Source organism: Providencia sp. PROV032 (assembly GCF_028484875.1).
GTDB lineage: Bacteria > Pseudomonadota > Gammaproteobacteria > Enterobacterales > Enterobacteriaceae > Providencia > Providencia rettgeri_E.
Window position 1 is genome coordinate 1 of the sequence record NZ_JAMPSX010000025.1, and the last position, 89,313, is coordinate 89,313.

Consider the following 89,313-nt stretch of genomic DNA (forward strand, 5'->3'; position numbering starts at 1 on the left):
GTACTTGATTGTGGGATACCAGAGCCTTGCTATCAACAATTAAAAATGACAAAAGTGAGTAAAGATGTCGATATCAATGGAGACGTATTATTGCACTGGCGAGGTGAACCACTACCTTTTTATGGCGAGACAATAATTGATGAAGGTGATGGTGTTGATGTTGATGTTGATGTTGATGTTGATGTTGAAATTATGCTTAATGGTAAATTACATGAAAAAAATATCCATACAGCTTTTATTTCATCAAACCGAACACAAAAATCAATAAGCATTAATTCACCAACGTCATTTCACGTTACTTATGACGAATATCAGAATACAAGCTTCTTTAACGCCAGTAAGCTGATGGATATGTTCTTAGGTGCTTTAGGCTCATTTGGTGCGTTTAAATCACAACAGTATAAAATTCAAGCTATGAACTGTAATGGTGATACACCCACTTGGATGTTTGATGTTAAGCCATCAGTTAAGATTGGTTTCTCACTTGAACTAGAATACGCGTTTAGTGCTGGTAAGAGATCGGATAATGAAAGAAGAAAAGAGCAAGCAGGAAATTTGGTTAATGAAAGAATGAAAGGAAGGCCGGGACAAAATACATTACCTGAAGATTTCAATCGATACCGAAAAGGTTGGACGTTAAGGACAGTTCCATTCTTTAAGTCGGAATCAACATCCTTTAATATTGAATTATATTGTGATATTGCAGGAAATGAATATACATCTACACCGTATGGCGTGTCCAATGAGAAAAAAACGTTGCTCGATAGTTTGAGTGGTTTAGCCAAAATCGCTGATATTTTTAATGATTTTCAAGACAAATTTCTTTGTGTTTCAGATAAGCGTATTCCAGAGAAAAGTAGTGAATATCCTATATTTGATTTCTCGTTTTTGCCCTTAAAGCTTGGCCTAACTTTTTATATTGATAATGTAGCTAAACAAAATGATGCAAAACTTGTGATCGCCTTACAGGGATCCCCTTTTTTTGGGGGCGAGATTAAAATAGATGTATTGCAAATTGCCGCAAGCTATGGTGGTGTTTTGACCAAAAAGTTAGTGAACACTTTGCAAGATGCGTTGAAAAAAGAGAAGGCCAAGCCGTTAGCGCTGAATTTAATATTGACCTAGTTTTATCCTGTGAAATTAATTGTTTCATTGGAATGGCTCAATTATCAGGTAGTAATAGTACTGATTTTTGTATTGATGGAGATAATAATTTTAAAATTACAATTAGTGGCGGCATCAAAGCCCATGCAGAAGCGAATGTATTTTTCATGACAGCATCTTTTAATTTTGAATTAGAATTAAAAACAGCTGCATCAATTGAGCTTGAATCTCATAAAAATGGAATTGACTTAGTTGTTTGCCATGATGGTATTGTTCTAGGGTTAGGGTTGTCAGCTGATATAAAAAAGGAAACAGATGAACAGTCACCTGATGAATTAAATTATTCATCTAGACCAACGGATTATGAATTATATGAAATTGCAGATCCACTCAAGTTAGAAGATTCTGATTTAAGATTTAATTTAATTGGTGCAATAAAACAAGTTCCTAAGAGAGAACGTCAGCATATTAGATCTGCTATTCCTCCTGGCGCAAATCCAGGATTTAAGCTTAAATACTAGGGAGTGTAAACATGAAAAATATTATTTTATTTATTTTATTTATTTTAGGAGGAGCTAACATGGTTCATGCGCAGGGTAATAATTATACAGTTAGAGCGAGCATTGATGTCGCTTATATGTTTTGTGATTTTAAGGTGAATGGAGTATCGAGCTTTGATAATAGAAGGCAAACTTTTGTTGATAAAGGAATAGTATCTACAAATACTAATGTCCAAATTTTGGCCAAAAATGGTATGAATATAATCGAGGTTGAAGTAGCACCATTATCATGGTTTGAACCCAATAAAACACATAATAACTCTCATTTGTTTAATAAAAATGCATTTTGTAATATTAATATATATCAGACTAATAGTATAACCAATGAGAACCATAAAATTACAGATATAAATATATTAATAGGCAAGGATGGTGTTCCTCAGGCATACGTTAATAATAAAGTTGATACTAGTGTTGAGGTGATTTTTTCTTTGTCTAAGAATACAAAGGAAGTATTATTTAACAAAATAAGAAATGTTATTGGCGATTTTGAGTATCCTAAAAATGTTAAATTAACTAAATTTAAAAAGAATATAGAACTTAATAACATACCAGACTGGATATGGGTTAATTCAGATGATTTTGATGAAAGTAAATTACCAGAATTAAAGCTTGCATATCAAGAATTGTGGGATGCTTTTAATGAAAAAGATATTTCTAAAATTCGCAAGTTAAATTATCATGCAAATGAAGCTTGGGCTTTATCATCAAATTTTACAGAAGAAAAAATATTTGAATCTTATAGTATAACTGAAAGGGTACGAGACCAATCATCAAAAATGATAGAAATTACCTGGGATAACTTTATACCTGTTGTAATGAATGATCGGAAAATGGTAAAGATGGTATATAAAGAAGATTTTTCATACTCACCAATAACTATGATTTATTTAAATAATAAGGGTAAAAAATTATTATATAGCTTTTCTCCTATCTTTTCATTTGTTAATGGAAAATTCATTCCAGTCATATAGTCGGGTACTATTATGCCAAAAATCATTCTTATTGGTGATTCCGATACAGGCCATGGTAAACATGGCCCAACCCAAGTGATTACAGGTTCACCAACAGTAAAAGTCGATGGCAAAGCGGTTGCTCGGCAAGGAGATGCGTTAGCGCCTCACGGTGGGCATTCAAGAACTATCGTTGGCGGTTCAAGTAGTGTATTTATTGATGGCAAACCTGCGGCCAGAACCGGTGATACAGTAAGTCGCGGTGGCGTATTAATGGGTAAATATCGCATTTGACAAAGAAAAGGGGGACGATTTAACGGTTGTTATTTATCACGAAGGCATTAAAGCAAAAGTTTATGCTAAATACGGAGTTGGAAAAGATAAAGATAAAAACAAAAATAATAAAGATCTTCCAACCTCTATAAAACCAGGTGTCTATCAAGAATGGATAATTTATGAGGCTTTGAATAAAGATGAATCAGACTGGCGTTTTACATTGGGTTAAAATTGTATTTTTGTTGTTTGGAATGGTGGGCGTTATGAGTAATTCAAATTCAGAAGAAAAAATGAAAACAAACTATATCGTTAGCTTTAATACTAATGATGCTTTGTGTTTTATAAAAATTAACGACATGTTGGTTATGGATAATGTAGATTCAATTGAGGGTAATTTTACTATAGGAAAAACCATAAGTTCCTATCTTCAAAATGGAGATAATAAACTCAGCATTACTATGCTAAATGATTCATTAAAAGGTGACCATAAAGTAACTAGTAATATGTGGTGCTCAGCAATTGTGACCGAAGTAAACGGAAAACATCCAGTTTCAGGAGTTAAACTTATAGTCGAAGACGGTAAAGTTTCGGTTGACCCACATTTTAACCCAAGGGAAATATCTTATTTTGGCAATAGTCCAAGGTCGGATGGCAAAGAAAAAGGTATGATCGAAGTTTCTCAATCTTTTCATGCCAGTAATTTGCCTAATTGGGCATGGACAACAGCAACACCTATGACGGAAAAAGACATCCCTGCCATAAAAGAGTTTTATGTCTCATTGCAAAATGATTTTAAAAATCAAAATTTGAATACCATATACCAAAAAACAGAAGGAATGTGGCATTCATTAGCAATAGAACAAGGTAGTACACCACAAAAAATGTGGGAATCTATGCCATTTAAACGTTTTTTTAATGATGGTTACAAAGCAATTCCTATTGATTGGGAAGATTATGAGCTTAATTCATATATGAATGGGCGCATTTTTAGATTTGAAACAGGGTATGATAGAATTTCTCCATTAACAATTGAGAATGATGACAGGGTTTTTTCACTCACCCCTTATTTATCTATAATCGATGGTAAAGTAACGGTTGTTAAATAAAACCCGTAAGATAATTTATTAATACAAATAGTTGTAGATCCAATTTAGTAGTGCCACTTTTTGCGGCATAAAGGAGTAAACCTTTTGCCGCGATAAGGACATTCAAAATGTGGAGTAGATATAGTTACTATTCACTCAAGGCTCTTATACCCAATTAACTTTAAGATGCAGGTTTCAGAAAAGTGTCCTAATTTTGTTGCGCAGAACAGAGATTGGGAGAAATACATAAAAGGTATTAATGATGGAAAGCTAACGATTACTAACAAGCCTACAGGATTAAAATAATGACAATTGAAAATAATCAAGGTGATGAGTTATTACTGGTTATAAAAAAATACATAGATTTAGAATGGATACATTGCAGTAGACGATTTAAAGAAAAATATGTTGACCCAAGCAATTTTATCGATGGAGAACGTTATATTGTTGATACTATAAATCGAACTCCTTCAACAAACTTTCGTCCTGTAGATGAACGCAACCATCAAGATTTTATTGCTATCTTAAAAGCTGCTGTTGAGTCTTATCATGGGAAAATTGATTGGGTTTTAATCGGTAGACAAAAAACGAATACGCCTGAATATAATTGGGCTGTAGTACCTTCTATCTTTTTGGAGCTTTTAGCATTTTTGTAATACTTGTTAATCAAAGCGTCGAACGTGAATATGTCTAATCTAAACCTAGGTTAGAGCAAATTGTTCATGAAAAGGTAAGTAGTATAAAAAAGCGACAATGGATGCAACTAAAGGAAAAGCGTAGATTGCGCCATTGCGTTACCGAAACGGTGATCCTAATGATAAACTTTATGGCTGTATTGATGAGGAAGGCACCGAATGACGAGTTTATATACGGCAACAAAGCACCCAGAGCAATTAGAAACCACACCATTAATTGCACAAAGTCATCACTACGATGATCCGTTGGAGCCTCAAAAACTGGTATTTTTAGATGCGGTCAATCAACAGCGTTGTGTGATCAACTCTCCACAACGTAATAGCCAGCTCACTAATACGATCCCATTTTTTATCGTGCTTTTAGTAATGGCCTTTTACACACTGTTTGGTTTTATTGAAAACCATAAATCGAATTATTTTACCCTTCAAGATAATTCTAACTATTTCAATAAAAAATATGGTGTCGATAACTTACCAGCAGGGTTATCAAACTATTTACCATATATGAAAGTTAAGGAAATAAGTATCGGAACATATCTAATCGATTACTATACTGATAAAATTTATAGAAATGATGATCTTAAGGTATTGATGATTATCGGCTGGCTAATTTTTTTCCCCGGTTTTTTGTGGCTATTGGGTTATCTCTCTTTCTTCACTCCTCCGGTTTACCTTATTGCGGATAGGCAAAGAGGAATACTGTATAGCTATGGGATGGGGAAAGTACGTTTAACACGCTATGAAGATGCACAATTCGGCTATGCAGGTAAAATGCTGGCGATTAAACTGTATGGCATCGATGAAAAAACAGGGCAATTGAAAACGATCCTCTACCGCCCGAATGTCTCACATTACTCCAGTTTCCTGACCAGCACCGACAGTGAAGACCATCGTTTTATCACGTTTCTCAATGCTTATATGCAAGAGGGGCGAGATGCCGTTTCGCCTGTCGATTACCAAGCCCGTAAACCCTTTTTGTTTTTTGGTAAAAACCCGCTTCCTGCTGATTTTGAGCAACAGGTCGAACAGATTTTAGCAAAGCTTGATCAGGAGAAAAAACGCAATGCGTAGTCTTGTGAACGGCAGAAAAATTATCTTAAAAAATGATACGACGAATACTGGTGGTACGGTACTGACAGCTTCTTCTCTCGCCAAGCAAACCCAAGGTGTCGCCTGTGTGGGCGACTCTGTTTATTGTCCTTCATGTAAAAAAACAGGGACTATCGTTGAAGGCAATAGCTTAATGAAAATTAATGGTATCCCTGTTGCGCTAGAAGGTCACAAAGTCGCTTGTGGATGTTCTGGGGGCTGTGTACTTGTTGCTGTAGGCTAAATGTTAATGTGTTTTAACTTGCTCATATAGCTCGCATATCAGTATCACGTGTTGCTGCTTTACTAATGACAAGCAAATATGCTCTAAATATTCACGCTGTAGCTAGGCGACTAGAGAAGATATCTCGGGGAACATACAAATGTATGTGTCCCGCGTCGCCGAATGTAGTCAACAACACTACAGCGCGAAGAATGACGAGTACTAAGCGTTGAAGATTTGAGATATCTCTACTGCTGATAAATGATACTGCCTTGGACATGCATGCCAAATCGCTAACATACGATTATATTTTTCCCACATTGGTGTTTGTGAGTTAAACCCATGCGTTCCGCTGTCAAAGTGGGTATAACGCCCTTCTGTGTTGACCATAAAACGGACATAGCTCAGATAACGCGCTTCTGTTGCGGCATCAAAGCCCAAAAATTGCACACGGCGGCCATCAATGTCTTCTTTGTTAGCCATGTTGCTATAAGAGACTTGCAGCGCATGGTACATTTCCATGATATCAATAACAGTACGGCAGGTGTCTTCACTTAAATGACCAAAGTCTCTGTCTAACTCACGCATTTGTAAACCGAAACCACGTTCAATAATGGTTTGTAAGCGGCGATAACGTTCTGCATTATCGGGGTCAAGCATGGTCATCATTTTATATTGATTAGATAAGATCAAGCGTTGTGCGTTAGTCATTTCCATCAGGGTTCTCCCACTAAAAAGTATGGCTTATCTTCGCATTCAACATCAATCATAGACAGTGAAAACATCGCTTTTATTGATCTAAACACGTTTTTTGCATTACTTATTGTTAAATCTACCTTTTAATGGAAATCATTCCTTAGATATCTTCCAAAAAGGAACGGTCCAACTGCTTAAACGCACGTTTTAGCAAATCAGCTAACGCCATATAATCAGGTTGCTGTTCAACCGGTGCCATGACAATACCCGCTTCGGTAAATTTATCACGGATCTCGTGAAACCAGCTCAACAAGCTCGATGGCAGAGGCGTCGCCGCACGTTTTCCTAACCACCATAAACCTTGCATTGGCAAGCTACAGGCAAACAGTGCCGTAGCAATGGCGGGACCAAGTTGCCCACCTAACGCGATTTGCCATGCTAATGTGAAAATTGCAATGGGCGGCATAAAACGAATACCAAAGCGAACCGCCTTGTTAATGCGAATTTCGGGGAAGATTGGCGACAGTTTTTTCTCCATAGGAAAAGTCTTCAGATAGTGGTTACCTAATCTAAAGCGTTTAAAAAAACCGGGCGGTGTACTTTGCAATGTACTCATGAAACGTTTCCTATCGACTTCTTAAAAACTGAGGCAATAATTTATAGATTGCACGATAGTAAAATGATAGCACATTTAAGATAACGAAATTATTTCATTACATTTACCTTAAGTTAAGTCACTTTACTCAATATCAGCTATTCTAATAGCAATGTAACCCTGTGCTATAATACCACTTTATACGTCACTTATGATTTTAATCAATCAAAGCGCCTATTTTTAAAAAAAACGTATAAAATATAAAATAATTTTAGTAGAATCTACCGCATTTAGAATTGCTGTTGCATTTGTTACTTTTTAGCTTTATCCATCTTCAAAACAGAAGATAGACAACAGTTATATATATTGGGGTTATTGGTCGTTATTTCAACACTAGGTGCAAAGGTTTACTTTTATAGGCTTTTGCTGAAAAAAATAGCGTCTGTTTTATCAACTCCATAGGGATCTCACGATCTTTAACTTTTTCGCCTTTAACATGATATCAATCATGATGTTTCAGGTCATAAATACGCTAGGCTTTAGCTGTATATTTTTAATCTGAGTCTTTTCATGTTGTTTAAAAGGCTTCACAACAACAATTAACGATAGGTATTTCCATGTCAAGTAAGCTGGTACTGGTTCTAAACTGCGGTAGCTCCTCACTGAAATTCGCCATCATCGACCCAACTAATGGCGATGAATTTTTATCTGGATTAGCTGAGTGCTTTAACCTCCCGGAAGCCCGTATTAAGTGGAAAATGGATGGTGCTAAGAAAGAAGCGCCTTTAGGTGCTGGTGCAGCGCATAGCGAAGCATTGGATTTCATTGTTAACACTATTCTTGCTGAAAAACCTGAGCTATCAGAGCAAATCACCTCCATCGGTCACCGTATTGTTCATGGTGGTGAGAAATTTACCTCTTCTGTATTAATCACAGATGATGTGATTGAAGGCATCGAAGCGGCTATTCCATTCGCGCCATTGCATAACCCTGCTCATCTCATCGGTATTGAAGAAGCAAGAAAATCCTTCCCGCATCTGATCAACAAAAATGTCGCTGTCTTTGATACCGCATTCCATCAGACCATGCCGCAGGAAGCTTATCTGTATGCATTGCCATACGAATTATATTCAGAGCATAGTATCCGCCGTTATGGTGCGCACGGTACAAGCCATTACTATGTTTCCCGTGAAGCTGCGAAAAAGCTCAACAAGTCGGTTGATGACCTCAACGTTATCACTTGTCACTTAGGCAACGGTGGTTCTGTTACTGCTATTGTTAATGGTAAATGTGTAGATACGTCAATGGGCTTAACGCCATTAGAAGGTCTGGTAATGGGAACTCGTAGTGGTGATATCGACCCTGCAATTATTTTCCATTTACATGATTCTTTAGGCATGAGCGTTGATCAAATCAACAAAATGCTAACCAAAGAGTCTGGTTTATTAGGTTTAACTGGCGTAACTAGCGACTGCCGCTACGTTGAAGACAACTACGGCACTAAAGAAGATGCCACTCGCGCAATGGATGTTTTCTGCCACCGTTTAGCAAAATACGTTGGTGCATACAGCGCACTGATGGAAGGCCGTCTTGACGCTATCATCTTCACAGGTGGTATTGGTGAAAACTCAGCGCAAGTTCGTGAAATTACTTTGAAGAAACTGGCTATCCTTGGTTTCGAATATGACCATGAACGTAACTTGGCAGCACGCTTCGGTAAAGAAGGTTTAATCACCACCGATAACAGCCGCCCTGCTCTGGTTATCGCAACCAATGAAGAGTTGGTTATCGCCCAAGATACTGCGCGTTTAACCGCATAAGCAACTTCTACCGCCAGCAACCTGCTGGCGGTATCGTTTTGTCATTAGAGTAACCGAAATAAAGAGGTTCCCGTGTCCCGTACAATTATGTTAATACCTACTGGCACCAGCGTTGGCTTAACTAGCGTTAGCCTAGGTGTCGTTCGCTCAATGGAACAAAAAGGTGTTCAATTAAGCGTTTTCAAACCTATCGCACAGCCACGCGTCTCTGGCAATAAAGACCAAACCACTGAAGTCCTGCGCTCTCATTCAAGTATTACCACCATTGTTGAGCCCCTAACAATGGAATACGTTGAATCGCTACTGACCTCTTCCAAAAAAGATGTGTTAATGGAAGAAATTGTCGCTCGCTATCATGACCACACAAAAAATGCGGAAGTAATTTTAATTGAAGGTTTAGTGCCAACGCGTAAACATTCATTTGCTCAATCATTAAACTATGAAATTGCTAAAACATTAGGCGCAGAAATTGTTTTCGTCACTGCACCAGGCAACAGCTCAATCACGCAAATGCAAGAGCGTTTAGAGTTAGTACGCAATGAGTTTGGTGGCCAACGTAATAAAAATATTATTGGTGTTATTATCAACAAGGTGAATGCACCTGTTGATGAGCAAGGTCGTACTCGCCCTGACCTGTCTGAAATCTTTGATGATTCAACGAAAGCGACGGTGGCTAACCTCGATACTAAGCAACTTTCTGCACTAAATCTGCCTGTTCTTGCATCCATTCCGTGGAACTTTGATTTAATTGCCACTCGTGCAATTGACATGGCAAAACACTTAGGTGCGGAAGTTATTAACGAAGGTGAAATTAAAACTCGCCGTGTTAAATCTGTTACCTTCTGCGCACGTAGTATCCCGCACATGCTTGAGCACTTCCGCCCTGGCTCATTATTAGTGACCTCCGCAGATCGCCCTGATGTGTTAGTTTCTGCATCACTAGCAGCAATGAATGGTGTTGAAATCGGTGCGGTTCTACTAACAGGTGGCTACAACATTGACCCGCCTATTCGCCAACTGTGTGAACAAGCATTCGAAACAGGCCTACCTGTGTTTATGGTGAAAAGCAATACATGGCAAACATCACTGAATCTGCAAAGCTTTAGCTTAGAAGTTCCTGCTGATGACCATGAACGTATTGAAAAAATCCAAAACTACGTGGCCCGTCATATTAGTAGCGATTGGATCGAATCACTGGTTGCAGACTCTGAGCGCCCTAACCGCCTATCACCACCTGCTTTCCGTTATCAGTTAACTGAATTAGCACGTAAAGCTGGCAAACGTATCGTTCTTCCTGAAGGCGACGAGCCACGCACCGTTAAAGCTGCATCTATCTGTGCAGAACGCGGCATCGCAACTTGTGTACTGTTAGGTAACCCAGAAGATATTCGTCGCGTTGCGGCAGCACAAGGTATTGAGCTCGGTACGGGCATTGAAATTGTCGACCCAGTTAAAGTACGCGAAGAGTACGTTGCTCGCCTCGTTGAATTACGCAAGAACAAAGGAATGACCGAAGTTGTTGCTCGAGAGCAATTAGAAGATAACGTCGTATTAGGTACATTAATGCTAGAAAAAGGCGAAGTTGATGGCTTAGTTTCTGGTGCTGTTCATACGACTGCAAATACTATTCGTCCACCGCTGCAATTAATTAAAACAGCACCGGGCAGCTCATTAGTTTCTTCCGTCTTCTTTATGCTATTGCCTGAACAAGTGTTTGTTTATGGTGACTGCGCTATCAACCCAGACCCAACTGCAGAGCAACTATCAGAAATCGCTATCCAATCTGCTGATTCTGCAAAAGCGTTCGGTATTGACCCACGCGTTGCGATGATCTCTTATTCTACTGGTGATTCAGGTGCCGGTAGTGACGTTGAAAAAGTGCGTGAAGCAACACGTTTAGCGAAAGAAAAACGCCCAGACTTAATCATCGATGGCCCATTACAATATGATGCGGCAGTGATGGCTGACGTTGCTAAATCTAAAGCGCCTAACTCGCCAGTTGCAGGTAAAGCGACCGTATTTATCTTCCCTGACTTGAATACCGGTAATACCACTTATAAAGCAGTACAACGTTCTGCTGACTTGGTATCTATTGGTCCAATGCTGCAAGGTATGCGTAAGCCTGTCAATGACTTGTCTCGTGGTGCATTAGTTGATGATATCGTTTATACGGTTGCATTAACCGCAATCCAAGCAGTACAAAACGAAAACGCATAAATTTATCTCTTTATGCTAAAAAGCGCTCAATAGAGCGCTTTTTTTATATTTGAAATCAATAGCACAAATAAACAAATTAATTACCATTAAAACTATCATCAAGTTTATTAGTCGCATTTTTTATTAACTATATCAAATTTACCGATGATAGCATTCGCACAAATTTTTTGTGTCACATGATAGCGATGGTAATAATATGAATCACCTAACTAAAAATCTTATAATCATAATCGGGACTTTATTCCTAGCGTCTTGCTCCAGTCGCCTTCCGTCTTCATCAGAACAATCAAATTTTTTGAGTAACTATGAGCGTTTATCTGAAGTCAAAACGCCGTCTGGCAATATAATCAAAGCATGGCGTTCAGACCAACTAAATATAACCCAAAAGAATAAACTTATTTTTACCCCAATAAAATTTAAACCACTTAATGAACATAATAAAATAAATGAAAAATTCGCAACGGTTCTACTTAATTACACGAATCAACAGGTCAAAAAAGAGCTAGAAAAGCACTTTGAATTAACTCAAACACCAGGGCCTAATACATTACAATTTTCAGGTGTCATTACCTCTGTTAACGCAACTGCCGAAGAACTCAAACCCTATGAAGTTTTACCTGTCATGTTAGTGATAGCTGGAACCCAACTTGCGGTAGGAAGCCGAGATGCTGACACGAATATTTATTTCGAATGGAAAGTCACTGACTCACAAACTGAATTACCTTTGTATGAAGCCATTAGGAAAAACAGTGGGAACCAATTAAGCAATACAGAGCAGGTGATTACCTTAGAAGATTTAAAGGACGCTGTTGATATTATCGCGGATGAAGTTGTTCCAAACGCATAATATGCCATTACGGATGGTAAATAAAATTACCATCCGTAATTTAATAGACTATCTTTTACGCGTAAATAATGAAACTACCACTGCAACAATAATATTCAGAATAAATGCCGCAATACCGATATTCATGAAACTTAAACTTTCCCCCAACCAAGGGAACAGTTGTGCTAACGAAATTTTCTCGATATAAGTTACCGCAAGGAATAAAACCCCCGCAGAAATCCCACAAATCGCCCCTGCTGGTGTCATTGGATTTTGTTGTTTAAAGCTCATCAACAACGCAGGGAAAAACTGTGCGACAATATTTACCCCGAGTAACATAATCGCTACGAGAGTATCGTTACTGTGGAAAATAAAATACAAGCTGACTAACGCAACAACTGGCACCATAAAACGCGCATAAACACCGGACTGGCGTTTTTCTTCACTTACACCCATCGCTTTTTGCACAACGCCGGCTAACATATTGGAGGTGGTTAGCAACAACATCGACCCTGGGACTAATGCTGTTAACATCCCTGCTGCACCGATAAAACCGACCACAATCGGTGAGAAGGTGCTTTTAGATATCTCAAACAGCGATAAATCCACCGCGGCCCCTTCAAGATGCGGAATTTGCAATATAGACGCATAACCGACAAAAAAAGCAAATAGCATAATCAAGCTATAAGCTGGGATCAGAATACTATTACGTTTCAGTGATTTTTCATCCTTTGCAGTAAACACTGCGGCCATATAATGTGGCCAACAGAAATAGGCAACCACAGATAAGAATATTGTGGAAATATACCAAGGAATATTTAACCCTGTTTCGGAGAAAGTTAAAAAGCTTGGCATCGCCGTATCTATCGCTTTAAACATCTCCCCAAAACTACCGTAATAATGTAGTGGGATATAAATACCGATAAACACCACCACAATTAAAATCATTAAATCTTTCAGGGCAGATGTCCAAGCAGAACCATGAATACCTGAAATCATCACAAACAGCGTCACAGCAATAATTCCAATCCAGATGGCAATATCTGCAGGAATTGCGCCATAAGATGCTTGAGAAACAATAATACCTAACCCTTTGAGCTGCAAAACGAATAAAGGCACCATCGCAGCAATAGAAATTAAGCTAATTAATAACCCTAAACCTGGGCTTTGATATTTCTTGGTAAACAATTCAGAAATCGTTCTGACATCATTATCTTTAGCAAAGCGCCATACTCTTGGATGTACCCAATATAAAAAGATCCCCATAAACGCATTGACTGCTAAGGTATATAGGATTGCAGGGCCTTTTCCGTAAGCCCAACCGCTCCCTCCGAGGAAGGTAAAAGTGGTATATATTTCCCCTGCACTGAGTAAAAAAACCAGCAGAGCCCCGTAGCTACGACCACCGACAGACCACCCTTCGTGATCCATCGTTTTTCCTTTTTTAGCGCGAATAGCTAAATAAATACTAAAAAAGAAAAATGCAGTGATGATAATTAATGCGGAACTCATGATGTTTCCTTAGTATTTTTATTATCTAATACATTGATTAGTAACATCACCAAAGCTGTAACAATCACCCATGCGACAATCCAAAACATTAAAAATGGCAAGCCCATCACAAAAGGCTCGACTTGGTTAACGAAATAAATGCCCACGGTTAATGCTAGAATTGGGAAAATAACTAAATAATGATACCACTTCATAGAAAATTCCTTATTCCATTACCCTAAAGAAACCAATTCACGGGGTAGATGACTTAGCATTTCAACGCCAGCTTCAGTGATGAGTAGCATATCTTCAATCATAATACCGCCCACACCAATCCCGTAATATGGCGTTTCTAAACTCATAACCATCCCGGCTCGAAATACTTCTGTCGTTGCAGCACTCACAAATGGGGCTTCTTCTAACCCGACAAACACCCCATCACCATGGCCTAGGTGCCCACGGTTATAATAAGGCAATCCCGAGGAACGAATAAGTGCCATGGTTTCATTAAAAACATCACTTAATGCGACACCGGGTGCAACTCGGCTTAACATATATTGATGGCCTTTTAAAATGGTTTGATAAATAGCAGCGACTTTTTCATCCGATTTACCAACCACAAATGTGCGTGCAATATCCGCGCCATAGCCAGCCACATCAACGCCACAGTCAAATTTAATTACATCGCCTTCTTTTGCCGGTTGGTCATCTGGGATCAATTTTGGGGAAAAATCACTGCCAACTGAAATTAAATGGAAACGGCTATAGTTCGTTTCTGGGAATTCCATCACTTTCGCTTTAAAAGCTGCAGTTAATTCTGCTGAAGTACAGCCAACTCGAATTAATTTACTCGCAGCAGCGATACCGGCTTCTGTAATTTGTGCAGACTTTCTGAGGTGAGCGATTTCCCACTCACTTTTAATCATGCGTAATTCATTAAATAGAGGTGAAGAGTCAACCAAATTTAGCCCAGGGATAACCTTATCCAGCCATACTTTCCCAGTATGGGTAATTTGGTTTAATTCAATCGCAACTGGTTTCCCATAAACGCCCGCATCTGACAGCGCCTCTTTCAGTATATTAAAAATCGTTTCTATTGGGCTATTAATTGGCCTTGCTTTCATTACTTTGCCATTTTCAGGATTGTAAGGGTCATCTACATCCACCCAAATTGGAAATGTTTTAATCTTTGCATTAGGCATTTGAAGTGATAAATTCGCCGCTTCAAATTCATTCATAATAACCAATGATTCAATAGAAGGATCACGGAAAATAACTGCGATAGCAGAGCCGGTTTGCCTGAAAGTATACATAAAGAAGCTCGCAAAACCGGTTAAGTGATAAAAATTATCACCCACTGTTGCGATTAATGCTTCAATCCCTTCACGCTCCATAATCTCACGGGCTTTATGAGTTACGTTCTCAAGGTGTTGTTGTTTCAAAAAAGTATTCTGTTTATCAATTGTCATTTTTATTCTCTCGAAGCGTCTATCTACATCACGCAATGCATCATATCGCAAACGATAAATGTTAAGATCTGTCACATTATATCTAGTGTAGAAATGAATACATCGTTTAACATGCAAGTTATTTATAACTAATAGTTATATATTAGCCTGAAATTAACTTTGCTAGAGATTTGATTTTAGGGAAAATAAAGAAAAGGACTAAATAAATTAGCCCTTTAATCATTTAAATCTGAGTAGTTATGAGTTTTCAGCACAAGTGGTGGTTTTTTCTAACTCATTATTACGTGTTAACCATAAAGAAAGCGCTTTAAGTGAATCTGGCGTAAATTCGTCACAACGTGCGCTGATCTCTTTCGGAGTCAACCAACTGACCTCAGCCACTTCAGTTTCTTGTAAAGCGAATGGGCCATGGCTTACACAACTAAACAACCCGCCCCATACACGACAATGCGCATCTTCAAAATAAAAATGGCCATGTTCAGCAAAAGGAACACCTGCAATACCCAGCTCTTCTTCCGCTTCGCGCTTTGCAGAATCAAGGATATTTTCACCTTTTGTCACTACGCCTCCTGCTGTTGCATCAAGGAAACCGGGGTGAAAATCTTTAATATCTGTGCGTCGTTGAACCAGTATTTTTCCCATTCCATCATGGACAACGATGTAAGTTGCACGATGGCGTAGGTTTTCTGCTCGCATTTGGCTACGTGTTGCCTGAGCAATCACCGTATTGTCTTCATCAACAATATCGACCCACTCAACGACTTCGGTTGGTTGTTCCATCCTGTAAACCTTTTATTTTTAAGCTAAAACTGCTTATATCATTAGACTGATTATTATTGTGCGCCAAACAATTATAATCTGCATTGATCCACAACTATAGAAACGATCCTAGCTGAATTTGTGATGGGTTGCCATCATAAAAAAGCACTTCTTTATTACAATGCTAATGAGAGCCAGTTTCTTTAAGGTACTCCAAGCAAATCATACAAATTGTGTTCACAAATGCTATAGTTAAATCATAACTAAGCAACAACGCTGCGGTTTGAGTATATTGACAAGGGGTATCCCCTAAATAGTTCAAATTGCAGCTAGGCGCTAAGAGATGGCATCCTTAGGAGCATACACAAGTATGTGACTAAGGTGACAGAACGTAAGCAACAACGCTGCGGTTTGAAATATGACGGGGATGGCGATGAAGATACTCATAACAGGCGGCACCGGGCTAATCGGAACACCACTTATCCAAAAACTGATCTCTTTAGAGCATCAGGTTACTGTATTAAGCCGCTCTCCACAAAAAGTTTATAGCCATTTTTGCAAGGCTGTTGAGTGCTGGACGACTCTCAATGACCAAACTCACTTAAATGAATTTGATGCTGTCATTAACCTTGCTGGCGAACCCATCGCGGAAAAACGCTGGACAGAGGAACAGAAAAAATTGCTGTGTGACAGCCGCTGGAAATTAACTCAACAGCTTAGTGAATTAATTATGGCCAGTGAAACACCACCTAGCGTATTTTTATCAGGTTCAGCCGTTGGGTATTATGGCAACCAAGGCCAATCAGTCGTCACAGAAGACGAACAGCCCCACGATGAATTTACTCACCAACTCACACAGCATTGGGAAGCTTTAGCCGCTAATGCGCAATCAGAAAAAACACGCGTTTGTTTATTACGTACTGGCCTAGTGTTATCAGCGAATGGCGGTTTACTTGCCAAAATTCTCCCCATTTTTAAAATGGGTGCGGGTGGCCCAATTGGTGACGGGAAACAATACATGCCATGGATACATATCAACGATATGGTGCGTGCGATTTGTTTTCTATTAGACACCCCAACGCTCTCAGGTCCCTTTAATATGACCTCACCTTATCCGGTTCATAATGACTTATTTTCTGCCACATTAGGTGATGTTCTCAATCGCCCTTCATTTGTGCGAACACCCGCTTTTGTGATTAAAGCCATCATGGGGGAATCTGCAGCACTGGTCTTGGGTGGCCAACAGGCGATCCCCAAACGATTAGAAGAGGCAGGTTTTCAATTTGAACATATCGAATTAAAAGAAGCGCTTACTGACTTGCTTCTTCCACAGGCTGATCAGTAAATATTATTTCGCCCCCTGCCAGCGGTGAAATAGGTCTTGTTCCAGTTCGATATCAAACTGATCAAGAATGCGATTCACCGTTTGGTCAATAATATCTTGGATTGTTTCAGGTTGGTGATAAAACGCAGGCATTGGGGGCATGATCACGGCTCCCATTTCTGCAGCTTGAACCATTAGTTTCAAATGACCAACGTGCAATGGCGTTTCACGGACACCTAAGAGTAATTTTTTACCTTCTTTCAGCACTACGTCCGCAGCTCTAGTGACCAATGTATCTGTATAACTATGAACAATGCCTGATAACGTCTTCATGGTACAAGGCATGATCACCATACCTGCGGTACGGAACGAGCCCGAAGAGATTGCAGCTGCGATATCACGGCTATCATAGTTATGGTCAGCGAGCTGTTGAACCTGTTTGACACTGTAATCTGTTTCTAATGCTAATGTTTGGCGGGCAGCCGCACTCATCACCAAATGGGTTTCTACCTCTTTGACAGGTTTCAACACTTCAAGCAAGCGGACACCATAAATAGCCCCACTTGCCCCGGTTAACCCAATGATCAGTTTTTTCATTTCGCTGCCCTATTCACGATAACTCACCGTATTATATACAAATCACACTAGAATGGCAGACACCAACGACGCTGTAGCTCTAGGTATGACGAATTTTTTGGCTATCAGCCGCAATCCCAATTATACACGACCCGACTAAAATCACGTTTTTTCAAATCATCAGGGTGAATAAAGAAATTACCCACACCGATATCCCCCCAGAGGATGTCAACTTCATGGTCGCTATCTATTTGTAGGAGTAATTCATATTGTTGAATTTCTTCCTCATACGTCCTCGGATCAGTTTGGGTAAAAAATGGATAACCGCCAATACAGTGAGCACCTGACGCGAATGCATCACTATAAGGTTCAACCCATTCGTCGTAAAAATCTTCACCTTCAAATTGGTCTTCATAATCGTAGAGGTTATCGACCCCTAAAATTTTCTGACCAAATTGGAAATCATCGATACTGATGTACTGTTCCGCAAGCGCATATTCAATACGGCATTGACAGTCTACCGGTGTATAATAATCATCGTTGTGTGCCGCAATAACCTCAGAGAAATCTTGGGTTAATTGGTTTGGGTCTTCAATAATATCCTCCCAATAAACGACTCTGAAGTCCTCTTGGTTTTGTCTATCATCGAAATCTGCACCATATAAATCATCACCACCAATAAAAAACTGCAAAATACCTTTTTCTGGGTAATTTTCAAGTTTGGGCATTTGTGCAAAATTAATTTGCGCCAACAACTTTAAAGGCGTTCCTTCACTATTGGTTGGGTATTTTTCATTCAAAGGCAAGTATGGCATACCACCGACTCGGCTCTCCCATAACACATAATTATCAACGGGGGTTAAGGCCATTTTTACAAACGGTTTTTTAGTGGCTTTAATTTTATCTGCGAAAGGTTTAATCACATCAGGAAGGGAATTGAAGTCGACCATATAGCATTCCAAATAGACAGTTAATGTCCCTCTAGACTACTCGATTTTTACGTATTTTAAATCAGATATAACTGTAACTTATTCTTTCGTTTCAAGTCATAGTTAAAAACTATAACTCATTTTCTAAATAGTTTCGGTTACAGCTAGGCGGCGAATGAAGCTATCCCAAGGAGCATACAAAAGTATGTGACTTGGGTAGCTGAATAAAGCCAACAACGCTGTAGCCTACACTATGACGAAAATTGACGAAAATTTAGCCTTCGTTGTAAATCTCCAGATCCTCGACTTCACTCTGATCTTTGAGCTTTAACTCATCGTCTTTACGTAAATTCTCTAGGTAGTCTAAATAACTTTGGTCGATATCTTTTGTCACATAAATACCATCAAATACTGAGCATTCAAACTCCGTGATTTCCGGGTTTTCTTCTTTGACAGCATCCACCAAATCACTTAAATCTTGGAATATTAGGCCATCTGCACCGATAAGCTTGCGGATTTCATCCACTTCACGACCGTGTGCAATCAATTCATTAGCATTTGGCATATCAATACCATATACGTTCGGGAAACGCACTTCGGGTGCCGCTGAGGCAAAGTAAACATTTTTTGCTCCAGCTTCGCGTGCTAGCTCAACAATTTGCTCAGATGTTGTTCCGCGCACAATTGAGTCATCGATGAGTAAGACGTTTTTATCACGAAACTCTGCACGATTCGCATTAAGTTTACGACGCACGGATTTACGACGTTCTTGCTGACCCGGCATGATAAATGTACGGCCTACATAACGGTTTTTCACAAAACCTTGGCGGTAGGGTTTATCAAGAATATGTGCGATTTCTAGCGCAATATCACACGATGTTTCTGGGATAGGGATCACCACATCGATATTTAAATCTTCCCATTCACGGGCAATTTTGGCGCCCAGTTTTTGTCCCATACGTAATCTTGCGTTATATACCGACACTTTATCAATAAAAGAGTCTTGGCGTGCAAAGTAGACATACTCAAAAATACATGGGGTTAATTGTGGGTTATCAGAACATTGGCGTGTAAATAATTGCCCTTTTTCTGTCACATATACCGCCTCACCCGGAGCCACATCACGTAAAAATTCGAAGCCCAAAGTGTCGAGTGCAACACTTTCTGAAGCGACCATGTATTCGTGCTCACCACTTTCAGTAATGCGGCGCCCTAGTACTAATGGGCGAATTCCATGAGGGTCACGGAAGGCTAACATGCCATGGCCAATAATTAATGCCACGCATGCATATGCACCGCGTATTTTTTTATGCATGGCAGACACTGCGCTGAAAACATTGTCTGGCTCAAGAGGGAAATGATCAAACCTATCCAACTCATGCGCTAATACGTTCAGTAGTATCTCAGAATCAGAGGTAGTGTTAACATGGCGGCGAGCGGTTTCAAATAAGCTTCGCGTTAATTCGTGCGCATTTGTCAGATTACCATTATGTGCAAGGGTAATACCAAAAGGTGAGTTTACATAGAAAGGCTGTGCTTCTGATGCACTCGAACTGCCTGCTGTAGGATAACGAACATGGCCCAACCCCATACAACCTTGTAGTCTGAGCATATGTCGGGTTTCAAAGACGTCTTTTACAAGGCCATTCGCTTTACGTAAACGAATATTATTTTTGCCATCAATTGTGGCAATACCTGCTGCATCTTGCCCACGATGCTGAAGCACCGTGAGAGCATCATAAATTGATTGGTTTACCGGTGTAACACCGGCGATACCGACAATACCGCACATTTAGTCTTTCCTCATCAGCCAGACGGAGAAATGTTCTCCGGTAGGAAACTTGACGCATTTTGCAGGTAGTCAAAAAACCACCTGATTATATGACTGAACTGCGGAATAAGTTCCGAACGTTGCCAATCCTCACTTTGAGGTAATGGTGTAAATGTATCGAGAAAAAACAGCAATGCCGAAACAATCAGTACACCACGCAACGCGCCGAAGCAGATCCCCAGAACCCGATCTGTGCCTGATAACCCGGTTTTTTGTACTAACGAGCTAATCACATAGTTCACCACCGCGCCAACAATTAATGTGGCAATAAACAGTGCGGCGATAGCAATGCCATTCCTAACCAGTACATCCTCAAAGCGAGTAAAATAGCCCGCTAAATAAGGGTAGAATGTACTCGCAACAAAAAAAGCACAGCCCCATGTAACCAATGAGAGCGCCTCTCGTACAAACCCACGGATCAAGCTAACTAGTGCCGAGAAGCCAATAATGGCGATAATTGTGTAATCTATCCAGACCATATTTTATTCCAAAATTCGCACTCACGACATCAGCGAAGTGCATTCTAACAGAAAACGAAAACGTTTGCGTAACCATTTTTCTATCAAATTTAAAAAAATAGCGGCGAAAAGAAAAAATCATAATCGCCGCAGTAAGTTACTAAATCCCCTTACCTTTTAGGGATTATTGAAATTCTATTTTAAGGTTTATAGCTTTGAATTATTCCTTTTGTTCCCGTAATCTTGTTCAATTCAGGTAAAGCTGCTTCTAAGCGCTGCCTTGAGGCTTCTGGCCCTACGTAAATACGTGTGAGTTTATTATTCACCGGTTTTGCGGGAACCGTATACACTTGGTAACCAGACAACCTTAGTTTAGCGACTATCTCCTCAACTTTACTTGCATTGTTCAATGCAATCACTTGCACCACAAATGCTTTGCCCTGCGGCTGAGGTTTTGGCTCGGGCTTAGGTTCAGGCTTCGGTTGTGGTTTCGGTTCAACTTTAGGTTCTGGCTTAGGTTCTGGCTTGACTGGCTCAACGACACTCGGTGCAGGGACTGTTGCCGATGGCCGCGTTTCAACCCGTTCATTTTGCTGCTGCGTAATGGCTTCTGACAACATGGCTTCAGAAGCCCCTTCTGAAGAAGCGGTGGTTGTCGTACTCACAATAGGCGCTATTGCCTCAATATCTTCTTCATCACCCGGTTTAGGGATAATAGGAATGGCCGCAAATTCATTTTCATTGTATTTCTTATCGCCATCAAGCAGAGCAGGAAGCACAATGACCCCCACTGCAACAAGCACAATGGCGCCAGCAAGTCGATTCTGAAATTTACTAGCCACCGGCACTATCCTTCTTGATTTTCCAATAACATCATGACGTGAGCGACGGTATGAAATGACCCGCACACCACAATCACATCTTGCTCGTTCGCATCGATGCAAGCTTGTTGCCACGCTTTTTCTACGCTGTCAAACTGGTTAGCCGCCGGTAAATATTGACTAAGTTCGGCCACATCGGCTCCCCTAAACTCAGTGAGTGGCGCGAGGTACCAGTCGGTGACTTGTTGAGACAAGCACTCAAGCGTCCCTTTGATATCTTTATCGCCTAGCATCCCAACCACCGCGCGAATGCGACGGTTTTTAGTTTCTGGTAAGGTAGCTAATTTACTGACTAAGTACCCAGCTGCATGTGGGTTATGAGCGACATCCAATATCATTAATGGTTTTTCACCGATAATTTGGAACCGCCCCGGTAATTGAGCCGATTTCAAGCCTTGATGAATAGCGGGTTCAGTCACTATCTGGGCAATATCAGTGTCAATTTCCAGTAAGCAACTCACCACACCCAGCGCTGTTGCTGCGTTCGCTAAAGGTACATTAGGTAACGGTAAATTATGCCATTCACGCTGTGAACTTTTCCATGACCAACTATTCGCTTGTTCACTGTATTGCCAATCTGTACCTCGGCGAAATAGCTGTGTACCAAGCAGCTCAGCCACTTCGCCAATTGAGGCTGGCATGTCCGGCTCACCGACCACTGCATAGTGACCTTTGCGGAAAATACCGGCTTTTTCATAACCAATATGTTCACGGTCTGCACCTAGCCAATCTGTATGGTCTAAGGCAATACTGGTGATCGCCGCAATATCCGCATCAACGACATTGGTCGCATCTAACCGACCGCCTAAACCGACTTCTAAAATCACAATATCGAGTTTAGCTTGCTTAAATAATTGTAAAGCCGCCAAGGTACCGTATTCAAAATAGGTCAGCGAAATATCTGCACGTTGTGCTTCAATTATGGCAAATGCCTCACAAAAATCAGACTCAGGAAGCTCCTGGCCTTGAATACGAACGCGTTCGGTATAACGAATAAGGTGCGGTGAACTGTAAACCCCAACCTTTAACCCAGAAGCCATAAAAATGGACTCTAGTGTATGGCACGTTGTTCCTTTGCCGTTGGTTCCAGTGACAGTGATAACTTTGGGAGCAGGTTGCGTTAGGTTCATTTTCCTAGCAACTTGACCGACTCGATCCAACCCCATATCAATATTTTGGCTATGTAAGTCGGTGAGATAAGAAAGCCAAGCCTCCAAAGGAGACTTGGCGTTAGGAATGATTAGATTACTCATCATCTTTTTTATGCTTTTCAGAATCCTTTTTTGGCTCTTGGGCATCTAGTTCATCAACGGCATCAATATCGATTTCAACCGTTTCCGCTACAATGATAGGTGTCTCATTAAAGCTCGGTTTATTGGTTAACATCGCCAATATTTCAGCTAAACGGTCACGCATCTCAGGGCGGCGAACTATCATATCAATCGCGCCTTTCTCAAGTAAGAATTCACTGCGTTGGAAGCCTTGTGGTAATTTTTCACGAACCGTTTGTTCGATAACACGCGGCCCAGCAAAACCGATTAATGCTTTTGGCTCTGCCACGTTAATATCACCTAACATCGCTAAACTAGCAGACACTCCCCCCATGGTTGGGTCGGTCAATACTGAAATGTAAGGTAAACCACGTTCTTGCATTTTTGCTAATGCGGCACTGGTTTTTGCCATCTGCATCAATGATAACAAGGCTTCTTGCATACGAGCTCCGCCACTCGAAGAGAAACACACCAATGGGCAGTTATCTTCCAGTGCTTGCTCAACCGCACGTACAAAACGCGCACCGACAACAGAGGCCATTGAACCGCCCATAAAGGCGAATTCAAATGCTGCTGCTACAACAGGCATGCCTTTCAATGTGCCTTTTAGCACGATGATCGCATCTTTTTCACTCGTTTCTTTTTGCGCTGCAGCAATACGGTCTTTGTATTTTTTTGAATCTTTGAACTTAAGAATATCTTTTGGCTCAAGCTCACTGCCTAATTCCGTTGTTGAGTTTTCATCAAGGAAGGTTTCTAAGCGCTGACGTGCGTGAATTCGCATATGGTGGTCACATTTAGGACACACAGATAAATTACGTTCTAATTCAGCACCATATAATACTTGCCCACAGCTATCGCATTTAGTCCAAACCCCTTCTGGGATATTGGCTTTGTGTGATTGGGTCAAGTTACCTTTCTTTAAAATTTTTTCAATCCAGCTCATTAATGGACCTTTTTGTCTGATTCACTCTGGTTATCACCAGTATGTAATTTTTTGCCATTAAACCACAATGATATCTCACTGTAGATAAAAACTTGTTAAACCGCTTAGCGGTTATCGATTTTTTGCGCTGCCGCACGCTTTTCTTTCGCCGCTATTCGACGATGACGAATAATTTCAACCACACCCGGCAGAATTGAAACAAAGATAATCGCGACTATCAGTAATTTCAAATTGTTTTGCACGAACGGTAATTCACCAAAGAAATAACCCGCATAAGTAAATAATAATACCCAAATAAACGCGCCCGTCACATTATAAAAAGCAAAGTGACGATAAGACATTTTCCCCATTCCTGCAACGAATGGTGCAAAAGTTCTGACTATCGGCACAAAGCGTGCCAGTATAATCGCTTTACCGCCATGTTTTTCATAAAAAGCATGAGTTTTATCTAAATAAACACGACGAAAAATCTTCGAATCTGGATTTTTGAATAATTTTTCACCAAAAATACGCCCGATAGTGTAGTTCACCGCATCACCAATTATTGCCGCAGTGATCATTAAAGCGACCATTAAATGGACATTCAGGTCATTGCTGTCTAATGACGCAATCGCGCCAGCAACAAATAATAACGAATCTCCAGGTAAAAATGGTGTGACCACTAACCCTGTTTCACAAAATAGGATCAGAAATAGGATACCATAGACCCATGTACCATAATCTCTGACCAGTTCAGCAAGATGGACATCGATGTGTAAAATAAAGTCGATAATAAACGTGATAAATTCCATAAAATCCTCATTGATAATAGCATCCATGCTATTTACAAAAATTATGAGATAAATAAAAATTCGCTTTACATCAGTTCATCTGCCAGAAAAAGCGGCCCCATCACATTCTGAGGCAACTCAAATTTCTCTGGGTAATCGACACTCACTAAATACAACCCTTCCGCTTTTGCGGTTGCAGCTGCCTTGGTACGGTCTTTTAACTCAAGAAGATGCGCCATCCAATCAATGTTTTGATTGCCACAACCAATCTCCAACAGACTTCCGACAATATTTCTCACCATATGGTGAACAAACGCATTGGCTTTGATGTCTACCACCACATAATTACCGTGGCGGCTGACATTCACATGCATCACATTACGCCATGGCGACTTCGACTGACACTGGACTGCTCTGAATGAGGTAAAATCACGCTCACCCAATAGCGCCTGTGCCGCTTCATGCATTCTTTTTTCATCGAGTGGGTAATGAAAATGCGTTACGCCATTCGATAAAATTGCAGGCCGATAACGATGATTAAAAATCACATAGCGATATCGACGCGCTGTTGCGCTAAAACGTGCATGAAACTCTTCAGCTACAGGTTTACACCAGCGGACAGCGATATCTGCTGGTAAATGGGTATTAGCCCCCATCGTCCAAGCCGCCTCTTTACGGATGGCCGAGGTTTCAAAATGCACCACTTGGCCTGTGGCATGCACACCTGCATCGGTACGCCCTGCGCAAAACACGCTAATTGGCTCCGCAGCAATCTTTGATAAAGCTTCTTCTAAGCAGCCTTGAACACTTTTGACTTCTTGCTGACGTTGCCAACCAAAGTAACGACTGCCGTTGTATTCAATACCTAATGCGATTCGATACAACTGTGTAGACTCAGACATTAGTAAAACAGCTCCTGAGCCAGTTTTTCTGCTGTTTCTACCGCCATCAATGCCCCACCGAAACGCACGTTATCAGCCACTGACCAAAATTGTAAAATTTCAGGTATGCCGTAATCATTGCGTACACAACCAATACTGAGTTGATCATGACCTGACGCTTCAGTTACCTGTGTAGGATAATCTCCCTCTTCTGAGACCTGAATATCGTCAAAACGTTCAAGTTCATCGTTAACTTCTTCTGCACTCATTGGGCGCAATGTTTCTAAATGAACAACTTGTGCATTACCATAAAAAACAGGGGATTGGATAAAACTCACCGCCACTGGCAAACCATCGTCTTGCAGTACCTTACGCACTTGCTCAACCAAACGACGTTCGTGAACCACACTGCCTTCCATGTCAGCCAGTAATGGCAACATATTGAACGCGAGTTGCTTACTAAAACGACCTTCTTCTGCAGGAATACCATTCAATAAACGCGCACTTTGCCCGGCCAGTTCGTCGACGGCAGCTTTACCATAACTGGAAACCGACAGCATATTTGTTAAGGTAATACGCCCTAACCCTGCGGCATCCACCAGCGGTTTAATCGCTGTTAATAGTTGGCTTACCGAGCTATCTGCCAATGAAATAATATTACGGTTGCGGTAATCAGCTAGCACGTGCGGATTCACATTTGGCACGACCAACGGCACATCCGGTTCTTGGGCAAAGACACCGCTAGTATCGATAACAATACACCCTTCTTGCGCTGCCAAATCGGCATATTCTAGGCTCACACCTTCATTGGCAGCAAAAAAGGCTATTTGTGCCTGTGACCAATCAAAATCGGCCACATTTTCAACTTGAATACTTTTACCATTAAAGCGTACGCTCTCCCCTGCACTACGCTCGCTGGCAAGTAAATACAATTCGCCGACTGGGAATTCTCTTTCTTGTAACAGTGAAATAATCGCTTCACCTACAGCACCGGTTGCGCCCAATACTGCAATATTCCAACCTTCAGTCATGGCTATTCCTCTAAAAAATAAAAAAATCAAACAACCCCCAATTATTAGGGGCTATTTAATTAGATGTTCATTTTAACTACATTTATTATGCGTGGGTTAAACGAGTCTTAAAACCCAGCGCATTCAGCTGCGATGCCGTTTGTTCATTATCACAAATAATTTCAAGGGATGACCATTCACGGCGTTCTTGGTAATTTTTGCGCAGTTTATCAAATTCGCCTTTGCCCCCTGCAACCGCTCTTAACGCAGCGTCATCTCGGCGCACATCATACACGAGATGCACTAACCTTTTGAGCTGGTTTTGCGTTAATTTACCATTGAAAGTCAATTGATTAATATCTGGCTTAGGCAGTAAGGATGAAAGGCAAACTTGTGACGATTTGCCGAGAAACTGACAGTAAGCTTCATAAACTTGCGTGGTTCCTCGCGCTTTGCCTTCTAGCGTATAACCTGCAATATGCGGCGTGCCGATATCCACTAATGCTAAAAGTGCTGTGTCTAAATCAGGCTCTGGCTCCCACACATCTAAGATAACACTGAGCTTTTTTCCGCGGTTAAGTACAGATAATAGTGCTTTATTATCCACTACCTCACCCCGACTTGCGTTAATCAAAATGGTGCCAGCCCGTAATTTTGCTAAACGCGCTTCATCCATTAAATGGAAAGTTTGATATTCCCCTGACATATTCAGCGGAGTATGGAAGGTGATGACATCAGCGCGCTCAAGGAGATCTTCAAAAGAAACAAATGGCTCTTCGTCCCCTTTGGCTGCTCGCGGTGGATCGCAGAGTAATGTTTTGACGCCCCAAGCCGATAACCTAGCGGCTAAGCGCCCTCCGACATTGCCAACGCCAATAATGCCAACGGTTTTATCACGCAAATCAAAGTTATCGCGTTCCGCTAGCAATAATAGTGAAGAAATCACATATTCAACAACGGCTATCGCATTACAACCCGGCGCTGATGAAAAACCAATATTTGCCGTTGATAACCACTCGGTATCAATATGATCAAAACCGGCTGTCGCGGTTCCAACGAATTTAACTGGCGTATTACCGAGTAGTGATTCATTGACCTTAGTGATAGAACGCACCATTAATGCATCCGCATCAATTAATTCTTGTTCTGGTATAGGACGTCCCGGTACTGCTTTCACTTCACCAAGCTCGCTAAATAAAGTTTGAGCATAGGGCATATTCTCATCGACTAAAATTTTCACGCTGTTGTCCCAATCAATCACTTTTTTGTATTGTGTCGTTATATAGATAGGTGGAACAATATTTTGCCACGGTTTAAGCCAGATGCCTATTAGTGGTTGCCTTCTACGGCAAATTCTTTCACTCGAAAACGGTCTGGTGTCACCCCTGATATTTGCTGGAACATTGCAATAAAAGCGGATGCCGAACTGTATCCAACATCAAGTGCGACTTCATGTACACTCTTCCCTTTTTCTAGCCCTGCAACCGCATGTAGGTATCGCAAGCGTTGGCGCCATTCACTAAATGACATCCCTAGCTCTTGTTGGCAGCGTCTTGATAACGTGCGTTCCGATGTGTAATAGCGTTTCGCCCATTGTGCTAATGTCGTGTTATCGGCTGGGTCGCTTTGTAACTCTAATAAAATGGGGGCAAGAAATTTGTCTTTTGAAACTGGTAAATAGGTGTCTTGGCAGGAAGACAATGGAAATTGGTCAATCAACACATGCGCCAAACGCAGGTCTTGCTCGGTTTCAGGTTGAACAATACCGCGTTGGTACATATCCGTCATAATTGATTGAAATATAGGGCTAAGCTTAATCACACAAGGCCGTTGAGCAAGCACTTGGTTGTATTCATGTGAAAAATCTATGATCCGAAATTTGACACTTTCTTTATTAAAGCTAGCATGGGGGATGTTGGCAGGGATCCAAATGCAAAATTCTGGTGGCGCTAAATAATGTTGGCCTGCCACCTCCATTTCCATGATGCCACAAACCACATACAGCATTTGTCCAAAAGGATGTGAATGGGATTTATACTCAGTGAGAGCCGCTGTTTGCTCGTGACGAAAAGCCACCAATTCGGGCTCTACGATATTACATTCACTAATTTGCCAGATGTCTGATTTTAAGTTTTCCATAGTCCTGTCTGAAAAGCGTTATCGATTGTCTGATTATCAGTATATATAAAAAATCGGACAGATGTATACTAGCGCCCATTCAATATGGGAGAGTGTTTTAATGAAAAATCTTCTTTTTCCGCTCATTGCGGTTTTATTATGGTCAGTTAACGCCATTGTTAACAAAGCGGCGTCAACTGCCATTGACCCTGCGGCAATCTCATTTTACCGGTGGGCACTGGCATTTCTTGTCATGACCCCTTTTGTATTACGTTCTGTGCTGCGTAACTATAAAATGGTCATGAAACATTGGTGGCAACTCGCCATTTTAGGCGCTTTAGGGATGATGCTATACCAAAGTTTGGCTTATTATGCCGCACACAGTGTGAGCGCCACCTTCATGGGAATTATGAACTCGATGATCCCATTATTGACCGTCATTATTAGTATCTTTGTGCTACGCGTTATTCCTACCGTAGGGATTGTGCTCGGTTCAATTCTCTCATTATGTGGATTAGTGTGGCTAGTGAGCCAAGGAAGTCCAAGTGCGTTATTCTCTCAAGGCTTAGGCCAAGGGGAAGCCATGATGTTGGTTGCCTCAGCAGCATACGCCCTATACGGTGTTCTGACTAAGCGTTGGTCAATTCAGTTATCGAGTTGGGATGCACTTTACGTTCAAATTTTCTTTGGCGTGATCATGCTACTCCCTAATTTCTTATTCGCTGAAGATGTCTCTCTGAACAGCCAAAATATTGGTTTAGTGGTGTTTGCAGGTATTGCCGCTTCCATTATTGCGCCTGCGTTATGGATACAAGGTGTCATGCGTCTTGGTGCGAATACAACCTCTATTTTTATGAATCTTGCCCCTGTTTTCACTGCCATTATCGCTATTTTCGCCTTAGGTGAAGAATTAAAAAGCTACCATTTAATCGGTGGTGGAGTGGTATTGCTTGGGGTCATGTTAGCGCAACAATTACGCACTCCACTGACAGAATTATTCCGCCGTGAAAAAAAGGTGGTTCAAGAGGATTCTTGCCAGTAGAATAGAATTATAAAAGCAATAAATGCAATGTCGTCACTCATATGCCCCACACTGTGGGGCTATGTTTGAAATCCCCTCTATTTTTTCTTCATTTTCCCGTTAGTTTTCTTCACCATTCATACTTTGTGACATTTAAAATATCTTCAATTCACCTTTAACTCGCTCATCATTGATATGATTTATCGGATTACCATGTTCCAGATAAGGGAAAATCCGATTGAATCTTCTAGGATTACAATTAGACTTAAACAAAATCAAATACCTCTTTAGGAGTAGCAACTCCACTCAATAAGCCATGATAACGCGATAAACCTAAATGGAGCGTGGCAAGTAACCACTATAATAAGGAATAACAATGACTAAGGCGTTTAAAGTTGGGTTGTTCATATTGATAATAATTGCTGTAGCCACTGGCATTTATTTTATCAATAACACCAACTCATCCTCTCCCTCCCAATTAGGCTATGATTTATATCAACAAGGTGAATCTCAAGCTGCATTTGAACAGTTCCAAAAAACAGCAGAGCAAGACGCACAGTCCGCTTTTGCATTAGCCATGATGTATAAAGACGGTATTGGTACGAATGTCGATGATGTGGCAGCTCAACACTGGTTAATTAAGGCAGCAGAAGCTAACAATAAAAATGCATTATATAACCTTGGTTTTTTCCGCTATAAGCACATGATAGAAGACACTTCTACAGATGAAAACGGGTTAACTTCTTTAACGAAAGCCGCTGACCTCGGTGTAAAAGAAGCACAAGAAATGGTTGGTGGTATTTATTTAGCTGATAAATACGAAGAAATTCCGCAAAATATTGAACTTTCTCGCCAATATTTCACTTTAGCTTCTGACCAAGGCTCAAAACTGGCCAAATTTGCTTTAGGTTATATCACCCATGACTTTGACAATGACAGTAAGAAAGCCGTTGATATATTAACACCACTTGTCAGCAACGATTTTCCCTTACCCGCTATGCTGCTTGCCTCGATTTATAAGGATGGCGGTAACGGTATACCACCGAACCCATTACTCGCTAAAAAGTACGAACGCCTCTCTTTCTCCTCTGCATTAGAATACATTTCTGACGCAGATGAATTAGAACCAGGGCCTTTATCATTGTATGGTTCACAAACAGAAGAAGAGAAGCAAGCGGTCATTACTAATTTAGAGGAACGGGCGAGCCGTGGTGATGAGAACGCCATCTATGTGTTGTACCAAAAATACATGACTGGCGATGGTGTTAGGAGAAATAAAAACCGTGCAATGGCTTATATCCGCCCTCTTGTAGACGAAAAAAAACCTAAAGCCTTATTTTTAAATTACCAAGCCGACAAAGATCGTATTCAGGATTTAACTGACGCCGCTGATGGTCAATATCCTCCCGCGATGTATCAAGCCTATAACGTGTATTCTGGCCGTACATTTAGCGATGTTAAGCGAAATGATGCTTTAGCTGAAAAATATCTCACCGCTGCCGCAGACCTTGGCGATTTAAACGCACTTGTTACCATCAACCAGAGAGCAATTTCCAGTTACGATTTTCCAAACAAAAAACTGAGTGATATTGTCGCCAAATATACCCCTATTTTAATGGAAAAGTACCCGAACTCTGCGGAAGCGTTAGTGGCAGCAAGTGATGTTTATAGTGTTAAAGGTAGCCCATTATTTTCGCCAGAAAAAGCCTTCGCCGCGTTAGAAAAAGCAAATCGCATTGACCCCAATTATGATGCTCAGATGCAATTAGCGCGTTATTATATTAATGCTTTTGGTACTAAGCAGGATGTGCAGAAAGCCGCTAAATTACTCATCGACAACCTTAATGAAAACGGTTACCCATCAACCGCTGAGCGCTTATTGGTTCAAATATATTATCGCTATGATATTAAAGCACTTATCGATGAAAAAACGATTATTGATATCCTCAAAGAAGATATAATTAAACGCGAAAATTATTCCTTAGCTTATTTATATGCTGACTATTTATTAAAGGAAGATGCTGAGAAAAATAGTGATCAGGCTTTTGATTTATATGAAAAATCAATCAAACAAAATTATAATAGCCAGGTTTATTATGCTGCTGCATTATTAAAATATCGACCAACAGAGATCGATAAAATCGCTAACCTGATTAGCAATGTACTCTATTCATCTCAAGCACAAGCTGAATTACGTCCACATGAGCTACAAACCGCCCAAGATGTTTTATTAAAAGTAGGTTTAAATCGCGCTGATACAAAAGCAATATTGGTAAAAATGGCGTTATACGATAACCATGCCGAAGCACAAAAATTAATTGAACCGCTTATTAATAATGATGCTGATATCACTTATTTATATGGGATAAACAAACTTAATCAATTAACGAATGTTGACACTTTAAGTGATGCTGAAATAAAACCATTGTACGATTATATTTTAAAAGCCGGAGAATTAGGTAGTTCATCAGCTTATTTATATATCGCACAGAACCTTGATGGCGTCACTTACCATAATGATAAGGCCTATTATAAATCTCGCTTCCAACAAATTACTGGGCTTACCGTAAAAGATTTAATTCCTCAATATAAAAAATGTGCGGCACTGAAGAACAACCGTTGTTTATATGAATTAGGGGAAATTTATCAAGAAGGTAACTATGGGGAAGATGCCAATTATGATACTGCCCTTTTCTATTACAATCAGATTTCTGATCCTGATTTTAGCTTCTTAAAATCACGTAAAAGAGAAATTGAAAAATCCAAAGCTTCATTTGCCAATATTCTAGAAAAAGTGAAACAGAATGACCCAGATGCGTTACGTACACTCGCCAATGCTTATAAATATGGTAACTATGGGCAGAAAATCGACCAGAAAAAATGGCTTGAATATTTAGAGAAAAGTGCAAAATTCAATCAAGAAAGTGCGCTTGAAGAGCTTATTGATTATTACCAACAAGATCAATTTATCAATGCAAATAAAGCAAAAATCTTAGGGTATTACGCCCAATTAGCCACTATTGGTAGTCAAGACTATACCCGTAAACTGGCACACCAATATTTAAAAGGCAGCCAGCTTGTTGATATCAATCGACAAAAAGCACGTGAGTATTACCTTAAAGCAGGAAGTTGGGGCAATGAATTCATCAAGTATATGGATGATTATGACATTGGTATGAAAACGCTCAATGACAGCCCTTCTGCGAAATACAAAGTGGGTCGAGCTTATTTCTATGGGCGAGGTGTCAAAGAAGACTTTTGGGAAGCGGCTAAGTACCTAAAACAAGCGAGTGATGAAGGTAATGACTACGCCATCGCACTCTATAGTGAAATGCGATATATGGGAGTACTGAATGAAGAAAAAAACGCTTGGGTAATGGAACCTGATTGGGATGAAGCTATTGTTTATCTAAGAAAACATTCTAATCCAAAACGGGTTGGTGATTATATTGAAGCCTATGAAACCCTCGTGGTCCCTGCCCAAAAAGGCGATATAAGCGCTTATATTAAACTTGGCGATTGGTATAGTACGCGCGGCCGAGATCTCGCAGCGCAAGATTGGTATAAGAAAAGTATCGACGCTGGCAATTTAGCTGCTTATCAATCTCTTGATTCCGTGACTGAAGATAACCAAACAAAACGCCAAAATTATATTGATGGCACAGCGAAAGGTGACCTTTTCTCTAAAGTTCAATTAGCCGAAACGTATTTATATGATAACAAAATTCTCACGAACTCTCCTGAATATGATTTAGCGATTCAATATCTACAAGAAGGAATGAAATCAAGCGATAATAAGCTTTCGAATGAAGCCTTTAATGCATTGGGGGATTTATACAAAAATGGAATTGAAGATAAAAAAAGGGAGCTCAATCGTCCCAAAGATCAACAAAAATACTTAGCGCTGCTGTTAAGTGAAGAAAATACTCGTACCCAAGCTTTAATTGACCTTTATTACTATTATGTAAATAGTGATAACGCTAAAGCCTTAACCTATTTACAACGGGCTTACGATAAGGGTGATTTAGCGGCAACGAAAAAACTCTATCAAATCTATTATCCCGGCCAATATTGTAGTAACAGCGATAATGTGGATATGGATAAAGCGAGCCGATATTTGAAGGAATGGATTGAAAAAAGCAATTTCCAGAAAAATACCGACAAACATTATATTCATTATCCTGAGAGCCTTTCCGAAGAGATGGGAACCACCTATTTAAAAGGCGATTGTAATGTTGAACAAAATATCGACAAAGCCATCGAATGGTACCAAATTTCGCTAAATTACCATCCTACTCATGCACTTGGTTCGATTTATAAGGCTTATGTCGAAAAAGGCGATGCCAAGCAGGCTTATTACTATGCATTACTACTTGATAAAAAACCAAGCTACATCGAGCTACTGGATACACTTTCAGCGCAAGATAAACAAGCGGTTGAGCAACAAGTTGCCGATGAAAAAGCCTATGAGAAATATGGACGCTTTGCCGAGCAAATTGAAAAACAGCGTGTCGAAGCTGAGGCAGGCGATAAAATGTCAGCCTTCTCATTAGGTATCGCCTATGCCCGTGGTGAGCACGTGCCTGAAGATACGCAAAAGATGATCTATTATTATGAATTAGCAGGGAAAAATGGCTATCCTCGCGCTTATAACATTTTAGGTAATCTGTATCGTAAAGATAACGAGCGCGGCATTGAAAAAGACTTCCCGAAAGCGCTTTATTACTTTGATTTAGGCGCACAACAAAATGACAGTAACACGGCCCACCTCGCCGGCGATATGCTCTACTTTGGCCAAGGCATACCAAAAGACTATGTTAAAGCGGCTAAATACTACGATATAACAGACCTAGAACAAGGCACCCACCATGCGATGGCGAAATACAAACTTGCTTATATGTATTATAACGGCTGGGTCGGTAGCAAAAGTAAAGAAGATATCCAAAAAGCCCATGACTACCTTGAACTGGGTGCTAAATACCTCGACAAAGACTCAATCAAAGCATTAAAAGAATGGGACTTTAGTATGTTAAATCAATAAGCCATAACGCTAAGGCGCTAATTAACTTTAGCGCCTTCATCCATCTACAATCATCATTTTTACACCCACCAAAATCGTCTTTTATAGCAGCCACTTATAATATAACTAAAAAATTATTAGCTAATGATTTTGAGTTATATTAATTCAATTTTCATATTAAATAAAAATTAGTCTTCCTCCCATCGTTAGATTATATTTTATTTGCGTCTGCATATCGGCAGATTTAAATAATCTATTAACAAGGAGTGTTTACTATGATTTCAACATTTAATAAAGCGCATAAATCATTAGGAAGTATAAAAAGCCAAGATATATATAAGGAGATAGACTATTCAACAATCTTATCTATTAGTAAAAAACCACCCACAAATACCATTTACCTAGAAAAAACATATCAAAGTGTTCGAGAAAACGTAGAACAAAATAGTATAAACATTCGCCACTTAATGAATAAAATTGATTATTTAAAACGTAAATTTAAAACGGCGGGTTCTGATGAATTGAATGAATTAAAAAATATAGAACATACACTTTCCGTACAAGCCGAAAACCAAGAAAAAAACTTCGAAGCGCTACAGTTTTTACACAGTAAACAGACAAACAAACAAGGCTATTATACGATTTCAGAAATTTCAGAGTCTATGAGTCTCAATAAGTCCCATTTAATTGACCGATATGAAGCCGATTTATTGAGTTTACAGAATGATATGGAAGACCATTTTATTTCACCTGATGAAATTTCACATCAAAAAAATCCTATTATTCTAAATGCCATCAGTTCAGAACTTAACCAAATTAATGCTAACCTAAATAATAGTTACCATTTATCGCGAAAATATCTGCATAAAACCACTGAAAACATGCAGTCTAAGCTTACCTTGATGCAAAAAGCATTCTACGCAGAAGGAGATATACATAATTTATACAATGATGCTAAAGAAAGTAAAAATAACGTAGAAAGATTGCTAAAGAAACTTAATAATGATGGAGTAATGCATTCTGCTAGCAATAATACTATCAATAAATTGATAAAACATACGACAAAATTAAATACTCAATATGCAAAAATTCAATATTTACACCATAGTTTTGATAAAATAAAAAGCTTTGAATACTTGGATGATGTTCATAACCACATTGAACAAGACAACGGTTTTAACAGTAACTACCTTGAAAAGAATTTCAAAAACAATAAGGAGTTTAAGCTACTTACTGAGTTATCAAAATCCATTGATAATTTAAAAACATTAAAAATTAATGCCCCGAAAAAATTAGATAATCATATCTTATCCATTGATGCGCTATTCACATATGGCTCTGACCGACAAACAAAATACCAACAAGACATTCAAAATAAATTAGAAAAGTTGTTCGACAAAATTGAACTACGTATCAACATAGAAATGAAAAAAGACGCCGGTTTATATTACGACCAGTCCACATATTTGATCCATCGGTCTCAGCTAGAAAGAAACATACTAAATATAAAAGAAGATTTAGAAAATTACATCATTGAAAACAGACTATTAGCTCAGGAGAAAAATACCCGTGATAATATTGAAGAGTTAGCGACCCAGTTTTCTGATGAATTCCTTAGAACAAAAACACTACAAAAATTTATTAATTTAGAGTTTAATAATCATCTACAACAATTTTCTCCACCAATTGAGGTAGGCTCTTATATTAATAATTTTGGTGAAGGTAAAGATAATGTCTACATGTTAGCCGTAGAAAAAAAACTATTGAAAAATGAAATAAATAATTTAATTTCTAACATTCGTATAAAGGTCCCCTTAAAATCATCGTCATCTACGATTGATGAAAATACATATTATCAGACGGTTCAAGATAAAATGTATTCCTTATTAAACTTAACTGAGCAATTAGGCGCGTTATCAAAACTGTACGACTCAAAAGGACATTCAGAAATACGCGAATTCATTAATGATATACATGCTTTAGAAAAACAAATTGCTCAGACAGAGAAAGAGATATCTCTATACATTTATACCCACTCAGAAAATAAAGACAAAAAATCAATTTCTTCAGAAGTTACACCTTTACTTATTGAATTAATTAACAAAAAAACAAAAATCATGTCAATTGAAACCACGATTAACAAGAACTCAGATAAAATCAACCTGAACGTCGTTGATAACGATGGAAATGATAAAGACCTAGGAGCGTTATTATCATCGATCATCGCTGAGTTTCCACAAGACACGATTGCGAGTGATGTAAACCACCAACCCTTGCATAATAAATCAATGCCTATATTTGCCCCATCACAATATTAACGCGTATTCTCATTAGATTTACTATTTCACTGCGATTGAAACCACCTACCGTATTGGGTGGTTTTTTTTTAAAAAGGCGCTTGGCTAACTTTGAATGCGATTCGAACTAACAATCCATTGAGTAATTTACTTTTTAATAATTGAGGTTCAGAACCATGATAGCGCGCAATATCTTTTACGAGTGCCAATCCAAGCCCCGCTCCTTCCTTCCCTAAGGCATTATTTAAACGTGTAAATGCTTCCATTGAACGGTTAATTTTAGCATCAGGGATCCCTGGCCCTGAGTCCTCCACTTCCAAGACCCAATGAAAATGGTCGTCACTACTGACCACTCGGACGGTGACCTCCCCATTTTCAGGTGTATATTTGATGGCATTATCAATTAAATTTGCACACATCTCTGCGAGTAAAATCGGCTCGCCTTTGATCCATGCCGTTTCTGCGCCTTCATAGCCTAAGTCAATATTTTGGCTTTCTGCTTGAGATAGCCGAGTAAAACAGACTTGATGAACAATTTCGACCAAATTTATGGCTCGATACTGTGTAATAGCCTCTTTTTCATGAGCTTTTAATCGCGATAGCTGCAAAAGCCTATCCGTCAGGACAATCGTATTATCGAGTGTTTTTTCAATGGCTTGTAAACTCTGTTGCCGTTGGGTTTCATCTGTACTATTAATCGCCACAGAAACTTGCGTTTTAAGCACCGTAAGTGGAGTTTTAAGCTGATGAGAAGCATCTGCACTGAATCGCTCTTGTCGTCTAACCATCCGCTTTAGGCGGGAAATATACCGGTTTAATGCATCAATAAGCGGTGATAAATCAGACCATGGCAGTAAATCTGGCAATGGCGTTAAATCATTAGCAGAACGCCCTAACATTAAATGAGACAATTTTTTCAACGGTGCTAGTAGCTTACTCAGTAGGATATAGGCAAGAACCAAGGTTAACAACACCACTGTACCTTGGCTCATCAAAGCAGAGATTAACAATTGGTTAGCGAGATCTTGTCGTGAATAGACCGTTTCCGCTACACGGATTTCAACCATCCCCGTTATGCCATCTTCATTAATAGGTTGATAAAACGCAGCAATACGGATAGGCAAGCCCTTATACTGCGCATCATAAAAATAAACTAGCGCAGTATAATGCTGTGAACGCATCCAATAAGCGGGAATTGGCGGCAAATCGTCATAACCGGAGATAGTTTCACCGTCAGGGGAGATTACTTGATAAAAAATTCGGTCATTATTATTTAGTTCAAAACTATCAAGCACGACATAAGGCACACTCACAGAGAGGTGCCCATCGATTACTTGCAAACGTTCTGCAACTGTCCGTGCTGAAGCTAATAAGGTTCGGTCATAGGCTAAATTTGCGGCATTTTTTGCACTGTAATAGTGGGTATAAACCGAAAAACTGCCCAATAAAATGAGGGGGATACCGAAAAAGAGCAGCAACTGATGAAAGAGAGAGCGTGGATGAGAGACTAATTTCATACACTACACTGCTCTAATCGGTATCCCAATCCGCGTAAAGTATTGATATTAACATCTGAACCGGCAAGCTTTTTTCTTACACGATGAACATATAATTCAATACTTTGTAAATTGGCTTCATCAGATAACGAAAAGACCTGTTCAAATAATTGCATTTTAGAAACAGGACGTCCTCGCCGATGAAATAATGTGTTTAACACCGCATATTCTCTTGGTGTTAAGCCGAGAGGCTCTTCGCCTAATAAAAAATAGCCATCCTCATGGTAACTCAGTAATCCAAACTGTTGTGACTCATTGACTTTCCCTTGGCTGCGTCGCAATAAAGCACGAAGTCGCGCTTCTAATTCCGCAATGTCAAAAGGTTTTGTCAGGTAGTCATCAGCCCCCGCATTTAGCCCCTGTACACGGTCGGCCACGTCTGAATTCGCCGTTAATAACAAGACAGGGGTTTCTTGATGGCGTTTACGCATTTGCGCTAATACCTCAAGCCCACTCATTCTCGGAAGTGATACATCTAACACGACTAATTCATAGTGCTCAGTCTGCAATAGTTGGTCCGCTATTGCGCCATCACTGGCAACATCAACCGCAAACCCAGATGATGATAACGCTTTTTGTAACCATAATGACAATTCGTCATGGTCTTCAACCAATAAAATTCTCATGCCGCATACTCATTATAATTATTTATCAGTATACGTTGGCATTCCATTGGATGAATGGAAAGCAAATGTGACCATTTTTACTGTGTCCATCACAACTATTGCTAACAAACACTATTAACGTGATTAATTTAACATTAAATTAACATAATAAAAAAGTAAAAATACAAAACAATCTGATATATATCACATAAAAATAATAATATTTGTTAATGAAAGGTAAATGAAAGCTTCATCGGGCAATGATGTCATACGAATACAACAAGAAGTAAGCAATTTTTACCTCTAATTATTGTCTTAGTAAGGAAAAAAGAATGAAAAAATTCACACTGAAGGCCTTAGCAACAGCAATATTTTTAGTTGGCATTAACTCTGCAAACGCCCTACCCGAACGTACAGAATGTATTGCCCCCGCCAAACCTGGCGGTGGTTTTGATTTAACCTGTAAGTTAGTACAAGTGTCTCTTCTTGAAACCAAAGAAATTGAAAAACCGATGCGCGTGACCTATATGCCAGGCGGTATTGGCGCGGTCGCTTATAACGCGATTGTTGCTCAGCGCCCTGCGGAACCCGGCACCATCGTTGCGTTCTCCGGAGGTTCATTACTCAACCTTGCACAAGGTAAATTTGGCCGCTATAACGAAAATGACGTGCGTTGGCTTGCCAGCGTTGGCAGTGACTACGGCATGATTGCCGTTCGAGCTGACTCCCCTTATAAAGATCTCAAAGATTTAATGGATACCTTCAAAAAAGACCCTAATAGCATCGTATTTGGGGCGGGAGGATCTATTGGTAGCCAAGACTGGATGAAAACGGCTTTACTCGCAAAAGCGATAGACATTGACCCTCGCAAAATGCGTTATGTCGCTTTTGAAGGAGGCGGTGAAACCTTAACCGCGCTGCTGGGTAACCATATTCAGGTACTTTCAGGGGATATCAGCGAAATGACGCCATATATCAATGAAGGTAAAATTCGTATTCTTGCCGTCTACGCAGACAAACGCCTTGGTGATGGGTTATCCGATATCCCTACAGCAAAAGAACAAGGGTATGACATTGTCTGGCCAATCATTCGCGGTTTCTATATGGGCCCAAAAGTGTCTGATGCCGATTATAACCAATGGGTTGAAGCCTTCCAAAAATTGCAACAAACCGACGATTTCAAAAAACAACGCGAACTGCGTGGTTTATTTGAATACAACTTAACCGGGCAAGAACTCGATAGCTATGTCAAAAAAGAGATCGAGCAGTATCGTGAACAAGCCCGTGCTTTCGGTTTAGCCAAATAACGGAGTGAACGATGAGCCAACGCATATTTGCCATAGTTTGGCTAATACTGTGTGCTATCGGAATTTATATTGGCTGGGGGATCCAAAGTGAGTTTACTTACGAACCACTGGGCCCCCGCCCTTTTCCGGTTGTCATACTCTCCTTAATGGCGCTTTGTGCTCTTGCCTTATTATTTGGCAAGCAAGAAGCCGTTGAGTGGCCAAAACCCTATGTATTACGCCGTTTAGTTTTATTAGTCGTTGCACTCGTGATCTATGCATGGGCTTTTGAATGGTTAGGATTCCCGATTGCAACCAGTTTACTCACCATCAGTATTGCCCTGCTATTTGGTGCGACGCCCATCGCCGCGATTATTTCAGGCCCTATCTTAGGTATCTTTTTGTTCTATGCCTTTGATAAATGGCTAGATGTAACCTTGCCTATTGGCAGCTTGCTAAGTTAAGGAGCGAAATCATGGAAACTTGGATGTATCTATCTCAAGGTTTTGAGGTCGCACTGGTTCCTCAAAACATCTTGATCGCCTTAATCGGCTGCTTTATTGGGACTATCGTGGGGATGCTTCCCGGCCTCGGCCCTATCAATGGCGTAGCGATTTTGCTGCCGTTGGCTTTTGCACTGAAATTACCTGCTGAATCTGCATTAATCTTACTCGCCACAGTTTATTTAGGCTGTGAATATGGCGGGCGTATATCATCAATCTTACTCAATGTTCCTGGCGATGCCGCTGCCATCATGACCACGCTAGATGGTTATCCTATGGCAAAACAAGGAAAAGGTGGTGTCGCGCTCTCTATTTCTGCGGTCAGTTCGTTCATTGGTTCAACAATTGCAATTGTTGGGATAATTCTATTCGCTCCCTTGCTTGCGCAATGGTCACTCGCCTTTGGCCCTGCCGAATATTTCGCCTTAATGGTTTTTGCCATTGCCTGCTTAGGTAGCATGATGAGCCAAAACCCAATCAAATCACTATTGGCTGCCTTAATGGGGTTATCACTCGCCACGGTGGGAGTGGATGCCAACTCTGGGGAATATCGTTTTACGTTCGATAGCGTACATTTATCGGATGGCGTGCAGTTTATCGTCGTAGTTATTGGTTTGTTCTCTGTCAGCGAAATTTTATTGATGCTCGAAGGCACTGCCACAGGCCAAGGGCTGATCCGTAAAACTGGTAGAATGCTGTTTAATCGTAAAGAGGCCAAAGCGTGTGCTGGCCCGGCTTTACGTTCTTCTTTTATCGGTTTCTTTGTTGGGGTATTACCGGGAGCAGGAGCCACCATTGCCAGCGCTATCACTTATATGACGGAAAAGAAAATCAGTGGTGAAAAAGGCGATTTCGGTAATGGCGATGTTCGCGGTGTTGCCGCACCAGAAGCGGCCAATAATGCCTCTGCCTGTGGGTCATTTATTCCTATGTTAACTCTTGGCGTTCCGGGCTCGGGAACAACAGCAGTAATGATGGGTGCCCTAACGCTCTACAATATCACCCCAGGCCCAGGGATGTTTACTGAACAACCTGATATTGTTTGGGGGTTAATTGCGGCTCTGTTGATTGCTAACGTGGTCCTACTCATCATGAATATTCCATTAATTGGCTTATTCACGCGTATGTTAACAGTGCCATTATGGTTTTTAGTCCCTGCTATTGCTTGCATTTCTGCTGTAGGGGTATATGCCGTTCACAGTACAACGTTTGATTTGTTACTGATGATGGGGCTAGGTGTATTTGGGTTTATTCTACGAAAAATGAATTTCCCACTTTCGCCATTAATCTTAGGGTTTGTATTGGGTGAAATGCTAGAACAAAACTTACGTCGTTCGTTATCCATCAGTAATGGAAATTTCGATATTCTTTGGAGCAGTACGATTTCTCAAAGTTTATTAATTCTAGCGGTATTAGTGCTAATTTTGCCACCAGTTATTAAGCGTATTCGTAAACATAGAAAAGTTTCTGCGCAATAGGGAATTTATACCTTTTAAAAAAAATTGCCCCAAAAATACTTTGGGGCTTTTTGGTCATAAATTATTCATTTATTAATGATACTGTTTTACGCTTAACTTTTTTAATATTTTTTCATCTTGACCAACTATATACTCCGGCCGTTTTCTCGTTAAAAATGGAAATGAATTATTGCAGTTTTTTATTTTAAAAATCATATTACTGAATTTTTTAGAGATGTAATTAACTAGCCCTTTAGTTAATATTTTTAAATCACCCACCCTCATTTTTAACCTTATCATATTAACTCCACCCAAAATGATTCTCAGTCAATTCAATTTATTTGAAACATTTCATTTATAGCGTTATTTACCTTTTATTTTATAATGTTTTTATATTTATTTATAAACTCCTCTTCAATCAACCCATTACTTTCAAAATAATTTTTTCTGTTATCATATGCTTTTTTTAACATCTTAAATAAATCCCTTTTAATTCCAATATATTTATTATCAATTGTTGATATTGAACTAAAAACACTTTTATAAGGGAAGCCATCATGACCAAATAAGCTACTCATAACCGTATCACTCAAATTATCATACTGGATATCTAGCTTTATCGTCGCATTTTTTAAATTAGTATTCGTAAAGTTGTAATCAACATCTATTTTAACTGGGATATTAATTTTGGTATTTTCAGCGTTGGCATCAGAAAAATTAGCTCTTAACAAAGGGATGTTATTACTTGTTTCAACTACTGTGTTCGACAAATCTGAGCCTGAAAAATCAATATTTGCGCTACTAATATGAATATTTCTATTATAGGTACTACCAAGAAGAAGTTTCACCATGCTTTCCGCCGTTATTTTTTTATTCGAATAGTCATAGTAGGCTGCAAGCATATCGAGTTTATGTTCTGATTTGACCTGTAATAGATGATTACTATCACTATTTTTCAATTTGTCGGTATTTATATCCACCAGATGATTTAAAACTTTATTTTGCTTTGCGATTTTCTCTTTACCTTTTTCTTCAATATCCCATCCATATCGGTTGTATATGTTACTTATCTTAGAAAGAGCCATGTTAAGTAATGTTTTCTTATTCGTTTCGGAGCGATTTTTAGTATAGACTTCAAGCATCTTTGTCGAACTATTTCTCATTGTGTAAAAGAGAGTTTTAATACTCATAATTTTTTCCTATATCAATTAACTTTGTTTGCCATATACTCCCATATTCAACATATTAATTATTTAATAAAACAACGATAGCGTACCTATTGATTTCGTATAAAAAAAACGAGAACCGAAGTTCTCGCTTATTTAATACCTTAGGCTAATACAAATTACGCTTTGTATTTGCTCATCACTAATGTGGCGTTAGTTCCACCGAAACCGAAGCTGTTAGACATGACGGTTTCCAGAGCTTGTTCCGTTGGTTTAGTCACGATATTCAAGCCAGCAGCTTTTTCGTCTAAGTTTTCGACGTTAATGCTTGGCGCAATAAAACCGTGCTCTAACATCAGTAAGCTGTAAATCGCTTCGTGTACACCCGCAGCGCCTAATGAGTGACCACTCATCGCTTTCGTTGCAGAAATTGCAGGCGAATGACTACCAAACACTTCTTGGATAGCTTCTAACTCTTTGGTGTCACCCACTGGCGTTGACGTACCGTGTGTATTGATGTAATCAATTTTATCAACACCCTGCATTGCCATTTGCATACAACGCACCGCACCTTCACCTGAAGGAGCAACCATGTCTGCACCGTCAGAGGTCGCACCATAGCCGACAATTTCAGCGTAGATATGTGCACCACGCGCTAACGCATGTTCTAATTCCTCGACAACAACGATACCGCCACCACCTGCGATAACGAAACCATCACGGTCTTTATCGTAAGTTCTTGATGCTTTGTCTGGCGTTTCATTGTATTTCGTGGACAATGCGCCCATCGCATCAAACTCACAGGTCATTTCCCAGCTCAGCTCTTCACCGCCACCTGCGAAAACCACATCTTGTTTGCCTAATTGAATTAATTCAACCGCATGACCGATACAGTGCGCTGATGTTGAACAAGCAGAACTGATTGAGTAGTTTACACCTTTGATTTTGAAAGGCGTTGCTAAACAGGCAGAAATACCCGATGCCATTGCACGGGTCACCATATATGGGCCCACGCCACGTAAACCTTTCGCACGCATACCGTCAGAACCCGCTACTTGGTTACGTGGAGAACCACCACCCGAGCCTACAACGATACCTGTGCGTAAATTTGAAACTTGTTCTTCAGCTAAACCTGAATCCGCAATCGCTTGTTCCATCGATAAATAAGCATAGGCGGAGCAATCACTCATAAAACGGAAAATCTTACGGTCGATTAAGTCTTTTGGGTCTAAATTTTTGACATTACCCCAGACATGGCTACGTAGCCCTGCCTCTTTGAATTCTTCTGAGAAAGTGATCCCGGAACGACCTTCCTTCAGAGAAGCCAGTACTTCTTCCTGGTTATTACCAAGGCTGGAAACAATACCTAGACCAGTGATGACTGCACGCTTCATTCGTTACCTCATGTCTATAATTATATGATTGCGGGATTACAGGGTGTCACTTTAGCTTACACTTGTACGCTGAACAAGTCCGATCAGGGTAAATATTTGTATTTTTTTCTTTGTGACGCGAATGAGACTTTTTTATGACGGTAGCCTTACACCGATATCAGCGGTAAAATTTAGGAATTATATAAACAATGTAGGCTTATCGTGAAAAAGAACGCTGTACAAACCGCACGCCTAAGTTGGAATGACGAAGGCACCCCCATGTCTGAACAATTTGCAGATATCTATTTTTCTAACCAAAATGGCTTAGAAGAAGCTCGTCATGTTTTTTTGCAAGGAAATCATTTTCCTGGCCGTTTTGCTACGCACCCTTCTGCAACCTGTGTAATTGCCGAAACAGGGTTTGGTACCGGTTTGAATTTTTTGGCATTATGGCAATCTTTTAATCAATTTAAAGCCGCAAACCCCAATGCAACATTACAGCAATTGCATTTCATCAGCTTCGAAAAATACCCATTAACAAAAACAGATTTAATCGCAGCACATCACTGTTGGCCTGAACTTGCTGCCTTATCGCAATCCCTTTGTGATAGCTGGCCACAAGCTTTACCGGGTAACCAGCGGATCATATTAGAAAATGGCCATGTCATATTAGATTTATGGTTTGGCGATGTTAATGAGCACATTTCTTTACTGAAAAATAATTTAAACAATAAGATAGATGCATGGTTTTTAGATGGTTTCGCCCCCGCAAAAAATCCCGAAATGTGGAGTGAACAGCTGTTCACTAACATGGCAAATTTAGCCCGCCTTAATGGGACTTTTGCCACATTTACCGTAGCAGGCGCGGTCAAGCGAGGCCTACAACAAGCTGGCTTCACCCTTAAAAAGGTCAAAGGCTTTGGCAACAAGCGAGAGATGTTAACGGGTGTATTAGCCGAAAAAGAAATTGATATCCCAACGCCTTGGTTTGCAAGACGAAAAGCAGATAACCCAGCTGATGTCGCGATCATTGGTGGTGGGCTCGCCAGTTTAACAGCGGCCTACGCCCTTCATCATCGCGGTGCAAAAGTTACCCTATATTGCCAAGACGTCCAAGTTGCGCAGAATGCTTCAGGTAATCGCCAAGGGGCTATTTACCCCTTACTCACTGGCACTAATGACCCCCTTGAACGCTTTTTTGTCAGCGCTTTCCCTTTTGCCTCTCGTTTTTATCATCAGCTGGCCAAACAAGGGCTCGCATTTGAAGGTCAATGGTGTGGTGTGAGCCAATTAGCCTATAACGACAAAGTGGCTCGCAAAATAGCAGGAATGTTAGAAACCGAGTGGCCGGCTGATTTTGCGATTGGTAAAAATCGTCAGCAACTGAGTGATATTTGCGGCGTTGATGTCAACCATGATGGTATTCACTATGCTTCTGGAGGATGGCTATGCCCTGCTCAACTGTGTGAGAGTTTGCAACAATATTTGCAACAGCAGGGGGTCAACTTCTGTTTTGGACACAATGTCGTTGAATTAAAACAAACGGAACAAAAGTGGCAGTTATTAATTGAAACTGCACAACATAAACGGCTAACACGTGTTCACTCAACAGTCATCATTGCTAATGGGCACAAGTTGCGCCAATTTGCACAAACCGTTAATTTACCCATTTCACCTGTGCGTGGGCAAGTCAGCCATATTCCAACTAATCACACCCTACAACAGCTGAAAAATGTTTTGTGTTTTGAAGGGTATTTAACGCCAGCCGATGCCTCTGGCGAGCAACATTGCTTAGGCGCTAGTTATCAGCGTGAACGACTTGATTTAGATTATAGTGAGGAAGAACAACAAGGAAACCGCCAAAAACTGGTTGATAACCTACCCGATGTGACTTGGCCTAGGGATATCGATATTTCCCAGCAACATTCACGCCAAGGTATTCGTTGTGTTATTCGTGACCACTTCCCTTTGGTAGGAAATGTGCCTGATTTCGAGCAATATTTGGCGCACTATCATGATTTACCGACTAAAATCGCCAAGCAACAGCCCATCGCCCTAGCGCCTGTTCACCCAAATTTATTTATTTTTGGTGCATTAGGGTCAAGAGGGTTATCAACCGCCCCACTTTGTGCAGAATTACTTGCCGCCCAAATTTTTGGGCAAGTGCTCCCATTTGACGATGAAACCCTCGCAGAACTCAACCCAAACCGTTTTTGGGTAAGGAAATTATTATTAGGTCGCCCTATTAAACTCCCTTATTAATACATTAAGTTAATGAAATAGCCATTGCACAGCGGTCTTCAGCTGCAAACCCTGCATCGACCTCAGACTGTAAAATAGCCTGTAACTCGGTGGTTAGCTCATTAATTTCAAGAATTTTAAAACCCAAGCGTTGGTAATAAGGTGCATTCCAAGGCACATCACGGCAAGTGGTCAATGTCACTACCGTGATCTTGCGTGCCAAAGCGGCATCAAGAACCTGCTTAATCAACTTTTTACCCAGCCCCTGACCTTGCCATTGCTGGCAAACAGAAACCTCACAAATATGCAGGCTATGATGATGATTTTCAGCATTGATAAAGCCAATTGGTTCATCACAATCATTCACCGCAACCCATTCTAATTGCGCTGAAATAAAGCCGAGGTGGTCTTGCTCTGTTTGTCCCTCTCCCTCAGCAAGCCATTGATATTTTTCGACACTCGTGAACGCCTGCCCTGCAGAAGCTTCTACAGCAGGAAGGTGCTTGGCATCAAAGGGGGTTGCTAAACGAATATTCGCCATAATGTTTACCTACAACAAAATTTAGCTAACAAAAAAGCGGGTTTCCCCGCTTTTCATGCAGAAATCTATAAAATTAAATTGCGTTATTTAATAAGTTTTTCCACATATCTAATACCAATACTTGGTCTGGTGGCGTCAATTCGCCTGCTTTGATGGCATTTTGAATACTGACTTCAACACGTTGGTATAATGCTTCAGAACTGGTTTCGTTTTCTTCTTCCAGTTCAGCTACAGCAAGGGTTAAGTGACCACGCAAATAGCCGCCAGCGAAGAGCTCATCATCACTCGCGTGTTCAACCATATCATCAATTTTCGTTAGTATGCGTGTTTCTAAATCCGCAAGCATGCTTAATCCTTACTATATTGTGTGTTCATTAGGCAAAAATATCTTCCGGGTAAGGAAAAGCTTCTGCACAAAGAGGTGGCGTATTGTAAAACAATTGTAACGCATTAATAAAGCGTAATGGGCGCTCCGGGATGCCATTTTCTAAATAAAGCATCACTTGGGCATGAACTTTGCGCATAAACGCAATGCGGTCAGGCTCAAAATCCCCTTCTAAGTTGTCACAACTGACATTAAATGGAATGCCAACAGCAACACAAAACAGCCAATCGAGTGCTTGAGGTTTGATCTCAACCACCTCAAACTCACACTGTGTTTTTTCATCTCGCCCATCAGGGCAATACCAATAGCCGTAATCAACTTGCTGGCGCCTTGCTTCCCCTGCGATACACCAATGTGAGATTTCATGTAATCCACTGGTGAAAAAGCCGTGTGCGAATACAATTCGGTGATAAGGCACAGCCTCATCTGCGGGTAAATAAATGGGTTCATCATCCCCTTTTACCAGTCTGGTGTTATATGTCACACCAAAGCATTCATCAAAGATGTTGATTAGATCCTGATAATTATGTGTACTCATGAATAATTTAAATCATCTTAAAATAATGAGAGAAACCAAGCTTTAATCACGTCACCATGGCTATCATGGAGTAATTTAATACTCATCAGCAACGAAATCACCACGATCATCGGCCTGATCAGTTTCTGTCCTTTGGTTAATACCAAGCGCGCACCTAAACGAGCGCCAACCATTTGGCCAATTAGCATAACAAAACCTAATGCCCAAAGAACATGACCCCCGATAATAAAAAACACTAAAGAGCCGAAATTAGAGGCAAAATTAAGTAACTTCGCATGTGCAGTGGCTTTGGCAAGGTTATAGCCAAGCAACAAAACATAACCTAACGCTAAAAATGAACCGGTTCCGGGACCAAATGCTCCATCATAAAAACCCAGAGTCATCCCAATTGCCACCCCGAAAAATGGCATACTAATACGTTGTTGACGGTCTTGCACACCAATTGACGGCGTTAATAAAAAGTATAAACCGACACAAATCACCAAAATGGGCAACAGTTGTTTTAAAAATGCGGTATCAATCATTTGAATGACAATCGCACCCAACATGGCACCAATCATGGTCATAATGAACGGAAACAGTTGTTCTCGTAAATCTATTGCTTTACGCCTGACGAAATAGAGTGTTGAAGAGAACGAACCGCCAACCGCTTGCAATTTATTGGTCGCTAAAGCTTCAACAGGCGTTATTCCTACAGATAACAGGGCAGGGATCGTTAATAGTCCCCCTCCACCAGCGATAGAGTCAATAAACCCTGCAAACAGCGCAACAAAGAAGAGTAAAGCATAAACTTCAGGTGCAACGGCAGTTAGCCAATCCATTTTACTATCCAAAAAGAAGAAATATCATGATGTTGATGTGAATATATCGCCAATCAGATTTGGTAATATCACAACCTAGATGAGGTATTTTTAGGAGGCTTCATCCGAACCTTCATCATTAACAAAGCGACCTTATAGGCCGCTCAGTTGTCACTACATAAACACAGTAAAAACAGTTACTCAAACGGTTCCATTACTGGTGTCACATCCGCACATTGGCCTCGATGACGTAAATAGTGGTCCATCAGGACAATCGCCATCATCGCTTCTGCAATTGGTACCGCGCGAATGCCTACACAAGGGTCATGACGCCCTTTGGTGATCATTTCAACTTCTTCACCATCACGGTTTAATGTTTTACCTGAAACGGTAATACTGGATGTCGGTTTTAACGCAATATGCGCAATAATCGGCTGGCTGCTGCTAATACCACCTAAAATGCCACCTGCATGGTTTGAGGTGAAACCATTACGGGTAATTTCATCACGATTTTCACTACCTTTAAGCGCAATAACCCCGAAACCATCACCAATTTCCACCCCTTTCACAGCATTAATACTCATTAACGCATGAGCGAGATCGGCATCTAAACGGTCAAATACCGGCTCACCTAAGCCCGCAGGGACATGCTCTGCAACGACGGTAATTTTAGCACCAATCGAATCACCTTCTTTCTTTAAACCACGCAATAATTCGTCAAGTGCGTCTAACTTGCTTGGATCGGGACAGAAAAATGGGTTTTCTTCGACAATTGACCAGTCTTTAATTTCACAAGCGACTGACCCCATTTGCGTTAAACAACCATGAATTTGCACACCGAGCTTTTCTTGTAAATATTTTTTCGCAATCGCACCTGCTGCAACGCGCATGGCTGTTTCACGTGCTGATGAACGACCACCACCACGGTAATCACGCTGGCCATATTTTTGTTCATAAGTGTAATCCGCATGGCCGGGCCTAAATACATCTTTAATCGCGCCGTAATCCTGCGAGCGTTGATCGGTGTTTTCGATTAATAACCCAATGCTGGTGCCCGTAGTAACACCATTAAACACACCAGATAAGATTTTGACTTGGTCAGGCTCCCGACGCGCTGTCGTATAACGCGATGTTCCTGGACGACGACGGTCTAAATCTTTTTGTAAATCTGCTTCTGTCAGTGCTAAGCCTGGGGGAACCCCATCGACGATGCAACCTAATGCAACCCCGTGTGACTCACCAAATGTGGTTACGCGGAAAAGTTGCCCAATTGAATTTCCTGCCATCGGAGTTTCCTATTCTAAGCCATTCTTGTTTTACTAAGAATTTTGGTTGTTAATTATTATATCGTTGTGTCGTTATTATTGATTACATGATCTTGAAACATCACGCAACTGTTGATTAATCGATATAAAGCTCAAAATGTGCGTGGTGCTCGACAAGTTGTTCACGCGTTAACATAAACACACCGTCACCACCGTATTCAAAGTCTAACCAAATAAATGGAATTTCAGGATATTGTTCAATCAGATGAACCATACTGTTACCCACTTCGCACACTAACACGCCTTCTTCTGTCAGAAAACGCGGTGCATTGGCTAAGATACGACGCACCAGTTTCAAACCATCACTTCCAGCGGCTAGTGCTAGCTCAGGCTCAACACGAAATTCTTCTGGTAAATCGTCCATATCTTCCGCATCCACATACGGAGGATTAGTGACAATTAAATCGTATTTAACCTCTGGCATTTCCCTGAATAAATCCGAACGGATAGGGATCACTCGATGCTCCAAACCATGATTGGCGATATTCTGCTCAGCAACGCTTAGCACATCACTTGAAATATCAACCGCATCGACTTCTGCATCAGGGAATTCATACGCACAAGCAATTGCAATACAACCACTTCCTGTACATAAATCAAGAATGGTTTGTGGTTCATCCGCCACTAAGCCAACAAAATGGTTATTGATTAATTCACCAATTGGCGAACGTGGGATAAGCACGCGCTCATCAACATAAAACTCATGGCCACAGAACCATGAGCGATTAGTCAGGTATGCGACTGGAATACGCTCATTAATACGGCGCAAAACACGCTCAATAATGCGGTGGCGTTCCGTTGGTGTTAGGCGTGAGGTTAACAGCTCATCGGGCAGGTCTAGAGGCAGGTAAAGTGTTGGTAACACCAATTGTAGCGCCTCATCCCATGGGTTATCTGTACCGTGGCCATAGTACACATTGGCTGCATTAAAGCGGCTCATCGTCCAACGTAAAATATCTTGAATGGTATGAAGTTCTGCAACGGCTTCATCAACGAAAATCTTTTCCAAGAAGGGGTTCTCCAGCCTGTATTTTGAAAGGGAATATATGAATAACTAAAGTTTGCCACGAAGTGAAAGACAAATCAGCAGATTAATGTAATAAAATTTGCCAGGGGGGATCGGCTCATCGCACTTATTAATGCATGTTAATGCATGTTTTGACGTAAAAACGCCCTTTATTTAGCTAAAGGGCGTGAGGAAAATAACAAGTTCAGCAAAGAAGCAACAATATTAGCTTTCGTTTTGCAGTACGATTTCCGCCTCTTTCGCAGGTTTTTTTACCCAAAGTGTGTAGGCAATAGTCAGTAATACTAACCAAACAATGCCGACATATAATGCAATTCGTGTCGATTCAAAATAACCTAAAACACCAAAGATAAACACCATAAATGCGATGGCTAGAATAGGCGCGACAGGCCACATCGGTACAGGGAATTTTAATTGACTAATTTCTTCTGGCGACATTTTTTTGCGCATTGCAAACTGTGACAGTAAAATCATCAACCATACCCAAATCGTCGCGAACGTCGCAATTGACGCAATCACCACAAACACATCGTCAGGAATGACATAGTTCAATACTACGCCCACCAGTAATACCGCGATCATCACTAATACCGTCATCCAAGGCACGCCGTTTTTTGTCAGCTTGGTAAAGGCTTTTGGTGCTTGTCCTTCATGTGCCATGCCATACATCATACGCCCTGCACCAAAGATATCGCTGTTAATTGCCGAAATTGCTGCTGTGATCACCACAATATTTAAGATATTCGCTGCAGATTGAATACCTAAGCTATCGAAGATCTGCACAAATGGACTACCTTGCTGCCCAATTTGGTTCCATGGATAAATACACATCAAGACAAATAACGTCAGGACATAGAACAATAAGATACGAATTGGCACCGCATTAATCGCTCTTGGGATCGTGGTTTCAGGGTTTTTCGCTTCACTCGCGGTAATACCAATAACTTCAATTCCCCCGAAAGCAAACATTACGACAGCAAAGGATGCAATCACCCCACCAATACCATTTGGCATAAACCCATCGTGAATAAATAAGTTTGATACCCCAACCGCATGGTCTGCAGCTTGGCCAAAACCAAACATCATAATGGCGGCACCACCGACAATCATCGCAATAATCGCAATAACTTTAATGATTGACAGCCAAAACTCCATTTCACCGAAGGTTTTCACGTGACATAGGTTTATCGCACCAATAAAGAAAATAATGCTTAACACCCAAATCCACTGTGCAACCTCTGGAAACCACAGTTTCATATAAACACCAAATGCCGTCACGTCCGCCAAGCAAACAATGAGCATTTCAAAAACATAAGTCCAACCCGCAAAAAAACCGGCTCTCGGCCCTAAATAATGGCTGGCATACTGTGAGAACGACCCCGCAAGTGGTCGATGAACCGCCATTTCACCCAGTGCTCTCATAACCATAAACACTGCGGCACCGCCGATAATATAGGCGAGCAATACCGCGGGACCCGCGGTTTCTATTGCTTTCGCTGAACCATAAAACAAACCTGTACCAATCGCAGAACCTAAAGCCATAAATCGAATGTGGCGCGCAGAAAGCCCTCGCGCAAGTTGTGATGTGCTTTGCATGATTTATCCTTCGTATTATTTTATTGTCGTGCAGATAAATACTTCAGGCGGCCAGTACATTGCCGGCCACCTTTTATTTGCTTGATATATTAGTTAGGGAAGACTGCGCCAGCCTTGAAGAGCGCAGACAGTTTATATTGGTTAATTAAATTAATTGCCGCTTCAATATCAGGGGCAAAATAACGGTCTTTATCATAGTAAGTCACTTGATCACGTAATGTTTTACGTGCTTTTTCCAAGGTTTCACTCGACTTCAAACCTTCACGGAAATCCATACCCTGACACGCAGAAAGCCATTCAATGGCTAAAATACCCGTGACATTCTTTGCCATCTCCCATAATCGACGCCCCGCTGCAGGTGCCATCGAAACATGGTCTTCTTGGTTAGCCGACGTTGGTAGGCTATCGACACTTGATGGATGGGCTAATGCTTTGTTTTCACTGGCTAATGCAGCGGCCGTCACTTGGGCTATCATAAAACCTGAGTTCACGCCCCCGTTATTCACTAAGAAAGGTGGCAACTGTGACATATGGGTATCCATCAGTAATGCAATGCGACGTTCGGATAACGCACCAATTTCCGCTAACGCAAGCGCAATATTATCTGCCGCCATCGCAACAGGCTCTGCATGGAAATTACCGCCCGAAATAATATCGCCATTATCAGTAAAGACTAATGGGTTATCTGACACCGCATTGGATTCAATTAATATCACTTCGGCTGCTTGACGAATTTGAGTTAAACAAGCCCCCATGACTTGTGGTTGGCAACGTAATGAATACGGATCTTGCACTTTCACACAGTTCTCATGGGACTTCGCCAATTCACTCGTCGGTGATAAAATATCACGGAACATCGCCGCAACATCAATTTGCCCTTTTTGCCCTCGAACTTCTTGCACGCGTGCATCGAACGGTTTACGAGAGCCCAGTGTGGCTTCAACACTCAGCGCTCCACAGGCAATGCCAGATAGCAGTAATTTTTCTGCTTCAAATAACCCTTTTAGTGCAAAAGCGGTGGAAGTTTGCGTCCCATTTAATAATGCCAAGCCTTCTTTCGCTTCTAATTTCAGGGGCTTTAACCCGGCCTTTTCAAGGGCTTTTTTCGCTGAAATCCATTTACCTTCAACGCGTGCTTTACCCTCACCTAATAAAATCAAGCTCATATGCGCTAATGGCGCTAAGTCGCCAGAAGCCCCCACAGAGCCCTTAGCCGGTATAAATGGATAAACTTGCGCATTCACTAATGCAATTAAAGCATTAATGACTTCAAGGCGAATACCAGAGAAACCGCGAGCCAAACTATTAATTTTGAGCACCATGATTAAACGCACGAGGTCATCATCTAACGGCTCGCCAACACCCGCTGCGTGAGACATCACAATAGAGCGTTGTAATGATTGCAAATCTTTAGTCGCGATGCGGGTATTGGCAAGTAAACCAAACCCCGTATTGATACCGTAAGCGGTTCTATCTTCCTCAATAATTTTATTTACTGTCGCGACACTTTTTTCAATCGCCGTATGCGCTTTTTTGTCTAAAGAGACAGTTACTGCTTGCTGGAAAACAACGCGTAAGTCTTCGAGTGTCATTTTTCCTGGGTGAATAGTTAACTTAGTCATTAATGGCACTCCTTAACGTGTTTTAATCATTGGTAAATTAAGATTTTTTTCTTGCGCACAGGCAATCGCGATGTCATAGCCCGCATCAGCATGGCGCATGACACCAGTTGCCGGGTCATTGTGCAATACTCGAGCAATACGCTCTGCAGCTTCATCCGTTCCATCACACACAATCACTACCCCTGAGTGCTGAGAGAAGCCCATGCCTACGCCACCACCGTGATGTAAAGACACCCACGTCGCACCACTGGCTGTATTTAATAACGCATTGAGTAACGGCCAGTCTGACACGGCATCAGAGCCATCTTTCATGGATTCTGTTTCTCGATTTGGGCTTGCTACTGAACCTGAGTCTAGGTGGTCACGGCCGATAACAATTGGAGCCGAAACCTCGCCGCTTCTGACCATCTCATTGAATGCTAAACCTAATTTAGCGCGATCCCCAAGCCCGACCCAACAGATACGCGCTGGCAAACCTTGAAAGCTGATACGTTCACGCGCCATATCCAACCAGCGGTGCAAGTGCTTATCATCCGGTAAAAGTTCTTTCACTTTCGCATCGGTTTTATAGATATCTTCAGGATCCCCTGATAACGCGACCCAACGGAATGGGCCAACACCACGGCAAAATAGCGGACGGATATAAGCCGGTACGAAACCGGGGAAATCAAACGCATTTTCGACGCCCATTTCCAATGCCATTTGGCGAATATTGTTCCCATAATCAAAGGTGGGGATCCCTTGCTGTTTGAATGCCAGCATCGCTTTAACGTGTTCCGCCATGGATTTTTTTGCCGCTAACGCGGTGGCTTGCGGGTCTTGTACACTGCGTTCACGGTACTCTTCCCAGCTCATCCCAATTGGCAAATAACCATTCAATGGGTCATGAGCACTTGTCTGATCGGTCACCATATCCGGTTTTACACCACGTTTGACAAGCTCAGGAAGAACTTCAGCGGCATTCGCACACAGTGCGATAGAAATGGCTTTTCCTTCCGATGTGTATTTTTTAAGACGCGCTAACGCATCATCAAGATCGGTCGCTTGTTCATCCACATAATGGGTTCTTAAGCGGAAGTCGATGCGGCTTTGTTGACATTCAATATTCAAAGAACACGCACCCGCCAATGTCGCAGCAAGAGGTTGCGCCCCTCCCATACCACCTAAACCTGCGGTAAGTACCCAGCGCCCGGTTAAATCACCGTTAAAGTGCTGACGAGCGGCTTCAACAAAGGTTTCATAGGTTCCTTGCACAATGCCTTGGCTGCCGATGTAAATCCAGCTACCTGCGGTCATTTGCCCATACATGGCGAGGCCTTTCGCATCCAACTCATTAAAATGTTCCCAGTTTGCCCAATGTGGCACTATATTTGAGTTGGCGATTAAAACACGCGGAGCATTTTCATGGGTTTTAAAAACACCGACAGGCTTACCTGACTGTACCAACAGTGTTTCATCGCTCTCGAGCTGTTTCAGGGACTCAACAATTTGGTCATAACATTGCCAATTCCGTGCCGCACGCCCAATGCCACCATAGACCACTAATTCATGAGGGTTTTCTGCAACATCCGGGTCAAGGTTATTCATTAACATACGTAATGGGGCTTCAGTGAGCCAACTTTTGGCACTTAATGTGCTCCCCCGCGGCGCCCTAATTTCGATATTTCGATATTTATTATTCAGTCCTGTCACTTGTATACCCTCTTTTATCTGTCCATTAACGACCTTTTACTGTTCTTATAGATATAGTTGTATATACATGTAGGATCAATCAATCTTTTAACATAAAGATTAAAAAAATGTGACATAAAGATATTTTTGTTTAGATAAAACAATTAGATAAAAAACAAGACTGATATTTTGGTGTGTTTTCTTTATTCTAAATATGCCTACCAAGTCACATTTAATTTACAATAAATTCACACCAAATGGGTATGGAAGATAATAGCTCGATACGATAAGCGGAAAATAGGTTGTATATCATTCCGCCCATATATTTACGTGGTGAAATAACTTATGACGTGAAACTACCTTTAAGCTTATAGCGGTGGCCAGGAAACAATAGCTTGGTACTTGTCACCGTGAAAGACTGGGACCAAGTACGCCTTGTAATTAGCAAACAAGATGCGCCGGTGGTTATTTGCAATAACCTTGCTGAACGCTCATCAGCTTCTACAGCCTCAACAATATGCTCTCCTTGTGTTAAAGGAGCTACTTGAGACAAATAATCATGAGGTGTGATCGATAAAAAATTTTGCTGTAAATAATCAGGCGCTGCTAACGCATTGACATATCTGTCTTCAATTTGAACAGGAATATCATTCTCTAAATGAACAATAATAGAGTGGAACACTGCCGTATCCGGCCTGATATTTAACTCATTTGCGAGTGCGGGTGATGCTTGTATTTCTTCGAGTTTAATTATCCGGCAACTATATTTGTGGTTTCTTGCCAGTATTTCCGCTTCAATACTGTGAATTTCAAATAGTGCAGATTGACCTTTTGGCTCAGCCACAAACGTCCCTACCCCCTGCAAACGAACCAACAACCCTTCTGCAGTTAATTCACGTAGTGCTCGGTTTGCCGTCATTCGACTACATTGAAACTGCGTGACTAACTCAGCCTCAGATGGAATCCGGTCATTTGCCTGCCATTCTGCTGTATGGATCTTTTCAATTATCGATTGTTTTACTTGCAAATACAGTGGGAGCGGTGCCCCTTGTTTATCCTTTTTATCGGCTGTCACAGTCATTTCCAATTTAATGATTAAAATCTTAAGTATTAATATGCTATTTATTAAATAGCATACAACACGACATGGGTGCTATCGGACATTTTTTATCCTGACAGTCGCGAATAAAAACATCATGCTTAATTATTGAGCATTTACATAATTAAACGATGCTATTTCAATAAAAACAAACAGAAAACATTTAAGGTATATAGCAGCAAACATCCTCATTCACTGCTATCAATTATTGTTATTTCTGTGGATAAACTGATGGGTCACACATATCACCGTTTCGATGGGTAATGTTGCCTTCATGGACTCTGATGAGCAATGGGTTGCTCCCTTGCTCATAAATCATTTCGACTGGCTCTTGCGCATCCCACACAATAAAATCAGCAACAAAGCCCGTTTTTAACTGCCCATGGCTATTTTCACGGCCTAACGCTTTCGCTGCGTGACGTGTCACGCCAGCCCATACCTCTTCAGGTGTCAGCTTGAATAAGACAGCACCCATATTCATAATAATACGCAATGAAGCAAAGGGACTGGTGCCTGGGTTAAAATCTGTTGAAACCGCCATAGGGACATTGTATTCCCGCAATAATTCAATAGGCGGCAACTTGGTTTCCCTTAAAAAATAAAATGCCCCCGGTAGTAAGACTGCAACGGTTCCGCTCGCTTTAAGTGCTTTAACCCCTTCTAAATCTAGATATTCAATGTGGTCAACCGATAAACCTTTGTATCGAGCAACTAATTCGCTGCCACCTAAATTTGATAACTGCTCCATATGCCCTTTCACAGGAATGCCTAATTTCTGAGCTGCTGAAAATAATTTTTCGCTTTGGGCGAGGGAAAACCCCACTCTTTCACAGAAAACATCGACTGCCTCAAACAAGCCTTTTTCCCATAGTTCAGGCATAATTTTTTGACAAATCAAATCAATGTAGTCATCAGGCTTATCTTTATATTCAACAGGTACTGTGTGAGCGGAGAGTAATGTTGAACTGACTGAAATAGGATATTGTGCAGATAACCGTTTTGCGACTTGCAATTGTTTTTCTTCATTTTCATAGTCGAGACCATAGCCCGATTTCATTTCAATGCTTGTCACCCCTTCTCGAATTAATGCTTCGAGCCTTGGTTTTGCCCGCTCAAATAATTCGTTCTCGCTCATCTTACGTGTTTCTCGCACTGTAGAATTAATTCCACCACCTTGAGCGCTGATGGTTTCATAAGAGACCCCATTCATTCGCTGTTCCCATTCAGAAGCGCGGTCACCACCAAAAACGAGATGTGTATGGCAATCGATTAATCCTGGGGTTATTAATTTACCTTTTACATCAATAACCTGGCAGTCATTTAATTCAATTTCCTGAGTAGGAACAATTGCAACTATTTTATTATCACGAACGACTAAATCATGGTGATTAATAAGTCCATAAGGGGCAGACAGTTCTGGATCCATAGTGGCAATACGGCCATTACGCCAAATAACATCCTGCGAGTGTGTTTTGAATACCATCATTTTTCCTATTGTTATTGAACTGAGTTTTACTCATTGATTCATAAATAGTATAGATATGTATATACAATTAGACTAGCAAGTCCCCTTTTGTCAATGCTTACCTGCAAAAAGGTTATAAATATGTTACTTAGCGCGAACAATCTGCGATTATCACCATTCACCAAAAATGAGTTACACTACCAACCAGAAAAATTGATCACAAAAATACACGATTAACATTATGAAAAAAAAGTTTGGTCTAGAAGATGAAGAGATCCGTCTTTTCAAAGAAGCCATTAGTGGAGCAAAAAAGATCCACCAGGACCAAGTCCTGCACGCACCTGTTCGCACCAAGGTGACACAACCATCAAATAAAAAAGTCATGCAAGAACAGGTTGACGCCTCTTTTTATTTTTCAGATGAATTTCAACCTCAACTTGAACATGAAGGCCCAACGCGTTATTTGAGGCCCGACGCTAACCCTTATGAATTAAAAAAACTTCGTCGGGGTGACTATGTTCCCGAATTATTTTTAGATTTACATGGCTTAACACAAATGGAAGCAAAACAAGAAATTGGTGCGCTCATTGCGGCATGTAAGCGTGAAAATGTTTATTGCGCCTGCATTATGCACGGCCATGGTAAACATGTTTTAAAGCAACAAACGCCATTATGGTTAGCCCAACACCCTGATATTATTGCTTTTCACCAAGCACCTAAAGAATGGGGGGGGAATGCAGCCTTATTACTACTCATTGAAACTGCAGAGAGCGCTCGCCGTTAAGCGCTCATCCGTTCTGTATTATTTTGCAAATAAGAGTTGTGATGGACTCAACATCCATTCTAAATGACTTTTCTGATGAGCCACGTCAATATCAACACATGCCACTGTTGATGTGGTGAACATCGGGGGTTCTTTATGTGGACATAGCTCCGACACTAAATACCCCACCAGCGGTAAATGAGATACAACTAATATCGCATTAGCACCTAGCACAGCAAGGTCTCGAATATGATCAGCCACAAATGCGGCATTCCCACCTGGCGTTAATTGCCTTAAAACTTCCGACTTTGCTGGTAAATCAAGGTGTTGACTCACAACCTGCCTAGTTTGTTCGGCTCTTAGATAGGGGCTCACTAACACCGAATCAATCTTAATACCTTGGTTCTGTAACCATTGAGCCATTAATACTGAGTCGTCTTTTCCCTTTTGAGTCAATGGGCGCTCAGCATCGCTAGGCGCTTGTATCGCTGCATCACCGTGACGCATAATGTAAACTTGCATAATCCACCATCTGAGTAACCTACCTGATTAAGGCGGTTATTCTTTTGTTGTTAAGATAATTGTTGTAAAAGTAACCATCAGTTGGGGTGAAAGGTGATTCTGCATGAAATGTTCAATAAAGAAAATGATTTGAGTGGATTTTTGTCTATGTTTTATCGGCAGACATGACAAAAAACAGATTTATTTTTTTAATATCATAAAGTTAATACAGACAATTTATTATCGTGGATAATCGCTCTGCACGTTCAGAGAAACCTAATACTAAAAACAGGTTCAGTATCAGGCATTAGGCCATTGAATTGACGGTTAAACCGCTACCATTTCAATGACCTACTCTCTCGCTTTTTACTTGCTCTTATTCTTCCATATGATCAGGGAAAAATGTTTGATTACTCTCAGCCATATCACACAATAACTCGCAAGGCTTAAATTTATCGCCGTATTGCATTGCTAAGTTGCGTAGCGTATCTACAGTCTTAGTAATCCCCAAGCTATCCATATACCGAAACGGACCACCAAAGAAAGGCGGGAAACCGATACCAAATACCGCCCCTACATCCCCATCACGTGCACTTTTAATAATCTTTTCATCAAGGCAACGGGCCGCTTCGTTAAGCATCATCATAACGCACCGCTGTGCAATATCCGCTTTAGTCAATGTATTGTTGGGAACTACGCCAATCAGTGAATAAATGGTTTTATCGACTTGACGTTTACTGGCTTTTTTCCAAAACCACAACTTATTAGTGTGATGACCATATTCATAAAAACCTTTGCCGTTTTTCTTACCTTTACGGCCATCTTTAACGACTTTATCGAGAATATCAGGGGCTTTGAAACGCTCACCAAAACGCTCAACTAAAATCGGTAAAATTTTAGTTCCTACATCAATACCGACTTCGTCTAATAGATTAAATGGCCCGACAGGGAAACCAAATTCAACTAAAGCGCGATCAATGTGCTCTATTGACTCGCCTTCAACAAGGCATTGAGCAGCTTCACACAAGAAAGGCGCTAAAATGCGATTTACATAAAAACCGGCATCATCCCCTACGACAATGGCTGTTTTACCTTGACGTTTTGCTAAAGCAACAGCGGTTGCAATCGTTGTTTCGTCTGTTTGTTGGTGAGGGATGACTTCAACCAACGGCATTTTATCGACTGGACTAAAATAGTGTAGACCAATGACTTTTTCCGGGTAAGTCGCATTCTCTGCAATTTGGTGAATAGGTAAAGATGATGTATTAGAAGCAAAAATGGCTTGTTGTTTCGACATCTGTTCAACTTCAGCAACCATTTTTTGTTTTAGAGCCAAATCTTCAAACACGGCTTCAATAACAATATCTGCGTTTTCAAGCCCTTGATAACTCAATGTGCCTGATACCTTAGCCATAATAGCGGCACGTTCTCGGGCTAATAACCGCCGCTTGATAACTCGCTGAGTCAGTAGATCCCAGCTATAACGCAAAGCTTGGGTGACACCTTTATCTGAAATATCTTTAATACGAACCGGCAATTTACCTTGAAAAGCGGTGACATAAGCAATTCCACCCCCCATCAACCCGCCGCCAAGCACACCAACTTGATTAATTTTCAAGGGTGCGGCTTGCGCCCCTGTTTCATTTTTTAACGCAGTGACCGCAAAAAATAAATTACGTAATGCGGCAGACTCTGGTGTCATCACGAGTTCACCGAAGGCTTTCGCTTCTTCTGCGTAACCTGCTTGTAAACCTTTATTCATACCTGTTTTCACAACATGAATAATTTTTTCGGGGGCTGGATAATGGCCTTTGGTTTTGCTGAGCGCTTTTTGCTTTGCACTATCGAATACTTTATTACGTAATAATTTACTGCTTAATAAACGCTGTTGCCAATGGATAGCGGGACGCTGAACGCCCCCTTTTTTCACCATCTTCACTGCAACGTCGAGTAAAATAGGCTGAGGAACGACATCATCAACCAACCCTATTTTCAGCGCCTGTTTTGCTTTTAACTGGCGGCCTGTCAGCATTAAATCCAATGCATGTGGAATACCAATCAACCGAGGTAAACGCTGCGTTCCCCCAGAACCTGGCAATAACCCCAACTGTACTTCGGGCAAGCCTAATTTCGTTTTATCATCATGGGAACAAACCCGCGCATGACATGCCAAGGCAAGCTCTAACCCGCCGCCTAAACACGCGCCGTGTATTGCAGCAATAATCGGCAATGGGTAATTATCGATTTTATCAAATAGTACGTGGCCTGCTTTTGACAACTCACTGGCTTGGGCTTTACTTTCACAGCCAGCTATCATGCTAATATCTGCGCCTGCAATAAAATTGTCTTTTTTCCCTGAGGTGATAACTAAACCTTTTAAACCAGAGGTAGACTGCGCTTGTTGTAAAATGGCAAGGAATTGCTCCGCAAATTCCGCTTTTAATGTATTCACTTTTTCATTCGGTACATCAATGAAGATAACCCCGACGTTTTCATCATAAATTTCTAAACGGAAAGCCTGTTGTGTTTTTTCTCTTGCAACTTCTATAGCAGAATTTTGAGCCATTATTCCACCTCTAAGATCATAGCTGCACCTAAACCACCCGCAGCACAAGCTGTTGTTAAACCAAAACCACCACCCCGTCTGCGCAATTCATTTAGGGTTTGTGTCACCATTCGTGCGCCTGTGGCTGCAAATGGGTGCCCGTAAGCAATAGAGCCCCCTAGGACATTAAATTTATCCATATCCACTTCGCCAATCGCGTTATCCATTCCCAATTTTTCTTGAGCGAATTTACGGCTACCAAACATGTGTAAATTAGCGAGCGTTTGCGCTGCAAAAGCTTCATGCATATCAATCAGGGATAAATCTTGCAGCGATAACCCTGCTCGTTTCAACGCAAGCGGGGTAGCATAAGAAGGCCCTAAAAGCATATCTTCCCATACGTCTATCGCTGAAAATGCATAGCTTCGAATATAACCTAACGGCGTATAACCCAGCGATTTTGCTCGAGACTCGGTCATCATCAGTACTGCTGCGGCACCATCCGTCAACGGCGTGCTGTTCGCCGCAGTCACACTACCGTGCTTACGGTCAAAGGCCGGTTTTAATTTCGCATAGGATGATAATACTGAGTTTGTACGCACATTGTTATCTTGGGAAAAGGCTTGCTTAAAGGGGGGCATATACGCGGTCATAACTTCATCATTTAACGCACCATTTTCCCACGCTTTGGTCGCTAACATATGCGAGCGATGCGCGAGCTCATCTTGCTGAGCTCGGCTAATTTGATAACTTTTCGCCATTTGCTCCGCAGTATCTCCCATACGCAGCCCCGTAGAGTATTCCGCAACCCCGGGAGCAACAGGCGCTAAATCTTTCAAGCGTAATTTCGCTAACAGTGATAATTTTTGCCCAACAGACTTTGCTTTGCTTAATGCTAATAATGTCTCTGCCAATTTTTTTGATACGCCAATTGGAAGCACAGAGGATGAATCAGCTCCGCCAGCAATACCGATAGAAATATCGCCAACCTTCATACTTTGAGCAACGTTAACAATTGCTTGAAAGCTGGTGGCGCAAGCTCGGGATACACTATAAGCATCCGTTGAGACACTCATCCCTGTTCCAAGAACAATTTCCCGCGCAATATTCGGTGCTTCAGGCATTTGTACCACTTGCCCAAATACCAGTTGCTCAATCAGGTTTCTATCTAAATCATTACGGGCTAATAATTCAGCAACTACGGCTTTACCGAGATCGACGGCTGGGATTCCTGCGTATGCCGTAGATTGCTTTGCAAAAGGCAAGCGTAGACCACTGACAATGGCGATCCTTTCATTTGTTTTATCTGTATTTTCACCATGGTTGAGATGTTGATTCATGGTCGCTCCTGCTAAAAGCAAAAATGAAAATTATAGTTAACTAACTCACTAAGCGGACAAAGAGGTCTGACCTGTAGTGATTGTTAACATAAATTTCACAATTATCAATGAGTATTAATAAAAAATGCGAGCAGGTACGCAACTTAGAGTAAAAACCCAACAAATTATCGCAGAAGAAAACAGAGAGGAATAAAGGAAGCCTTTTATCACTGAGCGTTAATTACACTATCGTTTTAGTGATAAAAGGCAAATCAGAGCAAATTCAAACGATTGATTAGCGAAGGCCTAATTGAAAAATCAGGCTTTCAGCTTCACAGCTAAAACTAAACTCAGCCGTTAGCTCAACGCCACCCTCTACAGACTTAATAGAATGGGTTATCTCACAAGGGTCTGACTCAACAGATTTTGCTTTCTCTGTGAGTGTTTTCAACATAGTTTCCGCTTCATTTTGTGTAGCGAATACATGCTGATACGAGGCAGTGCAGTCTTTATTATCTAATACTGTTCCCACATCTACGCAGCAGCAGGCTGCGGTTTCATCCGCGCTACAACGGTTAATCGCATCAGTCATTTTACTCTCCAAAATAAACAAACTGTTAAGTCGCTATCATAACGCTGAAAAAGTGCTAAAAACTAGTGTGTATCAAAATATATCACTAATAATTAAACATAAGTTTGATCTTACCCCGTGTTCGTATACTTTTTGCTCCCAATTCGTCAGTCAATGTTGCTATTTTGTTAAATATGTCGCATTTCTGAAAACAAAGTCACAATAATTGCAAAACAAGCTTGCAACATATCAGGTGGTCAGACCTATACTCTAGTAACTGGTCTGATTTGTCATAACGGCAAGGGACCCTACAATTCTGCGCTTCTTGCGATAGAAGTCGCTTTATTCAAAATAAAACATAAGAGGGTTTTGGTCATGAGCCAGAAAAACCTGTTTTCTAGATCAGCTTTAGCAATAGCAGTGGCAATTGTATCATCCAACGCAGGCGCGGCTGGTTTTTTGCTTAATGAATATTCTACATCCGCACTGGGACGCGCGTTTTCTGGGGCGGGTGCGATGGGCGACAACGCAAGTGAGGGAAGCCGAAACCCTGCTGCCATGATGTTGTTTGATCGTCCTTCTCTTTCTGTTGGTGCCGTTTATATTGACCCAAGTGTTGATATTAAAGGTAAAGGAGGCTCTTTACTTGGTAGTAATACAACAGCAAATGATATTGCGCCAAGCGCTGTAGTACCCAATGCTCACTTTATCTTCCCAGTTAATGACAAATGGGCGGTTGGTACTTCAATGACCACCAACTTTGGTTTAGCCACTGATTTTAATAAAAATTATGCTGCAGGCCCTATTGGCGGTAAAACAGACCTAAAAACTGTTAACCTGAACCTAAGTGGTGCATACCGCGTAAATAACAATTTCAGTTTTGGCTTGGGCGTGAACGCGGTATATGCCGATGCAGAAATTACTCGTCATGCAGGTGACCTTGGCGCCCTAGCACCTAAATTAGGCTTACCTTCGTTCCCTGCCAGCACTACCATGGCTAAATTAACAGGGGATGATTGGGGTTATGGCTGGAATGCGGGTATTTTGTATGAAATCAATGATGATAACCGTTTAAGTTTAAGCTATCGTTCTAAAGTTAAAGTTAAGTTTGAAGATGGCAAATATTCCAATGACATACCTAAATCAATAACTCAGTTGCATGGTACTGGGGGCGAAAAAATCAAAGGTAAGTTAGACCTTAATTTACCAGATATTTGGGAATTCTCTGGGTACCATAAAGTTGCGCCTAAGTGGGCTTTACACTATAGCGTTGCCTATACTGGCTGGAGTGAATTTAAAGAATTAACCGCCTATAGAAAAAGTGATGGCGAACAGTTATTCCATAAACCTGAGCACTTTAAAGATGCTTGGCGTTTAGCACTCGGTACCACCTATTTTTATGATGATAACTGGACATTCCGTACCGGTATTGCCTACGACCAAACGCCTGTACGTTCAGATTACCGTTCTATTTCTATTCCTGACCAAGACCGTTACTGGTTAAGTGCTGGTACCACTTATGCATTTAATGAAAATGCGTCTGTTGATGTAGGGATTTCTTATATGCACGGTAAAAAAGTGGATATTAAAGAAAGATTAAGTGAAGATGTTCCTGAAAGTATCCTTCCAGCATATCATTTCAAATCTGAAGGTTCTGCTTGGTTATACGGTGTAAACTTCAACTATACGTTCTAATCAATCGAATTTTTAAGTATCGGGGAGTCCTCTCCCTGATACTATTATCAATGTCAATTGCTCCATCCCACTCATTTTCAAAACTTAACATAAATTTTCTTGACCCTAACCCGCATCATATGTAAATTAAATGTTAATCACATGAGTTCACCTCATCATTTCTTTATAAAATACATACTATCGCATTTTTAAGATAAATCGCTTTATATTTCATTAGATTATCATTCGTTCTCTGAATGTTCTTATTTGCAAGTACAACTCAATAGCATAATTTATATTGATGATACCCACTAATATATATGGCCTTTCATCAAACTGTATTAATAACGCTATATTCTATTATTGGCTACTGCCGCGAAGGCGTGTAAAAGAGGCAACAATGACGAAAACTTAGGAGGCTGTATGGGAACACTGTTTACTGTCGGTTTTATTGGTGTATTAGGGGTAATAGCCTTAATTGACACCGTCTCTCAACGAGGAAAGCGAGACAATGATTAGTTTTTTATTTATCACTCTCTAGTATCATGCATATACAAGAGAGTGATAAACCTTCCAAAACAATTCAATTTACTAATCTATCGAATCAAGCTGGTCTTCAATTGCTGCTGCATTTGGGTTTTCCATGGCTTTTAACGCACCACCACTTGATAAGAAATCATTACGTTGAAAATAAGCTTCTCTCATCATTAAATACGGGTCTGAAGAGTTCTTCAATAATCCATCTGAATCTAATAACCTTGCTCGGGTTTCAATCCCTTCTAGTGCCCATTTACCCGCTGACATCCAAAATGTGAGATAACTTAGCATTGGATATAAATCATCAACTAAGTCACCCCCTTGTTCCCTCGGTGTTGCACTACCATACCCCGGTAACACCACATAAGGACCATAGCCCACATCGTAATAGCCTAAGGTATTACCAAAACGTTTTGGCTCTTCTTTCGCTAATTGAGGGTTTGCCATTGTCGCCACATCAATGAGTCCCCCCATACCAAAGACAGTATTAAGGAAGAAGCGGTTAAAATGTTTGAAACCTTGAGTCACTTCCCCACGCAGAAAGCTATTTAACATACTTGCAGGTTCTTCAAGGTTAACAAAAAAATTGGTTAATCCATTACGGGCAGGCATCGGGACATAATCATTCCAAGCAACAGCAACTGGCCTCAAAACATAAGGGTCAAGGACGTTATAGTTGAAATTAAACATTGCTCGGTTAAACCCTTCTAAGGGGTCTGAACGCTCATGTGTTTCTGGGTCAATGCTACTTGCACAACCTGCAATTAGCACCCCTGCCAGAAAAACGCCCGTCATGCGAAACTTCATAACACTTCTCCATTCCCTGTACCGTCCTACTGCGGTACTTTTCCACTGTAATAACTATTTTGCTTATAGTAAGGCGAAAAAAAGAATTATGTTAATCCTTTTGAGTTATTCGATTATCATAAAGGTTAATTATACGCCATTTAATAATATTCTTATTATAAGAAAATTGGACAATTAGTACAAAATAGAAATGTGCCCACTCAACCATAAAGATGATAACCACCCTATTTTCGAATGAAAAACAGCCAAATAAATATTTATGGAAGATAAATTCGATTATTTGTCCGTAACAACTTGATTCAATTAGACCTGAACAGTAAAATGCCTTCGCTGTCGTAATTACGACGCCAAAAGTCCCCTTAGTTAAATGGATATAACGAGCCCCTCCTAAGGGCTAGTTGCAGGTTCGATTCCTGCAGGGGACACCATGACTACTTCTAAAAATATCTTATAACATCTAATTTTCACATTAAAACCAGTAAGTTAAACACTTTCATTGTCTAGTGTTGTCTTGTATTGTTTAGTGGAATCTAAGTGCTAATGTGTATATTATTGAGTATAGGTCTAGGTTCAATGGGAAAACTATACACATTATGCTGCTAACAGACATCCAAATTCGTAAAGCAAAGCCTAAAGATAAGGCGTATACCTTGAATGATGGTAACGGCTTATCAATGCTTATTGAGCCAAATGGCTCTAAAGGCTGGCGTTTTCGTTATCGATTTGCAGGCAAACCCAAGATGATCTCTTTAGGTACTTATGACCAAGTATCTTTAGCTGATGCCAGAAGAAAAAGAGACGAAGCAAAAAAACAGCTATCAGAAAACATCAATCCTAGTGATGCACGTAAATCAGAAAAGATAGCCCTTAAATATGCCACAGAGAATACATTCCAAGCTGTTGCAATGGAATGGCACTCCTCCAAATGTTCTACTTGGACAAAAGGCTATGCAAGTGAAATATTGCGTTGCTTTGAAAATGACGTTTTTCCTTATATTGGAAGTAGACCGATAGACCAAATAGCGCCATTAGAATTACTTGCCGTTCTACAGAAGATAGAAAAGCGTGGCGCACTTGAACAAGCAAGCAAGATTCGTCGCCGTTGTGGTGAAGTATTTAGATATGCAGTCATTACAGGAAGAGTAAAATATAATCCTGCTCCCGATTTAGCCGGAGCTATGAACAAGCCAGAAACTAAACACTTTCCGTTCCTACGTGAAAATGAAATTCCTGAATTTGTCAAAGCGCTGAATAACTACCAAGGCAGCAAAGTAACTAAATATGCTACCCAGCTATTAATGCTTACTGGTGTTAGAACTGTAGAATTGAGGCTCGCTGAATGGTCAGAATTTGATTTTGAAAATGCAATTTGGGAAATACCTAAAGAGCGCATGAAAAAGCGTCGACCTCACCTAGTGCCCCTGTCACCACAAGCTATAGAGATCCTTGGCAAGCTACAAGTGATTACGGGTAACTATCCAATACTTTTTCCGGGTCGGAATGATGCTAGAAAACCTATTAGCGAAGCTAGCATAAATAAGGTTATCGCTAAAATTGGCTACAAAGGTAGACTAACAGGTCATGGGTTTAGGCATATGATGAGCACAATTTTGCATGAGAAAGGCTTTAATAGTGCATGGATTGAATTACAGCTTGCTCATGTTGATAAAAATTCCATCCGTGGAATTTATAATCACGCTTTGTACTTAGAAGGTAGAATTAAAATGATGAATAATTACTCGGATATAGTGATCAAACCATCATCAGTCATTAATTGATCAATTTTGGTTGTGTTAGCTCCTTTTTCTTCAAGTTCACCTCTGAACTTTATCCAAATACTTGAGTGATTAGAAACATTACTTTTCTTTGTTTTGTTATATAAATTAGATAATATATCATCTATTCCTGTAGCCCATATTATTTGGTTAATACCAGCAAAAGCTGAATTATCAAGTGTCCCATTTAAAGTTTTATTTAGAAGTTCATCTGTAAAGTATTGGCTATATTCCAATAAAATTAAACCGTTATTAAATGCCTCATTGAAGCTGCTTGATTCTATAAATAAATCAACAACATTTAAAGCCAATGCTTTGCAGGGAAGAGCTTTATAAATAAGCTTTTTGTTATTAAAATCAAGTCTATTTATATTGTATAAAAACGAACTAGTCATATCTGAAGTTAAATCAACAATAGCATTAACTTTATTTTCTAATAAGCTGTTTACATTCATATTTTTTAATAATTGTTCAAGCCTATTTTTTATCGCGTCATCTGCTAATTGCCATAGTTCTGGTTTGTAGTAAAGGACTCGAAATAATCTTTCAAAGTTATCATCCACAGCATCTGCAATTAATGGAATGAATTTTTCTTTACTGACATCTTTATAAATATTATGATTTAACCTTTCTATTGTAGAAATGGAATACATCATGTTTCTCATTAAAGCTTCTGATACGACCTTATCATCTCTAAATATTCTTTTAAAAATCATTATAAATAAATTTCTGAATACAGAGCTCTTAACTCTGCCTAAGTATCTTTCTGAATTAAGTGTATTAAATGCTTTATTTTCATCATCAGGAAAAGAATTACTATTTATAAATGTATAAATAATATCTAATATAGCCTTACCGTTAACTGGACTTACACATAAAAGATAATTACCTGCCATTACTATATAGGCTCGAACTAGTTCAGACTTCGGCACAAACTGAACTCCATCAGGTGAAAATGTTGGGTGGGCGCATATGTTCCTATCAAATTGAATTCGTTCAAGTTGAGTACGTTCAATCAAAGAAATTATTTCCAAATCTTCTTGAGCTACTTTTAGTATATCTTTTTCAAAACTCAACATTCCTGCAACATTATTTGAATTAATATTATCTAGTTGGCTTTTTAGCTTTATAGCTTCAGGATCTCCTGTATTAGCAAGTTCTAGTATTTTTTGTATAACATCAACACAAATAGCAATCCATGTCGACGTTACAGCTGCTCTATATGCGCCTGCCCTGTAAGAAACGATTGCCTCTTTCAAATATCCCTTAGAATGTAAATTTTTCACTCCAGATAATAATTCATCTAAATCTGTTAATTGATATTCCATTGTTTTACCCAAATTTAAAATACTAAGATATTAGTGTGTTTTTTCTGGTTTCATGATATTAACACAGCTCGCAGGATACGAAATATCACTATTAAAGGAATAAATTATGATGCAACAAAACCAACCCGTTACACAAAATCCAACAATCACATTCGCCCTTGATGGTGAAGCCATTCCACTGAAAAACATCAAAGTAAGCCTATCCGTTCAATTCCAAGATAAAGACCAATCAGGACAAACATCCAGCACAGCAGTAGCAGAACAAGGTGTTAAGCCAAAGGAACTTCGTATCACTGGGGTTATTAATTTTACGGATGGGGCTACCTTAGCCCGATTATTTACACTCGCAGAAGCGAAAGAGAACGGCAAACTTAAACGCTATCGAGTAGCGAATCATACCGCTAAATCGGTAAATTTTCGGATTGGTACATTTACCGGAAATATCGATGCGTCTGAAATTAATGGGCAAATGGCTTGGCAAGTTTCTTTTACGCTAAGAGAACATTTATCTGTTTCTGAGAAAAAAGAAATTAGAGCCGTGAGTAAAGTTAAAGCTAAAGTACAAACGGGTAATCCGAAAGCCCCTACCACACCAACTAAAGAAGATGACGTTGAGTTAAATGCATGGGAAAAAATCTTACAAAAAGTTGATAGGGATTGGATTGGCCCTGCATGACCCTTGTAATTTGCATTATCCGCCACTGTAAGCCCTCTAATTATCAAGATGCACCTCCCCAATCAATATAAGAGCCGTGCTCACTGTGACTGACTAGCGAATCACAGTGAGCACGAATGAAAAGTTTTTACCACGTAAAACGCACTACACCGCACCCGCCTGCACAATTTGGATCTAAAAATTATTTCAGTTTTAAAATTCTACAAACCCTATCGCCAAGCCGCGCCAATACTAGGGCGTTGCCGAAAATCTCAAACTGAAATATGTGAAAAGATTTTCAGTAAATTTCAGTTTTCAGGTGGAGTGCGTTTAGTGAATGACAGTACAACCAATTGAAATAAAATGATTTTTCTATTTTACGTGAGATTTTTACTTGAGCGAATGCACCGCATAAAAACTGAAAAGCCAGTTTTTATGCGGGTTGCGGAGAATTGAAAAACTGAAATCGAATGAAATTTATTTTGCTAAATGACACTTAACGTTTAAGTGACTACTTCAAAAAATTACTGTGAGATAGCCACGTAAAATACAAATCAATCATAACGGCAAAATAGGTTGGTTACTGGCTGACTTCAAATTACTTGGTTGTATCGTGTGTGAGAAAGTCAGGGTTAACATGTAAGTATGACCACATTCAAAATCATTACAGGAACAGTAAATATGAGGAATGTTATCAACGCCCTCCATTTGAATTTTTCGAATTGTTGCCTGTTCACCGCAAACAGGACAGTACACTTTCATGACTCGCATGGTTAATCACCTTTTCCTTAATGCCTTCCAGAATAAAGCCAATTAAATACATACCTTGCTATTTTAAAGGGTAACAGGTGTAACAAGGGTTACAGCCTTGAATAATAAGAACTTATTTTGTTACACTTTCAAAAATTCAAGGTGTAACAGGTGTAACAATCGCTAACGTGTTACACCTTGTTACCCATTTAAAAACAAAAAGTGTAACAGATAAAATCCTTTTAAATCATATCTGTAACCCTTGTTACACCTGTTACACTAAAAATATAAGATGGTCAGTTTTTATTAGAGAATATCCGATGAACCGAGGACTTCACTGTTAAAGACGTACACCCGTTTCACCCCTATTTCTGGTAGGCGTATACTGGTTTGGGCTTTCCCATCGTTCCCCGTTTCAAGCCAGCCTTTCTCAATACACAAACGCACCACCTTTCGAGCGTCAAAACCTTTGCAGATTTCTTTCCATGCCGTCGGTAATACGTAAAATTGAATTGTTGGTTCTTGGTTGCATACCCCTTTTTCGACACGACGAAAGCCCATCATGTTCATCGGACGGCTGTTTTCGTCATACCAATCGGCAAAGCGGCTAAATTGATTACGTGAAATAAAATCGGTGATTTGTTCTAACGCGGTCATGTCTTCCTGATTAGCGGTATGACCACGTTCATTCATCCATGCATCTAAACAGGTTTTTGCGGCTGTAAAGGCTTCACCTTCTTTCCAGCCTGTAATCCCCGCTAATGTGGCAATTTCCCCCGCCATTGCCACAAGCGCAAAGCGCGTGATAGCTCGCCCGACTTGATTCCCTGCATTTTCAGGCGTCAATTTAGCGGTGTACTCTTTTAATAACGCTTTAGCCGTACTGGAAATAAACGTTAAATCATTGGTGAGATATTTCAGCCAATCACGGAACGGAGAGCCATGATATTTCGTGACGGCTTGCTCAAGGTGCTCCGCTAAGGCTTTACCACTCGCAAACTGGTGCAAATCCTCAAATACACCGTGTTTACCCGAATCACTGGGGATTTGTATCATACGGACTTCAACCCCTGCATAGGTGCGTTCGCCCGCATTGGCGGCATGTTCAACCAATGACAGTTCGCCTGTTGAGAGAAACAGTAGGTTCCAGCGATTTGTTTCTCTGACGCTGCCGTCTGTTTTTGCGCGGGCTTTACCTTGACCATTTGCCAGCATGTAAGCAATGTTACCCGCTTCGCGTCCGTCCACTTCGCGGATTTCATCCAGCATTAACGTAGCGTCATTACGACGGCAAGCCGTTCCCTCAAGCGCATTACCTGTTGCCCGCCATGTGTACCAGTAATCCGTACCACCACAAACCGAAGCCGCCACTTTCATTGTGGTGGTCTTACCGTCTGTTGATTCGCCTTTTAAATGGTAGCCACCGCCCCCCACACCGACTAATTTTAATAATGATGATGCAAAGGCAAGACTCACAGAAAACGCCAGCCTAGCGTTTCCTACGCAATATTTGCCAATATGCTCTCGCCACTCCTCGCTAGTGCCTGCAACCCTAAAATCTTTACCTTGTACACTGGAGGTTTGCAAAATAACGGAATCTGCCCCTGTTCCAACCACTTCATCCTGCAAGACATACACGTTGCCATGCCAGCCCGTTTTATTGACGCAAGTGACTTTTTTCTCTGGTCGGCACAATGAAATGTATTCCATTAAATGCGCGCGAGCCTGCCCCGAAATATTGATATAGGAAAGTCCGTTCACCAAAAGGACACGACGTAATTCTTCACCGCTGCCGCTTAACATTTCCATTGGCATTGCCCATTTACGGCAATTTCCGTAGGTATCATCCCATTCCAATAAACGGCCGTAATTACTGCCGTCCGCATCACAGGTAATTGCGGTAACTTTTATCGGGCTACTGATTTTGATGTTTCTAACCTCGGTGTCACCATCCGATTTATTCACCAATTTGTCATACCACAAATATTCTTGAGTCAGCCTAAAGCCTTGAGGTAAATAGGCTTTATCTTTGCCGCAATAAGTCATTTCCTCAAAAAAGGCTTCTTTCACTTTAACAGTGCTGTTTTCTTGGCGGTAATCATCCCAATCCGCTTTGTAATGGGTGGGTGGTAACGTGATCCAACCGTCAACCGCTTTAGCCGCTTTTTCTGCCCACAATTTGCCCGTATTTTCTTTCCCATCAATATAATCGTTATCACCCGCGATAATGATTTTTGCTTGTGGGTAGCGTTCCCGTAATTGTTGAGCAACTTTCACTAGGTTAGTGGCGGCAACCGCTGCCACAATAAACGAATCAATCACTTTTGATAGGCTTAAGCCTGTTGCAAAGCCCTCTGTAATCACGATTTGCTCAAGGGATTCTTGTGCCTGACCCGACACAATAATAAAGGAGCCAGAGAGTGCAGAACCAGATAACAGGGCTTTCTCACCCGTTGGGCTGATTAGTTGCCCGCCTTTCACCAAAAACAGGTTATCAACCAACGGAAGCAATAACGAACCGATTGGAAATTTCAGCTCACCTTGTGTATAGTGTTGCTGAATGATTAAGCATTGGTGATTGGTTAAGCCCTTATTTGTTAGGTACTGGCTTTCCCCTGAAAGAGACAAGGCTTTCAGCTTTTCAAATGACTCAATGCCCCGAGTAGCGCTAACCTTTTTTATCTGGGTTGGCGCTATTTTTTTGAATTCAGGTAAAAGCAGTATTTTATTAATTTCTAAACAGGCGGTTTTAATATCTTGCCCTGTCACTAATTTGAGTAAATCCAACCCATCACCGCTGCCACAGTGATTACAAAACCATGTGCCTTTCCCGTTCTTATCATCAAAACGAAAACGGTCTTTGCCGCCACATTTCGGGCAAGCCCCATGTTTATGATTATCAGGAACGGTGACGCCCAAATTATTTAAAATATATCCCCAACGACCATTTGCAGATTTAACAATATCGCTCACTGATGGAGTCCGTGCTTGTGCCATCGAAGAATTTTGATGAGTTTGATTGTTCATTATGTAATGTCCTTGTTCATCAAGCTACTTTCAGTAATCACCTGCTCAACTTGCTCCGCTAAACATTCCATGACTGCCGCCATACCCTCGCTGGATACATGGGGAGATCCACTAATCACATTGGCTTCGAGTAAATCAGAAAGAAAAGAGGCTATTTGTGCAGCCCTTAACAATTGTTTCTCACCTGCGGGGGAAATGACCGTATTTCTTAGAGGATTGTTTTTCATGATTATTCCCCTTTTATTGATTCCACAGGTAAACGACCTGCGAATAAGAGAATAAAATCACGAACAAGTAGACTTCTTGCGCTTTGTTCGGTCGGTGCTATCGCTGAAAGGCGGCACGGTTTTGCAGTGATATCTGAACGTTTTACACACAAGAAAAGAAATTTAAATTGAGTTTGGGTAGGGATAGCCATCATAACGATGATCTCCTTGCACTTGGTTAAGGAGTCACCACCAGAGGTTCCAATCTCTAAAGGGGTGGTGACGTTGAGAGGGTTGGAACTACTGGCGTACAAGGAGACCAGCCAACCTTTCGGTTGCCCTAACAACGCCACCATTGAATTCGAATAGGCGCAATTCGCCATATGGTTGGCATTATTTACGACATAAAAAAAGACGCATGAGGCGTCTACTGTCGCCTTGTACATATTCAGGGTTCCAATCCTGACGCTAGATTTTGCTAGCGCATAAGAACTATAGCCCAACCCTTTAGATAGATGCAACTTTTTTATTTTCATGATTGAAGCCAGCTTGATGTACTGTTGATAAATAGAGGAATTAGCCCAGCGAGAAACTGGGCTAATTTCTTAACCTGCTGAAATGGCAGAGAACCACCGATTTTTAGTGCCTTTTAATCCATCCGATAAATTAAAGGCAGTGGGTGAACTGAGCGATACACGGCTCTTTTTACGTGAAAAATGAGAACGGTTAATACTGAACTCTAAACGGTTCGTTCCCACGCTGGATGGGCTATCCGTGACAGCCAGCCCACCAAGATAAAAAACGCCTTTTTGTCCGCGAAAATCCTCTTCCACTTCGATAGAACAAAACAATTTTTGTCCTTGTTTGTTGTACTCCACCAACTTCAAATTGGGTCTTAAACGTGCATAGAGCTTGGTTTCTCCGTTACTCTCTTCCGCTTTAACGGCTAACACTTCGCCCAAGTTATCCAGTTTTCGATTATGCTCTTCCCATATGAGCGCGGTGTAATACGCGGGGTCATAACTATCAGCAATATCCAATAACCATTTAGGCTCAATATGCCGCCCGTCTAGTGTTTGCCCTGATGTAGCCACGCAAATCCAAACAGTCGTTAATTGAGGTTCAATCCTTTCACTCATAGTGAAAATACCCCTTCTTCAATCTGGATGGCGTTTTCATCAATGGCAGCATATAGATTCCCATCTCCTAAGCCATAGCCCTCATTGCGTAGATAGCTATGCTCATACACCTTTCTATCGTCCACAAATTCAGCACGAAAACGGCGAGTGTGCTTTTGTGTATAGATATGCAAGTTATCAAGTGTGGTGACGACCAAACGACGACCTGGCATAAACGGTGGAATAATGGCAAAACGCCCTGCAACGGTACTTAATGCCATTTGGCTTGCTTGAATATCTGCGGGTTTATCGGATGCCGCGAACAGTTTCTCGCGGTATAACCCTGCTAACTCTGCCCCCACCAACACCACTAAACGCGGGTCTTCACGGTATTCTTCGGGGATCTTTTTCATAATGAGATAGTTAGCCATTGCATCTAAATTCGGGAAAGCACCGTCTTTTCCTAATAAAATTTTATCGGTCACTATTTGCGAACCTTCGTTAAATTCGGCTGCGATTGCGTGCCAGCCTTTATTCACATCCTGACCGCGTTTATAAACCTCGGGCTTCGTGGGATAACCGCAAAACTCACCATTAAAACCGACGCGTATCATGTCCAACGAAACGGCTTTAGAAAATAATTCTGACATCACTTTAGTAAAATGTTCATCATCCCCGCTGCCGCTATTGGCAATCATGGACATCTGCTCAAACGAAATCGCGGCACAGGTATCTGTTTCCTCTAAAACATAAGGCATACCTTCAAAATTAATATTCTTATGGAATCGTGTCGCGATAGTACGCCCTGTGTGAAGCGTATTATCACCAAGGTTAATGGTATTTCCGCGTTCTTCGCTAACATCTGCCAGCGTTAATTGATTCATAAACCAACTGGCATCTGAAATAGCGACACGTAATAAATTTTCAGAAGGCTCAGAAATAGAAAACATCTGGCTATTTTCAGATAAATAATTAGCCCCACGGGTAAAATTGGCGTGAAAAGTCATTGCCACATCTGGAATAGTGGTTACGTACATAGTATGTTCCTTATATTTTAAATTATAGATATTTTAATTTTTGTTGTAATCTGCGCTCAGCATTAACCATTGATTCAGCAAATTCTTTGGCGGTTAATATTTCTTTTAAATGAGGTTCTTTGTTACTGTAATAATGCTTATAATATTCAATTCGGTATGTCGGTGTGTTTCTTAATGTATATGGATCTTTTGGTAAAGTACAATTGCTTATAACATTATCAATACATTGTTCAAACGTACTCATTTCATCCAATATAAATTTACATGATTGCTCATGCCCCCAACTCATATCTGATATCAATGAATTTAAATGACACTGTTGATTTGGTAACGCATTTAATAAATCAGATTTAATCCCTTTAACTTTTTCTGATATCATCCATTCAATAACAGGCTTTAATAAACCGTAAAGGCCATTAATTTTATTGAGTTTATCATTTTCATTTTTAACATGGCTTTGTTGCCGCTCTATCGCCCGATAAGCATCTTCAGCCCATGTTTTTGCGCTTGGTTGGTGGGCGGGCTTCTTGAGCTTTCCATTTTCTAGGTTTGACATGTATTCTGTTAAACTATTCAATTCAGCCGTTTCTTTTTCAGAGAGTTTCGAATAGTTAGAAACAACTCCTTCACCTTGCTTTATCAACAATTTAATTTCTTCCACGCTAGGAATTAAATTATCAAAATCAAAGTTAGTTAGCTCACAAAACTGTTTTATTTTATCTTTCATTTGAGACAATCGATATAACTCAATTGTCCGTATAATAAATCCAGTATCTTTACTATCATCATTTATAGATGCAAACTTATAATTAAATATATACGATAAATTTTCATCTTTGTAATAAGATATATTTTTCATAATGTCCTTTTCCTTAAATTGTTGTTTATCCATTCATGTACTTCTGATTCTAACCAAGCAACAGAACGTGATCCTATTTGTACTTGGCTAGGAAACTCTTTATGTTTCATTTTAAAATAAATAGTAGAACGAGGTAGCCCAGTTAATGAAATTACGTCTGGCATTCTTAACAGCCGACTTTTTTCGGAGTTAAGATTACCCGTAGGTAATAAACTCATATTTATTCCTTTAAGATTAATTTAGACTTTATTGTATCTCGTGAGATGCAGTTATATTTGCATAGAATATTAATTTGGTAAAGTCAGTGAATATTTAACTCGTTCAATTTTATTGAACTATTAATAGCTGATAGCTAATTAACAACCGTTAACGGTAATTAACAATAATGTTCAAAAAGTAACCATTGTGTCTATTTGCATTTATTTGGTTTTATTTGCACTTCCTACTATTTTTTTGCATACATCTAAATTATTGCCCTTCTTTTTTGTAAATATTTGTAAATAAATTGATATGTGATAAATATAGTTGTTGTTTATGAGGTATTCCTCCCCAAAAAACAGAGTGTTCATAGATGGGACATTCTCATAAAATAAATCGGGAAGATTCATATGAAAAAATAACGTTTTGCTGACAATCAGAACATTTCAATTCTGAAACAGGGATTACCATGATTCCAAACGGAATGTATATAATTATGTATAGAAAAATAAAAATTAAAATAAAAGTTATATTTTATCAGTAAGATAATTAAGGGAATCGATTCCTGCAGGGGACACCAGTACGACTTCTAAAGACCTCTCAAGACTTCCAATTTTTCAAACAAAAACAACCAGTTAATTGTTTTTGACTTCCAAGAAGGTCTAGTAACTTCTAGTGGGATCTAGCACCATAAAATTAAATTTAATCTGAATTTGAATTTAAATATGGGCTTGTTCCATTCAAGCCCTTATTGCTAGCTAATTAAAGTGATGGGATGTGATTAGTTAAATGTCACTAACATTTCCGTAGAAGCGGTTACATCCCCTACTGGTAAATTGCTTCCACCAGAACATAATCGCCAAGTCACATTATTATTCAATACTTTCGTTGAATCTGCCGTGGTAATATTGCCTAGTTTAATTTGTTGGTTATCAAAAGTAATTCCGCTAGTTAACCCACAATCACCGCTACCTGTTACATTATTAATTTCACCAGTAATATAGCCACCACCTTGGTCTAGGCTCAATTGTGTCGGTGTATTATTATAAAGCCCAGATATAGCACGAAATTGCACATTAATATTGGCATCTATTTGGTCGGTCGGTTGACCACAGGTTATGTTCAATGGAGCGGTTACTGTTGCCAATTCACTATTTTGCTGTGTGTTACTACTTACCGATCCGAAATTAATTGCTGTTACTGTGTCAACAGAACATTCTAATGTTGAAACTCTAAGAGTAATATTGCTCGGTAAAATAGCTGTAGTAAGGTCACCTGTCCCAGTACCAGCTGCTAGGCTAGCAGCATACATTGGCTGCAATTGTATTTCACTACTTGACTGGCTTCCATCCGCTATCATTACCCAGCTTCCTGCAATATTTACAACCCTAGGTTCCATAGCGGCATAAAAATTAGAACTTGGGCTCATTGATGGAGGTAAGCACCACCCATAACCAGGAGAGGAGGTTACAATTTCATTATTGACTCCTATCCCCTCTGTCTCCGGTAATCCTAATGTCCCAGTTAGACTGGCACTCGTACCATTATACAATTTAAAGTTTACAACACCTGTTGCCCTTGGAAGCAAGCCAACACCTTCCGTTATTTTTAGTACGGGATAACCATCAATATTAGTCAGATTAGTACTACTCATACATTCTTGTTTATGAGAACTAATGACTAATAAACCATATTTCAATTGCAAGCTGGAATTATAAAGCATCTTATCTAGTGTCACATTAAAAGGCATCCCTTCCCACACAACCCCTGTACCTTTACCAATTGTTATCGTCTCGGATTGAGACATTGGAATATTTAGGCAAGATAACCCTAACAAACAACATACCACTAGCTTTATTATTTTCATTTTCCCCCCCCACAATCCAAACTAAAGGTTTTTATCGACTGACTTGCTATCGCATCACCCATTGCGGCAAAATTAAATGCAGATTGGCATTGCTGAGATGCTGAGTTTCCCCATTTAACGGACAATATTCCACTATCCTTTAAACCGTTTAAGTATACCTGCCCTGCATCACCGACAATGCCTGTACTATTCTCATGAGAGCTGTCTTTCACTGTCACTACGGCGCCAAATGGCAGTAGTTGTCCACGATGTTTTAACGTAATTAATGCTTGATAACCGACCCGCGTATTAAAGTTTGCTCGCACAATGGCCCCTTTCGTTGGATAAACATTGACACTTGACTGAGTGATATCCACATCTTCAGGTAAAGTGGCTGGGTTTAAATTGATGCTATTTTTTTGATAATTAGACAAATACGGTACCAACGCATACCCTTGGCTATCAGTTTTAATATTACCGCTCATAATCGAGGTTCCACTAGTATCTGGCGCGCTCACAAGCGCTGCTGAATTGCCGATGGTTTGGCCGAAAACAATCCCCTCTGAATGCACGATTGCCCCACCATTCGCACTCATATTCAGTGAACGATATTGGTTACTGTAGCTATACCCCATGTTGGCTGAACCTTTGCTGCCCTGATAACCGAGATTTAACGTGCTGGTATCATCAATATCGCGATTACTGTGCCCATGACTCAGGTTATAAGACAGGCGATTATCCAGTGTTGAGCCACTTAGCCCTATCTGTTGTTGCACATCTCCCTGACTGTTATGTGACATTTGGTAATTGGCATAGCTGTTACTCAATGAACCGGTGGAGGTAAACAAGCTGAAAGGTACCTGAAGGTTCAATGAAAATTGTCGATTTTCAGGCCAGCTATTGTCTTGTTTTATCCGATCAATGCTGTAATTCAGGCTATAGTTCACACCATATAGTGAACTGTTATATCCAGCAGAAAGTTGGTCATTAGTTTGGCCATTATTCCAATAGTCTTGACGCGATGCAGATAAATAAAGGGAGCCGTAATTCCTCAAATTTTGATTTACACGAACCTGAAAGTTTGAACGCTGGTGATATTGCCGCCACGGAACTTGGTCTTCATTCAACTGATAACCTGTATTATTAAAATCCGCAAAACTATAATAATTTTGAGTGGAATAACGATAAGCGGCTAAATCAATGGAAGTTCCTGTGCTTAATAAGCTTTTGGAATAACGTAGCCGATATGAATTCCCAGATTGGGTGTTAGTCTGTGCTTTTACGTTTGCCCGTGAAGTCGTGATATCAGAGGATATAGCGCCGAAATCCCCTAACGATAACCCTACACCGCCCATAAAAGACATATAGTCTTGAGCCTGTAAGCTTCCGCCATAAAGCGTGATGTCATAGGGTAGGCCATAAACTAGCGTTGCCAACGCAAAATCCGATTCCCGAGAGCCGTGCGTGATATTTCCATTATAACGCCCTGCAGTAACTTCATATTTAAAGCCACCCGGTCGTTGCATAATCGGTAGTGAAGAGTATGCAATGTCCTGTGTTCTCACCGTACCATCCGCTTCCGTGATCGTTGCCGTTAACTCGCCACCTTGCCCACTTGGGTATAAATCATCAATGCGATAAGGCCCCGGCGCCACAAAAGTTTGATAAACAATATTGCCGTTTTGTGTGACAGTGATCCGTGCGTTAGACTGTGCTACACCACTAATAACAGGTGCAAAGCCTCTTAAACTGTTAGGCAACATCTCTTCATTGGAATTGAGCTTAACGCCACGAAATGGAATACTGTCGAACACATCATTACCAGAGCTATTTTCCCCCATCAAAATTTCAGATCGCCATGGCTGAATATCTCTCGCCACGTAGGTATTATTGAACTGGGTTCGTTGGTTGGTTTTCGTTCCTTGGCCCTTAGTAGCGTTTTCATTACGACTATAAACCATATCACTGCGAAGACGCCAAGCTTGCCAGTTTAGCCCGCTGCGAATATTGGCATAGAGGTTTGTCTGCTCAGATGAAGGCGTATATTTGCCACTATCACGCCAGTTACGGCCACCGTTAAAGCTGTAATTCATCATGAATGCTGGAATGCCTTGATCCCATAATTCAGGGTCAACATAATTACGTACCGCAGGTTGCATAGCAATTTGTGGGATACTCAACTTAAAACTCAATGTAGGGAAATCAAAAGACCAAGATGCATCTGGAATAAGTTGCTTTAAATCATTGATAGGTTTATCCACCGCCAATCCCTGAAATGCAGGTAAATGTTCGGTGTCTATGCCGACCTTATTTAATAATGCTGGCGTCATTTCTGGTTCCACAACACCTTGCGGGTTAGGTTTGAACGAAATGACATATTGACCTTTATCACTTCCATTAACCAATAGTGTGATAGAGTACGTTCCAGGGGGGATTTGCCCTGACGTTTCATAGAAACTTAAATCAGCAATTTCAGTTTGCCCATTGCTCAGAGCCAATAAATTAGGGTCAAAGTAATCTTTAGCCAATACACCAGATGCCCCTGTATAAACAGAAACCCCCATAAGTACGGGATAAAGTCTCATTTTATTTTTTTTCTTCATCATGGGATGACGTCCATAAATTCCGATAATTAAACTGGATGATTGACTAAAGGTTATAGTCCTTGGCTTATGGTTTTGGTGTTCCAGCCATCTTCATCGATTAATTGCCAAGTCACTTCCCCTTGTACCGCTTTTGGCAATGAATAAGTTTGTATTCCTTGTGCAGGGACCATTCGGCGCAATGCAGCTTTATCAAATACATAATCACCAACCTTTAAAGCTGAAAATGTCGCTTGATATTTCGTTGGGTTTCTAACCTGTAATTGGTTACTGCGGATTGAAAATTGCAATTTATCTGCCATTTCAACAACACCACGTTTATTTAAACCATCTGGTCTGTAAAACAGCTTTAAATTATTCACAACCACCATCGAGATATCGTTTTTAGTTTTATTTTCCTGAGCGGGTATTGCTCGCATCGAGATGTAATAAACAGATTCTTTATCGTTTGGTACTGGGTTATTATTTCGACGGATGCGAAGTGTTAACTCACTATTAGCTTCAAGACGTGTCAATGGTGGCGTAACAATAAAAGGAACATCCTGCTGTAAGGTATTATCTATATCTGCGTCCCCTGTTTCTGGAATAACATTAACTACCTTTGATTGAAGAAGATAAACATTGTTACTTTTATTATGAATTTTCAACACCACACCATTTTTATCACTTTGCATATAAATGACGCGTAATACATAAAATGAAATACCACCATTCTCTTCTTCTTTAGCATTGTTTTTTGAAAATACGCCAGAAGAAAACAGCAGTGAAAAAATAAACAGATAAATATATTTTAATTTCACTTTCATACCCCTCAAATACGGTGATGACATTCAGGTGATAAGCCACCAGCATCAGTAATGATTTTCCATCCAGCTGTTTTCCCTAAAAAATTCTCAGGGATTTTTAAATAACCAAATGTGAAATCATTGATTCGTCATAGCTCAAATCAATTTTTTGGTTATTCATTTTTAGCTCCCCTATAGTGAGATAATAGGGAGTTGGATTGACTATTTCTGTTTCATTGTTTTTTTTGTTGAACAACAAGCTACAATATATTTTTTCATTTGGAGCAGTTAGGCCTAATGGCCGATAAAATAATTTAATACTAAATGCAATACCCATCGATAATTTAGTCACATCCTGTTCCTCTTTTTTTTGTGCAGGAATGCCAATTACCGATATATAAAATAGTGATTCTTGTTTTGTCGGTAAATTCAAATTATCCGCTATAATTCGTAATACCTGCTGGCTCTCCGCTTTTAAAGTAAATAATGGCGGTGTTATAATAAAATCACTTGATATAGTCTCTTTTAATGAGGTTAAAACTCGGCTTTGAATTAAGTAGTTTATTTCACTCGTATTTTTCACTGTTAATGGAACAGACTTTTTATCTTCATTAAAAATAACCCGTGTCTGACTGAGACTAATTCCTCCCGAGTTTGCATATACAGTCTGTGTTAATAACATCAATATAATAAGAAAAAATCTTTTTTTATTGTATCTAAGGTTTATATTACACATTTTGTGTTATTGATAATTAAATTCAAATAGAAGCTTGGCCGTTACCACCCCAGTATTAACGACACTGCACCCACTATTGCCACCACAACTGACTCCGGCATAAAAAGAAAGCTCTTGATTTAAAGGTGTTTGCCCCCCTGCCGCGAGCGGGTATGTTGCACCATTTTTAACCTCAGATTGGCTATAATTAGGCACCGAATTACTTTGAATGACCAAAATACCTGCCCCTGATGACGAGCTAGTATCCTGTCGAAATAGCCACTTATTGTCTTGAGTCACACCCGTCCCCGTCACTTTAACGATTGGTACTAAACCTTTGACGCTACTTCCCTGACAATCAGTAACTTGTAAGGTAAATGGTTCAGCTGACACCAATGTTTCTGCAGTTAGTGAATTCTGGCTAATATCCCCTAAAGATAGGGCTGATTTATCTAAACTTAATGTACAAGTACCCTCATTAATTGTTGCCGAAAAATTTAATATGATTGCTGATGTAGGTGGTACTACTAAAAATAAGCCTAGAGTTACCGCTAAAATACATTTAATGACTTGTATAAGCATTATTTCCTCCGATATCATTTATTGTTTTCCACTCAATAACTCCGGCTGTATTTTTCATTGGATATACATGGTTACTGAACGGTGATATCATTAATTCTTCAGGAGTATTTAATGGTATTTTCTTTCCTCCAACGGTTAGTGAAGATAAGCTGACATAGTAGGGGGAATCATTAACAACTTTTAATCCGTTCTCCATGACTAAAAACTTCAGGTTTTTTTGCGCTTCTTCTGAAGTCGTTAATAAATTGGTTGGACGATAAAACACCTTAATTATGTTGCCCACTGCAAATTGAATCGCTGCGGGTATATCATCGGATGCCTGCTCATTATTTATTTTTTTACTGGCTGGTAATGCAGATGTATGTAAATAAAATACAGATTCCCTATCTTTAGGTAAGTCAGTTGCATTTAATGTAATCCGAATTAGATTAACGCTATTTGGTTCCAAACGAAATAAGGGTGGTGTCACCGTAAAAGGAGCAGACACCATACTATCTTGAGCCCGACTTATTCCTGCCTGTACCAAATAAATAACATTATCAGTCGTATTTCGTACTGTTGTACTAATATCTTTGCTCCTTTCGGGATATACCAACCTAGTGGCGTTAATACCAAAACCGTTGGCATAGGAAAGAATTGAACAACACATCGCGCCCAATGCAATAAAAGAATAAAATATAGTAGAAAAAATACGTTGCATTCAAAAACCTCAAAAAATAAGTGTAGTGAGTTATAAAAACTCACTACATACTTAATTAGTTGTAAGCAAAGCTAAATAAAATTGGTGCATTTACTACACCAATTTGAGGTGTAGTAGATGTCGCTGCTAATCCTGCTTGAAATGCTAATGTTTTTCCATTGAACTCATTTGCGTTCGTAGTACTTGCATCCGCAATTTCAATTTTTTCTTGGTTCGTAATATAGGTTGTTGGTGATCCCGCTAGACTCAGCATGATGCCGGAATCTGTTCCTGTGCTATTAAACATATTGGTATTCCCTCCCAGTGTTTGGCCTGATACCACAACATTTGCAGTATCGCCTATGGCTTTGGGATTTTCACAGCCACTCAAACCAATAGTGAAGTTTTTAACGCTTGCAGAAAGCGGAGTTGCCACAGCTTGGGTAGCAAATTGTGATTGAGCAAAGTTACCTAAATCCAAATTCGCAGCAGATACAGACACATCACAGGTCGCCGCAACGACATTAGCGGTGATCGTCATTTGCGCATTTGATGCCGCATTAGATAAAGCTGAAGTTGATAATAAAATCAAAGCAGTTGGAACTAAAAATGTTAAATTACGCATAAATTAATACTCATGTTAAATGTTTAATATATAGTTTATTTAGGCTCTGATAATTGATATCAGAACTATAGGTTAGGGAAATAAGACATTCATCTCAAATTAATGAGCCAGTAAATTTATTAAATTAATAATGAGAAAATGAACCCAATGAAGTATTAGGCCCGTTAATAACTATAATTAAAAAAAACACATCCAGCAATATTCGTTAAAAGATGACTTTTTTAAAAAAAGACACTCGAATTATAAAAACAATTAAAAATCAACCCAATGAATGAATATAAAATTAAAATCAAAATATTAATAAATACTATATTTACAAAAATAAAACATATCTTTTAGTATTTATTGCTTATAAACTAATTCCAGAAGCAATGCTACTAATTATGACAATCAGCGTAAGAATAAAATTAACAACAAAACATCATTTACGCTTTAATTAACCATCAAAAAAAGAAAATGAAATTTAAGATTTTATATAAAGCCATTTCATTCAAACTTATAAACAATCCAACAAACCATAATGTAATAAAATTTACACATAATTTTTTCTTTATTTACAACTTAACTTAACCTTATATTTTTAAAGAAAATTAAAATCAAAAACATCGTTAAAAAATAAATAAAATATATTTTTATCCAATTATGATTGTTTACACAATTGTGACTTTTAACTATTATTTCCACTCCTGAAAAGTAAACCACTTAAATAGATAGATAATATGAGATTAAATAAAAAAATCGGATTGTACATTCGATACGTAAGAAAAAGTCAAGGAATTTCAGCTGCAAAACTAGCACAACTTATTTTTATAAGTCAGCAACAAGTTTCAAGGTATGAACGGGGTATTAACACGATAAGCCTCGAAGTTGTTTTTAATATATTGAATATATTAAATATTCCTATAGATGACTTTGTCGAGAAGATAATAAAGCCAGAGCAGGAAGCTTTATATAATAAGATGATAATTGAATTAGAAAGAGAAGGCATTATTAGTAGTACCGTGAGTAGCGATACGTGCTCAATTAAGAGTATAAATAAACCCTGTAAGTAATTCTATGTATTTACCTTTTTATTAAATATGGCCGTCTAGACGGTCACCGAAATCAATAATAAAATGACTCATTTACTATTTCCAGTTTTGAATTGGCATACTCCATTTTTAGAAGCTGATTCAATTGCTAAATAAATCACTTTCCGCACAGAGTCACCACTGGGGAAGACCTTATGTTCTTTAATCGTATGACGGATAACGCTGTTTAATGGCTCTATGGCATTGGTTGTATAAATCGCTTTGCGGATATCATCAGGATAAGTAAAAATGTATTCACGTTTTCTCAGAGTGAGTACCAACTTTCACTAATTTTTGAGTATATTTCATCTCAGATTAAAGTGAGTTTCGCCAACAATATCAGTGCGAGAGCTTCTGTTGTAGCGCGATAAACGGTTTTTAGACCCGCAGTACAGTCTCTATAAACTAATAGTATCAATTTTGAATAAATTATCAGAAATTACCTAGAAAATGCACATATAAACTACCGCTACACTCTCTTTTTAGATATTAAAACTCATGCATTTAATCTAGTGAATATCTTTTAAGAGATTCCTTTCTTGATTAATATTTGTATCATTCATTTGATTAACAAACGAACTATTACGGTTTTACTCTATTTTGCTAGATAGATACACTGATCTTATCTTGTAGCCTAACCCAATATCTAATACCTTATTATAAGGTAACCCCATAATATTAATATTTTTCTACTGAACTATTTCAACCATTTTTATTCATTTCTTAAAGAGTGGCTCTACATACCTAAAGATAACAGTAATATGACAATAATATTTCATTCTTATTAAATTTGATTCTTACTTGAGTATTTTTTTGCATTTAATCCCACTTTATATTTAACTCAATCATTGAGGTGATTTAGATTATTACTTCATGTTAGTGGTATTTAATAGATAACAACCATATTTTATGTTTCTACGGAGATTGTTATGAAAAAAGTACTCTATACCCTACTAATCCCTGTACTACTATTGTCCACTACACCCGCTTTTTCTTGCGTAATGTGGGGACAGCACACATGTATTCAAGACTGTAAAAACGTCCCTTTTTGGTTATACCCAGTTTGTTTATATGGAGGGACTAATAACCACTAATGACAGTGATATTTTTCCCATCTAATATTAAATTTTAATCGTGTAGGAGACGGGATTTCTCCCGTCGCCCTCTTATACTCAACTACATGCGGCTACATACCCGCAATTACGCTAACTCTGTATCATTAAAAAGTTGTATCCATTTGCCATTACCTGACGACGCTACCGTATCTCCTTTCGGTGGCACAAACCCCGGT

The 89,313-nt window shown here is 40.0% G+C and carries 78 protein-coding genes, 1 tRNA gene and 1 pseudogene; 25 read left to right on the plus strand and 55 right to left on the minus strand.

What is annotated here, in order from left to right; all coding sequences use genetic code 11:
- The 8 genes from PSF42_RS15825 to PSF42_RS15860 form a co-directional block, all read left to right on the plus strand.
- Window positions 1-1,125 (plus strand): hypothetical protein (locus PSF42_RS15825; RefSeq protein WP_272680349.1); only part of this gene is annotated, 1,125 nt, incomplete at its 5' end.
- A 32-nt stretch (window positions 1,126-1,157) separates the two neighbouring features.
- Window positions 1,158-1,625 carry a hypothetical protein gene (locus tag PSF42_RS15830; RefSeq protein ID WP_125891303.1) on the plus strand — a complete coding sequence of 156 codons (468 nt, stop codon included), beginning with the start codon at window positions 1,158-1,160 and terminating at the stop codon, window positions 1,623-1,625.
- Window positions 1,626-1,636: 11 nt separating this feature from the next.
- Window positions 1,637-2,638, plus strand: coding sequence for a hypothetical protein (locus tag PSF42_RS15835; protein ID WP_125891304.1), 1,002 nt, complete (start codon window positions 1,637-1,639; stop codon window positions 2,636-2,638).
- A gap of 12 nt (window positions 2,639-2,650) precedes the next feature.
- Window positions 2,651-2,911: a PAAR domain-containing protein gene (locus tag PSF42_RS15840; RefSeq protein ID WP_125891305.1), complete on the plus strand. Its 261-nt coding sequence runs from the start codon at window positions 2,651-2,653 to the stop codon at window positions 2,909-2,911.
- 179 nt (window positions 2,912-3,090) lie between these two features.
- A complete protein-coding gene (locus PSF42_RS15845) occupies window positions 3,091-3,999 on the plus strand; it encodes a hypothetical protein (protein WP_272680350.1) in 909 nt (302 codons plus the stop codon).
- A 284-nt stretch (window positions 4,000-4,283) separates the two neighbouring features.
- The gene (locus PSF42_RS15850; RefSeq protein WP_125891307.1) at window positions 4,284-4,634 is read left to right on the plus strand and encodes a hypothetical protein; all 351 of its coding nucleotides are present in this window, start codon (window positions 4,284-4,286) and stop codon (window positions 4,632-4,634) included.
- A 198-nt stretch (window positions 4,635-4,832) separates the two neighbouring features.
- Window positions 4,833-5,744 (plus strand): hypothetical protein, encoded by a 912-nt coding sequence (locus PSF42_RS15855; protein ID WP_125891309.1) that lies wholly within the window; start codon window positions 4,833-4,835, stop codon window positions 5,742-5,744.
- On the plus strand, window positions 5,737-6,006 hold the full coding sequence (locus PSF42_RS15860; RefSeq protein ID WP_125891310.1) for a PAAR domain-containing protein: 270 nt from the start codon (window positions 5,737-5,739) through the stop codon (window positions 6,004-6,006). The genes PSF42_RS15855 and PSF42_RS15860 overlap by 8 nt, the downstream gene beginning before the upstream one ends.
- Before the next feature lie 201 nt (window positions 6,007-6,207).
- Here PSF42_RS15860 and PSF42_RS15865 read toward each other — a convergent pair whose 3' ends face one another.
- On the minus strand, window positions 6,208-6,702 hold the full coding sequence (locus tag PSF42_RS15865; RefSeq protein ID WP_102137636.1) for a YfbU family protein: 495 nt from the start codon (window positions 6,700-6,702) through the stop codon (window positions 6,208-6,210).
- 139 nt (window positions 6,703-6,841) lie between these two features.
- The gene (gene yfbV, locus PSF42_RS15870; RefSeq protein ID WP_125891311.1) at window positions 6,842-7,297 is read right to left on the minus strand and encodes a terminus macrodomain insulation protein YfbV; all 456 of its coding nucleotides are present in this window, start codon (window positions 7,295-7,297) and stop codon (window positions 6,842-6,844) included.
- A gap of 596 nt (window positions 7,298-7,893) precedes the next feature.
- On the opposite strand from yfbV, the gene ackA reads away from it, so the two are divergent.
- The 3 genes from ackA to PSF42_RS15885 all read left to right on the plus strand — a co-directional run bounded on the left by ackA (window position 7,894) and on the right by PSF42_RS15885 (window position 12,160).
- On the plus strand, window positions 7,894-9,096 hold the full coding sequence (ackA, locus tag PSF42_RS15875; RefSeq protein ID WP_125891312.1) for an acetate kinase: 1,203 nt from the start codon (window positions 7,894-7,896) through the stop codon (window positions 9,094-9,096).
- An 87-nt stretch (window positions 9,097-9,183) separates the two neighbouring features.
- On the plus strand, window positions 9,184-11,313 hold the full coding sequence (gene pta / locus PSF42_RS15880; protein WP_185746878.1) for a phosphate acetyltransferase: 2,130 nt from the start codon (window positions 9,184-9,186) through the stop codon (window positions 11,311-11,313).
- Between the two features lie 196 nt (window positions 11,314-11,509).
- Window positions 11,510-12,160 (plus strand): DUF3313 domain-containing protein, encoded by a 651-nt coding sequence (locus tag PSF42_RS15885; protein WP_125891314.1) that lies wholly within the window; start codon window positions 11,510-11,512, stop codon window positions 12,158-12,160.
- 48 nt (window positions 12,161-12,208) lie between these two features.
- On the opposite strand, the gene PSF42_RS15890 is transcribed toward PSF42_RS15885, so the two are convergent.
- From PSF42_RS15890 to yfcD, 4 genes are all read right to left on the minus strand, one after another.
- Window positions 12,209-13,651: a sodium:solute symporter family protein gene (locus PSF42_RS15890; RefSeq protein ID WP_125891315.1), complete on the minus strand. Its 1,443-nt coding sequence runs from the start codon at window positions 13,649-13,651 to the stop codon at window positions 12,209-12,211.
- Window positions 13,648-13,845: a DUF3311 domain-containing protein gene (locus PSF42_RS15895; protein ID WP_125891316.1), complete on the minus strand. Its 198-nt coding sequence runs from the start codon at window positions 13,843-13,845 to the stop codon at window positions 13,648-13,650. Before PSF42_RS15895 ends, PSF42_RS15890 begins: the two co-directional genes overlap by 4 nt.
- Before the next feature lie 18 nt (window positions 13,846-13,863).
- Entirely contained in the window at window positions 13,864-15,099 is a 1,236-nt protein-coding gene (locus PSF42_RS15900; protein WP_272680351.1) for a M24 family metallopeptidase, read from the minus strand.
- A 237-nt stretch (window positions 15,100-15,336) separates the two neighbouring features.
- Window positions 15,337-15,879 (minus strand): NUDIX hydrolase YfcD, encoded by a 543-nt coding sequence (yfcD, locus tag PSF42_RS15905; RefSeq protein ID WP_125891318.1) that lies wholly within the window; start codon window positions 15,877-15,879, stop codon window positions 15,337-15,339.
- Between the two features lie 412 nt (window positions 15,880-16,291).
- On the opposite strand from yfcD, the gene PSF42_RS15910 reads away from it, so the two are divergent.
- A complete protein-coding gene (locus PSF42_RS15910; protein WP_125891319.1) occupies window positions 16,292-17,203 on the plus strand; it encodes a TIGR01777 family oxidoreductase in 912 nt (303 codons plus the stop codon).
- Window positions 17,204-17,206: 3 nt separating this feature from the next.
- On the opposite strand, the gene PSF42_RS15915 is transcribed toward PSF42_RS15910, so the two are convergent.
- From PSF42_RS15915 to PSF42_RS15970, 12 genes are all read right to left on the minus strand, one after another.
- Complete coding sequence (locus PSF42_RS15915; protein ID WP_125891320.1) at window positions 17,207-17,779, minus strand: UbiX family flavin prenyltransferase; 573 nt, start codon at window positions 17,777-17,779, stop codon at window positions 17,207-17,209.
- A 104-nt stretch (window positions 17,780-17,883) separates the two neighbouring features.
- Window positions 17,884-18,708: a YwqG family protein gene (locus PSF42_RS15920; RefSeq protein WP_125891321.1), complete on the minus strand. Its 825-nt coding sequence runs from the start codon at window positions 18,706-18,708 to the stop codon at window positions 17,884-17,886.
- Between the two features lie 253 nt (window positions 18,709-18,961).
- Window positions 18,962-20,479 carry an amidophosphoribosyltransferase gene (purF, locus tag PSF42_RS15925; RefSeq protein ID WP_125891322.1) on the minus strand — a complete coding sequence of 506 codons (1,518 nt, stop codon included), beginning with the start codon at window positions 20,477-20,479 and terminating at the stop codon, window positions 18,962-18,964.
- A 14-nt stretch (window positions 20,480-20,493) separates the two neighbouring features.
- Entirely contained in the window at window positions 20,494-20,997 is a 504-nt protein-coding gene (gene cvpA / locus PSF42_RS15930; protein ID WP_004912301.1) for a colicin V production protein, read from the minus strand.
- 179 nt (window positions 20,998-21,176) lie between these two features.
- The gene (gene dedD / locus PSF42_RS15935) at window positions 21,177-21,818 is read right to left on the minus strand and encodes a cell division protein DedD (RefSeq protein ID WP_125891323.1); all 642 of its coding nucleotides are present in this window, start codon (window positions 21,816-21,818) and stop codon (window positions 21,177-21,179) included.
- A 5-nt stretch (window positions 21,819-21,823) separates the two neighbouring features.
- Complete coding sequence (folC, locus tag PSF42_RS15940) at window positions 21,824-23,113, minus strand: bifunctional tetrahydrofolate synthase/dihydrofolate synthase (protein ID WP_125891324.1); 1,290 nt, start codon at window positions 23,111-23,113, stop codon at window positions 21,824-21,826.
- Complete coding sequence (accD, locus tag PSF42_RS15945; protein WP_125891325.1) at window positions 23,103-24,074, minus strand: acetyl-CoA carboxylase, carboxyltransferase subunit beta; 972 nt, start codon at window positions 24,072-24,074, stop codon at window positions 23,103-23,105. The genes folC and accD overlap by 11 nt, the downstream gene beginning before the upstream one ends.
- Before the next feature lie 104 nt (window positions 24,075-24,178).
- The gene (locus PSF42_RS15950) at window positions 24,179-24,865 is read right to left on the minus strand and encodes a DedA family protein (protein WP_125891326.1); all 687 of its coding nucleotides are present in this window, start codon (window positions 24,863-24,865) and stop codon (window positions 24,179-24,181) included.
- 65 nt (window positions 24,866-24,930) lie between these two features.
- Window positions 24,931-25,746, minus strand: coding sequence for a tRNA pseudouridine(38-40) synthase TruA (gene truA, locus PSF42_RS15955; protein ID WP_125891327.1), 816 nt, complete (start codon window positions 25,744-25,746; stop codon window positions 24,931-24,933).
- The gene (locus tag PSF42_RS15960) at window positions 25,746-26,756 is read right to left on the minus strand and encodes an aspartate-semialdehyde dehydrogenase (RefSeq protein ID WP_125891328.1); all 1,011 of its coding nucleotides are present in this window, start codon (window positions 26,754-26,756) and stop codon (window positions 25,746-25,748) included. The genes truA and PSF42_RS15960 overlap by 1 nt, the downstream gene beginning before the upstream one ends.
- Before the next feature lie 85 nt (window positions 26,757-26,841).
- Entirely contained in the window at window positions 26,842-27,975 is a 1,134-nt protein-coding gene (gene pdxB / locus PSF42_RS15965; RefSeq protein WP_125891329.1) for a 4-phosphoerythronate dehydrogenase PdxB, read from the minus strand.
- 89 nt (window positions 27,976-28,064) lie between these two features.
- Window positions 28,065-28,874 (minus strand): AraC family transcriptional regulator, encoded by an 810-nt coding sequence (locus tag PSF42_RS15970; protein WP_125891330.1) that lies wholly within the window; start codon window positions 28,872-28,874, stop codon window positions 28,065-28,067.
- A gap of 100 nt (window positions 28,875-28,974) precedes the next feature.
- Between PSF42_RS15970 and PSF42_RS15975 the strand changes: the two genes are divergently transcribed.
- The 3 genes from PSF42_RS15975 (at window position 28,975) to PSF42_RS15985 (ending at window position 37,212) form a co-directional block, all read left to right on the plus strand.
- The gene (locus PSF42_RS15975; protein WP_125891331.1) at window positions 28,975-29,895 is read left to right on the plus strand and encodes a DMT family transporter; all 921 of its coding nucleotides are present in this window, start codon (window positions 28,975-28,977) and stop codon (window positions 29,893-29,895) included.
- Between the two features lie 355 nt (window positions 29,896-30,250).
- Window positions 30,251-34,915 carry a tetratricopeptide repeat protein gene (locus tag PSF42_RS15980; protein ID WP_272680352.1) on the plus strand — a complete coding sequence of 1,555 codons (4,665 nt, stop codon included), beginning with the start codon at window positions 30,251-30,253 and terminating at the stop codon, window positions 34,913-34,915.
- A gap of 254 nt (window positions 34,916-35,169) precedes the next feature.
- Window positions 35,170-37,212, plus strand: coding sequence for a hypothetical protein (locus PSF42_RS15985; RefSeq protein ID WP_272680353.1), 2,043 nt, complete (start codon window positions 35,170-35,172; stop codon window positions 37,210-37,212).
- 68 nt (window positions 37,213-37,280) lie between these two features.
- Here PSF42_RS15985 and PSF42_RS15990 read toward each other — a convergent pair whose 3' ends face one another.
- Window positions 37,281-38,708 (minus strand): sensor histidine kinase, encoded by a 1,428-nt coding sequence (locus PSF42_RS15990; protein WP_125891334.1) that lies wholly within the window; start codon window positions 38,706-38,708, stop codon window positions 37,281-37,283.
- Window positions 38,705-39,373 carry a transcriptional regulator TctD gene (tctD, locus tag PSF42_RS15995; protein WP_094962689.1) on the minus strand — a complete coding sequence of 223 codons (669 nt, stop codon included), beginning with the start codon at window positions 39,371-39,373 and terminating at the stop codon, window positions 38,705-38,707. The genes PSF42_RS15990 and tctD overlap by 4 nt, the downstream gene beginning before the upstream one ends.
- Before the next feature lie 311 nt (window positions 39,374-39,684).
- Between tctD and PSF42_RS16000 the strand changes: the two genes are divergently transcribed.
- From PSF42_RS16000 to PSF42_RS16010, 3 genes are read left to right on the plus strand one after another with little or no spacing between them, the layout of a single operon-like run.
- Window positions 39,685-40,659, plus strand: a complete 975-nt coding sequence (locus PSF42_RS16000; protein ID WP_272680354.1) for a Bug family tripartite tricarboxylate transporter substrate binding protein — start codon at window positions 39,685-39,687, stop codon at window positions 40,657-40,659.
- 11 nt (window positions 40,660-40,670) lie between these two features.
- The gene (locus PSF42_RS16005; RefSeq protein ID WP_272680355.1) at window positions 40,671-41,102 is read left to right on the plus strand and encodes a tripartite tricarboxylate transporter TctB family protein; all 432 of its coding nucleotides are present in this window, start codon (window positions 40,671-40,673) and stop codon (window positions 41,100-41,102) included.
- A gap of 11 nt (window positions 41,103-41,113) precedes the next feature.
- Complete coding sequence (locus tag PSF42_RS16010; protein WP_125891337.1) at window positions 41,114-42,619, plus strand: tripartite tricarboxylate transporter permease; 1,506 nt, start codon at window positions 41,114-41,116, stop codon at window positions 42,617-42,619.
- Between the two features lie 353 nt (window positions 42,620-42,972).
- On the opposite strand, the gene PSF42_RS16015 is transcribed toward PSF42_RS16010, so the two are convergent.
- Together PSF42_RS16015 and fabB are read right to left on the minus strand one after the other, a co-directional pair.
- Window positions 42,973-43,788 carry a hypothetical protein gene (locus tag PSF42_RS16015; protein ID WP_272680356.1) on the minus strand — a complete coding sequence of 272 codons (816 nt, stop codon included), beginning with the start codon at window positions 43,786-43,788 and terminating at the stop codon, window positions 42,973-42,975.
- Between the two features lie 155 nt (window positions 43,789-43,943).
- Complete coding sequence (gene fabB, locus PSF42_RS16020) at window positions 43,944-45,158, minus strand: beta-ketoacyl-ACP synthase I (RefSeq protein WP_125891339.1); 1,215 nt, start codon at window positions 45,156-45,158, stop codon at window positions 43,944-43,946.
- A 201-nt stretch (window positions 45,159-45,359) separates the two neighbouring features.
- On the opposite strand from fabB, the gene mnmC reads away from it, so the two are divergent.
- Complete coding sequence (gene mnmC, locus PSF42_RS16025; RefSeq protein ID WP_272680357.1) at window positions 45,360-47,399, plus strand: bifunctional tRNA (5-methylaminomethyl-2-thiouridine)(34)-methyltransferase MnmD/FAD-dependent 5-carboxymethylaminomethyl-2-thiouridine(34) oxidoreductase MnmC; 2,040 nt, start codon at window positions 45,360-45,362, stop codon at window positions 47,397-47,399.
- Window positions 47,400-47,403: 4 nt separating this feature from the next.
- On the opposite strand, the gene PSF42_RS16030 is transcribed toward mnmC, so the two are convergent.
- The 11 genes from PSF42_RS16030 to hutI form a co-directional block, all read right to left on the minus strand.
- Window positions 47,404-47,919 (minus strand): GNAT family N-acetyltransferase, encoded by a 516-nt coding sequence (locus PSF42_RS16030; RefSeq protein ID WP_125891341.1) that lies wholly within the window; start codon window positions 47,917-47,919, stop codon window positions 47,404-47,406.
- A 73-nt stretch (window positions 47,920-47,992) separates the two neighbouring features.
- A complete protein-coding gene (locus PSF42_RS16035; protein WP_004257217.1) occupies window positions 47,993-48,265 on the minus strand; it encodes a YfcL family protein in 273 nt (90 codons plus the stop codon).
- A gap of 28 nt (window positions 48,266-48,293) precedes the next feature.
- The gene (locus PSF42_RS16040; RefSeq protein WP_125891342.1) at window positions 48,294-48,842 is read right to left on the minus strand and encodes an elongation factor P hydroxylase; all 549 of its coding nucleotides are present in this window, start codon (window positions 48,840-48,842) and stop codon (window positions 48,294-48,296) included.
- Window positions 48,843-48,859: 17 nt separating this feature from the next.
- Window positions 48,860-49,663: a TSUP family transporter gene (locus tag PSF42_RS16045; RefSeq protein WP_004912371.1), complete on the minus strand. Its 804-nt coding sequence runs from the start codon at window positions 49,661-49,663 to the stop codon at window positions 48,860-48,862.
- Between the two features lie 176 nt (window positions 49,664-49,839).
- Window positions 49,840-50,928, minus strand: coding sequence for a chorismate synthase (gene aroC / locus PSF42_RS16050; protein WP_125891343.1), 1,089 nt, complete (start codon window positions 50,926-50,928; stop codon window positions 49,840-49,842).
- 115 nt (window positions 50,929-51,043) lie between these two features.
- A complete protein-coding gene (prmB, locus tag PSF42_RS16055; protein WP_125891344.1) occupies window positions 51,044-51,976 on the minus strand; it encodes a 50S ribosomal protein L3 N(5)-glutamine methyltransferase in 933 nt (310 codons plus the stop codon).
- 222 nt (window positions 51,977-52,198) lie between these two features.
- On the minus strand, window positions 52,199-53,590 hold the full coding sequence (locus PSF42_RS16060) for an amino acid permease (protein WP_272680358.1): 1,392 nt from the start codon (window positions 53,588-53,590) through the stop codon (window positions 52,199-52,201).
- An 89-nt stretch (window positions 53,591-53,679) separates the two neighbouring features.
- A complete protein-coding gene (hutH, locus tag PSF42_RS16065) occupies window positions 53,680-55,212 on the minus strand; it encodes a histidine ammonia-lyase (protein WP_272680359.1) in 1,533 nt (510 codons plus the stop codon).
- Window positions 55,213-55,224: 12 nt separating this feature from the next.
- Entirely contained in the window at window positions 55,225-56,904 is a 1,680-nt protein-coding gene (gene hutU, locus PSF42_RS16070; protein ID WP_125891347.1) for a urocanate hydratase, read from the minus strand.
- A gap of 322 nt (window positions 56,905-57,226) precedes the next feature.
- Window positions 57,227-57,964 carry a histidine utilization repressor gene (gene hutC / locus PSF42_RS16075; protein ID WP_213913206.1) on the minus strand — a complete coding sequence of 246 codons (738 nt, stop codon included), beginning with the start codon at window positions 57,962-57,964 and terminating at the stop codon, window positions 57,227-57,229.
- A gap of 229 nt (window positions 57,965-58,193) precedes the next feature.
- Window positions 58,194-59,465 carry an imidazolonepropionase gene (hutI, locus tag PSF42_RS16080; RefSeq protein ID WP_272680369.1) on the minus strand — a complete coding sequence of 424 codons (1,272 nt, stop codon included), beginning with the start codon at window positions 59,463-59,465 and terminating at the stop codon, window positions 58,194-58,196.
- Window positions 59,466-59,688: 223 nt separating this feature from the next.
- On the opposite strand from hutI, the gene smrB reads away from it, so the two are divergent.
- Entirely contained in the window at window positions 59,689-60,231 is a 543-nt protein-coding gene (gene smrB, locus PSF42_RS16085; protein WP_125891350.1) for an endonuclease SmrB, read from the plus strand.
- A gap of 18 nt (window positions 60,232-60,249) precedes the next feature.
- On the opposite strand, the gene sixA is transcribed toward smrB, so the two are convergent.
- From sixA to PSF42_RS16105, 4 genes are all read right to left on the minus strand, one after another.
- Complete coding sequence (gene sixA / locus PSF42_RS16090) at window positions 60,250-60,732, minus strand: phosphohistidine phosphatase SixA (RefSeq protein ID WP_213913204.1); 483 nt, start codon at window positions 60,730-60,732, stop codon at window positions 60,250-60,252.
- A 355-nt stretch (window positions 60,733-61,087) separates the two neighbouring features.
- Complete coding sequence (gene fadJ / locus PSF42_RS16095) at window positions 61,088-63,277, minus strand: fatty acid oxidation complex subunit alpha FadJ (protein ID WP_272680360.1); 2,190 nt, start codon at window positions 63,275-63,277, stop codon at window positions 61,088-61,090.
- Window positions 63,277-64,596: an acetyl-CoA C-acyltransferase FadI gene (gene fadI / locus PSF42_RS16100; protein ID WP_125891353.1), complete on the minus strand. Its 1,320-nt coding sequence runs from the start codon at window positions 64,594-64,596 to the stop codon at window positions 63,277-63,279. The genes fadJ and fadI overlap by 1 nt, the downstream gene beginning before the upstream one ends.
- A gap of 274 nt (window positions 64,597-64,870) precedes the next feature.
- Window positions 64,871-65,167 (minus strand): YfcZ/YiiS family protein, encoded by a 297-nt coding sequence (locus tag PSF42_RS16105; protein ID WP_125891354.1) that lies wholly within the window; start codon window positions 65,165-65,167, stop codon window positions 64,871-64,873.
- Between the two features lie 354 nt (window positions 65,168-65,521).
- Between PSF42_RS16105 and fadL the strand changes: the two genes are divergently transcribed.
- Window positions 65,522-66,841, plus strand: a complete 1,320-nt coding sequence (gene fadL, locus PSF42_RS16110) for a long-chain fatty acid transporter FadL (protein WP_272680361.1) — start codon at window positions 65,522-65,524, stop codon at window positions 66,839-66,841.
- A gap of 570 nt (window positions 66,842-67,411) precedes the next feature.
- On the opposite strand, the gene mlaA is transcribed toward fadL, so the two are convergent.
- Complete coding sequence (mlaA, locus tag PSF42_RS16115) at window positions 67,412-68,164, minus strand: phospholipid-binding lipoprotein MlaA (RefSeq protein WP_125891356.1); 753 nt, start codon at window positions 68,162-68,164, stop codon at window positions 67,412-67,414.
- Between the two features lie 353 nt (window positions 68,165-68,517).
- Between mlaA and PSF42_RS16120 the strand changes: the two genes are divergently transcribed.
- Both PSF42_RS16120 and PSF42_RS16125 read left to right on the plus strand, forming a co-directional pair.
- Window positions 68,518-68,592 (plus strand) — tRNA-Arg (locus PSF42_RS16120).
- Between the two features lie 165 nt (window positions 68,593-68,757).
- On the plus strand, window positions 68,758-69,942 hold the full coding sequence (locus tag PSF42_RS16125) for a tyrosine-type recombinase/integrase (protein ID WP_164528655.1): 1,185 nt from the start codon (window positions 68,758-68,760) through the stop codon (window positions 69,940-69,942).
- On the opposite strand, the gene PSF42_RS16130 is transcribed toward PSF42_RS16125, so the two are convergent.
- Window positions 69,900-71,267, minus strand: coding sequence for a hypothetical protein (locus PSF42_RS16130; RefSeq protein WP_272680362.1), 1,368 nt, complete (start codon window positions 71,265-71,267; stop codon window positions 69,900-69,902). The two genes, PSF42_RS16125 and PSF42_RS16130, sit on opposite strands and share 43 nt — an antisense overlap.
- A gap of 106 nt (window positions 71,268-71,373) precedes the next feature.
- Between PSF42_RS16130 and PSF42_RS16135 the strand changes: the two genes are divergently transcribed.
- The gene (locus PSF42_RS16135; protein WP_004906882.1) at window positions 71,374-71,943 is read left to right on the plus strand and encodes a baseplate complex protein; all 570 of its coding nucleotides are present in this window, start codon (window positions 71,374-71,376) and stop codon (window positions 71,941-71,943) included.
- A gap of 537 nt (window positions 71,944-72,480) precedes the next feature.
- Here PSF42_RS16135 and PSF42_RS16140 read toward each other — a convergent pair.
- From PSF42_RS16140 to PSF42_RS16210, 15 genes are all read right to left on the minus strand, one after another.
- Entirely contained in the window at window positions 72,481-72,693 is a 213-nt protein-coding gene (locus PSF42_RS16140) for an ogr/Delta-like zinc finger family protein (protein ID WP_164528653.1), read from the minus strand.
- A gap of 285 nt (window positions 72,694-72,978) precedes the next feature.
- Window positions 72,979-75,699 (minus strand): DUF927 domain-containing protein, encoded by a 2,721-nt coding sequence (locus tag PSF42_RS16145; protein ID WP_164528652.1) that lies wholly within the window; start codon window positions 75,697-75,699, stop codon window positions 72,979-72,981.
- A complete protein-coding gene (locus PSF42_RS16150; RefSeq protein WP_004912432.1) occupies window positions 75,699-75,926 on the minus strand; it encodes a hypothetical protein in 228 nt (75 codons plus the stop codon). The genes PSF42_RS16145 and PSF42_RS16150 overlap by 1 nt, the downstream gene beginning before the upstream one ends.
- A 2-nt stretch (window positions 75,927-75,928) precedes the next feature.
- Window positions 75,929-76,441 (minus strand): host cell division inhibitor Icd-like protein, encoded by a 513-nt coding sequence (locus tag PSF42_RS16155; protein WP_164528651.1) that lies wholly within the window; start codon window positions 76,439-76,441, stop codon window positions 75,929-75,931.
- 69 nt (window positions 76,442-76,510) lie between these two features.
- A complete protein-coding gene (locus PSF42_RS16160) occupies window positions 76,511-77,044 on the minus strand; it encodes a GPO family capsid scaffolding protein (protein WP_164528650.1) in 534 nt (177 codons plus the stop codon).
- Window positions 77,041-78,060, minus strand: coding sequence for a P2 family phage major capsid protein (locus tag PSF42_RS16165; RefSeq protein ID WP_164528649.1), 1,020 nt, complete (start codon window positions 78,058-78,060; stop codon window positions 77,041-77,043). Before PSF42_RS16165 ends, PSF42_RS16160 begins: the two co-directional genes overlap by 4 nt.
- A 22-nt stretch (window positions 78,061-78,082) precedes the next feature.
- The gene (locus PSF42_RS16170; protein ID WP_238789291.1) at window positions 78,083-78,952 is read right to left on the minus strand and encodes a hypothetical protein; all 870 of its coding nucleotides are present in this window, start codon (window positions 78,950-78,952) and stop codon (window positions 78,083-78,085) included.
- On the minus strand, window positions 78,916-79,137 hold the full coding sequence (locus tag PSF42_RS16175; RefSeq protein ID WP_004912445.1) for a helix-turn-helix transcriptional regulator: 222 nt from the start codon (window positions 79,135-79,137) through the stop codon (window positions 78,916-78,918). The genes PSF42_RS16170 and PSF42_RS16175 overlap by 37 nt, the downstream gene beginning before the upstream one ends.
- A gap of 761 nt (window positions 79,138-79,898) precedes the next feature.
- Complete coding sequence (locus PSF42_RS16180; RefSeq protein ID WP_272680363.1) at window positions 79,899-80,984, minus strand: hypothetical protein; 1,086 nt, start codon at window positions 80,982-80,984, stop codon at window positions 79,899-79,901.
- Window positions 80,981-83,569, minus strand: coding sequence for a fimbria/pilus outer membrane usher protein (locus PSF42_RS16185; RefSeq protein WP_272680364.1), 2,589 nt, complete (start codon window positions 83,567-83,569; stop codon window positions 80,981-80,983). Before PSF42_RS16185 ends, PSF42_RS16180 begins: the two co-directional genes overlap by 4 nt.
- Before the next feature lie 50 nt (window positions 83,570-83,619).
- On the minus strand, window positions 83,620-84,366 hold the full coding sequence (locus tag PSF42_RS16190) for a fimbrial biogenesis chaperone (RefSeq protein WP_272680365.1): 747 nt from the start codon (window positions 84,364-84,366) through the stop codon (window positions 83,620-83,622).
- 103 nt (window positions 84,367-84,469) lie between these two features.
- Window positions 84,470-85,033, minus strand: a complete 564-nt coding sequence (locus PSF42_RS16195; RefSeq protein WP_272680366.1) for a fimbrial biogenesis chaperone — start codon at window positions 85,031-85,033, stop codon at window positions 84,470-84,472.
- Window positions 85,034-85,093: 60 nt separating this feature from the next.
- Window positions 85,094-85,648: a fimbrial protein gene (locus PSF42_RS16200; RefSeq protein WP_272680367.1), complete on the minus strand. Its 555-nt coding sequence runs from the start codon at window positions 85,646-85,648 to the stop codon at window positions 85,094-85,096.
- Window positions 85,629-86,348, minus strand: coding sequence for a fimbrial biogenesis chaperone (locus tag PSF42_RS16205; RefSeq protein WP_272680368.1), 720 nt, complete (start codon window positions 86,346-86,348; stop codon window positions 85,629-85,631). Before PSF42_RS16205 ends, PSF42_RS16200 begins: the two co-directional genes overlap by 20 nt.
- Before the next feature lie 55 nt (window positions 86,349-86,403).
- Complete coding sequence (locus PSF42_RS16210) at window positions 86,404-86,952, minus strand: fimbrial protein (RefSeq protein WP_125891361.1); 549 nt, start codon at window positions 86,950-86,952, stop codon at window positions 86,404-86,406.
- Between the two features lie 719 nt (window positions 86,953-87,671).
- Between PSF42_RS16210 and PSF42_RS16215 the strand changes: the two genes are divergently transcribed.
- The gene (locus PSF42_RS16215) at window positions 87,672-88,004 is read left to right on the plus strand and encodes a helix-turn-helix domain-containing protein (RefSeq protein WP_248466686.1); all 333 of its coding nucleotides are present in this window, start codon (window positions 87,672-87,674) and stop codon (window positions 88,002-88,004) included.
- Between the two features lie 21 nt (window positions 88,005-88,025).
- Here PSF42_RS16215 and PSF42_RS20835 read toward each other — a convergent pair.
- A pseudogene (locus PSF42_RS20835) lies at window positions 88,026-88,425 on the minus strand (transposase); the annotation flags it as partial.
- Between the last annotated feature and the right edge of the window lie 888 nt (window positions 88,426-89,313).

Coding starts and splice junctions, on each gene's coding strand:
- PSF42_RS16210 (WP_125891361.1), bottom strand. CDS start 86,952: ATGCGTAATTTAACATTTTTAGTTCCAACTGCTTTGATTTTATTATCA.
- fadI (WP_125891353.1), bottom strand. CDS start 64,596: ATGAATCAACATCTCAACCATGGTGAAAATACAGATAAAACAAATGAA.
- PSF42_RS15830 (WP_125891303.1), top strand. CDS start 1,158: ATGGCTCAATTATCAGGTAGTAATAGTACTGATTTTTGTATTGATGGA.
- yfbV (WP_125891311.1), bottom strand. CDS start 7,297: ATGAGTACATTGCAAAGTACACCGCCCGGTTTTTTTAAACGCTTTAGA.
- PSF42_RS16150 (WP_004912432.1), bottom strand. CDS start 75,926: ATGAAAAACAATCCTCTAAGAAATACGGTCATTTCCCCCGCAGGTGAG.
- pta (WP_185746878.1), top strand. CDS start 9,184: ATGTTAATACCTACTGGCACCAGCGTTGGCTTAACTAGCGTTAGCCTA.
- PSF42_RS16160 (WP_164528650.1), bottom strand. CDS start 77,044: ATGAGTGAAAGGATTGAACCTCAATTAACGACTGTTTGGATTTGCGTG.
- yfcD (WP_125891318.1), bottom strand. CDS start 15,879: ATGGAACAACCAACCGAAGTCGTTGAGTGGGTCGATATTGTTGATGAA.
- PSF42_RS16185 (WP_272680364.1), bottom strand. CDS start 83,569: ATGATGAAGAAAAAAAATAAAATGAGACTTTATCCCGTACTTATGGGG.
- fabB (WP_125891339.1), bottom strand. CDS start 45,158: ATGAAGCGTGCAGTCATCACTGGTCTAGGTATTGTTTCCAGCCTTGGT.
- folC (WP_125891324.1), bottom strand. CDS start 23,113: ATGATGAGTAATCTAATCATTCCTAACGCCAAGTCTCCTTTGGAGGCT.
- hutC (WP_213913206.1), bottom strand. CDS start 57,964: ATGACTGTGACAGCCGATAAAAAGGATAAACAAGGGGCACCGCTCCCA.
- PSF42_RS16215 (WP_248466686.1), top strand. CDS start 87,672: ATGAGATTAAATAAAAAAATCGGATTGTACATTCGATACGTAAGAAAA.
- PSF42_RS15975 (WP_125891331.1), top strand. CDS start 28,975: ATGAAAAATCTTCTTTTTCCGCTCATTGCGGTTTTATTATGGTCAGTT.
- PSF42_RS16005 (WP_272680355.1), top strand. CDS start 40,671: ATGAGCCAACGCATATTTGCCATAGTTTGGCTAATACTGTGTGCTATC.
- PSF42_RS16195 (WP_272680366.1), bottom strand. CDS start 85,033: ATGTTATTAACACAGACTGTATATGCAAACTCGGGAGGAATTAGTCTC.
- PSF42_RS16015 (WP_272680356.1), bottom strand. CDS start 43,788: ATGAGTATTAAAACTCTCTTTTACACAATGAGAAATAGTTCGACAAAG.
- PSF42_RS15990 (WP_125891334.1), bottom strand. CDS start 38,708: ATGAAATTAGTCTCTCATCCACGCTCTCTCTTTCATCAGTTGCTGCTC.
- PSF42_RS16045 (WP_004912371.1), bottom strand. CDS start 49,663: ATGGATTGGCTAACTGCCGTTGCACCTGAAGTTTATGCTTTACTCTTC.
- cvpA (WP_004912301.1), bottom strand. CDS start 20,997: ATGGTCTGGATAGATTACACAATTATCGCCATTATTGGCTTCTCGGCA.
- PSF42_RS15890 (WP_125891315.1), bottom strand. CDS start 13,651: ATGAGTTCCGCATTAATTATCATCACTGCATTTTTCTTTTTTAGTATT.
- PSF42_RS15920 (WP_125891321.1), bottom strand. CDS start 18,708: ATGGTCGACTTCAATTCCCTTCCTGATGTGATTAAACCTTTCGCAGAT.
- PSF42_RS16175 (WP_004912445.1), bottom strand. CDS start 79,137: ATGAGTTTATTACCTACGGGTAATCTTAACTCCGAAAAAAGTCGGCTG.
- PSF42_RS15915 (WP_125891320.1), bottom strand. CDS start 17,779: ATGAAAAAACTGATCATTGGGTTAACCGGGGCAAGTGGGGCTATTTAT.
- tctD (WP_094962689.1), bottom strand. CDS start 39,373: ATGAGAATTTTATTGGTTGAAGACCATGACGAATTGTCATTATGGTTA.
- PSF42_RS15835 (WP_125891304.1), top strand. CDS start 1,637: ATGAAAAATATTATTTTATTTATTTTATTTATTTTAGGAGGAGCTAAC.
- PSF42_RS16000 (WP_272680354.1), top strand. CDS start 39,685: ATGAAAAAATTCACACTGAAGGCCTTAGCAACAGCAATATTTTTAGTT.
- PSF42_RS16060 (WP_272680358.1), bottom strand. CDS start 53,590: ATGCAAAGCACATCACAACTTGCGCGAGGGCTTTCTGCGCGCCACATT.
- PSF42_RS16155 (WP_164528651.1), bottom strand. CDS start 76,441: ATGAAAATAAAAAAGTTGCATCTATCTAAAGGGTTGGGCTATAGTTCT.
- PSF42_RS16145 (WP_164528652.1), bottom strand. CDS start 75,699: ATGAACAATCAAACTCATCAAAATTCTTCGATGGCACAAGCACGGACT.
- mlaA (WP_125891356.1), bottom strand. CDS start 68,164: ATGAAGTTTCGCATGACGGGCGTTTTTCTGGCAGGGGTGCTAATTGCA.
- hutH (WP_272680359.1), bottom strand. CDS start 55,212: ATGACTAAGTTAACTATTCACCCAGGAAAAATGACACTCGAAGACTTA.
- PSF42_RS15900 (WP_272680351.1), bottom strand. CDS start 15,099: ATGACAATTGATAAACAGAATACTTTTTTGAAACAACAACACCTTGAG.
- PSF42_RS16170 (WP_238789291.1), bottom strand. CDS start 78,952: ATGGATAAACAACAATTTAAGGAAAAGGACATTATGAAAAATATATCT.
- PSF42_RS16105 (WP_125891354.1), bottom strand. CDS start 65,167: ATGACTGATGCGATTAACCGTTGTAGCGCGGATGAAACCGCAGCCTGC.
- PSF42_RS15980 (WP_272680352.1), top strand. CDS start 30,251: ATGACTAAGGCGTTTAAAGTTGGGTTGTTCATATTGATAATAATTGCT.
- smrB (WP_125891350.1), top strand. CDS start 59,689: ATGAAAAAAAAGTTTGGTCTAGAAGATGAAGAGATCCGTCTTTTCAAA.
- PSF42_RS16180 (WP_272680363.1), bottom strand. CDS start 80,984: ATGAAAATAATAAAGCTAGTGGTATGTTGTTTGTTAGGGTTATCTTGC.
- PSF42_RS15885 (WP_125891314.1), top strand. CDS start 11,510: ATGAATCACCTAACTAAAAATCTTATAATCATAATCGGGACTTTATTC.
- PSF42_RS15960 (WP_125891328.1), bottom strand. CDS start 26,756: ATGACTGAAGGTTGGAATATTGCAGTATTGGGCGCAACCGGTGCTGTA.
- PSF42_RS15950 (WP_125891326.1), bottom strand. CDS start 24,865: ATGGAATTTATCACGTTTATTATCGACTTTATTTTACACATCGATGTC.
- PSF42_RS16130 (WP_272680362.1), bottom strand. CDS start 71,267: ATGGAATATCAATTAACAGATTTAGATGAATTATTATCTGGAGTGAAA.
- PSF42_RS15845 (WP_272680350.1), top strand. CDS start 3,091: ATGAATCAGACTGGCGTTTTACATTGGGTTAAAATTGTATTTTTGTTG.
- ackA (WP_125891312.1), top strand. CDS start 7,894: ATGTCAAGTAAGCTGGTACTGGTTCTAAACTGCGGTAGCTCCTCACTG.
- PSF42_RS16135 (WP_004906882.1), top strand. CDS start 71,374: ATGATGCAACAAAACCAACCCGTTACACAAAATCCAACAATCACATTC.
- PSF42_RS15985 (WP_272680353.1), top strand. CDS start 35,170: ATGATTTCAACATTTAATAAAGCGCATAAATCATTAGGAAGTATAAAA.
- PSF42_RS15970 (WP_125891330.1), bottom strand. CDS start 28,874: ATGGAAAACTTAAAATCAGACATCTGGCAAATTAGTGAATGTAATATC.
- aroC (WP_125891343.1), bottom strand. CDS start 50,928: ATGGCAGGAAATTCAATTGGGCAACTTTTCCGCGTAACCACATTTGGT.
- accD (WP_125891325.1), bottom strand. CDS start 24,074: ATGAGCTGGATTGAAAAAATTTTAAAGAAAGGTAACTTGACCCAATCA.
- purF (WP_125891322.1), bottom strand. CDS start 20,479: ATGTGCGGTATTGTCGGTATCGCCGGTGTTACACCGGTAAACCAATCA.
- PSF42_RS15865 (WP_102137636.1), bottom strand. CDS start 6,702: ATGGAAATGACTAACGCACAACGCTTGATCTTATCTAATCAATATAAA.
- truA (WP_125891327.1), bottom strand. CDS start 25,746: ATGTCTGAGTCTACACAGTTGTATCGAATCGCATTAGGTATTGAATAC.
- hutI (WP_272680369.1), bottom strand. CDS start 59,465: ATGGTATTCAAAACACACTCGCAGGATGTTATTTGGCGTAATGGCCGT.
- PSF42_RS15910 (WP_125891319.1), top strand. CDS start 16,292: ATGAAGATACTCATAACAGGCGGCACCGGGCTAATCGGAACACCACTT.
- PSF42_RS16205 (WP_272680368.1), bottom strand. CDS start 86,348: ATGCAACGTATTTTTTCTACTATATTTTATTCTTTTATTGCATTGGGC.
- PSF42_RS15840 (WP_125891305.1), top strand. CDS start 2,651: ATGCCAAAAATCATTCTTATTGGTGATTCCGATACAGGCCATGGTAAA.
- PSF42_RS15895 (WP_125891316.1), bottom strand. CDS start 13,845: ATGAAGTGGTATCATTATTTAGTTATTTTCCCAATTCTAGCATTAACC.
- PSF42_RS16010 (WP_125891337.1), top strand. CDS start 41,114: ATGGAAACTTGGATGTATCTATCTCAAGGTTTTGAGGTCGCACTGGTT.
- PSF42_RS16040 (WP_125891342.1), bottom strand. CDS start 48,842: ATGAGTACACATAATTATCAGGATCTAATCAACATCTTTGATGAATGC.
- sixA (WP_213913204.1), bottom strand. CDS start 60,732: ATGCAAGTTTACATTATGCGTCACGGTGATGCAGCGATACAAGCGCCT.
- PSF42_RS15860 (WP_125891310.1), top strand. CDS start 5,737: ATGCGTAGTCTTGTGAACGGCAGAAAAATTATCTTAAAAAATGATACG.
- fadJ (WP_272680360.1), bottom strand. CDS start 63,277: ATGGCTCAAAATTCTGCTATAGAAGTTGCAAGAGAAAAAACACAACAG.
- PSF42_RS16200 (WP_272680367.1), bottom strand. CDS start 85,648: ATGCTTATACAAGTCATTAAATGTATTTTAGCGGTAACTCTAGGCTTA.
- PSF42_RS16140 (WP_164528653.1), bottom strand. CDS start 72,693: ATGCGAGTCATGAAAGTGTACTGTCCTGTTTGCGGTGAACAGGCAACA.
- PSF42_RS15855 (WP_125891309.1), top strand. CDS start 4,833: ATGACGAGTTTATATACGGCAACAAAGCACCCAGAGCAATTAGAAACC.
- PSF42_RS16030 (WP_125891341.1), bottom strand. CDS start 47,919: ATGGCGAATATTCGTTTAGCAACCCCCTTTGATGCCAAGCACCTTCCT.
- fadL (WP_272680361.1), top strand. CDS start 65,522: ATGAGCCAGAAAAACCTGTTTTCTAGATCAGCTTTAGCAATAGCAGTG.
- PSF42_RS15850 (WP_125891307.1), top strand. CDS start 4,284: ATGACAATTGAAAATAATCAAGGTGATGAGTTATTACTGGTTATAAAA.
- PSF42_RS16035 (WP_004257217.1), bottom strand. CDS start 48,265: ATGCTTGCGGATTTAGAAACACGCATACTAACGAAAATTGATGATATG.
- PSF42_RS16165 (WP_164528649.1), bottom strand. CDS start 78,060: ATGTACGTAACCACTATTCCAGATGTGGCAATGACTTTTCACGCCAAT.
- PSF42_RS16125 (WP_164528655.1), top strand. CDS start 68,758: ATGCTGCTAACAGACATCCAAATTCGTAAAGCAAAGCCTAAAGATAAG.